This is a genomic window from Arthrobacter sp. AG1021, assembly GCF_003633665.1.
In the GTDB taxonomy this organism is placed as follows: domain Bacteria; phylum Actinomycetota; class Actinomycetes; order Actinomycetales; family Micrococcaceae; genus Glutamicibacter; species Glutamicibacter soli.
Genome location: NZ_RBLB01000008.1, coordinates 1 through 115,343 on the forward strand (window position 1 = coordinate 1; position 115,343 = coordinate 115,343).

The 115,343-nt window shown below is 66.2% G+C and carries 104 protein-coding genes, 2 tRNA genes and 1 other RNA gene (1 of these 107 running past the window's edge); 74 read left to right on the top strand and 33 right to left on the bottom strand.

What is annotated here, in order from left to right; translation table 11 throughout:
* Positions 1–538 precede the first annotated feature (538 nt).
* Positions 539–1,933: a hypothetical protein gene (locus DFO58_RS18445; protein ID WP_183043139.1), complete on the bottom strand. Its 1,395-nt coding sequence runs from the start codon at positions 1,931–1,933 to the stop codon at positions 539–541.
* Here DFO58_RS18445 and DFO58_RS18450 point away from each other — a divergent pair.
* From DFO58_RS18450 to DFO58_RS08560, 10 genes are all read left to right on the top strand, one after another.
* Positions 1,886–2,692 (top strand): hypothetical protein, encoded by an 807-nt coding sequence (locus DFO58_RS18450; RefSeq protein ID WP_047120628.1) that lies wholly within the window; start codon positions 1,886–1,888, stop codon positions 2,690–2,692. The two genes, DFO58_RS18445 and DFO58_RS18450, sit on opposite strands and share 48 nt — an antisense overlap.
* 46 nt (positions 2,693–2,738) lie before the next feature.
* Positions 2,739–3,755, top strand: a complete 1,017-nt coding sequence (locus DFO58_RS08520) for an HAD-IIA family hydrolase (RefSeq protein WP_120990227.1) — start codon at positions 2,739–2,741, stop codon at positions 3,753–3,755.
* Positions 3,752–3,955: a hypothetical protein gene (locus DFO58_RS08525; RefSeq protein WP_047118650.1), complete on the top strand. Its 204-nt coding sequence runs from the start codon at positions 3,752–3,754 to the stop codon at positions 3,953–3,955. The genes DFO58_RS08520 and DFO58_RS08525 overlap by 4 nt, the downstream gene beginning before the upstream one ends.
* Entirely contained in the window at positions 3,952–4,743 is a 792-nt protein-coding gene (locus DFO58_RS08530; RefSeq protein WP_120990229.1) for a TlyA family RNA methyltransferase, read from the top strand. The genes DFO58_RS08525 and DFO58_RS08530 overlap by 4 nt, the downstream gene beginning before the upstream one ends.
* 91 nt (positions 4,744–4,834) lie before the next feature.
* The gene (locus DFO58_RS08535; protein ID WP_047118652.1) at positions 4,835–5,863 is read left to right on the top strand and encodes an NAD kinase; all 1,029 of its coding nucleotides are present in this window, start codon (positions 4,835–4,837) and stop codon (positions 5,861–5,863) included.
* A gap of 125 nt (positions 5,864–5,988) precedes the next feature.
* Positions 5,989–7,743 (top strand): DNA repair protein RecN, encoded by a 1,755-nt coding sequence (gene recN / locus DFO58_RS08540; RefSeq protein WP_047118653.1) that lies wholly within the window; start codon positions 5,989–5,991, stop codon positions 7,741–7,743.
* Positions 7,744–7,850: 107 nt separating this feature from the next.
* Positions 7,851–9,533 (top strand): CTP synthase, encoded by a 1,683-nt coding sequence (locus DFO58_RS08545; RefSeq protein ID WP_047118654.1) that lies wholly within the window; start codon positions 7,851–7,853, stop codon positions 9,531–9,533.
* A 155-nt stretch (positions 9,534–9,688) separates the two neighbouring features.
* Complete coding sequence (locus tag DFO58_RS08550) at positions 9,689–10,351, top strand: NUDIX hydrolase (protein ID WP_053797744.1); 663 nt, start codon at positions 9,689–9,691, stop codon at positions 10,349–10,351.
* On the top strand, positions 10,305–11,291 hold the full coding sequence (gene xerD / locus DFO58_RS08555; RefSeq protein ID WP_053797745.1) for a site-specific tyrosine recombinase XerD: 987 nt from the start codon (positions 10,305–10,307) through the stop codon (positions 11,289–11,291). The genes DFO58_RS08550 and xerD overlap by 47 nt, the downstream gene beginning before the upstream one ends.
* Before the next feature lie 21 nt (positions 11,292–11,312).
* The gene (locus tag DFO58_RS08560; protein WP_053797746.1) at positions 11,313–11,810 is read left to right on the top strand and encodes an 8-oxo-dGTP diphosphatase; all 498 of its coding nucleotides are present in this window, start codon (positions 11,313–11,315) and stop codon (positions 11,808–11,810) included.
* On the opposite strand, the gene DFO58_RS08565 is transcribed toward DFO58_RS08560, so the two are convergent.
* From DFO58_RS08565 to DFO58_RS08590, 6 genes are all read right to left on the bottom strand, one after another.
* The gene (locus DFO58_RS08565; RefSeq protein ID WP_053797747.1) at positions 11,797–12,051 is read right to left on the bottom strand and encodes a helix-turn-helix transcriptional regulator; all 255 of its coding nucleotides are present in this window, start codon (positions 12,049–12,051) and stop codon (positions 11,797–11,799) included. The genes DFO58_RS08560 and DFO58_RS08565 overlap by 14 nt on opposite strands.
* Positions 12,051–12,548: a DUF2975 domain-containing protein gene (locus DFO58_RS08570; protein WP_147407232.1), complete on the bottom strand. Its 498-nt coding sequence runs from the start codon at positions 12,546–12,548 to the stop codon at positions 12,051–12,053. The genes DFO58_RS08565 and DFO58_RS08570 overlap by 1 nt, the downstream gene beginning before the upstream one ends.
* Before the next feature lie 167 nt (positions 12,549–12,715).
* Positions 12,716–13,858: a bifunctional 2-methylcitrate synthase/citrate synthase gene (locus DFO58_RS08575; protein ID WP_047118660.1), complete on the bottom strand. Its 1,143-nt coding sequence runs from the start codon at positions 13,856–13,858 to the stop codon at positions 12,716–12,718.
* A gap of 112 nt (positions 13,859–13,970) precedes the next feature.
* Positions 13,971–14,900, bottom strand: coding sequence for a methylisocitrate lyase (gene prpB, locus DFO58_RS08580; protein ID WP_053797750.1), 930 nt, complete (start codon positions 14,898–14,900; stop codon positions 13,971–13,973).
* A gap of 2 nt (positions 14,901–14,902) precedes the next feature.
* Entirely contained in the window at positions 14,903–16,420 is a 1,518-nt protein-coding gene (locus DFO58_RS08585) for an MmgE/PrpD family protein (RefSeq protein ID WP_047118662.1), read from the bottom strand.
* A 7-nt stretch (positions 16,421–16,427) separates the two neighbouring features.
* A complete protein-coding gene (locus DFO58_RS08590) occupies positions 16,428–17,072 on the bottom strand; it encodes a GntR family transcriptional regulator (RefSeq protein WP_047118663.1) in 645 nt (214 codons plus the stop codon).
* A 187-nt stretch (positions 17,073–17,259) separates the two neighbouring features.
* Between DFO58_RS08590 and DFO58_RS08595 the strand changes: the two genes are divergently transcribed.
* Complete coding sequence (locus DFO58_RS08595) at positions 17,260–19,176, top strand: AMP-binding protein (protein ID WP_120990233.1); 1,917 nt, start codon at positions 17,260–17,262, stop codon at positions 19,174–19,176.
* A gap of 81 nt (positions 19,177–19,257) precedes the next feature.
* On the opposite strand, the gene DFO58_RS08600 is transcribed toward DFO58_RS08595, so the two are convergent.
* The 3 genes from DFO58_RS08600 to DFO58_RS08610 form a co-directional block, all read right to left on the bottom strand.
* Entirely contained in the window at positions 19,258–19,998 is a 741-nt protein-coding gene (locus DFO58_RS08600; protein WP_053797753.1) for a VIT family protein, read from the bottom strand.
* 67 nt (positions 19,999–20,065) lie between these two features.
* A complete protein-coding gene (locus DFO58_RS08605; protein WP_047120629.1) occupies positions 20,066–20,815 on the bottom strand; it encodes a response regulator in 750 nt (249 codons plus the stop codon).
* Between the two features lie 45 nt (positions 20,816–20,860).
* Positions 20,861–22,672 carry a sensor histidine kinase gene (locus tag DFO58_RS08610; RefSeq protein ID WP_052772298.1) on the bottom strand — a complete coding sequence of 604 codons (1,812 nt, stop codon included), beginning with the start codon at positions 22,670–22,672 and terminating at the stop codon, positions 20,861–20,863.
* 69 nt (positions 22,673–22,741) lie between these two features.
* Here DFO58_RS08610 and DFO58_RS08615 point away from each other — a divergent pair, with 69 nt between their 5' ends.
* Positions 22,742–24,043: a cation:dicarboxylase symporter family transporter gene (locus tag DFO58_RS08615; protein WP_120990235.1), complete on the top strand. Its 1,302-nt coding sequence runs from the start codon at positions 22,742–22,744 to the stop codon at positions 24,041–24,043.
* Positions 24,044–24,186: 143 nt separating this feature from the next.
* Here the strand turns inward: DFO58_RS08615 and DFO58_RS08620 are convergent, their stop codons facing one another.
* Positions 24,187–24,570, bottom strand: a complete 384-nt coding sequence (locus tag DFO58_RS08620) for a VOC family protein (RefSeq protein WP_286163534.1) — start codon at positions 24,568–24,570, stop codon at positions 24,187–24,189.
* 307 nt (positions 24,571–24,877) lie between these two features.
* Here DFO58_RS08620 and DFO58_RS08625 point away from each other — a divergent pair, with 307 nt between their 5' ends.
* The 9 genes from DFO58_RS08625 to DFO58_RS08665 all read left to right on the top strand — a co-directional run bounded on the left by DFO58_RS08625 (position 24,878) and on the right by DFO58_RS08665 (position 32,946).
* A complete protein-coding gene (locus tag DFO58_RS08625; RefSeq protein ID WP_286163565.1) occupies positions 24,878–25,735 on the top strand; it encodes a ParA family protein in 858 nt (285 codons plus the stop codon).
* Positions 25,735–26,652: a segregation/condensation protein A gene (locus DFO58_RS08630; protein WP_120990239.1), complete on the top strand. Its 918-nt coding sequence runs from the start codon at positions 25,735–25,737 to the stop codon at positions 26,650–26,652. Before DFO58_RS08625 ends, DFO58_RS08630 begins: the two co-directional genes overlap by 1 nt.
* On the top strand, positions 26,645–27,235 hold the full coding sequence (gene scpB / locus DFO58_RS08635) for an SMC-Scp complex subunit ScpB (protein WP_047118668.1): 591 nt from the start codon (positions 26,645–26,647) through the stop codon (positions 27,233–27,235). The genes DFO58_RS08630 and scpB overlap by 8 nt, the downstream gene beginning before the upstream one ends.
* A gap of 98 nt (positions 27,236–27,333) precedes the next feature.
* Positions 27,334–28,467: a pseudouridine synthase gene (locus DFO58_RS08640; RefSeq protein ID WP_053797755.1), complete on the top strand. Its 1,134-nt coding sequence runs from the start codon at positions 27,334–27,336 to the stop codon at positions 28,465–28,467.
* A 3-nt stretch (positions 28,468–28,470) separates the two neighbouring features.
* Positions 28,471–29,571 (top strand): prephenate dehydrogenase, encoded by a 1,101-nt coding sequence (locus tag DFO58_RS08645; RefSeq protein WP_047118670.1) that lies wholly within the window; start codon positions 28,471–28,473, stop codon positions 29,569–29,571.
* A complete protein-coding gene (gene cmk, locus DFO58_RS08650) occupies positions 29,568–30,263 on the top strand; it encodes a (d)CMP kinase (RefSeq protein ID WP_231735975.1) in 696 nt (231 codons plus the stop codon). The genes DFO58_RS08645 and cmk overlap by 4 nt, the downstream gene beginning before the upstream one ends.
* A gap of 66 nt (positions 30,264–30,329) precedes the next feature.
* A complete protein-coding gene (der, locus tag DFO58_RS08655; RefSeq protein WP_120990241.1) occupies positions 30,330–31,862 on the top strand; it encodes a ribosome biogenesis GTPase Der in 1,533 nt (510 codons plus the stop codon).
* A gap of 102 nt (positions 31,863–31,964) precedes the next feature.
* Positions 31,965–32,041, top strand: a tRNA-Pro gene (locus tag DFO58_RS08660).
* Between the two features lie 74 nt (positions 32,042–32,115).
* Complete coding sequence (locus tag DFO58_RS08665) at positions 32,116–32,946, top strand: PhzF family phenazine biosynthesis protein (protein ID WP_120990243.1); 831 nt, start codon at positions 32,116–32,118, stop codon at positions 32,944–32,946.
* A gap of 26 nt (positions 32,947–32,972) precedes the next feature.
* On the opposite strand, the gene DFO58_RS08670 is transcribed toward DFO58_RS08665, so the two are convergent.
* Positions 32,973–33,428, bottom strand: coding sequence for a hypothetical protein (locus DFO58_RS08670; RefSeq protein ID WP_120990245.1), 456 nt, complete (start codon positions 33,426–33,428; stop codon positions 32,973–32,975).
* 230 nt (positions 33,429–33,658) lie between these two features.
* On the opposite strand from DFO58_RS08670, the gene DFO58_RS08675 reads away from it, so the two are divergent.
* The gene (locus DFO58_RS08675; protein ID WP_183043140.1) at positions 33,659–35,374 is read left to right on the top strand and encodes an ABC-F family ATP-binding cassette domain-containing protein; all 1,716 of its coding nucleotides are present in this window, start codon (positions 33,659–33,661) and stop codon (positions 35,372–35,374) included.
* A gap of 150 nt (positions 35,375–35,524) precedes the next feature.
* A complete protein-coding gene (locus DFO58_RS08680) occupies positions 35,525–37,414 on the top strand; it encodes an FAD-binding monooxygenase (protein WP_120990831.1) in 1,890 nt (629 codons plus the stop codon).
* Between the two features lie 193 nt (positions 37,415–37,607).
* On the opposite strand, the gene DFO58_RS08685 is transcribed toward DFO58_RS08680, so the two are convergent.
* Positions 37,608–37,967 carry a DUF488 family protein gene (locus DFO58_RS08685; RefSeq protein WP_047118676.1) on the bottom strand — a complete coding sequence of 120 codons (360 nt, stop codon included), beginning with the start codon at positions 37,965–37,967 and terminating at the stop codon, positions 37,608–37,610.
* Positions 37,968–38,205: 238 nt separating this feature from the next.
* On the opposite strand from DFO58_RS08685, the gene DFO58_RS08690 reads away from it, so the two are divergent.
* From DFO58_RS08690 to DFO58_RS08705, 4 genes are all read left to right on the top strand, one after another.
* Positions 38,206–38,658 carry an FHA domain-containing protein gene (locus DFO58_RS08690; protein ID WP_047118677.1) on the top strand — a complete coding sequence of 151 codons (453 nt, stop codon included), beginning with the start codon at positions 38,206–38,208 and terminating at the stop codon, positions 38,656–38,658.
* 74 nt (positions 38,659–38,732) lie between these two features.
* Entirely contained in the window at positions 38,733–39,488 is a 756-nt protein-coding gene (locus tag DFO58_RS08695; protein ID WP_231735974.1) for a MerR family transcriptional regulator, read from the top strand.
* A 41-nt stretch (positions 39,489–39,529) separates the two neighbouring features.
* Positions 39,530–40,012 (top strand): bifunctional nuclease family protein, encoded by a 483-nt coding sequence (locus tag DFO58_RS08700; protein ID WP_113607901.1) that lies wholly within the window; start codon positions 39,530–39,532, stop codon positions 40,010–40,012.
* A gap of 247 nt (positions 40,013–40,259) precedes the next feature.
* The gene (locus DFO58_RS08705; protein ID WP_047118679.1) at positions 40,260–40,850 is read left to right on the top strand and encodes a MerR family transcriptional regulator; all 591 of its coding nucleotides are present in this window, start codon (positions 40,260–40,262) and stop codon (positions 40,848–40,850) included.
* A 97-nt stretch (positions 40,851–40,947) separates the two neighbouring features.
* Here the strand turns inward: DFO58_RS08705 and DFO58_RS08710 are convergent, their stop codons facing one another.
* Positions 40,948–41,763 carry a ParA family protein gene (locus DFO58_RS08710; protein WP_047120635.1) on the bottom strand — a complete coding sequence of 272 codons (816 nt, stop codon included), beginning with the start codon at positions 41,761–41,763 and terminating at the stop codon, positions 40,948–40,950.
* Between the two features lie 352 nt (positions 41,764–42,115).
* Between DFO58_RS08710 and DFO58_RS08715 the strand changes: the two genes are divergently transcribed.
* Both DFO58_RS08715 and DFO58_RS08720 read left to right on the top strand, forming a co-directional pair.
* Positions 42,116–45,568 (top strand): pyruvate carboxylase, encoded by a 3,453-nt coding sequence (locus tag DFO58_RS08715; protein WP_120990249.1) that lies wholly within the window; start codon positions 42,116–42,118, stop codon positions 45,566–45,568.
* 134 nt (positions 45,569–45,702) lie between these two features.
* Positions 45,703–46,245: a hypothetical protein gene (locus DFO58_RS08720; RefSeq protein ID WP_053797761.1), complete on the top strand. Its 543-nt coding sequence runs from the start codon at positions 45,703–45,705 to the stop codon at positions 46,243–46,245.
* Here DFO58_RS08720 and DFO58_RS08725 read toward each other — a convergent pair.
* The 3 genes from DFO58_RS08725 to DFO58_RS08735 all read right to left on the bottom strand — a co-directional run bounded on the left by DFO58_RS08725 (position 46,218) and on the right by DFO58_RS08735 (position 49,343).
* Positions 46,218–48,029 (bottom strand): AMP-dependent synthetase/ligase, encoded by a 1,812-nt coding sequence (locus DFO58_RS08725; RefSeq protein WP_053797762.1) that lies wholly within the window; start codon positions 48,027–48,029, stop codon positions 46,218–46,220. The two genes, DFO58_RS08720 and DFO58_RS08725, sit on opposite strands and share 28 nt — an antisense overlap.
* Before the next feature lie 109 nt (positions 48,030–48,138).
* Positions 48,139–48,573, bottom strand: coding sequence for a hypothetical protein (locus tag DFO58_RS08730; protein WP_047118683.1), 435 nt, complete (start codon positions 48,571–48,573; stop codon positions 48,139–48,141).
* The gene (locus DFO58_RS08735; RefSeq protein ID WP_053797763.1) at positions 48,570–49,343 is read right to left on the bottom strand and encodes an alpha/beta fold hydrolase; all 774 of its coding nucleotides are present in this window, start codon (positions 49,341–49,343) and stop codon (positions 48,570–48,572) included. The genes DFO58_RS08730 and DFO58_RS08735 overlap by 4 nt, the downstream gene beginning before the upstream one ends.
* Positions 49,344–49,488: 145 nt before the next feature.
* On the opposite strand from DFO58_RS08735, the gene DFO58_RS08740 reads away from it, so the two are divergent.
* Complete coding sequence (locus tag DFO58_RS08740) at positions 49,489–50,163, top strand: lysophospholipid acyltransferase family protein (protein ID WP_120990252.1); 675 nt, start codon at positions 49,489–49,491, stop codon at positions 50,161–50,163.
* A gap of 104 nt (positions 50,164–50,267) precedes the next feature.
* On the top strand, positions 50,268–51,659 hold the full coding sequence (locus tag DFO58_RS08745) for a class II 3-deoxy-7-phosphoheptulonate synthase (protein ID WP_047118686.1): 1,392 nt from the start codon (positions 50,268–50,270) through the stop codon (positions 51,657–51,659).
* Positions 51,660–51,748: 89 nt separating this feature from the next.
* Here DFO58_RS08745 and DFO58_RS08750 read toward each other — a convergent pair whose 3' ends face one another.
* Together DFO58_RS08750 and DFO58_RS08755 are read right to left on the bottom strand one after the other, a co-directional pair.
* Positions 51,749–53,968 (bottom strand): Stk1 family PASTA domain-containing Ser/Thr kinase, encoded by a 2,220-nt coding sequence (locus DFO58_RS08750; protein ID WP_120990254.1) that lies wholly within the window; start codon positions 53,966–53,968, stop codon positions 51,749–51,751.
* Positions 53,969–54,170: 202 nt separating this feature from the next.
* Entirely contained in the window at positions 54,171–54,419 is a 249-nt protein-coding gene (locus tag DFO58_RS08755) for a WhiB family transcriptional regulator (protein ID WP_047118688.1), read from the bottom strand.
* Positions 54,420–54,768: 349 nt separating this feature from the next.
* Between DFO58_RS08755 and DFO58_RS08760 the strand changes: the two genes are divergently transcribed.
* A complete protein-coding gene (locus DFO58_RS08760) occupies positions 54,769–55,182 on the top strand; it encodes a hypothetical protein (protein ID WP_120990256.1) in 414 nt (137 codons plus the stop codon).
* Here the strand turns inward: DFO58_RS08760 and DFO58_RS08765 are convergent, their stop codons facing one another.
* Positions 55,183–58,905: an FHA domain-containing protein gene (locus tag DFO58_RS08765; protein WP_120990258.1), complete on the bottom strand. Its 3,723-nt coding sequence runs from the start codon at positions 58,903–58,905 to the stop codon at positions 55,183–55,185.
* Positions 58,906–59,190: 285 nt separating this feature from the next.
* On the opposite strand from DFO58_RS08765, the gene DFO58_RS08770 reads away from it, so the two are divergent.
* From DFO58_RS08770 to DFO58_RS08835, 13 genes are all read left to right on the top strand, one after another.
* Complete coding sequence (locus DFO58_RS08770; RefSeq protein WP_120990260.1) at positions 59,191–60,417, top strand: ATPase, T2SS/T4P/T4SS family; 1,227 nt, start codon at positions 59,191–59,193, stop codon at positions 60,415–60,417.
* Positions 60,414–61,265, top strand: coding sequence for a type II secretion system F family protein (locus tag DFO58_RS08775; protein ID WP_113607910.1), 852 nt, complete (start codon positions 60,414–60,416; stop codon positions 61,263–61,265). Before DFO58_RS08770 ends, DFO58_RS08775 begins: the two co-directional genes overlap by 4 nt.
* Positions 61,262–62,203 carry a type II secretion system F family protein gene (locus tag DFO58_RS08780; protein ID WP_053797769.1) on the top strand — a complete coding sequence of 314 codons (942 nt, stop codon included), beginning with the start codon at positions 61,262–61,264 and terminating at the stop codon, positions 62,201–62,203. Before DFO58_RS08775 ends, DFO58_RS08780 begins: the two co-directional genes overlap by 4 nt.
* Before the next feature lie 55 nt (positions 62,204–62,258).
* The gene (locus DFO58_RS08785; protein ID WP_231735973.1) at positions 62,259–62,492 is read left to right on the top strand and encodes a hypothetical protein; all 234 of its coding nucleotides are present in this window, start codon (positions 62,259–62,261) and stop codon (positions 62,490–62,492) included.
* Positions 62,493–62,499: 7 nt separating this feature from the next.
* Complete coding sequence (locus tag DFO58_RS08790) at positions 62,500–62,919, top strand: TadE/TadG family type IV pilus assembly protein (RefSeq protein ID WP_047118710.1); 420 nt, start codon at positions 62,500–62,502, stop codon at positions 62,917–62,919.
* Entirely contained in the window at positions 62,912–63,358 is a 447-nt protein-coding gene (locus DFO58_RS08795) for a hypothetical protein (RefSeq protein ID WP_053797771.1), read from the top strand. The genes DFO58_RS08790 and DFO58_RS08795 overlap by 8 nt, the downstream gene beginning before the upstream one ends.
* Positions 63,359–63,853: 495 nt before the next feature.
* The gene (prfB, locus tag DFO58_RS08805) at positions 63,854–64,969 is read left to right on the top strand and encodes a peptide chain release factor 2 (protein ID WP_047118712.1); all 1,116 of its coding nucleotides are present in this window, start codon (positions 63,854–63,856) and stop codon (positions 64,967–64,969) included.
* Between the two features lie 328 nt (positions 64,970–65,297).
* The gene (gene ftsE, locus DFO58_RS08810; protein WP_047118713.1) at positions 65,298–66,104 is read left to right on the top strand and encodes a cell division ATP-binding protein FtsE; all 807 of its coding nucleotides are present in this window, start codon (positions 65,298–65,300) and stop codon (positions 66,102–66,104) included.
* Positions 66,101–67,015 carry a permease-like cell division protein FtsX gene (ftsX, locus tag DFO58_RS08815; RefSeq protein WP_047118714.1) on the top strand — a complete coding sequence of 305 codons (915 nt, stop codon included), beginning with the start codon at positions 66,101–66,103 and terminating at the stop codon, positions 67,013–67,015. The genes ftsE and ftsX overlap by 4 nt, the downstream gene beginning before the upstream one ends.
* A 59-nt stretch (positions 67,016–67,074) precedes the next feature.
* The gene (locus tag DFO58_RS08820; RefSeq protein WP_053797773.1) at positions 67,075–68,508 is read left to right on the top strand and encodes a M23 family metallopeptidase; all 1,434 of its coding nucleotides are present in this window, start codon (positions 67,075–67,077) and stop codon (positions 68,506–68,508) included.
* A 54-nt stretch (positions 68,509–68,562) separates the two neighbouring features.
* Complete coding sequence (gene smpB / locus DFO58_RS08825; protein WP_047118716.1) at positions 68,563–69,042, top strand: SsrA-binding protein SmpB; 480 nt, start codon at positions 68,563–68,565, stop codon at positions 69,040–69,042.
* A 130-nt stretch (positions 69,043–69,172) separates the two neighbouring features.
* Positions 69,173–69,541, top strand: a transfer-messenger RNA (tmRNA) gene (gene ssrA, locus DFO58_RS08830).
* Positions 69,542–69,712: 171 nt separating this feature from the next.
* On the top strand, positions 69,713–70,219 hold the full coding sequence (locus tag DFO58_RS08835) for a DUF2568 domain-containing protein (protein WP_120990264.1): 507 nt from the start codon (positions 69,713–69,715) through the stop codon (positions 70,217–70,219).
* A gap of 88 nt (positions 70,220–70,307) precedes the next feature.
* On the opposite strand, the gene crcB is transcribed toward DFO58_RS08835, so the two are convergent.
* The 7 genes from crcB to aroA form a co-directional block, all read right to left on the bottom strand.
* On the bottom strand, positions 70,308–70,691 hold the full coding sequence (crcB, locus tag DFO58_RS08840; protein WP_053797775.1) for a fluoride efflux transporter CrcB: 384 nt from the start codon (positions 70,689–70,691) through the stop codon (positions 70,308–70,310).
* Positions 70,688–71,194: a CrcB family protein gene (locus DFO58_RS08845; protein WP_286163535.1), complete on the bottom strand. Its 507-nt coding sequence runs from the start codon at positions 71,192–71,194 to the stop codon at positions 70,688–70,690. The genes crcB and DFO58_RS08845 overlap by 4 nt, the downstream gene beginning before the upstream one ends.
* 62 nt (positions 71,195–71,256) lie before the next feature.
* Positions 71,257–71,733: a universal stress protein gene (locus tag DFO58_RS08850; protein WP_053797776.1), complete on the bottom strand. Its 477-nt coding sequence runs from the start codon at positions 71,731–71,733 to the stop codon at positions 71,257–71,259.
* Between the two features lie 57 nt (positions 71,734–71,790).
* Positions 71,791–72,417 carry a metal-dependent transcriptional regulator gene (locus DFO58_RS08855; protein WP_053797777.1) on the bottom strand — a complete coding sequence of 209 codons (627 nt, stop codon included), beginning with the start codon at positions 72,415–72,417 and terminating at the stop codon, positions 71,791–71,793.
* Between the two features lie 6 nt (positions 72,418–72,423).
* Positions 72,424–73,227 (bottom strand): inositol monophosphatase family protein, encoded by an 804-nt coding sequence (locus tag DFO58_RS08860; protein WP_053797778.1) that lies wholly within the window; start codon positions 73,225–73,227, stop codon positions 72,424–72,426.
* 12 nt (positions 73,228–73,239) lie between these two features.
* Positions 73,240–74,334, bottom strand: coding sequence for a ribosome small subunit-dependent GTPase A (locus DFO58_RS08865; RefSeq protein ID WP_181728172.1), 1,095 nt, complete (start codon positions 74,332–74,334; stop codon positions 73,240–73,242).
* Positions 74,334–75,779 carry a 3-phosphoshikimate 1-carboxyvinyltransferase gene (aroA, locus tag DFO58_RS08870; RefSeq protein WP_082344689.1) on the bottom strand — a complete coding sequence of 482 codons (1,446 nt, stop codon included), beginning with the start codon at positions 75,777–75,779 and terminating at the stop codon, positions 74,334–74,336. Before aroA ends, DFO58_RS08865 begins: the two co-directional genes overlap by 1 nt.
* Positions 75,780–75,973: 194 nt before the next feature.
* Between aroA and DFO58_RS08875 the strand changes: the two genes are divergently transcribed.
* Positions 75,974–76,621, top strand: a complete 648-nt coding sequence (locus DFO58_RS08875; RefSeq protein ID WP_047118721.1) for a sigma-70 family RNA polymerase sigma factor — start codon at positions 75,974–75,976, stop codon at positions 76,619–76,621.
* Position 76,622: 1 nt separating this feature from the next.
* Positions 76,623–76,883 (top strand): mycothiol system anti-sigma-R factor, encoded by a 261-nt coding sequence (gene rsrA / locus DFO58_RS08880; RefSeq protein ID WP_047118722.1) that lies wholly within the window; start codon positions 76,623–76,625, stop codon positions 76,881–76,883.
* 293 nt (positions 76,884–77,176) lie between these two features.
* On the opposite strand, the gene DFO58_RS08885 is transcribed toward rsrA, so the two are convergent.
* Both DFO58_RS08885 and DFO58_RS08890 read right to left on the bottom strand, forming a co-directional pair.
* Positions 77,177–77,782 carry a GDSL-type esterase/lipase family protein gene (locus DFO58_RS08885; RefSeq protein ID WP_181728173.1) on the bottom strand — a complete coding sequence of 202 codons (606 nt, stop codon included), beginning with the start codon at positions 77,780–77,782 and terminating at the stop codon, positions 77,177–77,179.
* Between the two features lie 169 nt (positions 77,783–77,951).
* Positions 77,952–81,686, bottom strand: coding sequence for a multifunctional oxoglutarate decarboxylase/oxoglutarate dehydrogenase thiamine pyrophosphate-binding subunit/dihydrolipoyllysine-residue succinyltransferase subunit (locus tag DFO58_RS08890; RefSeq protein WP_120990835.1), 3,735 nt, complete (start codon positions 81,684–81,686; stop codon positions 77,952–77,954).
* A gap of 430 nt (positions 81,687–82,116) precedes the next feature.
* On the opposite strand from DFO58_RS08890, the gene DFO58_RS08895 reads away from it, so the two are divergent.
* The 4 genes from DFO58_RS08895 to DFO58_RS08910 all read left to right on the top strand — a co-directional run bounded on the left by DFO58_RS08895 (position 82,117) and on the right by DFO58_RS08910 (position 86,430).
* Entirely contained in the window at positions 82,117–83,436 is a 1,320-nt protein-coding gene (locus DFO58_RS08895) for a hemolysin family protein (RefSeq protein ID WP_047118724.1), read from the top strand.
* Positions 83,433–84,503 carry a hemolysin family protein gene (locus DFO58_RS08900; RefSeq protein ID WP_047118725.1) on the top strand — a complete coding sequence of 357 codons (1,071 nt, stop codon included), beginning with the start codon at positions 83,433–83,435 and terminating at the stop codon, positions 84,501–84,503. Before DFO58_RS08895 ends, DFO58_RS08900 begins: the two co-directional genes overlap by 4 nt.
* 194 nt (positions 84,504–84,697) lie before the next feature.
* Positions 84,698–85,570, top strand: a complete 873-nt coding sequence (locus DFO58_RS08905) for a metal ABC transporter ATP-binding protein (RefSeq protein ID WP_231735972.1) — start codon at positions 84,698–84,700, stop codon at positions 85,568–85,570.
* 2 nt (positions 85,571–85,572) lie between these two features.
* Positions 85,573–86,430 carry a metal ABC transporter permease gene (locus DFO58_RS08910; protein WP_047118727.1) on the top strand — a complete coding sequence of 286 codons (858 nt, stop codon included), beginning with the start codon at positions 85,573–85,575 and terminating at the stop codon, positions 86,428–86,430.
* Between the two features lie 170 nt (positions 86,431–86,600).
* On the opposite strand, the gene DFO58_RS18775 is transcribed toward DFO58_RS08910, so the two are convergent.
* The gene (locus tag DFO58_RS18775) at positions 86,601–86,870 is read right to left on the bottom strand and encodes a hypothetical protein (protein WP_286163536.1); all 270 of its coding nucleotides are present in this window, start codon (positions 86,868–86,870) and stop codon (positions 86,601–86,603) included.
* A gap of 468 nt (positions 86,871–87,338) precedes the next feature.
* Between DFO58_RS18775 and DFO58_RS08920 the strand changes: the two genes are divergently transcribed.
* The gene (locus DFO58_RS08920; RefSeq protein ID WP_047118728.1) at positions 87,339–87,530 is read left to right on the top strand and encodes a hypothetical protein; all 192 of its coding nucleotides are present in this window, start codon (positions 87,339–87,341) and stop codon (positions 87,528–87,530) included.
* Positions 87,531–87,747: 217 nt separating this feature from the next.
* Here the strand turns inward: DFO58_RS08920 and DFO58_RS08925 are convergent, their stop codons facing one another.
* A complete protein-coding gene (locus tag DFO58_RS08925; protein WP_047118729.1) occupies positions 87,748–88,152 on the bottom strand; it encodes a Fur family transcriptional regulator in 405 nt (134 codons plus the stop codon).
* A gap of 169 nt (positions 88,153–88,321) precedes the next feature.
* Here DFO58_RS08925 and DFO58_RS08930 point away from each other — a divergent pair, with 169 nt between their 5' ends.
* The 3 genes from DFO58_RS08930 (at position 88,322) to DFO58_RS08940 (ending at position 90,406) form a co-directional block, all read left to right on the top strand.
* Positions 88,322–89,062, top strand: a complete 741-nt coding sequence (locus DFO58_RS08930) for an MBL fold metallo-hydrolase (RefSeq protein WP_053797780.1) — start codon at positions 88,322–88,324, stop codon at positions 89,060–89,062.
* Positions 89,059–89,901, top strand: a complete 843-nt coding sequence (locus tag DFO58_RS08935) for a sulfurtransferase (RefSeq protein WP_120990266.1) — start codon at positions 89,059–89,061, stop codon at positions 89,899–89,901. Before DFO58_RS08930 ends, DFO58_RS08935 begins: the two co-directional genes overlap by 4 nt.
* Before the next feature lie 76 nt (positions 89,902–89,977).
* A complete protein-coding gene (locus DFO58_RS08940; RefSeq protein ID WP_047118731.1) occupies positions 89,978–90,406 on the top strand; it encodes an HIT family protein in 429 nt (142 codons plus the stop codon).
* A gap of 135 nt (positions 90,407–90,541) precedes the next feature.
* On the opposite strand, the gene hrpA is transcribed toward DFO58_RS08940, so the two are convergent.
* Positions 90,542–94,534, bottom strand: coding sequence for an ATP-dependent RNA helicase HrpA (gene hrpA / locus DFO58_RS08945; RefSeq protein WP_120990268.1), 3,993 nt, complete (start codon positions 94,532–94,534; stop codon positions 90,542–90,544).
* Positions 94,535–94,933: 399 nt separating this feature from the next.
* On the opposite strand from hrpA, the gene DFO58_RS08950 reads away from it, so the two are divergent.
* From DFO58_RS08950 to DFO58_RS08960, 3 genes are all read left to right on the top strand, one after another.
* Positions 94,934–95,932, top strand: a complete 999-nt coding sequence (locus tag DFO58_RS08950; protein WP_053797783.1) for an ABC transporter substrate-binding protein — start codon at positions 94,934–94,936, stop codon at positions 95,930–95,932.
* Positions 95,933–96,034: 102 nt separating this feature from the next.
* Entirely contained in the window at positions 96,035–96,955 is a 921-nt protein-coding gene (locus tag DFO58_RS08955) for an ABC transporter permease (RefSeq protein ID WP_053797784.1), read from the top strand.
* A complete protein-coding gene (locus DFO58_RS08960) occupies positions 96,948–97,739 on the top strand; it encodes an ABC transporter ATP-binding protein (RefSeq protein ID WP_047118735.1) in 792 nt (263 codons plus the stop codon). Before DFO58_RS08955 ends, DFO58_RS08960 begins: the two co-directional genes overlap by 8 nt.
* A gap of 146 nt (positions 97,740–97,885) precedes the next feature.
* Here DFO58_RS08960 and DFO58_RS08965 read toward each other — a convergent pair.
* A tRNA-Arg gene (locus tag DFO58_RS08965) sits at positions 97,886–97,961 on the bottom strand.
* 152 nt (positions 97,962–98,113) lie between these two features.
* Here DFO58_RS08965 and argS point away from each other — a divergent pair.
* The 16 genes from argS to atpA form a co-directional block, all read left to right on the top strand.
* On the top strand, positions 98,114–99,757 hold the full coding sequence (gene argS / locus DFO58_RS08970; RefSeq protein WP_047118736.1) for an arginine--tRNA ligase: 1,644 nt from the start codon (positions 98,114–98,116) through the stop codon (positions 99,755–99,757).
* A gap of 6 nt (positions 99,758–99,763) precedes the next feature.
* A complete protein-coding gene (gene lysA, locus DFO58_RS08975; RefSeq protein ID WP_120990270.1) occupies positions 99,764–101,185 on the top strand; it encodes a diaminopimelate decarboxylase in 1,422 nt (473 codons plus the stop codon).
* A complete protein-coding gene (locus DFO58_RS08980; RefSeq protein ID WP_047118738.1) occupies positions 101,186–102,475 on the top strand; it encodes a homoserine dehydrogenase in 1,290 nt (429 codons plus the stop codon).
* Position 102,476: 1 nt separating this feature from the next.
* Positions 102,477–103,577, top strand: a complete 1,101-nt coding sequence (gene thrC / locus DFO58_RS08985; RefSeq protein WP_120990272.1) for a threonine synthase — start codon at positions 102,477–102,479, stop codon at positions 103,575–103,577.
* Between the two features lie 139 nt (positions 103,578–103,716).
* Positions 103,717–104,646 (top strand): homoserine kinase, encoded by a 930-nt coding sequence (gene thrB, locus DFO58_RS08990; protein ID WP_053797787.1) that lies wholly within the window; start codon positions 103,717–103,719, stop codon positions 104,644–104,646.
* Between the two features lie 337 nt (positions 104,647–104,983).
* Complete coding sequence (gene rho, locus DFO58_RS08995) at positions 104,984–107,182, top strand: transcription termination factor Rho (RefSeq protein ID WP_120990274.1); 2,199 nt, start codon at positions 104,984–104,986, stop codon at positions 107,180–107,182.
* 155 nt (positions 107,183–107,337) lie between these two features.
* A complete protein-coding gene (gene prfA / locus DFO58_RS09000; protein WP_047118742.1) occupies positions 107,338–108,411 on the top strand; it encodes a peptide chain release factor 1 in 1,074 nt (357 codons plus the stop codon).
* 17 nt (positions 108,412–108,428) lie between these two features.
* Positions 108,429–109,304, top strand: coding sequence for a peptide chain release factor N(5)-glutamine methyltransferase (gene prmC / locus DFO58_RS09005; RefSeq protein WP_120990276.1), 876 nt, complete (start codon positions 108,429–108,431; stop codon positions 109,302–109,304).
* 37 nt (positions 109,305–109,341) lie between these two features.
* Positions 109,342–110,028: an L-threonylcarbamoyladenylate synthase gene (locus tag DFO58_RS09010; RefSeq protein ID WP_047118744.1), complete on the top strand. Its 687-nt coding sequence runs from the start codon at positions 109,342–109,344 to the stop codon at positions 110,026–110,028.
* On the top strand, positions 110,025–111,143 hold the full coding sequence (locus DFO58_RS09015; RefSeq protein ID WP_047118745.1) for an MraY family glycosyltransferase: 1,119 nt from the start codon (positions 110,025–110,027) through the stop codon (positions 111,141–111,143). Before DFO58_RS09010 ends, DFO58_RS09015 begins: the two co-directional genes overlap by 4 nt.
* Before the next feature lie 166 nt (positions 111,144–111,309).
* Positions 111,310–111,744, top strand: a complete 435-nt coding sequence (locus DFO58_RS09020) for a hypothetical protein (protein ID WP_047120647.1) — start codon at positions 111,310–111,312, stop codon at positions 111,742–111,744.
* A gap of 263 nt (positions 111,745–112,007) precedes the next feature.
* Complete coding sequence (atpB, locus tag DFO58_RS09025; RefSeq protein ID WP_047118746.1) at positions 112,008–112,820, top strand: F0F1 ATP synthase subunit A; 813 nt, start codon at positions 112,008–112,010, stop codon at positions 112,818–112,820.
* Between the two features lie 105 nt (positions 112,821–112,925).
* A complete protein-coding gene (locus tag DFO58_RS09030) occupies positions 112,926–113,132 on the top strand; it encodes an ATP synthase subunit C (RefSeq protein ID WP_022876338.1) in 207 nt (68 codons plus the stop codon).
* Positions 113,133–113,212: 80 nt separating this feature from the next.
* Positions 113,213–113,767 carry a F0F1 ATP synthase subunit B gene (locus tag DFO58_RS09035; RefSeq protein WP_047118747.1) on the top strand — a complete coding sequence of 185 codons (555 nt, stop codon included), beginning with the start codon at positions 113,213–113,215 and terminating at the stop codon, positions 113,765–113,767.
* Positions 113,767–114,579 (top strand): F0F1 ATP synthase subunit delta, encoded by an 813-nt coding sequence (locus DFO58_RS09040; RefSeq protein WP_047118748.1) that lies wholly within the window; start codon positions 113,767–113,769, stop codon positions 114,577–114,579. Before DFO58_RS09035 ends, DFO58_RS09040 begins: the two co-directional genes overlap by 1 nt.
* A 124-nt stretch (positions 114,580–114,703) precedes the next feature.
* Positions 114,704–115,343, top strand: partial view of a F0F1 ATP synthase subunit alpha gene (gene atpA, locus DFO58_RS09045; RefSeq protein WP_120990280.1) — the start only. 998 nt of this gene lie beyond the right edge of the window; 640 of the gene's 1,638 nt are visible here — the first part of the coding sequence; it begins with the start codon at positions 114,704–114,706; its stop codon lies off the right edge, out of view.

A 115,343-nucleotide genomic window follows, 5' to 3' on the forward strand; every position in this document is an offset into this window, starting at 1 on the left:
CTGCACTCGTGAGGGTGTGGGAGAGTAGGTCACCGCCGGACTTAACTTGAGAAGTGGAAGGCTCCAACAGTGTTGGGGCCTTCTGCTGTTTAACCCGGCCGGTGCTTGGGCGCCTGGCCTGGCTGGGTGGCTGGTGCGGTTGGCTTGGCCGGTGGGGTGGCCGGTGGGGTGGGGGAGCAGAAGCTCCCCCTTTTTTGTTTAACAGGGAAAGAAGCAACATACCTGGGCATGCGGCGGAACTCCTTGCTGCCTATTCATGAGCCTCGCCCGAATCGTGGGTGCGGATTAGTAGCTGCTTCTGGTCACATGAGTGTCTGCACACATTAGAGGCGAATCCCTATGGTAGAAGTGCTTACTCCCGTAGACTTGAACTAGACGTACATGCCATTGATGCATGGTGATTTGTAAATAGTGAAGTGTTTCGCTGAGGCGAACACGAAGGTTGCGGTATTGAGATATCCGCTGAAGGGGACATTAAATGTCTAACGATTTCCGCCGTAGTTCCGACAATGGACAGGGCGACTTCCGGAACTCAGATTCAAACCGCAACAACTCCCGCGACGGTTTCAAGCGTCGCGATGACAACAACAGCGGTTTCAAGCGCAACGATGATCGTGGCGGATTCCGTGGTGAGCGCCGTGACGACAACCGTGGCGGCGATTTCAAGCGTCGTGACGATAACCGCGGTGGCGGATTCAAGCGAAATGACGACAACCGTGGCGGCGACTTCAAGCGCCGCGATGATAACCGCGGTGGATTCCGCGGCGACCGCAACGATGACCGCGGTGGCTTCCGTGGAGAGCGCCGCGATGACAACCGTGGCGGGTTCCGCGGGGATCGCAATGAGGATCGTGGTGGGTTCCGCCGTAACGACGACAACCGCGGTGGATTCCGTGGCGACCGCAACGATGGCCGTGGTGGTTTCCGTGGCGAGCGTCGCGATGACAACCGTGGTGGCGATTTCAAGCGCCGTGACGATAACCGTGGCGGATTCCGCGGGGATCGCAATGATGATCGTGGTGGCTTCCGCCGTAATGACGACAGCCGCGGTGGCTTCCATGGCGAACGTCGCGATGACAACCGTGGTGGCGATTTCAAGCGCCGTGACGATAACCGTGGTGGATTCCGCGGGGATCGCAATGATGATCGTGGTGGCTTCCGCCGTAACGACGACAACCGTGGGGGCGATTTCAAGCGCCGCGATGACCGCAATGACGAGCGCGGTGGCTTCCGCCGTAACGACGACAGCCGCGGTGGCTTCCGTGGCGAACGTCGCGATGACAACCGTGGGGGCGACTTCAAGCGCCGTGACGATAACCGTGGGGGCGACTTCAAGCGCCGTGACGATAACCGTGGCGGATTCCGCGGGGATCGCAATGATGACCGTGGTGGATTCCGCCGTAATGACGACAACCGTGGCGGCGATTTCAAGCGCCGCGATGACCGCAATGATGATCGCGGTTTCAAGCGCAGTAACGACCGAGGCGACTTCAAGCGCCGCGATGACCGCAATGATGATCGCGGTTTCAAGCGCAGCAACGACCGAGGCGACTTCAAGCGCCGCGATGACCGCAATGATGATCGCGGTTTCAAGCGCAGCAACGACCGAGGCGACTTCAAGCGCCGCGACGACAATCGTGGCGGCGATTTCAAGCGCAGCGATCGTGACTTCAAGCCTCGTGGCGAGAAGAAGTTCGAAGATCCCCGTGCCCAGGAGCCGAAGGCGCACAACCCTGGTGATCTGCGTATTTCGAACCGAGCAGACCGCTCGCAGTCCCCGGAGATCGATGAGGACGTCACCGGCAAGGAACTGGACCGCGTCGCCCGCGCCCAGCTGCGCTACCTGGAAGAACGGTCCGCCAGCTGGGTTGCCAAGCACCTGGTGATGGCCGGCCGTCTGCTGGAAGAGGATCCAGAGCTGGCCTACGAGCACACCCTGGCTGCTTCCCGCCGTGGCGGACGCGTGGCGGTGGTCCGCGAGGCCGTTGGCATCGCCGCCTACCACGCCGGCAAGTACGCCGATTCGCTGCGCGAGCTGCGCACCCACCGCCGTATCTCCGGCTCGGACTACAACCTGCCGCTGATCGCTGATTCGCTGCGCGGCCTGGGCCGTGTGGAAAAGGCCATCGAGCTGGCCCAATCCGAAGAGTCCGCCAATCTGGAACCATCGGTCAAGGTCGAGATGCAGATCGTCCTGGCCGGCTGCTTCGCAGACCTCGGCAAGCTTGATGAGGCCTTGGCCGCACTGGAGTCCCTGGAGCAGCTGAACTTCAACCGCGCCTTCTCCTTCAGCCCTCGCCTGTTCGCCGTCTACGCCGAGCTGCTCGCAGCCGCCGGCCGCACCGAGGAAGCCGCCCGTTGGGAGAAGCAGGTTGCAGTAGCCGAACGTGCCCTGGGCATCGAGGAAGAGACCGAGTCCTTCATCGTCGATCTTGCTCCCGAGATGGACGAGGAGGAAGAAGAAGCTCCTCGTGCCCGTGATCTGGTCGATTCCGAGGCAGCAGCTGACTCCGACGAAACCCCTGAAGAGGGCGCTTCGTCTGGGGAAACCGCCGAATCCGACGCAGAGGACGACACCGAATCGGCCGCCGAGCAAACCGGTATCGACGAGGAAGACGGCCTGGCCGAGGTTGACGCTGATCACATCTCCGACGAGGTCTCGGAGATCACCGACGAGGACGCCGCAAAGTAGACTCGCAGTAGTACCCGTCGTTTGATGAAGTAGGAACCACCTCCCCATGCTGATCTCCGGATTTGATTCTGTCCTCTCCGACCTGGATGGCGTCGTGTACGCCGGACCGAACGCGATTCCCGACGCAGTGGAATCGTTGAACGCGCTGGCCGAGGTGAACGTGGCACACGCGTTCATCACGAACAACGCCGGACGTTCGCCCATGTCGGTCGCGGCGCACCTGCGCCAGCTGGGCGTGAAGACTAGCGCGGAACAGGTCTTCGGCTCGGCAGATGCCGGGGCGGAGATGCTGGCCCGTGAATTGAATCCCGGCAGCAGGGTGCTGGTGGTGGGCTCCCCGTATCTGCGAGAATGCATCGCGGTACGGGGCCTTGAAGTGGTCGAGTCCCACAAGGACGAACCGGTAGCGGTTATCCAGGGATTCGATCCAGAGGTCTCCTGGAACGACCTGGCTGAGGCCTCCTACGCAATCCAGAACGGCGCCAAATGGGTTGCCACGAATACGGACCTGACCATTCCGCGCGCCGAGGGCATTGCCCCGGGTAACGGATCGCTGGTCCACGCGGTGAAGCTGGCCACCGGGGCAACCCCCCGTGTGGCCGGCAAACCCGAATCCTATCTCTTCTCCCGCGCCGCGGACCGCCTGGATTCCAAGCGCCCGCTGGTGCTCGGCGACCGCCTTGACACCGATATCCTCGGCGGATTCCATGCCGGATTCTCCACCGCCATGGTGCTCACGGGTGTCGATACCCCTGCCACCGCACTCGGTGCACCGGTGGAGCAACGCCCGAACTACCTAATTGCCACGCTGGCCGACATCTACCGTCCCTACCCGACCATCAAGGTGCTGGGCTACGGCGTGCAGGTCGGTGATGCGGTGGCCCGCATCGACAACGGCAAGATCGCCGTCGACGGCAACGAGTCGGATCTCAACGCCTGGCGTGCGGCCTGCCACGCCTGGTGGCTCGCGCACCCGCGCCAGAGCACCCATGAATCCCCTGAAATCGAATTCACCTCGCGCGGCTTGCAGATGCTGCGCCGCAAGAACGGTGAAAAGCAGTGAGCGATCTTCCTTCCGCGCCGACGCCGCGTCCCGGGGTCCCCGGCGCCATGCACGGCGGTGCGCCCCAGTTCGACGAGCAGGCGCTGGAAGCCGCGCTCTCCTCCCTGGCAGACCATGACGTTACCGAGCATGCGGGCATCTACGAGCAGCTGCTCGGCGGCCTGCAGCAGGAACTGAATCGATCGGAGTCAGGCTCGTGAACCGTCTGGACCAGGAGCTGGTGGTACGCGGCTTGGCGCGCTCGCGCACCGAAGCCGCCAAGCTCATCGAGGCAGGCAGGGTGCTCGTGGATGGGCTGGAAACCTCCAAGGTGTCCAAGAAGGTATCCGACTCAACGTCAGTAGTGCTCACCCAGGTCGAAGGGGAGCACTACGTTTCCCGGGCGGGGCACAAACTTGCCGGCGCCCTGGATGTATTTACCACCATTTCTCCTGAAGGTTTGCGTTGCCTTGACGCAGGGGCTTCCACCGGAGGATTCACTGACGTCTTGCTGCGGCGGGGAGCCGGCCACGTGGTCGCCGCCGATGTCGGCCATGGCCAACTCGTCGACGAAATCCGGTTTGACCCCCGCGTATCGGTCCATGAGGGGCTGAACGTCAGATACCTGACGCCGGAGGATATCGGTGGAGATGTCGACTTGGTTGTAGCGGACTTGTCCTTTATCTCGCTGCGCCTTGTGCTCGAGGCGCTGGCCGGGGCGACGCGTCCCGGCGGCTCGCTGGTGCTGATGGTCAAGCCCCAGTTCGAGGTCGGGCGCGAACACCTGAACCGCACCGGCGTTGTCACGAGCCCCCAGCTGCGCCAAGGCGCGGTGGAATCAGTGGTCGCCAAGGCCGCTGAATGCGGTCTCGCGTTGCGAGGTCTGGCGCGCAGCCCGCTGGCCGGCCAGGACGGCAACATGGAGTTTTTCCTCTGGCTCAGCGCTGCAGCGAAATCGCAGGATGATGCCGAGAAATCCGCAATGATCCATGCCGTTGACTATTCTTAGTTAAGAGATGCGGCGTTTTCCGAGAACTTAGGGAAACCGACTGCATATCGCAGAGCCAATCACTCATCACTGTTGAGAGGGGCACGCCGCCTTGCGCAAGATCCTAGTCTTCGCCCACACCGGCCGAAAAGAAGCGATCGCTGCAGCGCTGGAAACCTGCGAACTGCTTGCCGAAGCCGGAACCGTACCGGTCATGCGGGCCAAGGACCAGGAAGCGGTGATTCGCGCTGTCGGAGAGCCTGTTCCCGGTGTTGAAATCCTGCATGACGACTGCGCGGTGGAAGACATCGAGTTGGGTGTGGTCCTCGGCGGCGATGGATCGGTGCTGCGCGCCGCGGAATTGGTCCGCGCCGCCCCTTTGCCGCTGGTCGGCGTGAACCTGGGCCACGTGGGATTCTTGGCCGAAGCTGAGCGCACCGAATTGGCAGCCACCGTCAAGGCGCTGGTCGAGAAGACCTACACCGTCGAGGAGCGCATGACCATTGAGGTCAAGGTCTGGCAAGACAATATCTGCCTGGCCGAAACCTGGGCGCTGAACGAAGCAGCGGTGGAAAAGGCCAACCGTGAACGCATGGTCGAGGTGGTCATCGAGGTCGATGGCCGACCGATTTCCACCTTCGGGTGCGACGGCGTCGTCATGGCCACTCCGACTGGCTCGACGGCCTACTCCTTCTCTGCCGGCGGCCCAGTGGTCTGGCCAGACGTGGCTGCACTGATCATGGTTCCGATCTCCGCCCACGCGCTCTTCGCCAAACCCTTGGTCGTGTCGCCCGACTCGGTGATGGCCGTGGAAATGCTCACGCGCACGGATGCAGGAGCAGTGCTGTGGTGCGACGGCCGCCGCACCATCGACCTGCCGCCGGGAGCGCGTATCGAGGTCACGCGCAGCGACACGCCGGTGCGCCTTGCGCGGTTGAATACCACCCCGTTCTCCGAGCGCCTGGTGAACAAGTTCGAACTGCCGATTACCGGCTGGCGCGGGCCGGCCAAGGACGACATGCGGCGGGCCGCCACCACCGCGCTTCCGGTGATCGGTCCGGGTCTGCAGAGCGTCGAACCGCACCATAAGGACGAGCCCGGAATCCCCATGGTCGGCAGCGGGGACGAGCCTCGCCCATAGACCTTCCCTGCAGCGGAAAACGCCATAAGTTTTCCACTTCTTCGAATCTAGCTACGAAAGTGCGCTTAGAACACATATACTAATCGTGCACGTTTGAACTTGAACTCGACTTTCGGGAGCAGGCCATGATTCAGGAAATCTCGATCTCCAACCTGGGCGTCATCACCAATGCCACCCTGCCGCTCGGCCCCGGGCTGACGGTTGTCACCGGTGAAACCGGTGCAGGCAAGACGATGGTGATCACCGCGCTCTCGTTGCTGCTGGGGCGCCGCGCAGATGCCGGCGCCGTGCGCACCGGGGCTGACCATGCCCTGGCGGAGGCCGTCATCCACTTGGACCCTGACCACCACGTGCTCGACGCGGCCGCCCAGGCCGGCGCCTTCATCGAACCGGCTGGCCAGTGCAGTGAACTGCTGCTCTCGCGGTCGCTGTCGGCGCAGGGGCGCTCACGGGCCACCGTAGGCGGGCGCAGCGCGCCTGTCGGCTTGCTGGCTGAACTGGGCCAGGAGCTTGTGGCCGTGCACGGCCAGTCCGACCAGATCCGCCTTAAGGAGCCCGGGGCCCAGCGTGACGCGCTCGACCGATTTGCCGGCAGCGGCGTAGCCCGTATCCTCGGCAGCTACCAGCGCAGCTACCGCCAATGGCGCGCAGCCACCAAGGAGCTGGCCTCGTTGACGCAGGATTCGCGCAACCGGGTGCGGGAGGCCGAGAACCTCCGCCTGGCACTGGATGAAATCGACTCGCTGGATCCGCAGCCCGGAGAAGACGACATGTTGCGCGAGCAGTCCATGAAGCTGGGCAATATCGAGTCCCTGCGCAACGCCAGCCTGCAGGCCCAGGCTGTCATCGACTCCGAGGACTTCGAGAGCCCTGGAATCACCACCCTTGTTGAAACAGCCAGGGGAGTGTTGGTCCAGGCGAGCGGGGACGACCCGGTGCTCTCCGGATTTGCTGAACGGGCCGCTGAACTCGGCATTCTGGCGTCGGAGCTTTCCAGCGATCTTGCCGGTTACGTGGCGGATCTGGACGAGGAAGGCCCCGAGCTGCTGGCGCAGGTCGAGGCGCGCCGCGCAGACCTGGGCAAGCTGTTGCGCAAATACGCACCCAGCATCGACGAAGTCATCGAGTGGGCGCAGACCGCTCGTAAACGCCTGGAATCTCTGGGAGGGGATGACTCGCGCATCGAAGTGCTCCAAGATGAGGTCGTCGCGCTGGAACAGAAGGTCGCGGCGCTAGCCTCCGACCTTTCCGACGCCCGCCGCAAGGCCGCCAAGAAGCTGTCGACCCGAGTTTCGGCGGAGTTGACCGCACTGGCCATGCCTGATGCCAAGCTCGTCATTGAGGTCAACGAACTCGAAGAACCGGGAGCCTTCGGCCAGGATTCGATTTCCATGCTGCTCGCGCCGCATGCCGGGGCTTCTGCGCGCCCGCTGGGCAAGGGCGCCAGCGGCGGCGAGCTCTCCCGCGTCATGCTGGCCATCGAAGTGGTGCTGGCGGCCGTGGATCCCGTGCCGACGTTTGTCTTCGACGAGGTCGACCAAGGCGTCGGCGGCAAGGCGGCGGTCAGCATCGGCGAACGTTTGGCCATGCTGGCCCGTCATGTCCAGGTTATCGTCGTGACCCACCTGCCGCAGGTCGCCGCCTACGCCGACCGGCACATCCGTGTCATCAAGAATTCGGATGCTAAATCCAACGCTGGGGCCGGGTTCACCGCCAGCGACGTCGTCGCTCTCGATGAGCCAGCCCGCATCCGCGAGCTGGCGCGCATGCTTGCCGGGCAGGAAGAATCCGATACGGCGCAGGCGCATGCTGAAGAATTGCTGGCGGATGCGCAAAAATTAGTGTGTTCGCTCACCGCCAGCGAATCGAAGAAGCCTTGATTTTCAACGTCGGCGCGCAAATCTCGAAGCAAACTAGGGCTTCGCGAACCCGTGCACTACAGTGAGTGTGGATGCTTGGTAAAAGAATGGTGATAGGATGAAATCCCGTGGTGCAGCGTAATAATACTCGTGATTCTCGGTCGTCTGAAACGACAAAGCATATCTTCGTCACCGGCGGTGTGGCCTCCTCCCTGGGTAAGGGTTTGACGGCATCCAGCCTTGGACATCTTCTTCGAGCTCGTGGTCTTTCTGTGACCATGCAGAAGCTCGATCCGTACCTGAACGTCGATCCAGGTACCATGAACCCCTTCCAGCACGGTGAAGTCTTCGTTACCGATGACGGCGCCGAAACCGATCTGGATATCGGACACTACGAGCGTTTCCTGGATGAGAACCTACCGGGCAGCGCCAACGTGACCACCGGACAGGTTTACTCCACCGTCCTCGAACGCGAACGCCGCGGCGAGTACCTTGGCGACACCGTCCAGGTCATCCCTCACATCACCGACGAGATCAAGCGCCGTATGCGCTTGGCCGCCACCGAACCGGGTGAAGGCAAGTCGGCTCCCGACGTCATCATCACCGAAATCGGCGGCACCGTTGGCGATATCGAGTCCCAGCCATTCCTGGAGGCAGCACGCCAGGTACGCCAGGACATCGGCCGAAAGAACGCGTTCTTCGTCCATGTTTCCCTGGTTCCGTACATCGGCCCAAGCCAGGAACTGAAGACCAAGCCTACTCAGCACTCGGTCGCAGCCCTGCGCTCGATCGGCATTCAGCCTGACTCGCTGGTCATCCGATCGGATCGCGAGATCCCGGACGAGATGCGCGCCAAGCTCGGCCGCACCTGCGACGTGGATACCGAAGCGGTTATCAACTGCGCCGATGCCCCGAGCATCTACGACATTCCGAAGGTCATCCACGCCCAGGGCCTGGACGCCTACATTGTGCAGACCCTTGACCTGAAGTTCCGTGATGTGGACTGGGAAGACTGGGACCGCCTGCTGGACGTGGTGCACAATCCGAAGACCGAACTGACCATCGCGCTGGTCGGCAAGTACATCGACCTGCCGGACGCCTACCTGTCCGTCACCGAAGCACTGAAGGCTGGCGGCTTCGCCAATCAGGCCAAGGTCAACATCCGTTGGGTCCCATCCGACGAATGCGCCACCGAAGCCGGTGCCAAGAAGGCGTTGGCCGGCGCGGAGGCGATCTGCGTCCCGGGCGGCTTCGGCATCCGCGGCCTTGAAGGCAAGCTCGGCGCACTGAAGTTCGCCCGCGAGAACAAGCTGCCTACTCTGGGCCTATGCCTTGGCCTGCAGTCCATGGTGATCGAGTACGCTCGCAACATGGCTGGTTTGCCGGAGGCTTCCTCGACCGAATTCGATCCAGCATCCTCGACCCCGGTCATCGCGACCATGGAAGAGCAGCTGGACATCGTCGAGGGCAAGGGCGACCTGGGCGGCACCATGCGTCTTGGCTTATACGACGCGAAGCTGCTGGAAGGCTCCGTCGTCGCCGAGACCTACGGCAAGACCGAGGTCGCAGAGCGCCACCGCCACCGCTACGAGGTCAACAATGCCTACCGCGCGCAGCTGGAGGAAGCAGGCCTGGTCTTCTCCGGAACTTCGCCGGACAACAGCCTGGTCGAGTACGTGGAACTGCCGAAGGACGTTCATCCTTACTACGTTTCCACACAGGCCCACCCTGAGCTCTCCAGCCGCCCAACCCGCCCGCACCCGCTGTTCGCTGGTCTGGTGGAAGCGGCAATCGCTCAGCGCGACGTCTAAACAGCCACACTTCAGCCGCTGACGGCGCCTCGCAGGCAGCGTCAGAGCTGAAGCCATACGCGCCGGTCATCGTGACCGGCGCGTATGCATTTAAGCTGGACATGGAGCCAGCCGAATTTTCGGACCCGCCGTCTAGTACAGGAGAACCAAGTTTCATGAGCAAGGACCACAACGTGCAGAGCCAGCAGATCTCGGACGAACTTTCCCCGCGCACACTGGTCGCCCGCGAAACCGTGTACGAAGGCCGGATCTGGAATGTGCTGCATGATTCCGTGGAGCTGTCCGACGAAGGCGCCGTCATCGAACGCGACTACATCGAGCACCCCGGAGCGGTCACCGTGCTGGTGATCGACGAGAGCGAACGTGTGCTCATGGTCAACCAGTACCGGCACCCGGTGGGGATGCGTTTATGGGAGCTGCCAGCCGGTCTGCTGGACATCGCGGGGGAGCCGCCACTGGACGCCGCCAAGCGCGAGCTGTGGGAAGAAGCCGACCGCACCGCGCAGCAGTGGTCGATCCTCACCGACGTGTTCCTGAGCCCGGGCTCATCCTCCGAAGCCGTGCGCATCTATCTGGCCCGCGGAGTCGAGCTGGTCCCCGAAGACCATCGCCACACCCGTACCGACGAGGAAGCAGAAATGATCACCGAATGGGTGCCGCTGGACGAAGCCATCGCCCAGGTGCTAGCCGGAAAGATCCACAACCCGACGGCGGTCATCGGCCTGCTGGCGGCCAACGCGGCCCGCGCCACTGGCTATGCCACGCTGCGCGATGCCGAGGAGCCCTTCGACGTGCACCCGGGGCTTCGCAATCAGTAAGCCAGCCGAAACCGCTTTGGGCCCCTCGCTGGCCCCCGGTTTGCGCCGTTATCTGCAGCACCTGGCGATTGAACGCGGCTTGGCCGAGAACACGCTGTCCTCGTACCGGCGGGATTTGACCCGCTATCTTGAAACGCTGGAAGAGGCCGGCGTGGGAACTCCCGACGCCATCACCGAGGCGCACGTCAACGGGTACCTGCAGCAGCTGGCTCGTGGCGACGAGGTGCACCCACCGCTCGGCGCCCGCTCGGTGGCCCGCCATACCGTGGCGGTGCGGCAGCTGCACAAGTACTGGGAACTGGAAGGCATTTGCGCCCCTAATCCGGCGCGCGAGGTGCAGCCTCCCGCGGTGGGACAATCGCTGCCCAAGGCCATTTCCATCGCCGAGGTCACGAGCATCCTCGAGTCAATCGCGGTGGACACCCCGGCCGGGCTACGCGACCGCGCAATCCTTGAATTCCTGTACTCCACCGGGGCGCGCATTTCCGAAGTGGTCGCGCTGGACGTAGACGATCTGCATTTTTCCGATGACTCGGTCGTCAGGCTGTTCGGCAAGGGCTCCAAGGAACGAGTAGTCCCCGTGGGGGCCTATGCCCAGCGCGCGGTCAGCGACTACCTGGTCCGCGCCCGTCCCGGCTTGGCGGCCAAGGGCAAAGGCACTCCCGCTTTGTTCCTGAACCAGCGCGGCGGGCGGCTCTCCAGGCAGTCCGTCTGGATGATCCTGTCCAAGGCCGCGCAGCGGGCCGGTATCAGCACCGAAGTCTCGCCGCACACCTTGCGCCATTCATTCGCCACCCACCTGCTGGAGGGCGGTGCGGACGTGCGCGTGGTGCAGGAGCTGTTGGGACACGCATCGGTGACCACCACCCAGATCTACACCAAGGTCAGCGTCGATTCACTGCGCGAGGCCTATCAGCTGGCGCACCCGCGCGTGAACTAGAGTCCCAGCAGGAGAGCAATCATGAGCGCAAACAAGACCCATCCCCAGCCGGTGGTGCTGATGCTGGTCCTGCGCGGCCAGGGCGAGCGGCAGGAGGTGCTGCTGGGCCGCAAGCTCACCGGCTTCGGAGCCGGCAACATGGTGGCCCCCGGCGGAAAAATCGAGCCGGGGGAGCAGGCCGCGGCCGCCGCGATCCGGGAGCTGGAAGAGGAGACGGGGCTGCAAGTCACAGAAAGCGCCCCGGTCCACCGAGCCACGATCCTGTTCCGTTTTCCCGTACGGCCTGCCTCGGACATGGACTGCCAAGTCTTCCTGGCCACCAGCTACCAGGGTGAGCCGGTGGCCAGCGAGGAGCTGGAACCGCGCTGGTACCCGGTGGCCAACCTGCCGGTCGATCACATGTGGCAGGACGCGGAGCACTGGCTTCCGCTCATCATCGGCGGGGAGATGTTCACCGCGACAGTAATCATGGCGCAGGACAACCTCGGCGTCGAGTCGGTGCAGATCACCCCCTGGTAGCGGGCGTGGTGTCCTGCCCGGCTTCGGCTTGGGCGGTGTCGGGTTCGTAGACGAGCAGGTCCCCGGGCTGGCAGCCCAGGACCTCGCACAACGACTGCAAGGTCGTGAAGCGGACCGCCTTGGCCCGCCCGTTCTTCAATACCGCCAGATTGGCCGGAGTGATGCCGATCCGTTCAGCCAGCTCTCCGACCGCCATCTTCCGCTTGGCGAGCATGACGTCGATATCGACACGGATGCCCATCAGATGACACCGCCGAGCTCGGTGCGCAGGGCGGCGGCCTGCGCTTCGGTCTGCGTGGCCTGGAGGAGCAGCTGGCGCAAGACGAACACGATCACCGAGATTCCGGCCAGCAGGATTCCGAAGCCGCCGATGAGCAGGACCATTCCCGGGGCGATATCCTCGCCGGGCGCCAGCAGGGCTGCAAGGGCGAAGGTGGCCAGCGATCCGGCGGCGATCGACCAGATGATCGGTCCGACGTATTTGGACGATGCAGGGTCGAACACCGTGCTGCGGGCCACGCGGGTGGCCAGCTTCCAGACGCAGACCGAGCAGATCTCGATGACGATCCCGGCCAGAACCAAGTACGCGAGCAGCGCGACCGCGGGCACATCCGGAGCTCCGGGGCGCGACACCTCGTTCACCGCGATCATCGGCACCATGACCAATTGGACAAAAAGCGTCCCGGCCAGGACCACAGCCAAAATCCCCCTGAGTGCCACAATGCTGAATCGGCTCACGGTTCACCTCACTTATCGTTTTACAGATGGTATCTATCGTTAAACGATAACTCCTGATCGGTACTCAGGCAATCCCGAGCGGAGGTGCTCGTCCGTGGGGACGTGCGGCGGACACAAAAAACGCCGGCCCGGACGCGAGGTCCGGGCCGGCGGCAAGGCGCTACTATTTACAGTGCGCGCTGCTCCGGGCCGTTGTAGGCAGAGAGCGGGCGGATCAGGGCGTTCGAGGCGCGCTGCTCCATGATGTGTGCGGTCCAGCCGGTGATGCGCGCCGCGATGAAGATCGGGGTGAACATCTCGGTGTCGAAGCCCATCAGGTGGTAGGTCGGGCCTGCCGGGTAGTCCAGATTCGGCTTGATGGCCTTGGCCTCGTCCATGGCTGCTTCCAGGCCGTCGTAGAGGCCCAGCATTTCGTGGCGGCCGTAGTGCTCGATCATGCGATCCAGTGCGGCCTTCATGGTCGGAACGCGGGAGTCGCCGTGCTTGTAGACGCGGTGGCCGAAGCCCATGACCTTCTTCTTGGCTGCCAGGGCCTCTTCCATCCAGGCCTTGGCGCGCTTGGCGGCGTCCTCGCGGGACTCGTCCTTGTCGATGCCGATCTCGGTGAAGGTGTGCATGACGGCCTCGTTGGCGCCGCCGTGCAGCGGGCCCTTCAGGGCGCCGATGGCGCCGGTGACTGCCGAGTGCAGGTCCGACAGGGTCGAGGTGATCACGCGAGCGGTGAAGGTCGACGCGTTGAACGAGTGCTCCGCGTACAGCACCATGGAGACGCGGAAAGCGTCGACAACCTCAGGCGCTGCTTCTTCGCCGAAGGTCATCCACAGGAAGTTGGCTGCGTAATCCAGATCGTCGCGCGGCGGGACGACGTCCAGGCCGCGGCGGCGGCGCTGGTCGTAGGCCACGACAGCAGGGAAGGCCGCGAACAGCTCCTTGGACTTCAGTAGCTCGGCTTCGACGGAGGAGTTCTCCGACTGCGAGTGGTTGGCGCCGATCACGGAGACCGCGGTGCGGCCCACGTCCATCGGGTGGCAGTCGGCCGGCAACAGGTCGATGGCGGCCTTGACGGCCGGATCCAGCGTGCGGTTGGCGCGCTCGAAGGCTGTGAATTCGGTCAGTTCGCTCTGGGACGGCAGTTCGCCGTTCCACAGCAGCAGGGCAACCTCTTCGAAGGACTTGGATGCTGCAAGGTCCTGTACCGGGTAGCCGCGGTAGAGCAGGGAGTTGGTCTCTGGGTTGACCTTGGATACGGCGGTGTAGTCGACGACGACTCCAGCCAGACCCTTCTTGATGTCTTCGGTGCTCGTGCTCATGGTCGTACTCCTCCTGAATTGTCTTTCAAGACTTTTAGGCCGGTAGCGCGGGCCGTCGAAGAATTCAGACGGCCCGCGCAACCGGACGCTGCCACAGTGCGGTGGCTCCTGTTTAGAGATTCGCGCTGTTGGAATCGATGTCCAGGGTTGGGACCTGGAAGTTGAAGATTCCGGTGTCGAACCGGTTGTAGGCTTCGTAGTCCACCAGCTCGTACAGACGTGACCTGGTTAACATGTTATCCACTTCGCGCTGCTGGGTGCCGTCTTCGCTGATCGCGTCCAGCACCCGCTCCGCCGCGCCCATGGCGCTGCGCAGGAGGGTGACCGGGTAGATGATCAGCGCGACGCCGGCATCTGCCAGTTCCTGGCGGTTGAACAGCTCGGACTTGCCGAACTCGGTCATGTTGGCCAGCACCGGCACGTCCACTGCATTGCAGATCGCCTCGAACTCGGCGACGTTCTTCATGGCCTCCGGGAAGATCGCGTCCGCGCCGGCATCCACCATGGCCTTGGCGCGGTCCACGGCCGAAGCCAGGCCCTCGACCGCACGGATGTCCGTGCGGGCCATGATCAGGAAGTTCTCGTCGATGCGTGCGTCGGCGGCGGCAGCGATGCGCTTGAGCATGGTTTCGGTATCCACCACGTTCTTGCCATCCAGGTGCCCGCAGCGCTTCGGGTTGAACTGGTCCTCGATGTGGCAACCGGCCAGGCCGGCGTATTCCAGCTCCTGGATGGTGCGGGCCACGTTCATCGGCTCGCCGAAGCCGGTGTCGGCGTCAACGATCGACGGGAGGTCGGTCATGCGGGCGATCTGCCCGGCGCGGGTGGCGACCTCGGTCAGCGAGGTCAGGCCGATGTCCGGCAGGCCCAGGTCATTGGCCAGCACCGCACCGGAGATGTAGACGCCGTCGAAGTTCTTCTCGCTGATCAGCTTGGCCGAGAGCGGGTTGAAGGCTCCGGGGAACTGGCGGGCAGCTCCCGGGGTCAGCATTTCGCGCAGCGCTACGCGCTTCGCGGCTGGGGTCTTGGTTGAGTACAACATGATTAGAACAGTCCCTTAGGTGCGGTTTCCAGGTTGATGACACCGTCGGCGGCCTGGATGTTCAGCTGGTCCAGCTCGCCGGCTGCAAGGTTCTCCAGGTTCTCGGCGGCGGCGATGAAGCGGTTGATCTCCGCCTCGTCGACCAGGCCCTCGGCCAGGGTGCGGAACTTGTTGATGTACTGCTCGCGGGCGAACGGACGTGCGCCCAGCGGGTGCGCGTCGGCGACGGCGATCTCATCGGTGATCACGGTACCGTCGTTCAGGGTGATTTCCACCGAACCGCCGAAGGCCTTCTCTGCGATGTCCAGCGAGTGGTAGCGGCGGGTCCACTCGGCGTCTTCCTCGGTGGTCACCTTGTTCCACAGCTCAACGGTGTCGGCGCGGCCGGCACGCTCAGGGGAGTAGGAATCCACGTGGTGCCATGCGCCGTCCTGCAGTGCAACGGTGAAGATGTACGGGATCGAGTGGTCCAGGGTCTCGCGCGAAGCGGTCGGATCGTACTTCTGCGGGTCGTTGGCGCCGGAGCCGATGACGTAGTGGGTATGGTGGCTGGTCTTGATCAGCACCGACTTCACGTTCTTCGGGTCCGCGGCTTCCGGGTGCTCGCCGTGCAGCTTGCGGGCCAGGTCGATCCAGGCCTGCGCCTGGTACTCGGCCGAGTGCTCCTTGGTGTAGGTGTCGAGGATGGCGCGCTTGGCTTCGCCGGCCTCAGGCAGCGGAACCTCGTAGGCTGCGTCCGGCCCGTCCAGCATCCAGGCGATGACGCCGTCTTCGCCTTCGTAGATCGGCACTGGGGAGGTCTGGCCGCGCATGGCGCGGTCGGCTGCCTCAACTGCCATCTTGCCGGCGAAGGCCGGGGCGTGGGCCTTCCAGGTGGAGATTTCGCCCTTGCGCGACTGGCGGGTGGCGGTGGTCGTGTGCAGGCCCTGGCCAACGGCCTGGAAGATTGTCTCGACGTCCAGGCCCAGCAGGGTGCCGATGCCGGCTGCGGCCGATGGGCCCAGGTGCGCCACGTGGTCGATCTTGTGCTTGTGCAGGCAGATGGCCTTGACCAGGTCGACCTGGATCTCGTAGCCGGTGGCGATGCCGCGGATCAGGTCCTTGCCCGAAGCGCCGGTGTGCTGCGCCACGGCCAGGATCGGCGGGATGTTGTCGCCCGGGTGGGAGTACTCGGCGGCCAGGAAGGTGTCATGGTAGTCGAGCTCGCGCACAGCCACGCCGTTGGCCCAGGCAGCCCACTCGGGGGAGACCTTCTCGGAGATGCCGAACACCGAGGCGCCCTGGCCGCCGGTGGAGGGCGCGTGGGTCAGCGCCTGGGCGCGGGCCGCGACGATCGGGCCGCGGTTCAGCGACGCGATGGCCACCGAGGCGTTGTCGATGATGCGGTTGATGATCATCTCGGTGACTTCGCTGGTGACCTCGACCGGGTCGGCGGCGACGGTGGCGATCTTGTGGGCCAGCTGGTCTTCGCGGGCCAGGTTTTCCTCGGAGCGGTATACGCGTACTGGGTGGTTGATCATGGAGATGCTACCTTTCGGATCCAACTGTGTATGTCTTGATGTGTGTAAAAGATTTGTGGAGGTGAACGGTGGTGGCGGCCGCCGCCACCTCTGCGTTCCCCTCGGCAATCGCCCAGGCGATGGCCGCGTGTTCGCGGGCCGAGTCGCGCAGCCTGTCGGGATTGTCCTTGGCCAGCCGGCGCACCCGTTGCAGATGCACGCGCAGGGTGCGCAGCGCGGTGGCCAGGTACGGGTTGTTGGCCGCGTCGTCGACCATCTCGTCGAGCCGGGCGACCAGCTGGTAGTAGTCGTCGCGGGCCCCGGAGAGATCCGCCAGATGCACCGACCGGTCGAAATCCTCGGCCAGGGATGCGAACTGAGCACGGTTTTCCGACAAGGCGGCCTGCCTGGCGCTGGTGATTTCCAGTGCGCGGCGCAGCACGAAGAGATCTTCCAGATGGTCTTCGCTGACCTCTGAAACCACCACTCCGCGGCCCCGCTGAGGAACCGCCAATCCGTCGGCCACCAATCGGGCCAGGGCTTCGCGTACCGGGGTGCGGGAAACACCTAGTCGTTCCGATTGTTCAACCTCGGCAAGCACGGTTCCCGGGTGCAAGCGCCACTCGACGATGTCGGTGCGCAGGCTCTCGTAGACCTTGTCACTTGCTCTCATGCTTCGAGTGTATACACAAACCGAGTCAAATGGGGCAAAGCTCGGAAAATATTTTAGAAAAGTACGAAATATGTATACATGGATGTTGTGATTGTGTGACTGTAGTCATAGGCTTATGTATACGAGGACGAGTCGAGATATTTAACAGGACGCCGGGCAGCGACGCCCGACGCCGGAGGAGAACACCATGGCGCAGACCTACCGCCAGGCCTTTGATCAAGCGAGCACTGATCCGGAGACATTCTGGCTTGAGGCCGCCAAGGATATCCAATGGGATACGGTGCCGACATCAGCCGTCGATGCTTCGCGCAAGCCGCTGTACAACTGGTTCCCCGACGGCATGCTGAACCTGTCGGTCAATGCGCTGGATCGCCACGTGGCCGCCGGACGCGGCGACCAGGCCGCATTGATCTACGATTCGGCCATGCTCGGGACAGTCCAGACCTATACCTATGCGCAGCTGCTGCGCGAGGTCGAGATCTTCGCCGGCGTGCTGCTCGCACGCGGAGTCAAGACCGGGGACCGCGTGCTGATCTACATGCCGATGGTTCCGCAGGCCCTGGTCTCCATGCTTGCCTGCGCCCGCATCGGCGCGGTGCACTCGGTGGTCTTCGGCGGCTTCGCCCCCAAGGAACTGGCAGCGCGCATCACCGACTGCGCGCCGGTGGCCATCGTGGCAGCGACCGGCGGCATCGAGCCTTCGCGCCGCATCGAGTACCTGCCGGCCGTCGCCGAGGCGCTGAGCCTCGCCGAGCCTGCGGTCAAGGACGTCATCGTCGCGCACCGCGAGGGCTTCGCCCACTCGATCGAGGAATACCACGGCAAGCCGATCAACGGGCAGGACATCAACTGGCTTGACTGGGACCAGCTGGCTGAAACCGCGCAGCCTGCCGCGCCGGTCTCGGTGCCGTCCACCCACCCGCTGTACGTGCTGTACACCTCCGGAACCACCGGCGCCCCCAAGGGCGTGGTGCGCGACACGGGCGGCTACGCCACCGCGCTGCAGTTCTCCATGAACGCCATCTACGACGTGCACCCGGGGGACACCATGTTCACCGCCTCGGACGTGGGCTGGGTCGTGGGACACTCCTACATCGTCTACGCGCCGCTGATCGCCGGCGCCACCACGGTGCTCTACGAGGGCAAGCCGGTGGGCACCCCGGATGCCGGCGTGTTCGGCCGCATCATCGCAGACCACAAGGTCACCACCATGTTCACCGCCCCGACCGCGCTGCGCGCGGTGCGCAAGGCGGATCCGACCGGCGGGTTGATGACCTCCCACGACCTGTCCAGCCTGCGGGCGCTGTTCGTGGCCGGCGAACGCCTTGACCCGGACACCTACCACTTCACCTCCGAGCTGCTGAACATCCCGGTGGTGGACAACTGGTGGCAGACCGAAACCGGCTGGCCGATCGCCTCCAACCCGCTGGGCTTGGAACAGCTTCCCGCCAAGGCCGGCAGCCCCACCACCCCGGTGCCGGGCTTCGACGTGCAGATCCGCGACGCCCTGGGCGAGGAGGTGCCCACCGGCGAGGAAGGCAACATTGTGGTTCGCCTGCCGCTGCCTCCGGGCGCTCTGGTCACCCTGTGGGGCGACGACCAGCGTTTCATCGACACCTACCTGAGCCAGCTGGAAGGCTACTACCTCACCGGCGACTCGGGTTTCCTGGACGAGGACGGCTACCTGTTCGTAATGGGCCGCACCGACGACGTGATCAACGTGTCGGGCCACCGGCTGTCCACCGGCGCCATGGAGCAGGTGCTCTCCAGCCACCCGGCCGTGGCCGAATGCGCGGTCATCGGCCTGGCCGACGCGCTCAAGGGCCAGCGGGCCAGCGGCTACGTGGTGCTCAAGTCCGGCGTCGAAGCCGACGAGGAAGCGCTGAAGAAGGAAATCGTGGCCCTGGTGCGCCAGCACATCGGCCCGGTGGCCGACTTCCGCGAGGTCACCGTGGTCGCCGCGCTGCCCAAGACCCGCTCGGGCAAGATCCTGCGCAAGACCATGCGCCAGATTGCCGACGGCAAGGAATACACCGTGCCTTCGACCATCGAGGACACCGCGGTGCTCGATGACCTGATGCCGCTGCTGCGTCCGGAAGCCTAGAGCCCGGCGACCCCGAAGCACCCGTGCCCTGCCTGCGAATCGTCGCAGGCAGGGCACGGGTGTTTAATCGGGGCGGAAGCCTCAGCTGACCGCGACGCCGAAGAGCAGGCCGATCAGGTAGGTGGCGGCCATGGTGGCCGAACCCATCAGGACATTGCGCACGATGGCCGGAACCAGCGGGGCGCCGCCCAGCCGCGCGCTGATCCAGCCGGTGAGGAACAGTCCCAGCACCACAGCCAACGCGGTGTTGATGATTTCGCTGCCGAAGGGCAGCAGGATCATGGCCAGCGGGATCAGCGCGCCGACGGTGAAGGCGATGAAGGAGGACAGCGCGGCATGCCACGGGCTGGTCAGCTCCTGCGGGTCGATGCCCAGCTCCACCTCCGCGTGCGCCGCCAACGCGTTGTGGCTGGTCAGCTCCCGGGCGACCTGCAGGGCCAGCTCTTCGGACAGCCCGCGCTGGCGGTACAGCCCGGCGAGCTCCTGAAGTTCCTCCTCCGGCTGCTCGCGCAGCTCGCGTTGTTCCTTGGCCAGCAGAGCGCGCTCGGTGTCCCGCTGGGTGCTGACCGAGACGTATTCGCCTCCGGCCATGGAGAAGGCGCCGGCGACCAGGGCCGCGATGCCAGCGGTGGCGATGGCTGCCAGATTGTTCGGGGTGGCCGCGGCGACACCCACCACCACGCCGGCCACTGACACGATGCCGTCGTTGGCGCCGAGCACTCCGGCGCGCAGCCAGTTCAGCCGCTGGCCCACGTTCTGCTCGCCGTGGGCTTCGCCGGGGTGCTGGATCGCGGAGATGATCTCCTGGTTTTCATTGCTCATACTGCCATCATGCGCCGTGGATCGGGCGCTGACAAGGATGGTTTGGCTTGGGTAAGTTTGGTATGGGTTACCTGCCGGAGAACGCGGACGCGGCCCTGTACTCGTATTCCGGGCGTCCGCGGGTGCCGTGCCGGGGCTGCTTGACCGCGGCCTTCGACTCGGCCAGGTGTTCCAGGTAGCGGCGGGCGGTGACCCGGGACATGCCCAGCTGGTCGGCCAGCTCGGTGGCGGAGAAGGCTGTGCCGGCGCTCGCATTCAGATGCTCGCTGATCTGCGCCAGGGTTTCGGGGATCAGCCCCTTGGGCAGCGTGGTGGAGGCGCTCGAAGTGCGCAGCGCGGAGAAGGCGGTGTCCAGGGCCGCCTGGCTGGCGTCCGGCCCGGTGGAGCGCATGGAGGCGATGAAGCGGCGGTGGTTTTCCAGCTTTTCGGCGAACACCGCGAAGGTGAAGGGCTTGATCAGGTACTGGGTGATGCCGGTGGCCACCGCCGAGCGCACCACCGCCAGGTCGCGCACCGCGGTGATGGCGATGATGTCGGTTGTCAGCCCGCGCCCGCGCATGCGCTTGGCCACGTCGATGCCGTGCAGGTCGGGCAGCGTCATGTCCAGCAGCACCAGGTCGAAGGGCTCGCCGGCCTGCACCGCGTCGGCCAGCAGGCTCAGCGCCTGCTGCCCGTTGCCCGCCACCGCTGCCGCGGTGAAGCCCTCGATGCGGTTGACGAAGGCCGCGTGGGCGGCGGCGGTGTCGGGTTCGTCGTCGACGACCAGCACCCGCAGCGGGTGCAGGGTTCCCGGCCCGGGGGTGTTCGCGGTCTGCATGGTGCCCATCGGCTCCTCCCGAAATCGTTGTGCCCTCGGCGCGGGCTAGCTGCGCGGGGTGAAGGGCAAGGTCACCGTGAAGATCGCCCCGGCGTCGTTGTCCACATTCATTGTGCCATCCAGGCGCAGCACCGCCTGCTGGACCAGGGCCAGCCCGAGCCCGCGCGGCTGCGCCCCGGACTTGGTGCTGACCCCGAAGCGCAGCAGGTTCTCCAGGAACTCGGGCTCGATGCCAGGTCCGGAGTCGGCCACCGAAATGATCAGCTCGTCGTCCAGTGCGGTGACCTCCACCCAGACCGTGGCATCCTCGGTGCCTACCGAGACGTCCAGCGCGTTGTCCAGCAGGTTGCCGACTATGGTGACGATGTCGGTGGCGGCGAACGCGTCGGTGGGCATCACGCCCTGCGCGCTGATGTCCAGCTGGATGCCGCGTTCATGGGCCTGGGCGGCCTTGGCCACGAGCAGGCTGGAGAGGTAGACGTCGTCGATGCTGTGCACGATCGCGTCGGTCAGCTGCTGCGAGTGCTGCCGGTCGTCCACCGCGAAGGCCAGCGCCTGGTCGACCTTGCCGTTCTCGATCAGCGTGGCGATGGTGTGCAGCCGGTTGGCGTGCTCGTGGGTCTGGGCGCGCAACGCGGTGGAGAAGGTCTTCAGCGACTGCAGTTCGCCGGCCAGTTCCTGCACCTCGGTCAGGTCGCGCAGCGTGAGCACCTGCCCGGTCAGCGGCTGGATGCCGAACCAGCCGCGCCAGGAACCGCCCACGCGCGGCAGGTTCGTATTGGTCAGCTTCGCCGGGCCTTGGGAAACTGACAGCACGGTGTGGGCGCCCAGATGGATTTCGTCCTTGCAGCTGCGCCCGGTGACCATCAGCTCGCGCAGGGTCTCGGGCATCTGCACTTCCTGCGGATCCATGCCCTCGCCGGGGACTTCTTCGGGCAAGCCCAGCAGCCGGGCCGCTTCCTGGTTGTACAGCACGATGCGGTGCCGACGGTCCAGCAGCACCAGCCCCTCGCGCACCGAGTGCAGGGCGGAGAAGTAGAACGCGTACAGCCGGCGCAGCCCGTGCGGGCCGAAACCCAGGGTGGCCTGGTTGACGTAACGGGAGAAGAACCAGGCGCTGAAGCCTGCCAGCAGCAGGGTCAGCGCGGAGACCAGCAGGATCTGCGGGATTTCGCTGCGGTAGATCAGCTGCAGGTTGTGCAGCGTGATGCCGGTGGACACCATGCCCACGAGCCTGCCCTGGTGGTAGACCGGGGCGATGGTGCGTACCGAGTTGCCCAGCGTGCCCACGGCCTGCTCGTTGTAGACCTCACCGTGCAGCGCCTGGCTGGTGGAGCCGGAATAGGGTCTGCCGATCTGCTCCGGGTCGGGGTGGGTGACGCGGATCCGGTCGGGGGTCATGATCGTGATGAAGTCCACCACCGGGGCGCGGTTCAGGATCTCGTTCGCATAGGGCTGCAGCTGTTCGGTGGGGTTCTTGCCCGCCAGGGCCTGGCTGACGAACGGGTCGTTGGCCAGGGTGATGGAGATGGCCGCCACCGTTGACTGCTTGTCCTCCAAGATTACCCGGTTCTGCTGCTGGTAGGTGGCGATCGCCAGCCCGGCGACCACCAGCAGCACCACGAGCATCTGCGCCGAGAAGATCAGCACCGCGAAGGACCAGCCGTCGCGGGTCAGCGGGGCCGGGTCGTTGCGGGAATCCAGCGGGCGGGGCAAGGGGTGATCGGCGAAATGATCGGTCAAGGCTTCCCCCTTCGCGTGGCCGCCGCGCGGCCGGCCGGCCGTGGCTGCACTGGTGTGCGTGACCAATATGAACTCAACGGAGATGAAAATCACGAAGGCGCGCACGATGGACATAACGATTCTACGGAATGCCGTCCGGCAACGACGCCGTCGCGGTTCCCACTCACAAGACAGGTCACTTTCATGGCTATCACCGAGCACGATTCGGCGGCATCCGATGCGCCGCAGCAGGCAAATAAGAAGGACCGGACGCACTGGCTCTACATCTCGGTGATCGCCGCGGTGGTGCTCGGCGCCATCATCGGCCTGGTCGCCCCTGATCTGGGCAAGGCCCTGAAGCCGCTGGGCGACGGGTTCGTCGCCCTGATCAAGATGATCATCGCCCCGGTGATCTTCTGCACCATCGTGCTCGGCATCGGTTCCATCGCCAAGGCTGCGACCGTGGGCAAGGTCGGCGGCTTGGCGCTGCTGTACTTCATCGGCATGTCCACCTTCGCGCTGGCCCTGGGCCTGGTCGTGGGCAACATCATCCACCCGGGCGAGGGCCTTGATTTGCAGCCCTACGATCCGAACAAGCCGAAGACCGAAAACGGCACCGTCGACTTCTTCATGTCGCTGATCCCGGGATCCCTGCCGGTGCTGCCGACCCTGGTGGTCGCACTGTTCGTAGGTTTCGCGCTGCAGGGCATGGGCAAGAGCGGCGAACCGGTGCTGCACGGCATCCAGGCCATCCAGAAGGTCGTCTTCCGCATCATGATGATGATCATGTGGGTTGCGCCGATCGGTGCCTTCGGCGCCATCGCCGCCGTCGTGGGCGCCACCGGCTGGGCCGCCATCGGTTCTATGGCCATCCTCATGGGCGCGTTCTACCTGACCTGCATCATCTTCATCGTCTTCGTGCTGGGCACCATGCTGCGCCTGGTCACCGGTCTGAACATCTTCCTGCTGCTGAAGTACCTGGCCCGCGAGTACCTGCTGATCTTCTCGACCTCCTCCTCCGAGTCGGCCCTGCCGCGCCTGATCGCCAAGATGGAGCACGTGGGTGTCTCGAAGCCGGTGGTCGGCATCACCGTCCCGACCGGCTACTCGTTCAACCTCGACGGCACTGCCATCTACCTGACCATGTCGGCGCTGTTCGTCTCGACGGCCATGGGCATGCCGATGAACCTCGGTGAGCAGATCGGCCTGCTGGTCTTCATGATCATCGCCTCGAAGGGCGCAGCCGGCGTGACCGGCGCCGGCCTGGCCACCTTGGCCGCTGGCCTGCAGGCGCACCGTCCGGAGCTGCTCGGCGGCATGGGCGTGATCGTGGGCATCGACAAGTTCATGTCCGAGGCCCGCGCGCTGACCAACTTCACCGGTAACGCGGTGGCCACCTTGCTGATCGGCAAGTGGACCCACGAGGTCGACCTGGACCAGGCCAAGGCAGTGCTCTCCGGACAGCGCCCGTTCGACGAGGCGCTCATGGAAGAAAGCATGCACTAGCCTCCAGCCGGCCACCAGCCTCGCAAGCATCCGCCCTCCCGCACCCAGCGGGAGGGCGGATGTTTCTCATTAACCGCCACTGGAACGCCACTCTGCACAGGCCACGGGTTATGCACGGTGTGGAACTGAGATTGGCCGTGCGTTCACTCGCCGGGGTCCGGAATGACGCCGGGGCCGGCGATGACTATCCGATTGCCATCGGGATCTGCCAGCTGCAGGATCCGTGCCCCACCGCCCTGTTCCGGTCCGCCATGGACGAATCCCGCCTTGGATAGCCGAAGTGCCTCCGAATCGAGATTGGAAACTTCCAACACGACCGTAGAGCGGCCTGCGCGTTCAGGCTCATGCCAGACTTGAAGCCCGAACCCGTGACCGAGGTGCCATTCCAGCAGCCCATCCATCGGGCGGCGGTCCGGCTCGCGGGAAAGCAGTCTCATGTACCACTGCTCGGCGCGTTTTAGATCCGAAACCGTGCAATTGGCAAGCAAGCTTTTGAACATCCCAATCTCCTTTTGCGATGCGGCCATAGTGCAGTCTCCAATGATTCGAGCACTCGGGTACGTTGTCCGCAACGGTCCGTGCCCTCGCGAGGACCCCGAGTCCGGGGTTCGCTGCCTTTCGGAGCGTCGGAGAAAATACCCAGCGTCCATACAACATTTGAGTTAAGGTTCAAGGTAAAGGCTCGCCGTGAAAAAGTTGAAAATACGCCGAATGTCCCTCCCGCCCGATAACCTTTAAATGAGCCGAAAGCTCGAAATTTTTGTCAGGAATAACGGGAAGTGTGGTTGACCCATCGTGAGCGAGGAACAGGCAAGCAAGGTCCGCGGCGCCGGGATGCTCAAGGAGCCCCGCCCGGTGGGCCCCACCGGCAAACCACTCTCGGAATTCCCCGTACCCGCCGCCCTGCCGTCCCACGGCCCGGCACGCGTCATCGCCATGGTGAACCAGAAGGGCGGGGTGGGCAAAACCACCTCGACCATCAACCTGGCCGCGGCGCTCGCCGAGTACGGCCGCAAGGTGCTGCTGGTGGACTTCGACCCGCAGGGCGCGTTGTCCGCGGGCTTCGGCACCAACCCGCATGAAATGGACGTCACCGTCTACAACGTGCTGATGGACCGCAATGTGACGATCACCGACGCGATCCGCCAGACCGATGTGGAGAACATCGACCTGCTCCCGGCGAACATCGACCTGTCCGCCGCCGAGGTGCAGCTGGTCAACGAGGTCGCCCGCGAGCAGGTGCTCGAACGCGCGCTGCGCCACGTGATCGACGACTACGACGTGGTGCTCATCGACTGCCAGCCATCCCTCGGCCTGCTGACCATCAACGCGCTGACCGCCGCCCACGGCGTGATCATCCCGCTGACCGCCGAATTCTTCGCACTGCGCGCCGTGGCCCTGCTGATGGAAACCATCGACAAGGTCAAGGACCGCCTGAACCAGGTGCTGGAACTCGACGGCGTGCTGGCCACCATGTACGACGCCCGCACCCTGCACAGCCGCGAGGTCATCACCCGCCTGGATGAGGCTTTCGGCGACAAGCTCTTCGAAACCGTCATCAAGCGCACCATCAAGTTCGCCGACGCGAACGTGGCCGCAGAGCCGATCACCTCCTACGCCGCCAACCACCCCGGCGCGGAGGCCTACCGCAACCTGGCCCGCGAGCTGATCTGGCGTGGTGGTGCCCCGTAATGAGCACCATGCTCAGCGAGGACCAACGCGAACAAACCGCCACCGGCACCCCCGACGAAAGCCCCGACACGGGCCAGGGGGAATCGGCTGGCGGTTTTCGCCTTGCCCTGGCAAATTTCAACGGGCCCTTTGACGTCCTGCTGCACCTGATCACCAAACGCGAACTGGACATCACCGAGGTGGCGCTCGCCGAAGTGACGGACGAATTCATCGCCTACCTGCGCGAGCTGCAGGACAGCAGCCGCGAAGCCGGCAGCGACGGGATGAAGATCCTGGATGAAACTACCGAATTCCTGGTCGTCGCCTCCACGCTGCTCGATCTGAAGGCCGCCCGGCTGCTGCCGCGTGGGGAAATGGCCGACGAGGAGGACTTCGAGCTGCTCGAAGCCAGGGACCTGCTGTTTGCGCGGCTGCTGCAGTACAAGGCGTTCAAGCACGCCGCCGCCTTCCTGGGGGAGCGCTACGAGTCCGAAGGCTCGCGCCGTCCGCGCGAGGTGGCGCTGGAGCCGGAATTCGCCGCGCTGCTGCCCGAGCTGATCTTCTCGATCGGCCCCGAACGCTTCGCCCAGATCGCCGCCGGCGCGCTTGCGCCGAAGCCCGAGCCGATCACCGAAGTGGGGCTCGGCCACCTGCATGGAGCGAACGTCACCATCGCCGCCGAGGCGGAGTCCATCGCGGAACTGCTGGCCGCGCACGGGGCCATGGACTTCACCGCGCTGGTCGCCGACGCCGCCAAGCATCTGGTGGTCGTGGTGCGTTTTCTGGCATTGTTGGAGATGTTCAGGCAAAAGGTCATCAGCTTCGAGCAGCTGGACCCGCTCGGCCCGCTGCAGATCAGCCTGGCCGGGGAGTCTGACTTCGACGCCGACGCGGTGCAGGACGACTACGAGGGGAGTGGTGAGGCGGATCATGAGTGAGATTGCACCCATTGACCAGCTTCCCGGAGGCCTGGAATCGGGGCTCGAAGCGGTGCTGATGGTCGCAGATACCCCCGTATCCTCGGCGCGTTTGGCCGAAATCTTCGAGGTGCCGGTACCCCGGATCGCTGCCGCCTTGGAGAACCTGGCGAACGAGTATGATAGTAAGGATCGCCCGCGCGGATTTGAACTGCGACGCGTCGCCTCCGGGTGGCGCTTCTATTCGCGGGCCGATTATGCCGATTTCGTCTCCAGTTATGTGCTCGACGGGCAAACAGCACGCCTGTCACAGGCCGCCCTAGAAACCCTGGCTGTCATCGCTTACCGACAGCCGGTCTCGCGTGGACGTATTTCGGCGATTCGAGGTGTCAACGTCGATTCGGTGGTGCGCACACTGCTCACCCGCGGATTGATCACGGAGTATCCGGAGATGGGCGATGGTGGAGCGACGCTCTACCAAACGACCGAATACTTCCTGGAACGACTGGGACTGGGCTCGCTCCAGGAGCTGCCCGCGCTGTCCCCGTATCTGCCCGGGGTGGCCGATCTCGAATCGCTGGATTCGGCAACCTACGACGACTAGGCAATGCAGCTGTGCAGCATTGCCCGACAGGACCAACGACGCCTGGGCCCACCGGCCGCAGGCGCGCGAATACGTAACAGCAAGGGACAAGTCTTAGCATGAGCAGGGGATCCTCCTCCGGCCGCAACCCACGCGGCAACAATTCAAACTTCGGCAAGCCAGCCGGTTCCCGTTCGGGACAGGGCGGCAAGCCCGGCGCCGGCGGCAAGTCCTTCGGCAAGACCGGTGGACGCCCGGGCTCCGGCCCGGCCAAGCCCTACGGCAAGCCGGCCGACTCCAAGCCCTACGGCAAGTCCGCGGGCGCCAAGTCCGGCGGATCCAAGCAGGCCGGCGGCTCGGCCAAGCGCAACACCTCGGCGGCGCGCAAGAACTCCGAGCGCGCCTTCTCCAAGGAGCGCTTCGGCAACTCGGTGCCGACCAACTACGCCCGCCCGACCCAGCGCGCCCGCGCCCAGGCCCGCGCCGAGAGCCAGGCCGCCCGCGCCCAGTACGGCGAGTTGATGGACGGCGTGCGCCTGCAGAAGGCCATGGCCAACGCCGGGGTCGCTTCGCGCCGCGTCTGCGAGGAGATGATCCTCGAAGGCCGCGTGGAGGTCAACGGCAACCTGGTCGTCGAGCTGGGCACCCGCATTGACCCGGCGAAGGACTCCATCCACGTGGACGGCATGCGCATCCAGCTGAACAAGGCCGCCCGCTACTACGTCTTCAACAAGCCCAAGCACGTCATGTGCACCATGGACGACCCCGAGGGCCGCCGCACCATTGCGGACTACTTCAAGAACGAGCACCTCTCCCAGCGCCTGTTCCACGTCGGCCGCCTGGACTACAAGACCGAGGGCCTGCTCATCCTGACCAACGACGGGGAGCTGGCCAACCGCCTGCAGCACCCGAAGTACGAGGTCCCCAAGACCTACCTGGTGCAGGTCCCCGGCCCGCTGCCGCGCTCCGTGGGCAAGCAGCTGCGCGACGGCGTCAAGCTGGAGGACGGCTGGATCAAGGTCGACGACTTCAAGCTGATCGACCAGTCCCCGAAGCACGTGATGGTGGAAGTGACCCTGCACTCGGGCCGCAACCGCATCGTGCGCCGCATGTTCGACGCCGTGGGCCATCCGGTCGAGCGCCTGGTGCGCGTGGCCATCGGCCCGATCCAGCTCGGCGACCAGAAGCAGGGCGTCATCCGCTCCCTGGGCAACCAGGAAGTCGGCCACCTGATGAAAATGGTGGGGATGTAGCCCATGGCCACCTCACACCTCGCCGGGCCGGTGCTGGTCATCGGCACCGGACTGCTGGGCACCTCCGTGGGACTGGGGCTGCGCGCCAAGGGCGTGAGCGTCTACCTGCAGGACATTTCGCCGACCGCCCAGGGCGTGGCCCAGGACATCGGCGCCGGCGTGGTGCTGCACGGGGAGAAGATCGCCCCGGAGCTCGTGGTCATCGGCGCCCCGCCGGACGTCACCGCCCGTCTGGTCGGCGACGCCCTGCTGGCCTACCCGAACGCCACCGTGGTGGACATCGCCAGCGTCAAGGGCTCGATCCTGGACGCGGTGCTTGCCGACGAGCGGCTGGGCGAGGCGGAAACCTCGCGCTACGTGGGTACCCACCCGATGGCCGGACGCGAGAAGTCGGGCCCGGCCGCCGCCCGCGGCGAGCTGTTCACCGCCATGCCGTGGGTCATCTGCGCACACCAGAACGCGCAGCCGGACCGCGTCATTGCCGCCGAATCGCTGGCCATCGACCTGGGCGCGACCATGCACCGCATGTCGGTGACCGAGCACGACGAGTCGGTGGCGCTGATCAGCCACTTCCCGCAGGCCGCCAGTTCGATGATCGCCTCCCGGCTGCTGAACGCCGAGGGCCACCAGCTGGCCCTGGCCGGCAATGGGCTGCGCGACACCACGCGCATCGCCGCCAGCGACGAGAAGCTGTGGATCCAGATCTTCGCGCACAACTCCAAGGCGCTGATCCCGATCCTGACCGGCATGAAGGAAGACCTGGACCGGCTGATCAACACCCTGCAGCACCCGGAGGAACCCGGCGCGCTGCTTGACCTCTCGCAGCTGATGACCGAGGGCAACGCCGGCCGCGCCCGCATCCCGGGCAAGCACGGCGCCCCGCCGCAGGCCTTCGCCCTGGTCACCGTGGTCGTGGATGACAAGCCCGGGCAGATCGCCGCGCTGCTGGCGCAGATCGGCGAGGCCGGGATCAACATCGAGGACCTGCGCATGGAGCACTCCGCGGGCCATCAGGTCGGACTGGTGGACGTCTCGGTGCTGCCGGGGCGCCGAGACGAACTGATAAACGCATTGATTTTCAACGGATGGAAGGTTGCCCAGTGAGCATCGAGAACAACCAGGACCTCGCGGACGCCAAGCTCGTCGTCGCCATCGACGGACCCAGCGGTTCGGGCAAGTCCTCGGTGTCCAAGGCAGTGGCCCGCAAGCTGGGCGCTGCCTACCTTGACACCGGAGCGATGTACCGGGCGATCACCTACTCGGTGCTCGCCGACGGCACCGACCTGGCCGACGCCGCCGCCGTGGCCCAGGCAGTGCGCGACGCCAAGCTGAGCATCTCGGTGGACCCGGACGCCGAACTGGTGGTCATCGGGGACACCGACGTGACCGCCGCCATCCGCGAACCGCGCATCTCCGAGCAGGTCTCCACGGTTGCCACCAACTTGGAGGCCCGCGCCGAACTGGTGCGCCGCCAGCAGGAGATTATCGCTGCGAACACCCGCATCGTGGCCGAGGGCCGCGACATCACCACCGTGGTCGCCCCCCACGCCCACGCCCGCATCCTGCTCACCGCGTCCGAGGAGGCGCGCCTGCGCCGCCGCGGACTGCAGCTGGGCGGCACCCAGAACGACGCGCAGCTGGCTACCCAGGTGCTGGCGCGCGACGCCAAGGACTCGACCGTGGTGAACTTCACCCAGGCCGCGGACGGCGTGATGACCGTGGATTCCTCGGACCTGGATTTCGAACAGACCATTGCCGCCGTGCTCGACGCCGTCGAGACCGCCACCACCAACTAGCCACGAGCTGGTGCCCATCCTCGGCGAGAGCCGATGAAGATTACCGATCGCTGTGAAGGGAAAATCATGAGCGAGAACAACTCCACCCACGACGAGGAATACATCCCCGTTGGAGACGACGATATCGCCGAGCGCCTTGCCGAACTGAGCGAAGAAGACGCCGCGATTCGCACCCAGGCCCTGCTTTCGGGCCTGGACGACTACGACCTGGACGACGAGGACGCCGCGTTGCTCGCGGGCCTGGACGAGGACGACGAGGATGAGAAGGACGTTGTCATCCCGCCGGTGCTCGCCGTCATCGGGCGCCCCAACGTGGGCAAGTCCACCCTGGTCAATCGCATTATCGGCCGCCGCGAAGCGGTCGTCGAAGACACCCCGGGCGTGACCCGCGACCGCGTGTCCTACTCCGCCGAGTGGATGGGACGCCCGTTCACCATTGTGGACACCGGTGGCTGGGAGCACGATGCCAAGGGCATCCACGCCTCCGTGGCCGAGCAGGCCGAGATCGCCGCCGACGTGGCCGACGCCATCATGTTTGTGGTCGACTCACATGTGGGGGCCACCGCCACCGACGAGGCAGTGGTGAAGATGCTGCGCCGCAAGGGCAAGCCGGTCTTCCTCGTGGCCAACAAGGTCGACGACTTCAACCAGGAAGCCGAGGCCGCAGTGCTCTGGGGCCTGGGCTTCGGCCAGCCGTGGCCGGTTTCCGCGCTGCACGGCCGCGGCACCGCAGACCTGCTGGACGCGGTCATGGAGAAGCTGCCCACCCACTCGGCCTACGGGGGAGTCATCCCCTCCGGCGGCCCGCGCCGCATCGCGCTGATCGGCCGCCCGAACGTGGGCAAGAGCTCGCTGCTGAACAAGCTCGCAGGCTCCGAGCGCGTGGTGGTCGACGACTACGCGGGCACCACCCGCGACCCGGTGGACGAACTGGTCGAACTGGGCGGGGAAGTCTGGCGCTTCGTGGACACCGCGGGCATCCGCCGCCGTCAGCACATGGCCGTCGGCTCGGACTACTACGCCTCGCTGCGCACCCAGTCGGCCCTGGAGAAGGCCGAGGTCGCCGTGGTGCTGCTGGCCGCGAACGAAACCGTGTCCGAGCAGGACGTGCGCATCATCCAGCTGGCCATCGAGGCCGGCCGCGCGCTGGTGGTGGTCTTCAACAAGTGGGACGAGGTGGATGAGGACCGCCGCTACTACCTGGAGCAGGAAATCGACCGCGACCTGGCCCACATCCACTGGGCGCCGCGGGTGAACATGTCGGCCAAGACCGGCTGGCACAAGGACAAGATGATCCCGGCGCTGCACACCGCGCTGGAATCCTGGGACAAGCGCATCCCGACCGGCAAGCTCAACGCCTTCCTGGGCGAGCTCGTCGCGGCCCACCCGCACCCGGTGCGCGGCGGCAAGCAGCCACGCATCCTGTTCGGCACCCAGGCCTCGGCCCGCCCGCCGAAGTTCGTGCTGTTCACCACCGGATTCCTGGATCCGGGCTACCGCCGCTTCATCACCCGCCGCCTGCGTGAGACCTTCGGTTTCGACGGCAGCCCGATCGAAGTATCGATGCGAATCCGCGAACGCCGCGGCCGCAACAGGTAACGGTTCGAAAAGTCCACCCGACTTGGTGTAGGCTTATCTAGGAGCTTTTCGCAGACGGCACCCTTGGTTCTCACGACTTGGGGATAACGGCTGCGAAGGCATCGGGCTATGGCGCAGCTTGGTAGCGCGCCTGACTGGGGGTCAGGAGGTCGCAAGTTCAAATCTTGTTAGCCCGACCAGCGGATCAACCCCGGCGAGATTCTCGCCGGGGTTTTTCATGCCCGAAAACCGCCCGCCGAGCAAGGGAAAAACGATGCGCCGCAGATTCATCCAGGTCGACGTGTTCAGCCGAGACCCGTACAAGGGCAACCCGCTGGGGGTCGTGCTGGACGGCGAAGGGCTGGACACCGCGCAGATGCAGGACTACTCCAGCTGGTCCAACCTCTCCGAGGTCACCTTCGTGCTGCCGCCCAGCGACGGGCGCGCGGATTTCCGTTTCAGGATCTTCGCCGGCGAGCAGGAGTTCCCCTTCGCCGGCCACCCCACCCTGGGCACGGTGAAAGCCTGGCTGGCCGCCGGCGGGAGACCGCAAAACGCTGCCGAGGTGATCGCCGAATGCCAGGCGGGCCCGGTTCCCGTGCGGGTGCAGGACGAGCTGCTGTTCTTCCAGAGCCCTGCGTTGCTGCGCTCCGAGGCGCTGGAGGAGGCAGAAGTCCGGAAGATCAGCGAGATCCTGGGCATTGACGCCGGGGCGATCACCGCCGCCTTCTGGGCAGACAACGGTCCGGGGTGGCGCGCGGTGCTGTTGGAGGACGCCGACGCGGTGCTGGCGCTGGCGCCGGATGCGTCGCGCCGTCCCGGCATGTGGAAGATCGGGGTGCTGGGACCGCTGGAGTCCGGTGGCTTCGAGGTCCGCGCGCTGAAATTCGCCGACGGCGTCTTGCGCGAAGACCCGGTCACCGGCAGCCTGAACGCCGCCGCGGCCGAGTGGCTCGTCGCGCACCAGCTGGCCGAAGCCCCGTTCTGCAACCGCCAGGGCACCGTGCTGGGCCGTCGCGGACTGGTTCGATTCCAGCAGGAGGACGGAGCCTTGTGGACCGGAGGCGCAACCCACGTGCTGATCGACGGCCATATAGAGCTCTGAGCACCGCGGCGGCAGTCCTGCCGGATTCAGGCCTGGCTGGTGTCAAGCTCCTCGGTTCTGGCCACCACGCTCACTTCGGTACCCAGCACGGACACCGTCACGGACTTCAGCGACGGATCGCCAAACTCTTCCAGCAGCCGCAGCGCGAAGTATTTCAGATCCCGATCCGTGGTGGGTTCCGAGCCGTTCACACTCAGTTCCAGCTCGCCGGGCTTCGAGGCTCCCCAGCTGACGATCTGGCGTTCGGCGGTCCCCGGCATCCACAGCTGCACCGAGGAATCATCGCGCAGCCAATAGGCTTCCATCAGCTGGTCCGCCCAGCGTTGGCTCTCAACGGCTTCGCCGCGTTTCCGCTCCAGCTCGGTCTGCTCTTTGGGGGATACCGCCGGGGCCGTGGGCGAACTCGGCTCGAACTCCAGCGGCGCGCAACCAACCAGGGCGCAGACGAGCAGCAGGACGCTGGGAACTGCGAGCCTGCGCATTGAACCTCCTGGATTGCCGCACTCTGAATTCTAGTTGCCGCACGGTCTCATTGCCCGCACCAGCGGCTGAGAGTAGGCTGAATCCATGGGTACGTTGCATCATTAAGACTGCCGCCGCGTTGAGCCGTGCTCCGCGATGGACAGTTCCGATCCGCCGCAGGTCACCTGCGGCGCCCTTGAACGTACCGGTTCCGCCTGATTCGCGGGCCGCCAGCAGATGACGGATGGCCATGACCCGACAACACGACCCCTCGAATATCCCTGCGGCTGAGCAGGCCGCGGTGCCCTCAGCGGAATTCACCTGCCAACTTCTGGACCTGAGCGTGAGCTTCGGCGACCGCGACGTCCTGGAAAACATCGACTTGGCGATCGGACCGGCCGATCGGATCGCGGTGCTCGGCGACAACGGCTCGGGAAAATCAACGCTCCTGCGTGTATTGGCAGGCACGCTTGCGCCTGACCGCGGCGAGCGGCGCGCCACCGTGCCCGGCGCCATCGCCTACGCCGCGCAGAATCCGCAATTCCCCGGCACCGCCAGCATCGCCGAGGTCACCGACTCTTACCATCACCGGCTGCGGCAGCTGGAAGAACTGATCGGCGCCATCGGGGCCCGGCTCGCGCAAGCCGAAGACGCCGAGGCTGACCGGCTGCTGGCCCAGCTCCAGCTGGTGACCGACCTGTACGAGGCGGCCGACGGATACTCCGTCGGTCCGCGGCTGGACAGTTCGTTGCAGCAGCTCGGGCTCGGAGGCATTCCCCGCGGGACGCCGGTTGGCACGTTGTCCGGGGGCCAGCGCTCGCGGTTGGCGCTGGCCTGCGTGCTCAGCTCCGGTGCGCAACTGCTGCTGCTCGACGAACCCACCAACGACCTCGATGACACCGCGCTGCACTGGCTGGAAACCACGCTCCGGCGGCACCGCGGCGCACTGGTGCTCGTCAGCCACGACCGAGTCTTCCTGGAGCGTTTCGCCCGGCGCATCATCCTGGTCGAAAACCGCGGCCTGACAGCCTACGGCGACGGCTACCGGGGATTCCTGCGGGCCAAGGCCGCCGAACAGGCCGCCGCCATCGCCGCCTTCGACAGCTGGCGCGACGAGCTTGAACGCTCCGAAACCCTGGTCGCGAAGAACGCCGCACGCGTGGCGGCCATCCCGCGAAAACAGGACAAAGCTGGTTTTGGGCACGGCTCCTTCAGGCTGCGCAGCAGGGACCACGGATCAACCAGCAGGATTCGGCAGGCAAAATCCCGGATTGAAGAACTTGCGTCAAACCCCGCGCCCAGGCCGGCGGAACAGCTCGAATTCAGGATGCCGCACGGCGGCGACACCCCCGAAAAACCACGGCAGCCGTTGCTGCACTCCACCGGTGCGGCGCGGCTGGGAGTCCCGCGGCTCGTTCTTGGCGACATGACGCTGGCCGCGGGGGATCGCTGGCTTGTGGGCGGACCCAACGGCGCCGGCAAAACCACGCTGCTGAAGGTGCTGGCCGGAGAGCTTCCCGTAGAGCGAGGCCTGGTCAGCCGTCGGGAAGGGCTGCGCATCGGATGGCTGCGGCAGGAACTCGGCAAGCTGCCCGGGGAAACCGTGATCGAGGCGTTCGCGGCCGCGCTGGGGATCTACCAGGACGAGGCGGTGTCGCGGATTTTCACGCTCGGGCTCTTTGCCCCGCGCGATCTCTTTGTGCACCCCAGGGCGCTGCCAGCCGGACAACGCCGCCGGCTCGAACTGGCCATCGCGGTCAGCCGGGAAGCGGACCTGCTGCTGTTGGACGAGCCGACCAACCACCTTTCTCCGGACCTGGTCGAGCAGTTGGAAGATGCGGTGGCGGATTATCCCGGAGCCGTTGTCACAGTGACCCACGACCGACGCTGGAGGGAAAAGCAAGGTGTGCATCGCGGGGTCCGGCTCCTTGAAGTCAAACAGGGACGGGTGCGCTTCGACCGATGAACCGCTGGCGCCTGCATGGCGCCCGCCTTTTGTGAAGTGTCTTGTTGTGCCTTGGTTCACGCCTCGGCTACAGTTGTAGTGCGATATGAGAACGTGGCGTTCGATTATTGAACATAAGATTTGCTCGACTCAGCTGAATGGGGAGAAACAGTGCAGTTTCATCACAATGGATACGTCTCGGAAGATCCGCGCATCAAGCCTGCGGAGGGGACCGGGGTCGATCGTCCCATCGACCTGCCCGACCCCATGGACGTGCTCATTGTGGGTGCAGGCCCGGCCGGCATCATCACCGCAGCCCAGCTCTCCCAGTTCCCGGACGTGCACACCCGCATCATCGACCGCCGTCCGCACCGCCTGCAGATCGGCCAGGCCGACGGCATCCAGTCGCGCACAGTAGAGACGTTCCAGGCCTTCGGCTTCGCTGAGAGCATCACCGCCGAAGCCTACCGCATCACCGAAACCACCTTCTGGAACCCGGACCCGCAGAACCCAAAGCACATCATCCGCACCGACCGCACCCCGGACGACGCGAGCGGTGTCAGCGAATTCCCCCACCTGGTGGTGAACCAGGCTCGCGTCATCGACTACTTCGCCGACTTCGCCCGGAACTCATCCGCGCGCATCGAACCGGACTACGGCTGGGACTTCGAGACCCTGGTGATTGAAGACGAGGGGGAGTACCCGGTCAAGGTCACCGTCACCGGAACCGGAGAGAACAACCTCGGGCAAAGCCGCGAGGTCCGCGCCAAGTACGTGGTCGGTGCGGATGGCGCCCGCAGCGGGGTGCGCCGTTCCATCGGCGCGACCTTGTCGGGCGACAAGGCGAATCACGCGTGGGGCGTCATGGACACCTTGGCCCTGACCGATTTCCCGGACGTGCGCACCAAGTCGGCCATTCATTCGAGCAACGGGTCGATCCTGCTGATCCCGCGCGAGGGCGGCCAGCTGTTCCGCCTCTACGTCGACCTGGGCGAGGTAGCGGAAGACGACAACGGAAAGGTGCGGCAGACCTCGCTGGATGAGATCATCCAGCGTGCGCAGGCGATTCTGCAGCCCTACACGCTGGACGTGAAGAACGTTGCCTGGCACAGCGTTTACGAGGTCGGCCACCGGCTCACCGACCGCTTCGACGATGTGCCGCTGGAGGAGATCGGAATGCGGGATCCCCGGGTCTTCATTGCCGGCGACGCCTGCCACACGCACTCGGCCAAGGCGGGCCAAGGCATGAACGTGTCCATGCAGGACGGCTTCAACCTGGCCTGGAAACTGGGCTACGTGCTCAGCGGACGGTCCCCGCAAAGCTTGCTGGCCACGTATTCCGCCGAGCGCAAGGTCATCGCCAAGGACCTGATCGATTTCGACAAGAAGTGGTCCTCGCTGATGGCCGCGAAGCCCGAGGAGCTCGAAGGCGAGGAAGGCGTCGCCGAATTCTACGTCCGCACCGCTGAATTCCCGGCCGGCTTCATGACCGAATACCAGCCGTCGGAGCTGACTGCCGTGAACGAGTTCCAGCACCTGGCCACGGGATTCCCGGTGGGCAAGCGCTTCAAGTCGGCCGAGGTCATGCGGCTTGGTGACAACAACCCGGTGCACCTGGGCCACCACCACCGCGCCGACGGCCGCTACCGCATCTACGTCTTCGCCGACCAGGCGGCGGCCGGTGCCGTATCAGCCGTGGCGAAACTGTCGGACTGGCTGCTGGACTCGGAGGATTCGCCCTTGCGACGCTTCACTCCGGCCGGCGCCGACATAGATTCGATTTTCGACGTCAAGGTCATCTACCGCCAGGACTACACCACCATCAACCTCAATGACGCGCCAGCGGTCTTCCGCCCGCACTGCGGCCAGTTCGGCCTGATGGACTACCAGAAGGTGTACACGGCGCTGGAAGGCAACAGCATCTTCGCCCAGCGCGGCATCGCCGACGAGGGAGCCATCGTGATCGTGCGACCCGACATGTACGTGGCCAACATCCTGCCGCTGCAGGCAACCGACCAGCTGCGCGACTTCTTCACCCCTGTGCTGCGCGAACAGCGCTAGGTCAGAAGCGGGCCAGCGGGTGCCTCAGGGCTCCCGAGGGCCCGCTTCGGAATTTTTACTCCCGGCCGGGAGTTGATTCTTGACGAAGGCTATCCATCAAGGGGAAACATGAGCCAGGAATTTTCGTTCAACCTGCAGAACGTCGTCGAATCGGACATGGCCTGCGTCGACGGCGTGTGCTTTGTACCCGCTGCTACGACTGGAGCTGCGGAAGAAGATAGTCCCGCAGCACCACCGCGTGATTGACCTCTTCGTTTTTCGCTCCGTAAACAAACGTCACCGTCGGGTGCTGCGCTAGCAGCTCCAGGAATTCGTCCACCGCAGGATTCTGGTTCAGCTCCTGCCGGTAGTGTTCGGCGAACTCGGAGAACCGCTCAGGGTCGTGGTGCCAAGCCTTGCGCAGCTCCGAGCTCGGAGTCACCGCCTTGGCCCATTTCTCGATTTCCAGTTGCTGCTTGGTCAAACCACGAGGCCAGAGGCGATCCACCAGAATCCGGTAGCCATCTGAATCCGAAGGATCCGCATAGGCACGCTTCAGGAGAATCCTGGTCATGACGCTCACCCTTTCACTACGCACCACGGGGCTCGCGGATGTTTTGGACCCCGAACCATCTCCAATACTTGCATGATCCCACGAATGAGCATGGGCGGAGCTGGAAATATCGGCTTTTCTGTTATCGCCGACCTCTTGAGTAGGCTAATCTGGAAATAGTTTGGTAGAGCGTATCGAACTAATGTTGATTCAAGGTCGTCTTGCACGAACTTAACGCAGAACTTCTGGAGGACCACAAATGTCGGAAAATGGGCCGGTAACCCCGCACAACGAGTCTGCGTCCGAGACGACCAATATTTCGCTTCCCTCGTTCCAGAGCTCCTCCGAGCCTGCCGTCATCTACACGCTGAGCGAGGATGAAAAGCGCGCCGTCGCCGCGCTCCCGTCCGGCTCCGCACTGCTGGTAGCCCACACCGGACCGAACAAGGGCGCCCGCTTCCTGCTGGACACCGACGAAAGCATCGCCGGCCGCCACCCGAACGCTGACATCTTCCTTGACGACGTCACGGTCTCGCGCCGCCACGCCAAGTTCACCCGCACCGAGAAGGGCTTCACGCTGACCGATATCGGTTCGCTGAACGGCACCTACATCAACGGCGACCGCATCGACTCCATTACCCTGACCAACGGTGTCCAGGTTCAGATCGGGAAGTTCCGACTCAATTTCTACCAAAGCGTGCCCAACCTTTAAACTGGTTCAGTTAGAGGTCTTGTTGCCTGCATCGATCGCGCCGGCAACCACGTAATCACCGAGGTGTTAGTTCTTTGCCGATGTTCAATGCAGCCAGTAGCCCACGACTCGAGGCGATCCGTCACGAGGGCGTGCGGCAGGCTGCGCTCAACATCGGCGAGGTGCTGGCCGAGCTCAAGGATGAATTTCCGCGGGTCACCGCCTCGAAGATCCGCTTCCTCGAAGACAAGGGCCTGATCATCCCGCAGCGCACCTCGGCGGGCTACCGCAAGTACAGCGCTAGCGATGTCAGCAGGCTGCGCTTCATCCTGTCCGTACAGCGCGACCAGTACCTGCCATTAAAGGTCATCAAGGACCATCTGGACGCCGTGGACCGCGGCGAAGCCCCGGCAGCACTGCCAGGCGGCGCTCCGGTGGCGCCGGTCGCCGTCGGCAAGGACATGGCCGAAGCCGTGGAAAACCATTCCCGCTCGGTATCCATGGCGGAATTGCAAGGAATCACCGGTGCCAGCGAGACACTCATCCACGACCTGATGAAGTTCGGGCTGATCGAGACGCAGGGCGGGCTGTTCGATTCCAACGGCATCCGCATCACCAAGTCTGCAGTCCAGCTTTCCAACCACGGCATCGAGCCGCGCCACCTGCGCCAGTTCCGCACCGCTGCTGAACGCGAATTCTCGCTGATCGAATCGATCGTGGGCAACGAGCTACGCAAGCCCGAAGTATCCGCCAGGGCGCGGGCTGCCGAAGAAGCCCAGGAAATTTCACGCCAGTGCCTGGAGCTGCATGAAGCTCTGGTGCAGCGTGCTATTTCCCAGATCGATCGCTAAGCTGAAGTCAGCAACGAGTTTTCAACCCTCAGGGGGCTATCATGCTGGATCTGGAGTTTGCGGGAATCCGCATTCAACTGCCGGCGAATCAACCGCTGCTGCTGCTTAAGCAACACGAAAAAGAACTTTATCTGCCGCTGTGGATCGGTGCACCCGAAGCATCGGCCATCGCGATGTCGGAGCAGGGGCTGACCCCTCCGCGCCCCATGACCCACGATTTGATGATCAACGTCTTCGAAGCGCTGGGCATCACCCTGGACCGAGTTGAAATCATTTCGGTCCAGAACGCCGTCTTCGCCGCCGAACTCGTGCTCTCCAACGGCAAGCGCGTGGACTCCCGATCTTCCGACGCGGTAGCCCTGGCAGTGCGCGTGCAGTGCCCCATCAAGTGCACCGAAGAGGTCATGCAGGAAGCCGGAGTCATCATCGAAGGGGCCGCAGAAGACGAAGAAGCCCCGGAAGAGCAGATGCGCGAGTTCCGTGAATTCCTCGACAACATCGACCCGGAAGACTTCTCCTCCTAGCCCGCCAGACCGACTTTGCCGCTTGGCATCCGGACTGCTGTGCTGCGGGAGGTCGCCGGTAAATTCCGACACGCCTTAAAGTTAAACTTGAAGGTCTTTGACCCGGGTTGAATATGGCCGTACCGTCATTGCATAGGGATATTTTTCGCTCACCCGGTTTCGTGGTCGTTCATCACTCGCACCCTGCCGGACGGCGAATATTTTGACACTCGCAAACGGTACATGCTTACACGCAAGGAGCAATTGGATGGAGACAAGCCAGACAGGCCCACATCACGGGGCTCGCGGCGGCGTTCAGCGATCCAATGCCCAAGGCCTGCTCTTCACGGATGACCTGCCGCAACTGGACGAGCACGCGGGCTACCGCGGGCCAATCGTCTGCAAGGCCGCAGGAATCACCTACCGGCAGCTCGACTACTGGGCCCGCACCGGGCTCGTCGAGCCAGCCGTGAGGGGCGCCAAGGGATCGGGCAGCCATCGGCTGTATTCGTTCCGCGACATCCTAGTCCTCAAGGTCGTCAAGCGCCTGCTGGACACCGGGGTATCACTGCAGCAGATCCGCACTGCGGTCCTTCACTTGCGTGAACGCGGTGTTGAAGATCTTGCACAGATCACCCTGATGAGCGATGGTGCCTCGGTCTACGAGTGCACCAGCGCCGACGAGGTCATCGACCTCGTCCAGAAGGGGCAGGGCGTCTTCGGTATTGCGGTAGGCCGAGTTTGGCGCGAGGTTGAAGGTTCGCTGGCGCAGCTTCCCTCGGAGAACTCCGAGCAGCAAGCGCCGGAAGATGAGCTGGCAGCACGCCGCGCAGCCAAGGCGGCTCGCCAGGTCGGCTAGCAGGTGCGCCAGGCTAATAGACATTAAAGGCATGGTCCGGACTTCCCTCGGGAAGTCCGGACCATGCCTTTTTGTTTGACGTCTGGCTTCGAGCCCATTAGGAGTTCGGGAGGGCAGCCTTCTCCATGACGTCCTTGAGCAGGGCGTCGAACTGCGTGAGCATCGGTGCGGTGGTCTTGGAAGGCCATTGATGCACCGAGTACGCTGCACCCTGGATCTGCTGCCATTCCGGGTGTTCGGGGATTTCAGGCTTGACCATGGAATCGCCGAACATCTGGCGCATTTCAGACAGGCGGAAGGTGTGCTCGGCGGAGTCCTTGCGCACACGGTTGGCGACAACGCTCACGGGGCCCAGCGACGGGGCGAACTCGCGGCGGAACAGTTCCAGGGCACGCTGGGTGCGTTCGGTTCCGGCAACGGAGAACAGGCTCGGTTCGGCTACGAGGACCAGCTGATCCGAAGCGCTCCATGCCATGCGGGTCAAGCCGTTCAGCGATGGCGGGCAGTCAATGAGGACCAGCTGGTAGCCGCTAGTGCGGCTGAGCAGCTGGGTGAGGCGTCGAAGATCCCTGGTTCGCAGGTCCGGTCGGTCGTAGATCCCAGTGAACGCGTCACCCACCGCAACGTCCAGAACTGGAATGCGGGTACGGGACTTCTTTTCAGCGGCCTTCGACTGCCAGGCGGACGCAACCACGTTGTCCTGCAGCCGCACGCGCCGGGCGTTCTTCAGCATCTGCCCGATAGGCTGCTTACCGTTGGCGCGCACACCAAGACCGGTGCTTGCGTCTGCATGCGGGTCGAGATCGATTACGAGGGTCGGAATCCCTGCGGCCAGTGCTGCCGAAGCCAAACCGAGTGTTACGGAGGTCTTTCCTACACCACCCTTGAGGCTGCTGATGCTCACTACGTGCACGGACCAGACCACGCCTTTCGCTGTTCGATTCTTGAACGTCCCGCCGAATATTTTAGTCTCTCCTCATCATAGTGTGCCCGGCGTGGATTCCCCGACTTTGCAACGGTCGATTTCGAGGTTTGACATAACTTAGTGATTAAAACTTCAGCACCGGTCAATATTTCCTATGGTCAGACCACAGGGAGAAATGTTTGGGTGATCTAGGCCTCGTCCGTGTAGGGTGATTGAAGAACGTGCTCGAACGAGCATTTTTGAGAGACCCGACACACCGGTCTCGGGCCATCGAAGTTCCGGGAGTTGCCTTCCGAAACGCGGCCCGGACCCATGTGTGCTGATTCGATGTAGGGACACTATGTTTGAAAAAATCTTGGTCGCCAACCGCGGGGAAATCGCAATCCGCGCTTTCCGTGCCGGCTACGAACTAGGCGCAAAAACCGTTGCAGTCTACCCGCACGAAGACCGCAACTCCGTTCACCGCCAGAAGGCCGACGAGGCCTACCAGATCGGCGAAGAAGGCCATCCGGTCCGCGCCTACCTGAATATTGACGAGATCATCCGCGTCGCCAAGGAAGCCGGCGCAGATGCAATTTACCCAGGCTACGGCTTCATGTCGGAAAACCCCGACCTGGCCCGCGCCGCTGCCGAGAACGGCATTAAGTTCGTTGGCCCGAAGGCCGAAATTCTTGAACTTGCAGGCAACAAGGTTGCAGCACTGAAGGCCGCCAAGGCTGCCGGCATTCCGGTGCTTGCCTCCTCCGAGCCCAGCGACGATGCTGAGCTGCTCATTGCCGAAGCTGACAAGATCGGGTTCCCGATCTTCGTCAAGGCCGTTGCAGGCGGCGGCGGACGCGGCATGCGCCGCGTCGACAAGCGCGAAGACCTGCCCGAGGCGCTGGGCGCCGCCATGCGCGAAGCCGGCACCGCCTTCGGCGACTCGACCGTCTTCCTGGAGCAGGCAGTGCTGCGCCCGCGCCACATCGAGGTGCAGATCCTGGCCGACGAGCAGGGCAACATCGTGCACCTGCACGAGCGCGACTGCTCGCTGCAGCGCCGCCACCAGAAGGTCGTGGAGATCGCGCCGGCGCCGAACCTGGATGAGAGCATCCGCCAGGCGCTGTTCCGCGACGCCGTGAAGTTCGCCGAGGCCCTGGGCTACCAGAACGCCGGCACCGTCGAGTTCCTGGTCGACACCGTGGGCGAGCGAGCCGGGCAGCACGTGTTCATCGAGATGAACCCTCGCATCCAGGTGGAGCACACCGTTACCGAGGAAGTCACCGACATCGACCTGGTGCAGGCGCAGATGCGCATCGCCTCGGGTGAATCGCTGGCCGATCTGGGCATCTCCCAGGACTCCATCCAGGTCCGCGGCTGGGCCCTGCAGTCCCGCATCACTACGGAGGATCCGGCCAACGGCTTCCGCCCGGACGTCGGAACCATCACCGTGTACCGCTCCGCCGGCGGTTCGGGCGTGCGCCTGGACGGCGGCACCATCTACACCGGCGCCGAGGTCTCCCCGCACTTCGACTCGATGCTGGTGAAGCTGACCTGCCGCGGCCGCGACTACGCCACCGCCGTGGCCCGCGCCCGCCGCGCACTGGCCGAATTCCGCGTCCGCGGCGTGGCCACCAACATCCCGTTCATCCAGAACGTGCTCAACGACCCGCAGTTCATCGCCGGCGACGTCGCCACCGACTTCATCGACTCGCGCCCGGACCTGCTGACCGGCAACGAGTCCCAGGACCGCGGCACCAAGGCGCTGAACTACCTGGCGCACGTGACCGTGAACCAGCCCAACGGGGCGCGCATCGAAGGCATCGACCCGCGCAAGAAGCTGCCGACCTTCCCGGGCGACAAGTCCGACGAGCCGGAGCGCTCGCCGTTCGACGGCCCGTCGAAGACCGCGCACCCGGCCGACGGCTGGCGCCAGAAGCTGCTGGAGCTGGGTCCGGAAGGGTTCGCCAAGGCGCTTCGCGAGTCCACCGCCGTGGGCATCACCGACACCACGTTCCGCGACGCGCACCAGTCGCTGCTGGCCACCCGCGTGCGTACCCGGGACCTGCTGGCCGCCGCGCCCGCCTACGCGCACACCGTGCCGCAGCTGTTCTCCATGGAGGTCTGGGGCGGTGCGACCTACGACGTGTCGCTGCGCTTCCTGGGCGAGGATCCGTGGAAGCGCCTTGAGCTGCTGCGCGCCGAGCTGCCGAACATCCCGCTGCAGATGCTGCTGCGCGGCCGCAACACCGTGGGCTACACCCCGTACCCGACCGAGGTGACCGACGCCTTCGTGAAGGAGGCCGCCGCCGCGGGCATCGACATCTTCCGCATCTTCGACGCGCTGAACGACGTGTCCCAGATGGCCCCGGCCATCAAGGCAGTGCGCGAGACCGGCACCGCGGTCGCGGAGGTGGCCCTGTGCTACACCGGCAACCTGCTGGATGCCAACGAGAAGCTCTACACCCTGGACTACTACCTGGACCTGGCGCAGCAGATCGTCGACGCCGGAGCCCACATCATCGCGATCAAGGACATGGCAGGCCTGCTGCGCCCGGCCGCGGCGGCCAAGCTGGTCACCGCGCTGCGCGAGCGCTTCGATCTGCCGGTGCACCTGCACACCCACGACACCTCCGGCGGTCAGATGGCCACCTTGATGGCAGCCATCAACGCCGGCGTGGACGCAGTGGACGTGGCCAGCGCCGCCATGGCCGGCACCACCTCCCAGCCTTCGGCCTCCGCGCTGATTGCCGCGCTGGAGAACACCGAACGCGACCCGGGCCTGTCCCTGGACGCCGTCGCCTCGCTGGAACCGTACTGGGAAGCCGTGCGCGCCATGTACAAGCCGTTCGAGTCGGGCCTGCCGGCGCCGACCGGCCGCGTGTACCAGCACGAAATCCCCGGCGGCCAGCTCTCGAACCTGCGCCAGCAGGCCATCGCACTGGGCCTGGGCGAGCGCTTCGAGGCCATTGAATCGATGTACGCCGCAGTCAACGAAATGCTGGGCAACGTGGTCAAGGTGACCCCGTCCTCCAAGGTGGTCGGCGACCTGGCGCTGCAGCTGGTCGGCTCCGGCGTTCCGGCCGCGGACTTCGAGGCCAACCCGCAGAACTACGACATCCCGGATTCGGTCATCCAGTTCCTCTCGGGCGAGCTGGGCAACCCTCCAGGCGGCTGGCCTGAGCCGTTCCGCACCAAGGCGCTGCAGGGCCGCAACGTGAAGTCCCACGTCGAGGACCTGAGCGCAGAGGATGCCGCGGCGTTGACCAGCGACTCGGACACCATCCGCGGAACCCTGAACCGCCTGCTGTTCGCCGGCCCGACCCGCGACTTCGCGGCCTCGGTGGAGAACTACGGCGACCTGTCGGTGCTGCACACCCGCGACTACCTCTTCGGCCTGGTCCGCGGCCACGAGCACGTCATCTCGCTGGGCACCGGCGTGCGCCTGCTGGTCAAGCTGGTCTCCGTCTCGGAAGCCGACGAAAAGGGCATGCGCACCGTTGTGGTCACGCTCAACGGCCAGTCCCGCCAGATCAAGGTCCGCGACGAGTCGGTGGAATCCACCGTCAAGTCCGCACCGAAGGCCGACCCGAACAACGCCGGCCACGTGGCCGCGCCGTTCGCCGGCGCCGTGACCGTCAGCGTCCAGGTCGGCGACCTGATCGAAGCCGGCCAGTCGGTGGCGACCATCGAGGCGATGAAGATGGAAGCAGGCATCACCGCCAACGCTTCCGGCGTCGTCACCCAGATCACCCTGAACGGCACCAGCCAGGTCCAAGGCGGGGATCTGCTGGTGGTCATCGAACCGAAGTAGCATCTTAGGCAACGCGAACCTGCCGTAAACAAGCCGTGGCCCACGACGAAAGTCGTGGGCCACGGCTTGTTTATGGCACGATCATGGAGGCGGCACCCCACCCGGCGCCGGCCACGAACTACCCAGGAGGGAATATGAAAGCTGGCAGGAACACTTCCGACGGCGTCCCTGCCGCACGGCAGCAGCAGGCCAAGGAGGTCGCCGCCCTGCGCGTCGAACTGGGCGTGCTGCTGTTCACCCTGGACCCGGCCCTGCCGCTGGCGGAGCTCGCCGAGCAGCTGGCCGAGCAATTTGCCGAACTGCAGCTGCCCTCCCGAGTCGCCACCGCAGGACCGCAGCGGGTTGCCGCGGTCATGGACGGCAAGTTCACCGGAATCGACGTGCTGGTGGTGCTGGGGGACGCGAGCGCCGAGACCGAGGACCGGCTCATGGATCTGGTTGAATGGCTGCTGGCCAACGGGCGCCGCGCGCTGGCCGAGAACCTCGTCTTCGCCCAGCTGGGCCACCAGCCCAAGAACCGCCCGGCGCCGGCCTTCGCCCGTGTGGTGCTTGAGCGGCATTTCGCCGCCGAGGCACGGAAAAGCGGCCTCAGGTTTCCCTGGGCCGCTTCCTCCCGCGCATCGTGGGAGCTTGCCGGAGCCGTGCTGGACTATGCCACGGGCCTGGGTGCCGAGTAGATGTCCTCGATCAGCGCATCGTAGTCGCTGAGGACCACGGCGCGCTTGATCTTCATCGACGGGGTCAGGTGTCCGGAGGACTCGGTGAAGTCCTCGGAGACGACGCGGAACGCGCGGATGGATTCAGCCCGGCTGACCGAGGTGTTCGCCTTGTCGATGATCTTCTGGATGGCCTGCAGCACTTCGGGGTGCGTGGACAGCTCGTCCATGGACAGGTTCTTGTCCAGGTGGTGGCGTTCCAGCCAGCCCGGCACCGCCTCGGGATCCAGCGTGACCAGGGCCGAGATGAACGGGCGCCCCTCGCCGACGACGACGCACTGGGAAACCAGCGCATCGGCGCGGATCTGGTCCTCGAGCATTGCGGGGATGACGTTCTTGCCGCTGGCGGTGACGATGATTTCCTTCTTACGGCCGGTGATCTTCAAGAACCCGTCCGAATCGAGCTCGCCAATGTCTCCGGTATGCAGCCAGCCGTCGGTGAAGGTCTCGGCTTCCAGGTCGGGGCGGTTGCGGTAGCCGCGCATGACGCACACGCCCTTGGCCAGGATCTCCCCGTCCTCGGCGATGCGCACCGCGTTGCCCGGCAACGGCTTGCCCACGGTGCCGATCTTGATGCGGTCCAGGGTGTTCACGGTGACCGGGGCGGTGGTCTCGGTCAGGCCGTAGCCTTCGAGCACCGTGACGCCGATGCCATTGAAGAAGTGGCCCAGGCGCTCTCCCAGCGGCCCGCCGCCGGAAACCGCGTGGCGGATGTTGCCGCCCATGGCCCCGCGCAGCTTCTTGTAGAGCAGTGCGTCGAAGAGCTTGTGCTTCAAGTTGAGGCCCAGCGGGATCTTGCCGGCCTGTTCGGCTCGCGAGTACTTCACCGCGACATCCACGCCCGCGTGGAAGATCTTGGACTTGCCGCCATCCTCGGCCTTGAGCATAGCCGAGTTGTAGACCTTCTCGAACACGCGCGGCACGGCCAGGATGAAGTTCGGCTTGAAGGACTGCAGGTCTTCGAGCAGGTGCTTGACGTCAGGGGTGTGGCCGGTGCGGCAGCCTGCGGCCACGTTGACCACCGAAATGAAGCGCGCGAAGACGTGGGCTAGCGGCAGGAACATGATGGTGGAAGCGCCGGGATACACGGCCGACGGCAGTTCAGCCACCGCGTTCTCCGCGAGCTCGACGAAATTGGAGTGGGTCAGTTCACAGCCCTTGGGCCGTCCGGTGGTGCCCGAGGTGTAGATGATGGTCGCGATGTCCTGCAGGTTCGCCGAGGAACGTCGCTGCTCCAGCTCTTCGTCGCTGACGTCCTTGCCGTCCTCGGCCAACTGGGCCAGGCCCTCGTCGAACTGCCAGACGTGGTCCAGGCATTCGAGCTGCTCCTGGTGGGCGGCTTCGCGGACCACCGCTTCGTGGGCGGGGCTTTCCACGACCACTGCCACGGTTTCGGAATCCGCGGCGATCCAGGCGACCTGGCTAGGGGAGGAGGTCTCGTAGATCGGGACGGTGACGCAGCCCGCGTACCAGATCGCGAAGTCGACGAGCGTCCATTCGTAGCGGGTACGCGCCATCAGGGCGATGCGGTCGCCGGCCTTGATGCCGTTGGCGATGAAGCCCTTGGCGATGGCTGCGGCCTCCGCGGCGAATTGCGAGGCGGTGACGTCCTGCCAGGTGCCGCCGGGAGCCGGTTTGGAGAAGAGCGCCGGATTAGCAGCTGAATTCGCGTGGCGCAGCAGCAGGTCGGTGATGTTCGACTCTGCCGGCGAGTGGATGCGTAGCGGAGTGCTGTATTCGCGCATCTGTGTCTCATCTCCTGAACTCGGTGTGACCCGGTGGGCAATGCGGGGTAATCCGCATCACATTGTTATTACTCTACAGTAACCTAGCGTTCCTCGGGTTCAAAGTCGATCAGACCCTTGCTCCATCATCTCCCGGATCGCGTTCGGTAGGTAGCCTTCTGAGTAGGTAGATCACGCCGATGATCGACAGCGCGACCAGGCCGATGTAGACGAAGGCCGGGGCCGAGCGGAAAAAGATCACGCACAGCAGCAAGCCGATGGGCCCGCCGGCGGCCATCGTCCAGGCGAGGTTGACCATCGGGTTGCCGGAGCCCAGCGCCGCCGGCTCGTCGGGGATGAACTCCTCCTCGGTGTCCTCGACCTCGTAGTCGCGGGGGCCGGTGACCGCGCCGGGGCCGGTGGAGAACAGTTGGCGCAGCTCGGCCTGGCGCTCTGCGGCGCTCGGTTCGCGCGGGGTGCCCTGGTCCAGGGTGCGGAAATTCTCAACGAGTTCGTCCCAGCGCGGATCGTCGGCGCCGGACGGCTTATTTTCTGCAGGGTTCATGGCCTGCCCTTCGGGGAGTGCGTGGCCTGCCCGGCCAGGTGGTGGAAGAACCGGGCGGATTCCTCGAAAATCTGCGCGGCGTCGTAGTCAAGGGTCGCGACATGCTTCGAATGCAGCAGCTGGTGGTGTTCGGCCAGGGTGCCGGGGTTCAGCCCTTCGGTCAGCGCGTGCACCGAGGCGTCGGAGACCACGTTGTCCACCGTCGAACGGAACAGCTGGACCGGCGCGGTGACCAGGCCAAGCCTGCTGCGGGTCTGCGCGAACAGCTGGTAGAGCTGGTGCACCGCGGCCACCGGGGTGCGCCCGTAGGCCTTTTCGTCGGCCCCGCGTTTGGCGATGTCGTTGCTGATCGGGGCGACCGAACGCACCATACGCCGCAGGTACTTGGTATAGGGGGCCAGCGGACTGTCCACGACCAGCCCCGGATTCACCAGCGAAACCCCGGCGACGTTGCGCCGGGTAGCCAGGTGCAACGCCAGCGCGCCGCCCATCGACAGCCCCGCGACGAACACCTGCTCGTGCGTTGCTGCAAGTTCGTCGAACGACTGCTCGGTGGCCAGGATCCATTCGGAGAAATTCCGGCCGATCATGTCCTGCCAGGAGGTCTCATGGCCGGGCAGGACCGGGCACAGGGTGTCGAATCCGGCGGACTCGAGCGCCTGCGCCCACGGCAGCATGGCGGTCCTGGATCCGGTGAACCCGTGGATCAGCAGTACGGCAGGCTTCCTTGCCGGCTGGCCAGCCGCGCCCTGATGTACGTCGTGGCTCATCACGTCCCCCTTGAGGTGCTGCGTTGTACTGCATTCTTATTCGAGCGTAGTGCACAATTGAAGGGTAAGGACCCACGCCAGTCAACACCTCGACGGGCGTGTCCGCCCACGACGCCTGATGACGAGAAGAAGGAACCGCCCCATCGTGCTGTACGACTTTCTGAAACGCTTCGCGGTCAAGCCGCTGCTGCGAATCTTCTTCAAGATTGACATCCAGGGCATCAATAATATTCCCGTCGCGGGCGGCGCGATCCTTGCCTCCAACCACCTCTCGGTCAGTGATTCGGTGTTCCTGCCGGCGATGATCGAGCGGCCGGTCGTGTTCCTGGCCAAGGACGACTACTTCAACGGCAAGGGCCCCAAGGGACGGCTTGTCGCCTGGTTCTTCCGCAACATCAACCAGCTGCCGATGGACCGTTCGGGCGGCCGTGGCTCGGCCGCCTCCCTGGCCAGCGCCAATACCGCCCTGGCCGAGGGCAAGCTGCTGGGCATCTACCCCGAAGGCACCCGTTCACCCGACGGCCGGCTCTACCGGGCGAAGCTCGGCGTCGCCAAGCTGGCCCTGGAATCCCGCGTGCCGGTGATCCCGATCGCCATGATCAACACCCACAAGGTGCAGCCCATCGGCCAGCGCCTGCCGCACCCGGGCCGCATCGGCATCAAGATCGGCAAGCCGCTGGACTTCTCCCACCTCGCCGAGCAGTCAGGTGACCCGGCGGTGCTGCGCCAGGTGGCAGACGACATCCGTAAGGCCATCAACGTGCTGTCCGGGCAGAGCTACGTCGACGTCTACGCGCCGACCAAGGCCAAAAAGAAGTAGCCGGCGCCCGGGGCAGGGGAACCAGCGGGGAGCGTGCCCTGTGTTACGTCCGGTTGTTACATTGCACGCGGTGCTTTGCGCGCAAGGCACGTAGACTTGTCAAGGTGAGCGAAGAAAACCGAACCCCATTGCCCGGCTCATCCGTAGCCGGCCCCGCCACCGACCCGCAACTTGATCTGTGGCGTGATCTGCCTATTGCCCAACAGCCCACCTGGAGTGAGCACCCGGACTATAGTGCTTCCATTGCTGAACTGGGTTCGCGTCCGCCACTGGTTTTTGCCGGCGAGGTCGACGTTCTGCGTGAACGCCTGGCTCAGGCGGCCCAGGGCAAGGCCTTCCTGCTTCAGGGCGGCGACTGCGCCGAGACCTTCGCCGACGCTACCGCGGACAAGATTTCCGCCCGCGTGCGCACCATTTTGCAGATGGCCGTCGTGCTGACCTACGGCGCCTCGATGCCGGTGATCAAGATGGGCCGCATGGCCGGACAGTTCGCCAAGCCGCGTTCCTCGAACGACGAGACCCGCGACGGCGTCACCCTGCCGGCGTTCCGTGGTGACATCGTCAACGGCTACGACTTCACCCCGGAGTCCCGTGCCCACGACCCGAAGCGCCTGGTCCAGGCCTACAACACCTCCTCGGCTACGCTGAACCTGATCCGCGCGTTCACCCAGGGCGGCTTCGCCGACCTGCGCAGCGTGCATTCCTGGAACCGCGGCTTCATGGCCAATCCGGCGCACTCGGCCTATGAGCAGCTGGCTGGCGAAATCGACTCCGCCATCCGCTTCATGGACGCCTGCGGCGCCGGCTTCGAGGGCCTGACCCGTACCGAGTTCTTCGCCTCCCACGAGGCGCTGCTGCTGGACTACGAGCGTGCGCTGACCCGTACCGATTCGCGTACCGGCCTGCCGTACGACACCAGCGGGCACTTCCTGTGGATCGGTGAGCGCACCCGCCAGCTGGACCACGCCCACGTGGACTTCCTGTCCCGCGTGCGCAACCCGATCGGCGTGAAGCTCGGCCCGAACACCTCGGTCGAGGACACCCTGGCCCTGATCGAGAAGCTGGATCCGAACCGCGAGCCCGGCCGCCTGACGTTCATCACCCGCATGGGCGCCAAGAACATCCGCGAGAAGCTGCCGAACCTGGTGGAGAAGGTCACCGCCACCGGTGCGCAGGTCCTGTGGGTCACCGACCCGATGCACGGAAACACCGTCACCAGCAAGAACGGCTACAAGACCCGCAACTTCGACGACGTCATGGACGAGGTCCGCGGTTTCTTCGAGGTGCACGACTCGCTGGGTACCAACCCGGGCGGCCTGCACGTGGAGATGACCGGCGACGACGTCGCCGAGTGCCTCGGCGGCGCCGATCCGATCCGCGAAGAGGACTTCGACGAGCTCTACGAGTCGGTCTGCGATCCTCGCCTGAACCACCGCCAGTCCCTGGAAATGGCCTTCCTGGTCTCCTCGGCGCTGCAGAGCCGCGCTCGCCGCTAGGCCCGCACCGGAGAACTGAAAAGGTCTGGCCCGTCACCCCTCGCGGGGATGATGGGCCAGACCTTTTTGCGTGCACCGGCTGTTGCCTGCTAGAACGCGTAGATGCTGATTTCGCTGCCCAGCTCGATGCTCTGGTTCAGCGGCGACTGCATGCGCACCGTCTGCGAGAAGTCGCCGAGCACATGGTGCGCCTTGACGGTGAACCCTGCCTCTTCCAGCACGCGGGTCGCCTCCTCGACACCCAGCCCGATCACCGAGGGGACCTGGGCGAACTCCGGGCCCTGCGACAGGTTCACGGTCACGGAGCTTCCCACCTCGGCGGTGCCGTTCTGAGGCGACTGCGCGGCGACCAGGCCCGAAGGGACCTCGCGGGAATACACCGGATCGCCCACCTGCAGGCGCAGTCCCGCTGACTCTAGGGCCGCGGCGGCGTCGTCTTCGCTCAAGCCCTGCAGCGCCGGAACCTGCACCGGGGCCGGTCCCTTGGACACCTTCAGGGTGATGGCGTCCTTGCGCGCGGCGGTCTTGCCCGCGGCCGGCGAGGAGGAGATGACCTTGCCCTTCTCCACCTCTGAGGAGTATTCGCGGACCTCCTTGACCTTGGTCAGCTCGTGCTGCGCCAGCAGCTCGGTGGCCGACTGGAGGCTCTTGCCCGCTACCTGCGGGATCTCGAAGCGTTCGGGGCCCTGCGAGACGATCAGCTCGACCCCCTGGAACTTCATGATGTTCTCGCCGGTGGCCGGATGCGAGTCGACGACGCGCCCGATGGCGATCTCGTCGTCGAAGGCGGAGCCGAGCCTGACCGGGACGCCCTGCTCGGACATCTGCGAAACCGCCTGTTCCTGCAGCAGGCCGTTCAGCGACGGGATGCGGATCACCGTTCCGGGTCCGCGCCCGAAGAACCAGCCTGCGGCGGCCACCAGCGCCACGATCAGCACCCATGCCGCGATGAACCCGGTCTTCTGCGCTGCGGTCCTGGGCTTGCGTAGCCGGTGCGTGGGCACCTGGGCTTCCTTGCGCCACTGCTTCTGCGCCGCCTTGGTAGCCCGCTTCTCGCCGCGCGGGGAGCGCGCGGCCGGCTGTGGATCCTGCTCGTTGGGCTCATCGGCGCCGACGGTTTCGATGTCTGTCCGCGAGTAGGCGGCGGTGGCATCTGCTCCAGGGGAGCCTGCGCCGGCCGTTGGGGCGTGGACCACGGTGGCCTGCGCATCGCGCAGATCCAGCACCTCGGTGGCATCCGACGCGGCGATGATGGTGGTCTCTTCCTGATCGGGCTGCGCGTCCAGCGAATAGCTGTCCGCCGTGGCGCCGGTTCCCTGCAGCTGCCAACGGCGTTCGCGGGCTTCCTCGCGCTCGCGCTGCCAGTCGTCCAGGCGCTGCTGCACGGTGGTGGGCATGTGCGCCATGGAGCCAGGGGTCAGGTCCTCGATGCCACCCAGCGTGTCCGCGTCGAAGTCCAGCTGCTCTTCGCTGAGCGTCGAACGGATCTGGATGACCTCGTCCAGCAGCAGCTCGGCGTTCTGCGGCCGCTTCTCGGGGTCCTTCTCGGTGCACCACTGCACCAGCTCGTCCAGATCGGTGGCCAGCCCGGGCACGACATCCGAGGGCAGCGGCATGGGGGAGTCCAGATGGTGCTTCATCAGCGCGGCCGCATTGGTTTCCGAATACGGCAGGCGCCCGGTGAGCATTTGGTAGATCATGATGCCGACCGCATAGATGTCGCTGCGCGAATCGGCCGGTGCGCCGGAGACCAGCTCCGGGGAGACATGGGAAAGGGTGGCCACCAGCGTTGCGGACTGGGTGTGGGCGCTGGCCGCGCGGGCCAGCCCGAAGTCGGTCACCTTGACCTCGCCGGTATCCGCCAGCAGCACGTTCGCCGGCTTCATGTCGCGGTGGATGATGCCTTCTGAGTGGGCGGCGCCCAGCCCGTGGCAGACCTGCTCCAGCACGCTGAGCATCTGGCGCGGCGTGAACCGACCGCGTTCGGAGATCACCTGGTCGAGGTTGCGTCCGCGGACGTACTCCATAACCAGGTAGACGATGTTGTCCGTGACGTTGTGGTCGCGGATCGACACCACGTTCGGGTGGGTGATGTTCGCTGCGATCACGGCTTCTGATTCGAAGCGCTCGCGGACGGTGGACTCGCTGGCGAAGTTGTCGTTCAGGATCTTCACGACCACCGCGCGGTGCAGGCGCTTGTCCATGGCGCGGTAGATCCTGGACATCCCGCCCAGCGCGAGCAGGTGGTCGATGCGGTAACGGTCATCGAGGGTCGTACCCAGATTGGGGTCGGCAAGAGCAGGGCTCATGGTGCACGCACTCCTGACTTGGGATGGCGCGCCGCATAGGCGTGATTCACCCACAGCTCCTTTCGAACATGATTACTACCTTTTAATGTACCCAGCCGACCTGAGAATTTCCGGTTTAAAGCCGAAATCCGCCAGTGGTGTCTACCTCTGGCGGATTTCGTGCAGCTTCCCGGGTTGCGAGATCTACCTCGGGAGCGGTCTCTTAGGATGCGCGGCGGGCACGTGCAGCGCGGCGCTTCAGAGCGCGACGTTCGTCTTCGCTCATTCCACCCCACACACCAGCGTCCTGACCGGACTCGATGGCCCACTGTAAGCAGGTTTCGGTCACTTCGCACCGACGGCAGACGCTTTTGGCCTCTTCGATCTGTAAGAGGGCCGGACCGGTGTTACCCACCGGGAAGAAAAGTTCCGGGTCCTTATCCAGACACGCCGCGCGGCTACGCCAATCCATGCTTATTGATGCTCCTTGAAATCTTTGAGGGGGGACGAAATGCTCATGATCTGAACACACGAACGCCCCGCCTTGGAAAGGTCAGCGGGGGACGGTGTTAATGCCGTAGTGCTTTTCGCATCGTCGGACGTGAACGACGGGGTCATCGTTTTGCCAACCACATAAGGTTTTCATGTTACGAGAAAGTAAACAAGGGTCAGTGATGCGAAATATGTCGTATTGCCTGAGTGCTTTCTCACATGGAAATCGGCCTAGGCTTAGGCTAGTTGACGCGGATGTGGCAGGGGCTACAAGCCCGTTGCGGCGCTGTCGTTTGAGTTCCGCAAGCGCCTCAACGAAAATGGTTGGGGTGAGCAACGAAGAAACTAAAATCCCGCGTCCGAGCAGTGTCATTGCCGTCGCAGCACTGGTGATGTTCGAGGCGCTGGCGGTGCTTGCCTACGCCGTCGACTACGCCATCCATCTCACCTCGGATGGCGTGGTGAACATCGGCGGACGTCTTTTCATGCTTGCGCTGTGCCTCTTCTTGGCCATCTGGCAGGGCTCGGTGGCCATCAACTTCTTCCGCGGCAGGGCGTACACCCGAGCCCCGATCATCGTCTGGCAATTGTTCCAGTTGATCCTCTCGGTCTCCTTCTTCCAGTCCGATATGCCGATCGTCATTTCCGCGGCGGTTTTGTCGATCACTGTGGCCGGAACGACCGTAGTGCTGCTGTTCGCGCCGAAGACCACTCAATTCCTCGGAGACCGTCCCTCGCAGTAGTCATGGCCCGATGATGATGGCGCGTGGTTGCCCGGCAAAGCCGGCGATCGCGCGCCATTGCCTTTTCCCGCACGAGCCGCGGCCTGCCGCAGGAGGCAGCGGGCGCCAGGCCAGCGGCAACAGGTCCTGCGGATGGCATGCCTCCACGGCAATCGCCTGCCGGTCATCGAGCATCATGCCCGGCAACCCCAGATCGTAGGCGAGTCTGGCCGAGGGAGGGAGAAACAGCACCGCCAGGGTGCCCAGCGCGGCGGTTCGCTGGCGCAGCTCGGCAAGCCTGGGGTCGGAGGTGTCGTGCAGCACGACGCAGATCGTTGGCGCTGCAGGTCCCGCGCCTTCAGTTTCGAACTCCTGGACCCAGCGCAGCCAGGGCGCGGCGCCATCCACCATGGCCGCCTGCCAGCGTTCGGCCAGGAAGGCAGCGAGCTCCTGCCTGTCGCGTTCGCGAGGGCAGATGGCCAGTGCCGTTTGGGGTTGGTCGAAGCCGAAAGCCTGCCCGGTGAATGCGGTCCGCCCCACCGCAAGATCGCGCGGATTCCCATCGCCCACGAACGGCTGCCGCGCGGGCCACAAAGTCCCGGGCAGGCAATCCGGTTCCTGCTTGGCGGTTACGGCCGTCAACTGGATGGTCATCGGCCCGTTGGCGGGACTTAACCTGACCCCTCGGCCTGGCAACTGGCTGGCAGGCGGAAGCTTGGGCCAGGACATGCGCAGGGAATCGGTGGCATTAAGCGGGAAGTACCATTGCTCGGCGCACAGCCCGGCGGCCTTGAGCAGATTCAGGTCGCGGTCGGCCAGCAGGACCAGCTGCGCCGGGGCCGAAGCTCCATGCCGCAGCAGTTCGATGAGCGCCTGGTCGAATCGCTGGAAGACCACCGGATCCAGTTGGGACTGCAGCCGGGCGATGCCGTGCACCAGCACCAGCGTCAGGCGGTCAGGGGGCAGCGACTCAAGATAGTCGAGCGCTTCCAGGAATTGATACTGGTCTTCTCCACCCACGGTGCGCACCCCGGGCATTAAGGCGGGATCCGGGAACAGGGCCTCGCCGAAGCACAGGATCCGGCGCTCCAGGCGGGCGAACCCCTCGAGCAGGCGGCGGCCGCCGGCCTCCGGGACGCCGCACACCAGCAATCCCTGGCCGCGGGCTGGATCTACGCTCAAGTCCTCCAGCCGGCCCGCGGCGAGGTTGTCGACGACTCCGCAGTAGATGGTGCCGCCCTCGGCGCCCTCCCACTGCTCCGGCAGCGGCGCCGCACTCTGGGGCGGCGGCAGCTGCGGGGCAAAGGGGCACGGCGGAAGGTGCGAATGCTCCCAGCGTTCGGCCAGCAGGCGCACCTGCCGGCGCAGGGCCTGTCCCTCCGCCTCGGGATCAGGCCGGCCGAAGCTTCCCACGGGATGCAGCACCAGGTTCCCGGGGCCGCGTTCGGCAACGCTCCCGTGCGGGGCGGGGCTGACCGCCAGGGCGAACTGGACCTGGCGGTTGGCATGACCGGAACCCGCGATGATCGCGCTGCCCGGGCCGGACAGCCGGGCGGCGGCCAGGGAACCGACCAGTTCCATGGACTCGGCCTCGTCGTGGACCCGCAACGCAATGACGGTGTTCAGGTTCGCGCGGGTCTGCCCGGACAGCGAGCCGGCGGCCCGCTGGGTGCTCAGCAGCAGATGGATGCCCAAGGACCTGCCGACCGCCGCCAGCCGGTCGATGCGCGCGGCGGCTTCGGGCAGGGATTCGGTGAACACCCTGAATTCGTCGACCACCACCAGCAGCCGGGGCAGCGCGGGCACATCGGCCAGCCGGACGTACTCCGAGCGGTCGCTGCAACAATGCGCTGCCAGCAGGCGTTCACGGCGGGACACCTCCCGCTCCAGCTGCGCCAAGGTCCGCTGGGCTCCGGCGGCATCCAGGTCGCTGGCCGACAGCTGCACGTGGGGCAGCGGCTCGAAAACCGCCAAGCCCGCGCCGCCCTTGAAGTCGACCAGGGCGAACGCCAGCTGCTCGGGGCTGCACCGGCCGGCCAGATCCGCGATGATCCGCCGCAAGGCCTCGGACTTGCCCGACCCGGTGGTGCCGCACACCAGCACATGCGGCCCGTCCGCGTCGAAGTCCAGCAGCTGCTGCCCATGGGAATCATCCTCTCCGATCACCGCGGCCAATCTTGCCTGCTCCGGCGGCGGCCCGGCTGGCGCGGGTTCATCCGGGCGGAGCGCCAGGCAGGCCTGGACGATCCGGGCCAGCCTCCCCGCATCCAAGCGGTCCGGCGATTCCAGATGCAGGCTCCCGTCGGGCAGCTGGGCGCGGCAACCCACCGGATCAACCCAGTAGTCGCACTGCGCCGCGGGCACCGGATGAAGGCTGATCACCAAGGTGCGCGGCAGCCGGACCGGGCTGAGCATGGTCAGGAAAATCCGTTCGATCATCGGTTCCGGCGCTGCCGTGTTCCCGAGACCGCCCGATGCCCCGGCGGCACCGGGAGCCGGCTCAGTGTGCCGAGCCAGCTGCCCGGCGGTGCCCTGGCGTGCATGCGGCAACAGCATCAGCTCTGCCGGAAGCCGGGTGACCGACGGATCGACGACCAGCTCGATGCGGCCGGCGGCCACGTGCGGCAGGAACCTGGCCAGCAGCGCAGCCAGCAGGCGGTCCACCGCCGGGTCGTCGCCGCCGCGCAACTGCCACACCTGCGCGGCGGCCGGCGCGAAGACCGGGACGCCGGCGATCCTGCGAGCAGAGCGCCTACCGCCGGGCACCCTGCGCATCCTCCGGGCGCCGCCCTCCCGGGGAGGCTTCCCTCCCGGAAGCTGCCAGCTGCCGCGGCCGAACACCAGGGGTGGCAGCCCCGCGGGAAGCACCCCCAGCTGCGCCCGGTCGATGCCAGCGAGCACTGCGACCCCCAGCGGGCAGGCGAAACGGCCGCGCGCCTGCACCACACTGCGCTGCTGGTCACGCACCGTGCGCTTCCACCGGCGGCGCTCGCCGAGCAGCTGCGCCGCAGGGACCACACCCAGCAGCGCGGAGAGCCCGGTGACCGCAAGGAACAGCATGGACCCGGTCAGCGCCGCCAGCAGCACCCCGGAGAGCACCGGGACCAGCGCGGCCACGCACAGCGTCACCAACCGGCCCAGCTCGGGACGCGGCGGGAGGCTGAACTGGAGCTGGCAGTCCTCCACCGCCAAACCCGCCTCGGTGCGCGCGGGATCGCCGACCTCCAACACCGTGCCGCCAAGCTGGATCCGGCTGCCCGCATGCAGCTCCACCTCCCCGCGAACCGGCACCGCACCCCGGTCGGAGAGCACCAGCAGCCGCTGTCCGCCAGCCGCCCGCACACGCAGGGAACGCTCGTCGACCAGCAGGTGGGCGTGCACCCGTGAAACCTGCGGATCGCCCAGGCGCAGCGGCGCGCCACGGCCGATGTCGTAGGCGCCTCGCTCCAACTCCATCCAGGCCCCGGCATCCGGCCCCTCGGGGACGAACAACTTCAACCGCGTGCTGCCGGCCGACGCCGCGAAACCGGGGCCCGGGACATCGGCCAGCAGCAGCGGCCTGCCCGGAACCAGCGTTCCCAGATCCGCCAGCGGCGTCGATCCCACGTACCAGCGGGTGCCCGGCACCTGCTCGTCGAGCACCGACGCCAGCTGCGGGCCGTCCAGGGCCGCGGAGACCCGCAGCAGCAGCTGCCGGGGATTGAGCAGCGTGCGCGCGGACAGCAGCAGTTCATAATGCAGCATCTTCCCTCCCAGCCCGGCCGCGTCCAGCAGTTTGACCAGCCCATCACGACCACCGCTTTTACCGGGCCGGCGAAAGCCGGACTGGGGATAACCGCCAGTAGCCTTATCCACAAATTCGCGAAACGTCTTGAAAGGACTTGGCGTCGGGGCTAGGCTCCACAGACATATCCAGAAATAGGGCTCGGGCCGGTCCCGAGGCCCACCGCTGCACCGGTCGCGCGCTCGCCGATGGACCCCGAGAATTCCGGGAACGCCGAACTCCCACAAGGCCCGAAGGATCTTGACGTGGATGCCCTGTCCATCGTGGAAGATGAAGTGCGAGAGCTGGTCCGACGCCGCGGCCTGGACCCTGCCAAGCAGCCCGCATTGATGAAGTCGCTGATCGAGGACGTCGTGCGGGACTACGACGAACGCGCGCTGCTCGGCGCGGTCCCTGCCCTGGGATCTCTGGAGCAGGCCCGGCGCACGGTCTACGACAACGTCGCCGGATTCGGCGCCCTGCAGCAGCTGCTCGACGATCCGAGCGTGGAGGAAATCTGGATCAACTCCCCGCACCAGGTGTTCTGCGCCCGCGGCGGGAAAAGCGAGCTGACCCACATCAGGCTGGACGCCGCGGAGGTCGCCGGACTGGTCGAACGCATGCTCAAGTCCTCCGGGCGGCGGCTGGATTTGTCCCAGCCGTTCGTGGACTGCCAGCTGCCCGACGGCTCCCGGCTGCACGTGGTCATCCCGGACATCACCCACGAGCACTGGGCGGTGAACATCCGCAAGTTCATCGCCCGGGCCGCCCGGCTCGAAGACCTGGTGGATCTCAAGTCGCTCAGCCCCGCGGCGGCCACCTACCTGGGCTGGGCGATCTCCGCCGGGTTGAACGTCATCGTCACCGGGCCGACCCAGGCCGGCAAAACCACCATGCTCAACGCGCTGTCCTCCTCCATCGGGTCGCGCGAACGGGTCATCACCATCGAGGAGATCTTCGAACTGAACCTGGCGCTGCGCGATGTCGTGGCGATGCAGACGCGGCTGGCGAATCTGGAGGGCACCGGCGAAATCACGATGCGCCGGCTGGTCAAGGAGGCGCTGCGCATGCGCCCTGACCGCATCATCGTCGGCGAGGTGCGCGAGGCCGAATCCCTGGACCTGCTGGTTGCGCTGAACTCTGGTGTGGCCGGCCTGTGCACGCTGCACGCGAACTCGGCCCGCGACGCGATCATCAAGATCTGCACGCTGCCGCTGCTGGCCGGGCCGAACATCACCAGCGACTTCACGATCAAGACCGTCGCCGCCTGCCTGGACCTGGTGGTGCACTGCGTGCGCGATGCCTCCGGCAACCGCTATGTCAATGAGATCCTCGCGGTGCGCAACCGGGTGGAGGGCGGGGCGATCGAAACCTCCACGCTGTTCGAACGCCGGGCCGGGGAGCTGGTGCCGGCCTCCGGCGCTGACTGGTCGCATGAGAAGTTCAGCCTGGCCGGGCTGAACGTCGCCGAGCGGCTGGGGCAGGAATCATGAGCATTTTCCTGGGGCTGCTGGGCGGGCTGGGACTGGCATTGCTGGCCGACTGGCTGCTGTTCGCGCCCTGGGAACGCACCCGCAGCCGGCACTCGAAGATCGGGCAGGCGCTGCTGCGCGCCGGGGTCACCGCGGTAAGCCCGGCCAAGTTCATGCTGATCTGCCTGGCCAGCGGGGTGGTGTTCGCGCTGCTGACCTTGGGTCTGACCGCCTCCTGGCTGTTCGCCTGCGTCTTCGCGATCTTCGGGGTGCTGGCCCCGTGGGTGTACCTGCGCCACCAGGCGGCCAAGCGCCAGAGCGCGTTGCACGAGCAGTGGCCCGAGGTCGTCGACCACCTGCGCAGCGCCATCCGCGCCGGCCTGTCGCTGCCCGAATCGCTCAGCCAGCTGGCGCAGGTCGGACCCGAGACGCTGCGCCCGGTGTTCCGCGACTTCGCCCTGGACTACCGGGCCACCGCGAACTTCAGCACGGCGCTGGACCAGCTGGGCGAACGTCTTGCGGACCCCGTGGCGGACAAGATCCTGACCACGCTGCGCATCACCCGCGAGGTCGGCGGCACCGACCTGGGCCAGACGCTGGCCACGCTAGCCGCGTTCCTGCGCGACGACGTGCGCACCCGAGGCGAGCTGGCCGCCCGCCAGTCCTGGATCGTCTCCGCCGCCCGGCTGGCCGTCGCGGCCCCGTGGATCCTGCTGCTGGTGCTCGGCACCCAGCCGGCGGCGAAGGACGCCTATCTCACCCCGGCCGGGGTCTTCGTGCTGCTGGCAGGGCTGGTCGTCTCCTTCCTCTGCTACCGGGTGATGCTGCGGCTGGGCGCGCTGCCGATCGAGGAACGGGTGCTGTCATGAACAACTACACCGCGTGGGCGGCGCTGTGCGGGCTGGGATTCGGGGCCGGGCTGTGGCTGATGCTCCTGCGGCTTCCGGCCTGGCGTCCCATGGCCTTCGCCGACCGGGTCGCCCCGCACATCCGCGTCGGCGTGCGCTCCTCGCGCATGCTGCAGGATTCCTGGCAGCAGGATGCGGCCACCCCGGCGCTGTGGCAGCTGGCCCGCCCGCTGCTGCAGCAGGCCAGGAAACTGGCCAACGTGCACAGCCCCTCCTCGGCCACCGTGCGCAAGCGGCTGCAAGCCGCAGGGCTGCGCCTGAGCCTGGTCGACTACCGCTCCCAAGAGCTGCTGTGCGCGCTGACCGGGCTGGTCATCGGTTCGGCGCTGATGGCGCTGCTGGCCTTCCGCCAGCCGGTGTCGCTGCCGCTGGCGGTGACGGTGGTGCTGGGCTGCGCGGTCATGGGCTACTTCCTGCGCGGCTGGTGGCTCGGCGAGCAGGTCAAGCGCCGCGCCCGCCGGATCCTGACGCAGTTCCCCACCGTCGCCGAGGTGCTCGCGCTGACCGTGGGCGCCGGGGAATCGACCACCGGCGCGGTCGAGCGCATCTCGCGCATCTGCCACGGCGACATCGGCGCCGAGTTCACCCACACGCTCAACGACATCCACTCCGGCACCAGCATGGTGCAGGCCATGTCCAACATGTCCGACCGGGTGCAGATCGGCGCGATGACCCGCTTCGTGGACGCCATCGTCGTGGCCACCGAACGGGGCACACCCCTGGGGCAGGTGCTGCGCGATCAGGCGCAGGACGTGCGCGATGCCTCCAAGCGCGAGCTGATGGAGATCGCCGGCAAACGCGAAATCTCCATGCTGGTGCCCATCATCTTCGGCGTGCTGCCGCTGACCATCGTCTTCGCGATCTTCCCGGGACTAGCGCTTTTGGAGATGAGCTATTGACGGGTCCGACATTGAAACCATCACACCGCACCACCTACACGAAGGAGGGGCCACCATGTCACGGCTCCACATGATGATGTTCACCCTCAGCCTGCACGTCGCCGACGCGGGCCGGGACCTCTGGGACCGGGCGGCCGCCCGGGCCCGCGACCAGCGCGGCGACGTGCCCGGATGGGTCATGATCACGTTGATGAGCGCCCTGCTGGTGGCCGCCCTGCTGGCGATCGCCGGACCCCGGCTGCAGGACTTGTTCAACCAGGCCATCGACAGGGTGTCCGGGTTGGGCTAGGACCGGCATGCGCAACCGTACGGGCCGGCGTACCGGCAGCGCCGGCAGGCTCGGGCAGGACGGGGAACGCGGCTCGGCCGTGGCCGAATTCGTCATGATCACCACGTTGCTGATCGTGCTGGCCTTCTCGATCATGCAGCTGGCCTTGGCGCTGCACGTGCGCAATACGCTCACCGACGCCGCCGCCAACGGCGCCCATTACGGCGCGCTGGCAAACCGTTCGCCCGCCGACGCGGCAGGCCGCACCCGCACGCTCATCACCGAATCGCTGCACGCCGGCTTTGCCAGGGACGTGTCCGTGTCAACCACGGCCATCGGCGGCACCCAGCTGGTGACAGTCACCGTCAACACCAGGGTGCCGCTGATCGGTTTCCTGCCCAACGGGTGGGAGCTGAGCGTCAGCTCGGATGCGGTGCGTTATGGCTAGGGCCAGCCGCCAGCTGCTGCGCCGGTGTCGCACGGCGGCCGCCGCGGAGCGGGGCAGTGCGATCGTGGAGTTCATCTTCGCCGCCACGATCCTGCTGATCCCGATGATCTACCTGGTGCTGGCCGCCGCGGCGCTGGAAGGCGGCAGCTACGCGGTGGTCTCCGCCGCTGACCAGGCCGCCAAAGTGTTCGCCGTGTCCGAGAACCCGGCACAGGCCAGGTCCAACGCGCAGGCGGCGGCCGACCGGGCCATGGCGAACTTCGGATTCAGCGGGTCGAACACCGCCATCGCCTGCAGCGGCGAATGCCTCAGCCCGGGCTCGGTAGTGACCGTCACCGTCAGCTTGGACGTCCCGCTGCCCTTCGTCTCCGACTACATCTCCGCCTCGGCCTTCACCGTGGACGCCACCGCGGCCCAAAGGGTTGACCGTTTTGGCTAGCCGCAGCCTGCGCCGGCTGCGCCTGGCCGCGCGGCGCGAAGAGGGCCAGTCGCTGGTGCTGGCCATCGGCTTGTGCGCAATCACGCTGCTGACCATCTCCGTGGTCCTCGCCGCCAGCGCGGTGAACCTCAAAGCGCGGCAGCTGCTCTCCCTGGCCGACGGGGCCGTCGTGGCGGCGGTGGACGAATTCGAATTCGTCGCCGACGGCGGCGCCCCACGCATCCAGCTCAGCGCAGACCAGGTCCAGCAAGGAGCCCGGCGCTACCTGGCGGACTTCGGGGCGCGTCGACAACCTGGGCATCGCCTCGGTCCACGTGCTGCCCGGGGGACAGGGCGCCGAAATCGTGCTTACCGGCACCGTCAGCCCGCCCATCATCGGCTGGATCGTGCCCTCCGGGATCCCCATTACCGTGCATTCCACCGCGCGAACCGTACTCAGCCGCTAGCGACGCAAAATCCTGAACCGAACCGCACATGGCGTAGGCTTAGAACACCATGGCAAATACTGACTTCCCCGCTGAAATCCGCTCACTCCGCGCGACCTTCGCCGCCATCGAGGAGGTGAGCGACGTCGATCAAATCAAGGCTGACATCGCCGTACTTTCCGAGGAAGCCGGTGCCCCAGACCTGTGGGACGATCCTGCCAGCGCGCAGATCGTCACCAGCAAGCTCTCCTACCGCCAGTCGGAACTGGAGCGCTTGACCAAGCTGCACACCCGCATCGACGACCTGGAAGTCCTGGTCGAACTCGCGGAGCTGGAAGACGACGCGGACACCCTGGCGGAAGCCGACAAGGAACTGCTCGCCATCCGCAAGTCGCTGGACGACCTGGAAATCGTCACCCTGCTCAATGGCGAGTTCGACGCCCGCGGCGCCGTGGTCACTATCCGTTCAGGGGCCGGCGGCGTCGACGCCGCGGACTTCGCTGAAATGCTGCTGCGCATGTACCTGCGCTGGGCGGAGAAGCGCGGCTACAGCGCGACCGTCATGGACACCTCCTACGCCGAAGAAGCCGGGCTGAAGTCCGCCACCTTCGAAATCGACGCGCCCTACGCGTTCGGCATCCTCTCGGTCGAAGCCGGCACCCACCGCCTGGTGCGCATCTCGCCGTTCGACAACCAGGGCCGCCGCCAGACCTCCTTCGCCGCGGTGGAAGTCATCCCGTTGATCGAGCAGACCGACTCCATCGAGATCCCGGAAAGCGAAATCAAGGTCGACGTCTTCCGCTCCTCGGGTCCCGGCGGGCAGAGCGTGAACACCACCGACTCCGCGGTGCGCATGACCCACATCCCGACCGGCATCGTGGTGTCCATGCAGAACGAGAAGTCGCAGATCCAGAACCGCGCCGCCGCGCTGCGTGTGCTGCAATCCCGAATCCTGCTGCAGAAGAAGGCCGAGCAGGACGCGCAGAAGAAGGAACTGGCCGGCGACGTCAAGGCGTCCTGGGGCGACCAGATGCGCTCCTACGTGCTCAACCCGTACCAGATGGTCAAGGACCTGCGCACCGAGCATGAAGTCGGAAACACCGCTGCAGTGCTCGACGGGGAAATCGACGACTTCATCGACGCCGGCATCCGCTGGCGCGCCACGCAGCGCCGCCCGGGCAAGTAGCCCGCACGATCCCTCGCGACCCGCGCCGGCGCGGGTCGCTTCCGCAGGTCCGGAGGACCGGATGCTTGAGAAAACTCACGTCCCCGAGGCCGCCTGCTGATCCTGCGACAGCGACCGGTAAAAACTGGTTGCCAGCGCAGGATTCGGCGGCCGGAACAAAATTTGGGTCAGCTGTTAGTAGCTGATGAATCTGGCAACACACCCGCGAATGCTTTCATGATGGCCGCCGCGCCCCGATAAGGTTTGGTTGATTGGCGCATCAGAAGACGTTTGCTCTCGAGATTGGTTTTCGTGGGTCGCGCCCCGACGAAAACTGGCGATTGAAGACATGATTAAATTCGAAAACGTCTCGATGGTTTACGAGCCCAAGCAGAAAAACGCTGCCTTGGACGACGTGAGCATCGAGATCAACCGCGGCGAGTTCGCGTTCCTTGTCGGCGAATCCGGCTCCGGTAAATCCACCTTCCTCAGCCTTGTCCTGCGTGAGAAGCGCGCCACCGACGGTGCGGTCTACGTGGCCGGCCAGAACCTGAATCGCATCCCGAGCCGCCGCGTGCCGAAACTGCGCCGCAACATCGGCTTCGTCTTCCAGGACTTCCGCCTGCTGCGCGAACGCACAGTTTTCGACAATGTCGCCTTCGCGATGGAAGTCATCGGCGCCTCCCGCGCGCAGATCCGCGACCGGGTCCCCGACGCATTGAAGCTCGTAGGCCTCGAGGACAAAGCCCGGCGCAAGCCAACCGAACTTTCCGGCGGCGAGCAGCAGCGCGTAGGCATCGCCCGCGCGATTGTTAACAAGCCCGCCATCCTGCTGGCCGATGAGCCCACCGGCAACCTCGACCGCAAGAACAGCATTGAAGTCATGAACGTGCTGGACCGCATCAACCAGAACGGCACCACCGTGCTGATGGCGACGCACGCCCATGAGCTGGTCAGCGAGTACCGCCACCGCGTCATCGAGCTGAGCTCCGGACGCGTTGTGCGAGATGAAGCGCAGGGCCAGTACACGCCGATGACGACCGTGGTGAACCAGGACGGATCCCGCGCGCTGCTCTTCGGCGATGCCTCTGCCGAGCCGAACGAAGAGCGCGAACCGCTTGAAGCCATGGATGAAAAGAAGGACGAAGACCAGTGAGACTAGGATTTATCCTGCGCGAAGCCGTCAAGGGCCTGCGCCAGAACGTCGTCATGGTCGTTTCGGTGGTGCTGGTGACCTTCGTGTCGCTGACCTTCGTCGGCGCTTCGGCGCTCCTGCAGCTGCAGATCAACCAGATGAAGGGCTACTGGTACGACCGCATGGAGGTCGCCGTGTACCTCTGCGACGACACCAGCGCTTCGCCGAATTGCGCAGGCAAGCCGGTCACCGACGATCAGCGCAACTCCATCAAGGCCATGCTTGAATCCGAGCAGCTCGCGCCGTACGTCAAGGAAATCGCCTACGAGTCCAAGGAAGACGCCTACAAGAACTTCCTTGACCAGTACAAGAACTCCTCGCTCGTCGACCAGGTCAAGGCCGACCAGCTGCCCGAGTCCTTCCGCGTCGCCCTGGTCGATCCTGAGAAATACCAGGTCATCAACGAGGCATTCTCAACCGTTGCAGGCGTGGATTCGGTGGTCGACCAGCGCGAACTGCTGGAAAAGGTCTTCCAGCTCGTTCGCGTCGCCTCCGCCGCAGCCGCCATCGTGGCGATTGTCATGATCGCCTGCGCCGTGCTCCTCACTGGCACGACGATCCAGCTGTCGGCCATGCATCGACGGCTGGAAACCACGATCATGCGTCTGGTGGGCGCTTCCAAGGCAACAATCCAGCTTCCGTTCATCATCGAAGGCGTTATCGCTTCCATCATTGGTGGCGTGCTGGCTTCCGGGACGCTCTGGCTGCTGATGAAGTTCCTCGTAGAGGACAAACTCGCAAGTGAGAACGTCGGAGTGGCTTTCATTTCCACCGGTGAGGTCTGGCTCATAGCTCCGGTGCTCTTGATAATTGGTATCGTTTTGGCAACAATTTCATCAGTGGTAACGTTGAAGCGTTACCTGAAGGTTTAGCTTCACTTCGACCTTTGTGTCGTGTTCAACCTGCTTTTCGCACTTCTCTAAGGAGACCTATGCTGTCCAACGCAGTTCGGCGCAAGTTCCTGCGCGCCACCCTCGGTGGAGCAATGGCTCTCGCCCTGACACTGCCAGCTGGTCTCGTTGTCGCCGATGAACTCGATGACAAGAAGGTCGAGGTTCAGGAGAACATCGACAACCTGGAACAGGACATGGAGTTCCTGGATGCAGACATCCAGGAAACCGACCAGAAGCTGCGTGATCAGCAGTCCCAGGTCCCGGTCCTGCAGGCGGCATTGGCCGATGCGCAGAACCGCGTCGCCAACGCCCAGGCAACCGTGGCGGACCTGAACGACCGGTTGATCAGCGCCCAGGGAACCCGTGACAAGGTCGCAGCGGAGATCGAAGCGAACAACGCGGAAATGGCCAAGGCGGAAGACGCCATGGCCAAGATCGCTTCCGAAGCGTACAAGCGTGGCGGCGTATCCGGCGGCTTGGACATGATCCTGAACATGGAATCGGCGACGGCCATGGCCGACGGCCTCGACATGGCCAACCGCGCCATGGAATCGCAGAACTCCGCCTACAACGATCTGGCGCAGGAGAAGGCGAACAACGAGAACAACAAGGTCCGACTGGCTGCGGTGGAGAAGGAAATTTCCTCGCTGAAGTCACAGGCTGAAGAAGCGCTGGCCCAGGAGGAATCCGCCCGCAATGCGGCGCAGTCCGCCAAGGACGAGCTGGATGCGCTTGTTGTCAGCACCGAGTCCCTCAGCGCGCAGCTGGAAGCGAAGAAGCCACAGATCCAGGCCAAGCTGAAGGCCCAACAGGCCGAGTACGCGCAGGTGCAGGCCGATATCAAGGAGCGCCAGGAGCGCCTGCTGCGCGAAGAGCAGGAACGCAAGCGCAAGGCGGCCGAAGCCGAAGCCAAGCGCAAAGCGGCCTACGAGGCCCAGCAGGCCAAGCTGGCCGCGGAAGCCAAGGCCAAGAAGCAGACCTATACCAAAAAGAAGTACGTTCCCAAGGAAACCTCCGCTCCGGCCGCGCCGCAGTCGTCAGGCTCCAGCGCCTGGGGACTGGTCAAGCCGACTACCGGCAACCGGATCACGTCCAGCTTCGGCTGGCGCCCGACGCCTGCCGGCACCATCGACTACGGCGGACGTGGCGGCTACGTGCACGCCGGTCTCGATTGGGGCTTCGGAGGCCAGTGCGGTTCGCCGATCACTGCAGCCGCCGACGGCGAAGTCTGGATGGCAGGCTGGGGAGGCTCCTCGGGCAACAAGGTGACAATTTCGCACGGCGTCGTCAACGGCAAGGCGCTGGCAACGAACTACCACCACATGTCCAAGATCGCCGTCAGCGTCGGGCAGAAGGTCTCCCAGGGCCAGGTCATCGGATACGTCGGCACAACCGGCAACTCCACCGGATGCCACCTGCACTTCGAAACGATTGTCAACGGCCAAGCCGTGAACCCATTGGGACTTCTCTAACGCTAGACTTGATATTTGTGCGCGGGAAACCGCCCGCGACATGCAAGGAGTGTCATGGCCAAGAAGAACCAGGAAGATCGTGTCATCGCGAGCAACCGCAAAGCTCGCCACGATTATGAAATTCTCGACACATTCGAAGCCGGTATGGTGCTGACCGGCACCGAAGTGAAGTCCTTGCGCGAAGGCAAGGCATCGCTGGTGGACGGCTTCGGCCAGTTCTATCGCGGCGAACTGTATATCGAGAACTGCTACATCCCGGAGTACCTCAACGGCTCCTGGACCAACCACGCGGCTCGTCGCCGTCGCAAGCTCCTGCTGCACCGCCAGGAGCTCACCAAGATCGAGCGCAAGATCTCCGAAGCTGGCCTAACCATCGTGCCGCTGAGCCTGTACTTCAAGTCGGGGCGCGCGAAGATCGAGATCGGCATCGCGCGAGGCAAGCGCGAATTCGACAAGCGTCAGACGCTGCGCGAGAAGCAGGACAACCGTGAAGCACTGCGTGCCATGCGCGAGCGCAACCGCGGTCATGCCTGATCGGGCTGTGGCTACGCGCTGAATCGGTGGCGCATCTCTCGTTGGGGTTCCAGCGGGAGGTGCGCTATGATTGAATAACGCACTTCGGTGCGGTTGCATCCGGGGAAACCCGGAACTGACAACAAAATACGGGGATGATCGGTTTCGACGGTGTAAGTCGCGACAGATGAAGCGGGCCGAGGACGCAAAGTTATCTCGTAAACGCTCTTTGCAAAACAATAAGTGCCGAATCTAAGCGCACTGACTTCGCTCTCGCTGCCTAAGCAGCCAGACAGTCCGTTAGCCAGGGGATGCTATCGCCCCTGTTCCTAACGTCATTTAGATAGCCACTGTATCCGGCAGTTGTTGCCGCTGTTGGGTACATATCTCGGCAACTGTGCCCGGACCAGCCACTTGTTTGCGTGATGGCTGGGGCAGAGAAATTCCGCAGCAAACTGCGCCCGGAGAAGACCTGGCAACACTACATCGGACGGGAGTTCAATTCTCCCCATCTCCACCAACGGCCCCGGAACCTCGGTTCCGGGGCCTTTTGCTGCCCGGAATCGGGTTAGAGGTGCTGTACCTCTCGCGCGAGCCTGCTCGCGGGCGTTCTGTTTACCACATAGAATTGAGTAGATACCGAGAGCATCCTTGGGCGAAAACATGCGGAATTAGAGTGAGGCAGTCAGCGATGGGCAAGAGCAATACCCAGAAAGTTTCACCCATCCTCTCTTCGCTCTACGCGGCCGTCGCCTTCCTGCTGGAGGTCGGTTTGCTGTTCGCCGCGGCACTTGCCGCCATCGCCTATGTGCCCTGGCCGACGATCCCCGCGATCCTCGTGGTGGTGGTGCCGTTGCTGGCGCTCTGGTCGGTGTTCTTCTCGCCGAAGGCCGTCGTCAAGCTTCGCCTGCGCACCAGGCTCACGCTCGTCCACCTGATCTACCTGGTCGGCTCCTATGTGCTCTGGTTGAGCATCGACCGGTCGTTCACCGAGCAGTCGCAAATCTGGGCCATCGCCATGCTCGTGCTCACCGGCGTGAGCGCGATCCTGATCCTCGCCACCGGCGGCTACGTAGTACCGCACGACCGGACCAAGCCCCAGCCCAGCCCCCGGCCACAACCGCAGCCGGTGGGCGCCCGAACTGCCCAGTCCGGGCAGTCGCCAGCACCAGCCCGCGGCCGCCGCGCCGCACGCTGAGCCGCACCACCCAAGTTTTCAATCAGTAGAGCCAGGCCGACAGGCCTGGCTCATGCTTTTTCATCGTGCTTACTAATCGTTCGTCCGGTCACGAGCACAGCCATGCGGCGGCCCACAGTCCGAGCCCGGCCGCAGAGAGGGCGCCGAGCAGGGTGCCGAAGGCATTAGCCGCGCTGGCTACCGGCTTGCGAGCCTGCAGTAATCGCACAGTCTCGACGCTGGCGGTGGAGAAGGTCGTATAGCCGCCCAGGAACCCCGTTCCGACTGCGAGCTGCCACGCCGCGGGAAGCAGGTTGCCGGCGGCCAACCCCGCGAGCAGGCCCAGCAGGAACGATCCGCTGAGATTGATGAGGATCGTGCCCCACGGCATGGACCCTGCAAGGCGGGAGGCGACCAATCCGTCCAGCGCGTAGCGGGCGCAGGCCCCGAGGCCGCCGCACAGGCTCAAGACGATGAATAACGTGGCGGTCATCGGGCATCCTCCCCGCGGGCTCCGCGGCGGCGGCGCGTGGCCCCGAACAGGATGCCGCACCAGCTGGCCGTCGCGCCGAGCACGACGCAGCCCAGCACGTACAGCACGCCGAGGCCGACGGAGCCTGCGGCCAGCAGCAACGCACCGTCCACCGCGAAGGTGCTGTAGGTGGTGAAGCCTCCCATGAACCCGGTGCCCAGCAGCAGCCGCATCCGCCGGGCGCTCTTGGGGCTGGAGCCGGCGCGGTCCAGCGATTCAAGCAGCAGTCCGAGCAGCAGCGCACCGAGGATGTTCACGGCGAAGGTGGCGCTCGGAAAGCCGTGCAGCGCAGGGAGTAGCAGATTCACGGCCTCGCGGCCCGCGGTTCCCGCCGCGCCGCCGAGGAACACCAGCAGCAGCTGGCCCGGTCGCAGGTGCGCCCGGCGCATCCGGCGCCGCTGCGCGCGCAGGGCGTCGGCCGGCTCGGGGCCCGGGGGCAGCGGCTGGGGGAGGTCTTCGGTCATTGCTCAGCATTCGTCGGTAGCGGATGGGGGCACGAGGCGGTGGGCACGGTCACGACCCGGGCTCAGGAGCGCTGCGCGGCGGGAACCACGAGCACCGGGCGCAGCTGGTTCCGGGCGAGCTGCGCCGCCACGGAGCCGTTGAGCAGTTCGTGCAGGGAGGCGCGCAGCGAGGGCCGTCTCGCGCCGATCACGATCATCCGGGCATCGATCCGTTCGGCCAGGGCTGACAGCTCTGAGCTGGGGCTCCCGGCCAGCGCATGGGTCCGCCAGCGCACCGCCAGCGGGTCCAGTAGCGCTGCCAGCTGCGCGTTCAGCTGCGGCGGGAACGGCTGGACGGCTACATCCTGCACTTCGGGGTCGATGGGCGCCGAGCGCACGGTGCCGTCGGCAAGCCGCTGCACGGTGTAGCGGGCGGGATCGACCCAGGCGCAGTGCAGTTCGGCGCCCAGCTGCGCGGCAAGGGCGGCGGCCTGGGCCGGGGCGGACGGATCCTGCTCCCGGCAGACGCCGAGCAGCAGCACGCCGGAGCTGTCGGTCATCGGGTGCTCCTGTCTGCCGGCGGGGTCCTGCCACCATTTTTGCACACGCCCGGGCGCTCAGGCCGGGCGCACCCAGACCAGCGAGGCGTCCACGTAGTCCAAGCCGTGCGGCAGGGCGATCGCCGCGCCGGGCACCAGCCCGCGGTCCCTGGCCCGGCGCAGGAAGTCGGGGTCCTCGTCGCTGATCCGGTCCACGATCGCGGCGCCGCCGGTGAACCGGTCGAGGCGCACCGCCCGGCTGGCAGGCAGCGTGCCGTCGGCGGCGGGGATCGCGTCCCCGTGCGGGTCGCGCTGCGGCCGGCCCAGGCGCTGGTCCAGCGCGTCGATGAAGCGGTCGGTCACGGTGTGCTCCAGCGCTTCGGCCTCGTCGTGCACCTCGTCCCAGCCGTAGCCCAGCTCGTCGCGCAGGAAGGTCTCCAGCAGCCGGTGGCGGCGCACCATGCGCAGCGCCTCGCGCCGCCCGGTTTCGCTGAGCGTGATGGCCCCGCGCGGCACGTGGTGCACCAGCGACTTCGCTGCCAGCTTCTGGACCATCGGGGTGGCCGAGGCGGGGGACAGGCCCAGCTGGTCGGCCAGTGCGCCGGTGCTCACCTCGGTGTCCTCCCACTCGGTGAGCAGGTACAGGGCCTTGAGGTAGTCCTCTTCGCTGGTGGTCAGCGCGCGCGGGTCGCGGTTGCGGGGCATGGGCGGCTAGCGGTTCAGGTAGGGCAGGATGATCTCGTGCAGCGCGCCGTTGGTGGCCAGCGCGTTGCCGCCATGGCAGCCTTCCTCGCCGGCGACGGAGGTGAAGCGTCCGCCTGCCTCGCGCACCACCGGCACCAGGGCCGCCATGTCGTAGAGCTCCAGTTCGGGTTCGAACGCGGCGTCCACCGCGCCCTCGGCCAGCAGCGCATAGGAGTAGAAGTCGCCGTAGCCGCGGGTGCGCCAGGCGGTCTCCAGCAGCTCAAGCAGCCCGTCGAGCTTGCCGGCATCCTTCCAGCCGTTCAGCGAGGCGTAGGACAGCGACGCGTCGGACAGCTCGCTCACCCCGGAGACGCTGATTTGGCGGGTGGCGGTGGAGCCGACCTCGGCGCCCGGCTCGGTGACGAACGCGCCCAGCCCGGTGGCCGCGTGCCAGCGGCGGGCCAGCGCCGGGGAGGAGATGACCCCGAGCACCGGCTCGTCGTCGATAAGCAGCGCGATCAGCGTGGCCCACACCGGCACGCGGCGCACGAAGTTCTTGGTCCCGTCGATCGGGTCGATGACCCAGCGGCGCGAGGAGTCCCCGTGCACGCCGAACTCCTCGCCGAGCACGGAGTCCTCCGGGCGGTGCTCGGCCAGCTGCGCGAGGATCAGCTGCTCGGCGCCGCGGTCGGCGTCGGAGACCGGGGTCATGTCAGGCTTGGTCTCGACTTTGAGGTCGTTGGCGCCGTAGCGGGCCAGGGTGAACGCGTCGACCTTGTCGGCCAGCGCGAGGGCGAAGTCGAGATCCTGCTGCAGGGTGTATTCAGCCATGGTGGTGCGGCGCTAGTGCGCGCCGAGCTCCTTTTCGTGCGTAGTTTCCTCGGTGGTGACCAGCCGGCGGTAGGACGCCAGCCGGGCGGCGGCCTGGGCGCCGGTGGATTCGTCGTCGGCCCAGGCCTGCAGGGCGCAGCCTGCCTCGCCGGCGGCGTGGGTGCAGCCGCGCGGGCAGCCGGTGGCGATGTCGGCCAGGTCCTCGAAGGCGGCCAGGATGTTCTCCGGGTCCACCAGGCCCAGCCCGAAGGAGCGGATGCCAGGGGTGTCGATCAGCCAGGAGCCGGGGGTATCGCCCAGGCGCAGCGCCAGCGCGTTGGAGGAGGTATGGCGTCCGCGCCCGGTGACGGCATTGACGTGCCCGGTGGCGCGCTCGGCGCCGGTCAGCGCGTTGACCAGGGTGGACTTGCCCACGCCCGAATGGCCCAGCACCACCGAGACGCAGCCGGCGAGCATGCCCTGCAGTTGTTCCAGCGCCGCGGAGTCCAGCCGGGCGCTGGCTCCGTCGGCGCTGCGCGCGTCGATGCCGGAGGCCTCCGCGGCGGTGGTGCGGGAAATGACCACCGGCAGCTCCAAGCCCTCGTAGTGCGCCAGGAACTCGGCAGGGTCGGCCACGTCGGCCTTGGTCACGCAGAGCACCGGCTGGATGCCGGCGTCGTAGGCGGCGACCAGCGCGCGGTCCACGAAGCCGGTGCGCGGTTCCGGGTTGGCGGCGGCGACCACGATGACCAGCTTGTCCACGTTCGCCACGACCACCCGCTCGGTGGCGTCGGTGTCGTCGGCGCTGCGGCGCAGCAGCGTGCTGCGCTCCTCGATGCGCACCAGCCGCGCCAGCGTGTCGGGCTTGCCGGAGGTGTCCCCGACCAGTGCGACCATGTCCCCGGGCACGATGGCCTGGCGGCGCAGCTCGCGGGCGCGCGCGGCGATCACGATGCGCTCGGCGGCGGTGTCCTCGTCGAGGATCGCCGTGTAGCGGCCGCGGTCCACGGTGATGATGCGCCCGATCACCGCCTTCTCATGGGCCGGGCGGTCCTTGGTGCGCGGGCGCGAGCCCTTCTTGTTCGGGCGGACGCGGACCGAGGATTCGTCGTAGTCGGAGTAGCGCATCAGCGGGAGCCTTCCGCGGCCGGGTTCGCGGCGGTGGCCGCCATCGCCGCCCACTGCTGCGGGAAGTCCGGCATGGTCTTGGAGGTGGTGGCGATGTTTTCCACCCGCACCCCGTCGATGGCCAGGCCCAGCAGGGCGCCGGCGGTGGCCATGCGGTGGTCCTCATAGCTGTCGAGGTCGCCGGGCCTCAGCGGGCCCGGGGTGATCTCCAGCCCGTCGTCGGTGACGGTTACCTGCACCCCCACCTTGCCCAGTTCGGCCTGCAGTGCGGCCAGCCGGTCGGTTTCGTGCCCGCGCAGGTGCCCGATGCCGGTCAGCTTGCTGGGGGAGTCGGCCAGCGCGCACAGCGCGGCCAGGGTCGGGGCCAGCTCGGAGGCATCCGCGTACTCGATGCCGCGGATCGCCCCGGTGCCGCGCACGGTGAGCACCGAATCCGCGCCCAGGGACACCTGCGCGCCCATGGCCTGGAGGATCTGCACCCACTTGCCGCCCACCTGGGTGGTCGTGGCCGGCCAGAACGGCACGCGCACCACGCCGCGGGTGGCCAGCGCGGCGGCCAGGAACGGCCCGGCGTTGGACAGGTCGGGCTCCACGGTGACGGTGAAGCCCGCAATCCGCTGCGGCTGCACGCTCCAGCCGCGCCCGTCCTCATCGAGGTCCACCACGGCACCGAGTTCGCGCAGCGTGGCCACGGTCATCGCGATGTGGTCCGGCGAGGCCAGCGGGCCTTCGGCGGCGCGCAGGCGCAGCCCGCCGGGCAGCGCCGGGGCGGCCAACAACATCGCGGAGATGAACTGGGAGCTGGCTGAACCGTCGATCTGCACGTCGGCGCCGGCCTCAAGCCGCCGCGCGTCCATGGTGAAGGGCAGCATGCCGGGGGCTCCGTGGAAGCTGAACTGCACCCCGAGCCCTGCCAGGGCGTCGAGCACCGGGGCCATCGGGCGCACGCGGGCCGCCGCGTCGCCGTCGAAGTCGGCCTGCGCGCCGGCCACGGCGGCCAGCGCCGGGACGAAACGCATCACGGTGCCGGCCAGCCCGCACTGCACCGTCAGCGGCCCGGCCGCCAGCCGCTCCGGAGGCACCACGCGCACGGTGGTGGAGCCGTCGGCTTGCGCGGTGCGCTCCAGCTGCACGCCGAAGGCTTCCAAGGCGTCGAGCATCAGCTCGGTGTCGCGGCTGATCAGCGTGTTGTGGATCGTGGAGGGGGAGGAGGCCAGCGCGGCGAGGATCAGATACCGGTTGGTCAGCGACTTGGAAGCCGGCACGAGCACCGTCGCGTCCAGCGGCGCGGCGGCGAAGGGGGCGGGCCACCACTGCGGCTCGACATGGTGCGAAGGGGTGGTTCCAGTGCTGGGTGCGGTGTTGATGGGGCTGATCCTAACTGTGGGGCCTGGCTGCTGCGGCGTCGGAGCATGGGATGTTCTGGCGCCTGCCGGGGCGTTCATCGCCCCGTCCCGCCTGCTTAAATCCTAGCCGAGATCGGCGCGGGAATAAGGGTCGGACGCCGTTCGTTGAACTGAGTGTGACGACGATTGAAGACATCAGCACCCTGGCAGGCGCCGGAGGCCCCGCGCAGGAGACCCGGCGTCCGGGGCGTTCCCTGTCCGGAAACCCCGGACAGCGCGTAGACTCGAGGGCGATGACTAACGAGAGTGTGGACGCGAACCTTCCCGATGCGGGCGCCGAGTCCGAGGCGCAGCGCCGCGAGCGCTTTGAGCGGGACGCGCTGGTCTACGTGGACCAGTTGTATTCTGCCGCGCTGCGCATGGCGCGCAACCCGTCGGATGCCGAGGACCTGGTCCAGGAGGCCTACACGAAGGCGTATTCAGCCTTCCACCAGTACAAGCCGGGCACGAACCTGAAGGCCTGGCTGTACCGGATCCTGACCAATACCTACATTAACCTGTACCGCAAGCGCCAGCGCGAACCGCTGCGCACCAGCACGGACACGGTGGAGGACTGGCAGATGGCCCAGGCGATGGAGCATTCGCCCACGGGCCTGCGCTCGGCCGAGGTCGAGGCGCTGGACCACCTCCCGGATTCGGATGTGAAGGCGGCCCTGCAGTCCATTGGCGAGGATTTCCGCCTGGCGGTGTACTTCGTCGACGTCGAGGGCTTCAGCTACAAGGAAGCCTCGGAGATCCTCGGGGTGCCGATCGGCACGGTCATGTCGCGGCTGCACCGCGGTCGCAAGCAACTGAGGGAACTGCTGGCGGACTACGCCGCAGAACGCGGAATCCAGGCGGCGGCCAACCCCGCAGCCCAGGTCGATGGAGGGACGAAGTAAGATGGACTGCAATTCTTTGGGGGACTGCTCCGACGCGCGCATCGTGCGCATCTACGAGTACCTCGACGGCGCCCTCACGCTGGCCGACCTGAAAGAGGTCAAGGCCCACCTGGACCACTGCCCGGAGTGCGCCGAGCAGTACGATCTGGAGTGCATCATCCGCTCGGTGGTGCGCCGCAGCTGCCAAGAGCACGCCCCGGAACAGCTCAAGGCCAACATCATCACCCGGATCTCGCAGATCAGGATCGAATCCGGCCACTAGCATCCGGCGCGGCGCGCCCCGGAACATGGAAAGAACCCCGTATCGCTCGAAAGGTTTCGAGTGGTACGGGGTTCTTCGTCTGTTCGCATCGCTTAGCTGTTTGGGCGCTTGCCGTGGTTGGCACCGCCACGCTTGCGATCGCGACGCTTACGAGCGCGCTTCGACATGGTGACTCCTTAGAGGGATCATTTCAAACTGCTCGATGGGTATCGAGCCGACTAATAGTCTTTCACATTCCGGTGGCAAAAGCCTAACGGGGCCCGCGTGGGCCGGGTCTCGCCGAGGCGCCGCCGCTAGCCTGCGCTGGGCTCGGGCAGCTGCAGCCAGGAGTACCAGCCGCGGTGCAGCACCAGCCACGCCATCAGCCCGTAGCCGGCCTGCCCCGGCACGCCGCCGGAGGCGTTCAGGTCCGCGCGCCACTGGGCGTGGGTGCGCAGCGGGGCGAAGGTGTCCACGTAGTGGTGGTTGCGGCGCATGGCCACGTCGGCGTACACGCGGTTCAGCTCGGCCACGCGGTCGTTGCGCGCGTCGTCCAAGCCGGGGGCGGGGCCGACCAGCAGTGCCTTGATGTTCATCTGGGAGGCCGAATCGAGGATGTTGGCCAGGTTCAGGCGGCTGCGCGCGGTGCTGACGCCCAGATCGACGTCGCGGTCCGACAGCGCGATCACCAAGCGGTTCTCGAACTGGTCGCTGAACCGGCGCGAGGCTTCGCCCAGCCAGCGTTCGGCCAGGGCTTCGGAGCCCTCGGCGGGGGCGGCGAGCACGAAGGACTGCAGGCGCAGGGCTGGGTCCTGGGTGCGGGCCATGACGCGGCCGAACCAGCCCAGGCCCCGCGGGTCGCCGTGGCCTGCCAGAAGTTCATCACCGATTGCGGTAATGCGGATAGTGCGTAACTCCAACTTGGCGGCCTTTCGTTGGGTAATAAGGTGAATCGCTGTCAACATTATCAGTGTTGCAGCGTGTGCTCGGGGATGTCGCACCCCATTAAACACCTAGACCGGCGAACCATGCCCCCTGGAAAGGGAGCCGGTTCGCCGGTCGGGGTATGCGATGCAGACGCGGGGCGGACTAGCGGGCGAAGGCCTGCTGGATCAGCACCGCGTTCTCAGCCTCGTGGCGCTTGGCGGTGCCGGCCGAGGTGGCGGCCGATGCCGGACGCGAGACCAGGTTGATCTTCTGGTCCAGGTTCGGTGCCACGTACAGGCCGAAGAACGGCCATGGGCCCTGGTTCGCAGGCTCGTCCTGGACCCAGCTCGCGGTCGCGTTCGGGTACTTGGCCAGCTCGGCGGCGATCTGCTCGACCGGTGCCGGGTAGAGCTGCTCGACGCGGACGATCGCGGTCTTCGAGTCCCCGGCCTTGGTGCGTGCGGCCAGCAGGTCGTAGTACACGCGGCCCGAGCACAGCAGCACCTTGTCCACGGCGTTCGCATCGGTGATCGAGGCGTCGCCGATCACTTCGCGGAAGCCGCCGCTGGTGAAGTCCTCCACCGCGCTGGCGGCCGCCTTCAGGCGCAGCAGCTGCTTCGGGGTGAACACGATCAGCGGCTTGCGCGGACGGGCGTAGGCCTGGCGGCGCAGCAGGTGGAAGTGGTTGGCGCCGGTGGATGGCTGGGCCACCACCATGTTGTTCTCCGCGCATAGCTGCAGGAAGCGCTCGATGCGGGCCGAGGAGTGGTCTGGGCCCTGTCCCTCGTATCCGTGCGGCAGCAGCATGACCAGCGAGCTGGACTGCGACCACTTCTGCTCGGCCGAGGAGATGAACTCGTCGATCACGGTCTGGGCGCCGTTGACGAAGTCGCCGAACTGCGCTTCCCACATGACCAGCGCGTCAGGGCGCTCCACGGAGTAGCCGTACTCGAAGCCCAGTGCGGCGTACTCGGAGAGCAGCGAGTCGTAGATCCACATCGATGCCTGGTCCTCGGACAGGTTCTTCAGCGGGTACCACTCGGTGTCGTTCTCGCGGTCGTGGAAGACCGCGTGGCGCTGCACGAAGGTGCCGCGGCGCGAGTCCTGGCCTGCCAGGCGGACCGGCACGCCTTCCATGGACAGCGAGCCCAGGGCTGCCAGCTCGGCGAAGCCCCAGTCGATGCCGCCTTCGCGGGACATCTTGGTGCGGCGCTCAAGCAGCGACTTCAGCTTGGTGTGCATCACGAAGCCCTCCGGGATCGCCGAGTGGGCGTCGCCGATGTGGGCCAGGGTCTGCGCGGAGATCGCCGATGGACGGGCGCCGTCCATGGTGTTCTCGTCTGCGGCCTGGGCGAACGGCTTCTCCAGGTCGTTGATGGTCGAGCCCGGGGTGATGATCGGGATCGGCGAGGTCTGCGCCGCGTGGGTCTCGGCGAAGATGCGCTCCAGGTTGGCCTTGTACTCCGCCAGTGCGTTGTCGGCCTCTTCCTGCGTGATGTCGCCGCGGCCGACGAGGGCCTCGGTGTACAGCTTGCGGGTCGAGCGCTTGGCCTCGATCAGGTTGTACATGATCGGCTGGGTCATCGACGGATCGTCGCCCTCGTTGTGCCCGCGGCGGCGGTAGCACATGAGGTCGATGACGACGTCCTTGCCGAACTTCTGGCGGTACTCGAAGGCCAGCTGGCCCACGTGCACCACTGCCTCCGGGTCGTCCCCGTTGACGTGGAAGATCGGGGCCTGCACCGTGCGGGCCACGTCGGAGGCGTAGACCGAGGAGCGCGAGGAGGACGGCGCGGTGGTGAAGCCGATCTGGTTGTTCACGATCACGTGCACGGTGCCGCCGGTCTTGTAGCCCGGCAGCTGGCTCATGGCCAAAACCTCGGAGACCACACCCTGTCCGGCGAATGCGGCATCGCCGTGCACCAGGATCGGCAGCACTGCGTTGCCCGAGCCCAGGCGGTCCAGCTTCGCGCGGGTGATGCCCTCGAGCACCGGATCCACGGCTTCCAGGTGCGACGGGTTGGCCGCCAGGTACACCTTGGTCTCGTTGCCGGCGTCTGAGGTGTAGGAACCCTCGGTGCCCAGGTGGTACTTCACGTCGCCGGAGCCCTGGACGGAGCCCGGGGTGGCGGTGCCTTCGAATTCGCGGAAGACCTGTGCGTAGGTCTTGCCGGCGATGTTGGTCAGCACGTTCAGGCGGCCGCGGTGGGCCATGCCGATGGCCACCTCGTCCAGCTGCTCGTCGGCGGCGTCGGAGATGATGGCGTCAAGCAGCGGAATCAGCGATTCGCCGCCTTCCAGCGAGAAGCGCTTCTGGCCGACGAACTTGGTCTGCAGGAAGGTCTCGAAAGCCTCGGCGGAGTTCAGCTTGGACAGGATGCGCAGCTGCTCTTCGCGGGTCGGCTTGGCGTAGCCGCGCTCCAGCTTGGACTGGAACCACTCGCGCTCGACCGGGTTCTGCAGGTGCATGTACTCGGTGCCGATGGTGCGGCAGTAGGCGTCGCGCAGGATGCCCAGGATGTCGCGCAGCTGGGCGCGGTCCTTGCCGCCCAGGCCGCCGGAGATCCACTCGCGGTCCAGGTCCCACAGGGTCAGGCCGTAGGACTTGATGTCCAGGTCCGGGTGCTTGCGCTGGACGTATTCCAGCGGGTTGGTGTCGGCCATCAGGTGGCCGCGCACGCGGTAGGAGTTGATCAGGTGCTGGATGCGGGCGACCTTGTTGACCTGCAGGTCGATGTCGACCTGGTTGTCCACGGCCCAGCGCACCGGCTCGTACGGGATGCGCAGCTGCTCGAAGATCTCGTCGTAGAAGCCCTGCTCGCCGAGCAGTAGGCTTTCGACCAGCTTCAGGAACTCGCCCGAACCCGCCCCTTGGATGACGCGGTGGTCGTAGGTGGAGGTCAGGGTGATGTGCTTGCCGATGCCCATGCGGGCCACGGTGGTCTCGGCCGAACCGCGGAACTCTGCCGGGTATTCCAGGGCGCCGACGCCGATGATGGCGGCCTGGCCCTTGGACAGGCGGGGCACCGAGTGCACGGTGCCGATGCCGCCCGGGTTGGTCAGCGACACGGTGGTGCCGGCGTAGTCGTCGGCGGTCAGCTTGTTGCCGCGGGCGCGCTTGATCAGGTCCTCGTAGGTGGCCCAGAACTCGTTGAAGCTCAGGGTCTCGGCGGCCTTGATGTTCGGCACCGCCAGCATGCGGGTGCCGTCGGGCTTGGGCATGTCGATGGCGATGCCGAAGTTGACGTGGGCCGGCTGGATGGCGGTCGGCTTCTTGTCGATCACGTCGTAGGTGACGTTCATCGAAGGGATCTGCTTCAGCGCACGGATCACGGCGAAGCCGATCAGGTGGGTGAAGGAGATCTTGCCGCCGCGGGCGCGCTTGAGGTGGTTGTTGATGACGATGCGGTTGTCGATCATCACCTTGGCCGGCACGGCGCGCACGGTCGTGGCGGTCGGCACGGTGAGGCTGGCGTCCATGTTGGTCGCGATGGCCTTCATCGGGCCGCGCAGCGCGGTGCGCTTTTCCTCGCCGAACAGCCCGGTCGACGGGGTCGGCTTCGGGGCCTGAGCTGGAATTGGAGCGGTCTTCGGCGACGGCTCGGCCTTCTTGACTGGTGCTGCGGCTGCCGGGGCCGGCTCCGAGGCGCGGGCTTCTGCGGCCGCGCGCGGAGCGCCCTTGACGACAGGAGCTGCTGGTGCGGCTGGAGCGGCGGCTGCCGGCTTCGATGCCGGTGCGGCCGGGGCCGACTTCTCCGCAGCGAGGGACTCGAAAATCTCCCACCACTTCTTGTCTACCGAGTTCTTGTCAACGAGATACTGTTCGAACAGCTCATCTACTAGCCATTCGTTTCCACCGAACTCTTCAGTCAGCCGGTGGTGTGCTTGCTCTGGCACGTGCAACGCCTCTTCCCTGATTTCTACGTTGTTCTAGCTTGAGCCGGTGGTCTGACGAGGACGTGATAATGACCGCCGAACTCACTTTGATTTCTAGACCTGCCGACCAGTCTAGTAACTTTTCTACGCGCTTGGCCACGGCACGTATCAAAACTCACGAAAGTGGCGCGAATGACATCCCGTTCATCGGGTGGCAGATACCGCTGGTCGCCAGCCGCGCGGGGTAATGCGGATTTCGGCTCCATTAGTTAGACTGAGTCGCACTATGGAATCACACTCTCCTAGCCGGCCCGACGCCCGTAGGCGCAGCGCCGGCCACGTCAGTCCATCTCCGTTAAGTTCCGGCGCCGCATTGGAGCCTTCTAGTTGCCCCCAACTGGGCATCGGAGAAATATCACCTCAACCTTTGCGCGGGTGGAGCTAACCACCCATGGAATGGCTTTACATACTTTTCGGCCTGCTGCTGATTCTCGGCACCGGCTTTTTCGTGGCAGTGGAATTCGCGCTGGTCGCACTCGATAAGAGCACCGTGCAGCAGGCGGTGGACGCCGGAGAACGCGGTGCCAAGCCGCTGATGCAGTGCCTGACCTCGCTGTCCACGCAGCTGTCCAGCTGCCAGCTGGGCATCACGCTGACCACGCTGCTCACCGGCTACGTGCTCGAGCCCTCGCTGAGCAAGCTGCTGGCCCCGCTGCTGGAAGCCGTCGGCATCGCCGGGACCAGCGCCACCGCGATCTCCGTGGTCGTCTCCATGCTGATCGCCACGCTGCTGTCGATGCTCATCGGCGAGCTGGTCCCCAAGAACATGGCCATCGCCCAGGCCATGGCCGTGGGCAAGGCGCTGGCCCGCCCGCACCTGGTGTTCACCGCGGTCTTCAAGCCGGCCATCGTCGTGCTGAACGGATTCTCCAACGCGGTGCTGCACCGCTTCTTCGGGCTCGAGGCCAAGGAGGAGATCTCTGCGGCCCGTTCGTCGCAGGAACTGGCCTCGCTGGTGCGCCGTTCGGCGCAGCTGGGCACCTTGGACCTGCAGACCGCCCGCTTCGTGCAGTCAACCATCGAATTCTCCGAGCGCACCGCCGCCGACGTGATGACCCCGCGCACCTCGATGTCCACCATCGACTCCGAGGCGCCGCTGTCGGAACTGATCGCGGTCAGCGCCGAAACCGGCTTCTCGCGTTTTCCGGTCACCGAGGGATCCAGCGACGAGATCCAGGGCGTCTGCCATATCAAGGCGGTCGTCTCGGTGCCGCGCGAACGCCGCGCCGCGCTGCAGGTGGGGGAGTTCGCCCACGACGCGCTCTACGTCCCGGAGACCATCCACCTCGACGTGCTGCTGGAGCAGCTGCGCGAGGCCGAGTACCAGCTGGCCATCGTGATGGACGAGTACGGCGGAACCGCCGGGCTGGTGACCCTGGAGGACCTGGTCGAGGAGATCGTCGGGCAGGTGTCCGACGAGCACGACGAGGACGAGGAAGAAGCAGTCACCCAGCCCGACGGCAAGTGGCTCTTCCCGGGCATGTACCGCCCGGACGAGGTCAACGAGCACGTGGGCGGCGAGGTCATCCCGGATGACGCCTCCTACGAAACCATCGGCGGCTACATGCTCGCCGAGCTGGGCCGCCTGGCGGAGCTGAACGACCAGGTCTGCACCGCGGCCGGCATCTTCACCGTCACCGAGCTGGACGGACGGCGCATCGCGCAGATCCGCTTCGAACCGGCGCCGCAGCCGCAGGAGGAGGACGAATGAGCGACTTCATGGGACTGATCTGGCTGGTCATCCTGCTGGCGTTCAACGCCTTCTTCGTGGCCGGCGAATTCGCTGTCATGTCCGCGCGCCGCTCGCAGATCGAGCCGCTGGCCGAGGCCGGCAACAAGCGCGCGAAGATCGCGCTGTACGCCATGGAGCACGTGTCGATCATGCTGGCAGTGTGCCAGCTGGGCATCACCGTCTGCTCGCTGCTGATCCTGAACATCTCCGAGCCTGCGATCCACCACCTGCTGGCCGAGCCGCTGATGGCCCTGGGCCTGGCGGAGGCCGCGGCGGACACCGTCGCGTTCCTGATCGCGCTGGTCCTGGTGACCTTCCTGCACGTGACCTTCGGCGAGATGGTGCCGAAGAACATCTCGGTCTCCGTGGCAGACAAGGCGGTGCTGCTGCTGGCCATGCCGCTGGTGGGCCTGTCCAAGGTGCTCAAGCCGTTCACCGCGCTGCTCAACGGGGCGGCGAACCTGGTGCTGCACGCCTTCGGCATCGAACCCAAGGATGAGGTGGCCAGCTCCTACACGGCCGCCGAGGTGCGCACCATCATCCACACCTCCTCCGAGGAGGGGGCGCTGGAGAAGGAGGACGCGCTGCGCCTGACCAAGGCGCTGGAGTTCTCCAGCGTCACCGCGAAGACCTGCATGGTGCCGCTGGACGACCTGTTCACCCTCGAATGGGGAGCCGCCACCGCGCGCGAGTTCGAGAAGAAGGTCGGCAAGACCGGCTTTTCCCGCCTGCTGATCACCCGCGACGAGGTCCCGGTGGGCTACTGGCACGTTAAGGACGTGATGCTCATCGACGATGCGCATTCAACCGCCCCGCTGCTCGACCTGGACCTGCATCCGCTGGGCAAGCTGAAGCAGGACACCGAGATCGAGGACGCGCTGGAGACCATGCGCCAGGAGGGCAACCATCTCTCCGCGGTGGTCGACGACGCCGGCGCCACCCTGGGCGTGGTGTTCCTGGAGGACATCATCGAGGTGCTGGTCGGCGAGATCAGCGACTCCACCCGGAAGCGCGTGGCCCCGCCGCGCAGCCACCCGGAGGGCTGATCCAACCGGGCCGGAGGGGGTTTCAATTCAGCCTCCGGCCCATCGCGTATTGCGAATGACTCGCAACTGGTAGGATTAACTGCGGTACCGCTTCGGCGGTGCCGCAGTTTTTCATTCCCGCCCGAATCCGCACCCGCTGGGCGCACCCCGGACGGGAGACACCGCATGCAGCACCTGCTTAGAAAGCCGCCCCCATGAGCCCTACCCCGATGATCCCGAACCCGATCGTCACCTTCGACAACGCGCGACTGGCCTATGGATCCAGGGTCCTCTGGGAGGGCCTGGACCTGCAGGTGCAGCCGGGGGAGTTCCTGGCGGTGCTCGGGCCCAACGGCTCGGGCAAAACCAGCTTCATCAACACCATGCTGGGCACCACCTCGCTGGACGCCGGCACCGTGTCCATCGACGGGGCCCCGGTGCGCCGCGGCTCGGATTCGGTGGGCCTGATTCCGCAGCAGCGCCCCTTCGGGGACAACGTGCCGCTGCGCGCCCGCGACCTGGTCGCGCTGGGCATCGACGGCACCAAGCCGGGCATCCGGCTGGCCCGCCGCGCGGTGCGCGCCAAGGTCGACGAGCTGCTCGAGCTGGTCGGCGCCAGCGGCTACGCCAACCGCGCGGTCAGTGACCTCTCCGGCGGCGAGCAGCAGCGGCTGCGCGCGGCCCAGGCGCTGGCCGGGAACCCCAAGGTGCTGCTGTGCGACGAACCGCTGCTCTCCCTTGACCTGCACCACCAGCAGGCCATCAGCGAGGTCATCCACCACCAGGCGGTGCAGCGCGGCAGCGCCGTCATCTTCGTCACCCACGAGATCAACCCGATCCTGCCCTACGTGGACCGGGTGCTCTACCTGGCCGAGGGCCGCTTCCACCTGGGCAGCGTGGACGAGGTCATGCGCACCGAGGTGCTCAGCGAGCTCTACGGCGCCCCGGTGCAGGTGCTGCGCGTGAACGGGCGCATCGTGGTGGTCAGCGGCGACGGCAACCGCGCCCTGCCGCCGGACGGGCACGACCACGCCGAGGACGCCGGCCCGGCCGCCGGAACGCCGAACACCACCGGAAAGCGGGCCTGAGCATGGATTTCGCAGACCTCATCGAGAAGGCCTTCAACTTCCAGGACTACGCGCTGCTGCTGCCATTGGTCAGCAACTCGCTGATCGCCGGCGCTGCGCTGGGCGTCGTCGGCGGGCTGATCGGCATCTTCATCATGATGCGCGACATGGCCTTCGCCGTGCACGGCATCGCGGAGCTGTCCTTCGCCGGCGCCGCCTTCGCGCTGCTGATCGGCGCGGACGTGGTCACCGGCTCGGTCTTCGGCTCGCTCATCGCGGCGCTGATCCTCGGGATGCTGGGCACCCGGGCGCGCGACCGCAATTCGATCACCGGCGTGCTGATGCCCTTCGGCCTGGGCTTGGGCATCTTGTTCCTCTCGCTCTACGAGGGGCGCAGCGCCAACAAGTTCGGGCTGCTCACCGGCCAGATCGTCGCGGTCGACGACGTGCAGCTGGGCGGCATGCTGGTGCTCAGCGCCGTGGTGGTGCTCGCGCTGGCGTTGATCTGGCGGCCGCTGACCTTCGCCAGCGCCGACCCGGTGGTGGCCAACGCGCGCGGCGTGCGCACCTCGGGGCTGTCGATCATCTTCATGATGGTGCTGGCGCTGGCCGTGGCGGTGACCATCCAGGTGGTCGGCGCGCTGCTGGTGCTCGCGCTGCTGATCACCCCGGCCGCCGCGGCGATGCGCGTGAGCTCCACCCCGGTGCTCACCGTGATCCTCTCGGTGGTGTTCGCCGAGCTGGCAGTGGTCGGCGGCATCCTGCTGGCGCTGGCCGGCTCGCTGCCGATCAGCCCCTACGTCACCACCATCTCCTTCGTGATCTACCTGGTTTGCCGGGCGATCGAGGCGGTGCGCTCCCCGCGCCGCCACCAGGTCTAGCGCTTCGCCCGCCCTGCGTCCGAACTATGGGCTGGCGCACGGCGCGGACTCAGCGTTCTCATAGCCGGGGGTCGTATCGTGGAAAGTACCTCAAAAGGTGCGAGTGATGATTCAACCGCGGCCCCGTCAGTCTTGTGACGGGGCCGCGGTTGGTTAAAGCGCGCTGCAGGCTAGCGGTCCCGCGTGGCCTGGCGCTGCGCGCCCCGCGTGGCCTGGCGCTGCGCGCCCTGCGAGGCGCTGGAGGCATCGCGCTTGATCCCTCCGGTAGTTTTGGAGTGCTCGCGGGCGATGCCCGCACCCACCCCGGCGCCCGCGACCGCGTCGCCCGCGCCGTCCGGTCCGGTGTTGCGGTTGGTCTGCGCCATCGCCGGGCGCTCGGCCTTCAGCCGCTCGGCTTCCTGGCGAGCGACGGCGGCCAGCCTGGCCGACACGATGGACAATGCCTCTTCGAAGGCTTCGGCGCGATGGCGCGACTTGCCGCGCTTGGGGTGCGCCGCCCCGCGCCCGGCTTCCTCGGCCACGGAGGCTGCTGTCTTGCGGCGGTAGTTCTTGGGTGCTTGTTCCTGGCCCGGCGCACCCGGCGGTGCAGTGCCAGCAGTTCCTCTTCGTCCAGCGCTTCAAGCCGAGCCGGCACGAGTTCCCGGATCAATTCCTGCTCCGATTCCTTCACGACCCGCAGATAGTTCTCCATGCCGCCTTCTCCTTAGCAGGGCTGATCCCCGGTGCAGGGGGTTCCGAGGGCGTGGATCCGAGCTATTGCCCAAGGCGGTGCCTGGCAAGCACCGCGGGTACGCCCGCGACGGGCACGCATCCGGAGTATGGGTATTTGCTGGGAACCAGCTGACGATGTTGGAGCGGCCGCGGCACTCATTGCTACGGTGTCAGCAACCGATGAAAGGAGCACCGACATGGAGAACAACGCGGATTTCCCGAACCACGGCGATGCCGTGCAGCCCGAGTCAGCTGAGGACCAAGCGGCCGCTGCCCAGCGGGACCACCTGTCCGATCCGGCCCGCAACGACGAGGTCGGACACGACTGGACCGACGAAGGCGGCGCCACGCCCGACGGCCCCGCAACCGAGGGGAACGAGGAGCGCTAGTTCCGCCCTCTGGCCCCAGCCCCCGCGCGGTTCCGCGCAGCGTCGCACTGCGCCGCGACGGACCGCCCGGGGGCTTTGCCGCATCCAGGGCCCGACCCGGTGGTGGCGCACCTTCGCGGCACCGCGCGGGGCGCCGGACAGGCTTCACGCAGCGCCTGCCGTGCGCCGGCCGGGACCCGGATCGGCTGGTCCCCAGCCGGCACCGGGCCCCTGAGCCCTAGTCGCCGGCTTCGCGGCAGGCGGCGCAGATGCCGTAGATTTCCACGGTGTGCTCCGGGTCGGTGAAGTCGTTCTCCGCCGCGACCCGGGCGGCCCAGCGCTCGACGGAGGGGGCGAGCACCTCCACGGTCTTGGAGCACACGCGGCAGATCAGGTGGTGGTGGTGCGCCTCGGTGATGCAGCGGCGGAAGCGGGCCTCGCCGTCGGCGCTGCGCAGCACATCGACCAGTCCGTCGTCGGACATGGATTGCAGCAGGCGGTACACCGTGGCCAGCGAGACCTTCTTCTCGGCCTCCTGCAGCCAGCGGTGCAGCTCCTGGGCGGTCGCGAAGTCGTCGACCTGTTCCAGCGCCTCCTCCACCGCGACCCGCTGCTTGGTGATCCGGGTTTCGGGCTGTGCCATGGCCGTGCACCATTCCTCTCCTGCTAGGGGATGTTCGTGGTTGCCGCGCCGGCCTGCGGGTGTCGAATCGACCCCAGCCACCGGCGGTTTAACCCAATTTTAGCCAACTTTGGGCCGCAGGGCGTGTCTGGTGGTGGCACGGTACGCCGCCGGAGCCTACGCTAAGGACATGCGTATCACATCCAGAGGGCATTCGTGCCTGGAACTGAGCACCGTCGACGGGTCGCTGCTGCTGGACCCGGGATCCTTCAGCGATCTGGACGGGGCGTTCGAGAACAAGGCCGCGGTGCTGGTCACCCACCAGCACCCTGACCACGCCGACCATCCGGCGCTGGCCGCCGCGCTGGAGGCCGACCCGGTGCTCCAGGTGTACGCGCCGGCCGGGCTGGCCGACGCGCTGCGCACCGAGCTGCCCGCCGCGCGCCGCGCCCAGGTGCACACCGTGCACGAAGGCATGGACTTCATCGTCGGCGGGATCCGGGTGCGCACCTTTGGCGGCACCCACGCCACCATCCACCACTCGATCGACCCGATCGCGAACGTGGGCTATCTGGTGGGCGACGGCGCCGTGGGCCGGGTGCAGGTTTTCCACCCGGGGGACAGCTACCAGGTGCCGATCGGCGTGCGCCCGGACGTGCTGCTGCTGCCGGTCATGGGCCCCTGGGGCAAGATGGCCGAGGCCGCCGACTTCGCGGCGGCAGTCGGCGCCCCGGTCTGGGTGCCGATCCACGACGGGCTGCTCAATGGCCGCGGCACCGGGCTGTTCGACCGCCAGCTCGGCGCGATCGCCGCGCACCAGGGGGCGAACTACCAGCGCCTGGAGCCCCTGACGGAGTACCGCGCCGCTGAGCTGCTGGCCGCCGCCGAGTCCTCGCAGACCGACGCGGGCAGCGTGGAGGGGCACGCATGAACCCGCTGATTTCCGCCGCCGCGCTGGCCGCGCTGCTCGACGCTCCGGGCCCCTCGCCGGTGCTGCTGGATGTGCGCTGGTCGCTGGGCCGCAGCGACGGGCGCGAGCTCTACGCCGCCGGGCACATCCCCGGCGCGGTGTTCGTCGACCTGGAACGCGAGCTGTCCTCCGCCCCCGGGCACCAGACCGGCCGCCACCCGCTGCCGCTGCCGGCCGATTTCGAGGCCGCCGCCCGGCGCTGGGGGATCAGCCAGGACTCGCAGGTGGTGGTGTACGACGACTCCGGCGCGCTGGCCGCCGCCCGCGCCTGGTGGCTGCTGCGCCACGCAGGCTTCGAGAACGCGGCCGTGCTGGACGGAGGACTGGATGCCTACAGGGCGCTGCCCGGCACGCAGCTGGCCACCGGGGAGCAGTCGAACACCCCGGGCGACGTCACCCTGTCCTGGGGGCGCATGCCGGTCATCGAGTTCGAGCAGCTGGCCGGATTTTCCGGCACGCTGATCGACTCGCGCGCCACCGCCCGCTACCTCGGCATCGAGGAGCCGATCGACCCGGTCGCCGGCCACATCCCGGGCGCCCGCAACCGCCCCACCACCGACAACCTCGACTCGCAGGCGCGTTTCCTGCCCGCCGCGGTGCTGCGCGCCGACTTCGCCAAGCTCGGCGTTGACACCGGGGACGCCGCGGCCTACTGCGGCTCCGGCATCACCGCGGCCCACCAGGTGCTCGCCGCGCACACCGCCGGGATCGAGCTGGCGCTGTACCCGGGCAGCTGGTCCGAGTACTGCTCGCACCCCGAGGCCCCGGTCGCCACCAGCGACGAGCAGCACCGCCACTAGATGTCCGCGCGGCGCGCTCCACCAGGGGCCGCCGCGCGCCCGCAACCGCCCGCCGACGCGGGCAGAAAGGCAGCCCATGAGTACGCTGTTCACCAAAATCATCAACGGCGAGATCCCCGGCCGCTTCGTCTGGTCCGATGCGCAGTGCGTCGGCTTCCTGTCCATCGGCCCGCTGTCAGACGGGCACACCCTGGTGGTGCCGCGCGCGGAGATCAACGAGTTCACCGACGCGCCCGACGAGCTGGTCTCCCACCTGACCCTGGTCGCCACGAAGATCGGCCGCACCCAGAAGCGCGTGTTCAACTCCGCCCGCGCCGGGCTGATGATCGCCGGCTTCGAGGTCCCGCACCTGCATGTGCACGTCTGGCCGACCAACTCGCTGGCCGACTTCGATCTGGCCAATGCCGCGGTCAACCCGGACCCGGCGCAGATGGACGCGAACGCGCAGACGCTGCGCGACGGGCTGCGCGCCGACGGCCACTCGGAATTCGTCCCGGCCGACTAGCGCCGCCGGCCCCGGCTCAAGAACGCCGAATGCCCGCCGGAACCGGCCATGCAGGTCGGCTCCGGCGGGCATTTTCCGGCCCCGGCGCGGGCCGGGGCGCCGGCGGCTGGAGCGTCGTCGGCTCCAGGCCGTCGGCTACAGCGCCGACAGGCCGTCCTTGATGGCCTTGCGGATGCGCTTCTCGCTGACCGAATACGCGGTGCCCAGCTCCTGGGCGAACAGCGAAATGCGCATCTCCTCCAGCATCCACTTCACCTCGCGCAGCCCCGCCGGCAGGCGCGCGCCCTCCGGGACCTTGTCCAGGGCGGCGTCGTACTCGTCCTCCAGCTTCTGGATCACGACCAGCGCCTGCGAGTCGCGGGTGACCGCGCCGCCGGCGAGCTTCTCCAGCCGCTTCTCGATGCCCGCCAGATAGCGCGGCAGGCGCAGCAGGTGCGCCGCACCGGTGGCGGCGATGAACCCGGGGTAGATCAGCTGCTCCAGCTGCGAGCGGATGTCGGTGATCGCGGCGTACATGGCCAGCGAGCGGGTGGCCTTAAGCTCCTTGGAGATCCGCGTGGCCGCGGCGAAGACCTTGGCCACCACCGCGGTGATGGAGAAGACCGTGTCGATCTGCTCCGCGCGCACCACCTCGAACAGCGCCTCGAACGCCGCGCGGTCCATCGGCAGCCGCTCGGGCACCAGCTTGTCCACCGCCGCCATGGTGCAGTCGCTGATCAGGTGCTCGATCGAGCCGTGCGGGTTCTGCGTGAACGCCAGCTTCTCGGAGTTGTCCAGGTGCGAGATCACGAACTTCGCCGCCGGCGGCAGGCGCAGCATCAGCAGCCGGATCACGCCGGTGCGGTGCGCCGCGTCGCGCTCCACGGCCGAGCGGAACACCGTCAGGTCCACGCGCTCGCCCTGGGCGATCAGGCCCGGGTACGCGGTGATCTGCTGGCCCATCACCGTGGTGGTGACCTTGTCCGGCAGCCTGTCGCCCAGCGTGTCCCCGGCGGCGTCAAGCTGCGGCCAGGCATCGAGCTTTTGCTGGTCCCAAGCCCCCGCGGCGTTCTTCGCGCCCCGGGTGCCCTTGCCGGCCTTGTTGCCCTGCCGGCCCGTGGCCGTTTTGTCCTGCCCGCCCTTGGCGGCTGCGGCAGGGATCCCCGGCTTGCCTGGTTTGCCCGGAAGAGCTGCGCCGGGGGAGTTGACCCCGCTGGCCAGCGCGGCGCGGTTGGCCGCGGCCAGCTTGTACTGCAGCTTGCCCAGGTCGTCGCCCTGGCCCAGCACCTTGCCGGAGGCATCGGTGACGGTGAAGCCGAAACGCAGGTGCGCGGGCAGCGTGGAGAAGTCGAAAACGGCCGGGTCCACGACGATGCCGCGCAGCCGCCGCAGCACCAGCGCCAGCGACTGGGCCAGGTCGTCGGTGGCGGGATCGAAATCGGCCTCCAGCATCGCCAGCGCCTTGCCCGCCACGTCCGGGGCGGGCACGAAGTTCTTGCGGATCGCCTTGGGCATGGAACGGATCAGCGCGGTGAGCAGCTCGTGGCGCAGGCCCGGGATCAGCCAGGCGAACCGCGCCGGATCCAGCTGGTTCAGGAACACCACCGGCACGGTCAGGCTCACGCCGTCGCCCTCGCCGCTGGCGGCGGCCGGGTTGTACTCGTAGCTCAGCGGCAGGTGGATGCTGCCCAGCGCCCAGGTTTTCGGGAAGGCGGTCTCGTCCAGCGCCTGCGCGTCGGCGGCCAGCAGCGCCTCGGGATCGAAGTCAAGCAGCGCCGGATCCGCGGCGCGCGCCTTCCTCCACCAGCGGTCGAAGTGCCGCTCGGAGAGGATGTCTTGCGGCAGCCGGGCATCGTAGAACGCGAACAGGTCCTCATCGCTGATGCGCAAATCGTGCCGGCGCATCCGGGTTTCCAGCTCCTCGACTTCCTCCAGCAGCGCGCGGTTCTTCGCGAAGAACTTGTGGTGTGTGCGCCAGTCGCCCTCCACCAGCGCGTGGCGGATAAACAGCTCGCGGGCCAGCGCCTTGTCCACGCGCCAGTAGTGGAACTGGCGGCGCGGCACGATCGGCAGCCCGAAGAGCGTGAGCTTCTCGTAGCCCATCACCGAACCGTTGCGCTTGGACCAGTGCGGCTCCGAATAGGTGCGCTTGAGCAGGTGCGGGGCCAGCTCCTCCACCCACGCCGGATCGATCACCGCATTGGTGCGCGCCCACAGCCGGGAGGTCTCCACCAGCTCGGCGGCCATCACCCAGGTCGGCGACTTCTTGAACAGCCCGGAACCGGGGAAGATCGCGAAGCGGGTGCCGCGCGCTCCGACGTAGTCGCGCTTGCGCTCGTCGTAGAGCCCGATGTGCCCCAGCAGCCCGGAGAGCAGCGACTTGTGCACGGCGTCCTCGTTGGCGGCCGGCTCGATCGGCGCGGCGGCCACGGTGATGCCCAGGGGCTTGGCCAGCTGGCGCAGCTGCGTGAACAAGTCCTGCCATTCGCGAACCCGCAGGTAGTTGATGTGCTCGGCCTTGCACAGCCGGCGAAACGCGGAGGAGGACAGCTCGTTCTGCTGCTCGCGCACGTACGCCCACAGGTTCAGCAGCGCGGTGAAGTCCGACTTGTCGTCGGCGAAGCGCTTGTGCAGCTCGGCGGCGCGCTCGCGCTGGCCGGTGTCCTCGGAGGGGCGTTCGCGCGGATCCTGGATGCTCAGCGCCGCGGCCAGCACCATCAGCTCCTTGGCCACGCCGCGCCCGGCGGCCTCCACGATCATGCGGCCCAGCCGCACATCCAGCGGCAGCTGCGCCAGCTGCCGGCCCACCGGGGTGATGCCCGCGCGCTTCTGGCCATCCAGCGCCCCCAGCTCGCGCAGCAGGTTCACGCCGTCGGAGATCGCCCGCGATTCCGGCGGCTGCACGAACGGGAATTCGGAGACCTCCGCGGCCGAGGCCACCACGCCCATGGAGATCATCTGCAGGATCACGCTGGCCAGGTTGGTGCGCAGGATCTCCGGGTCGGTGAACTCCGGTCGGCTCTGGTAGTCGTCCTCGGAGTAGAGGCGGATCGCGATGCCCTCGGACACGCGGCCGCAGCGGCCAGAGCGCTGGTTCGCGCTGGCCTGGGAGACGCGCTCGATCGGCAGGCGCTGCACCTTGGTGCGGTGCGAGTAGCGCGAGATGCGCGCGGTGCCGGTGTCGATCACGTACTTGATGCCCGGCACGGTCAGGGAGGTTTCGGCCACGTTGGTGGCCAGGATGATGCGCGGGGCGGCGCCCGGGTGGAAGACCCGGTGCTGCTCGGCCAGCGAGAGCCTGGCGAACAGCGGCAGCACCTCGTAGCGCGGCAGGCGCTTGTTGGAGGCGACCAGCGCGCGCAGCGCATCGGCGGCGTCGCGGATCTCGCGCTCGCCGGAGAAGAAGATGAGGATGTCGCCCGGGGCCTCGCCGGCCAGCTCGCGGACCGCGTCGGTCACCGCATCCAGCGGGTCGCGGTCGTCCTCCAGCGACTCGGCGTCCGCGTCCTCGTCCAGGTCGACCTCGGCGGTCAGCGGGCGGTAGCGCAGCTCCACGGGGAAGGTGCGCCCGGAGACCTCGAGGATCGGCGCCGGGACCAGCTCGCCCTCCGCGTCCAGCGTGCCGAAGTGCGCGGCGAAGCGTTCGGGGTCGATGGTCGCGGAGGTGATGATGATCTTCAAGTCCGGGCGCCTGGGCATGATCTGCTTGAGGTAGCCCAGCAGGAAATCGATGTTCAGGCTGCGCTCGTGTGCCTCGTCGATGATGATCGCCGAGTACTTCTTCAGGAGCTTGTCGCGCTGGATCTCCGCCAGCAGGATGCCGTCGGTCATCACCTTCAGCTTGGTGCGCTTGGAAACCTCGCCGGTGAAGCGCACGTGGAAGCCGACTTCCTCGCCGATGCTCGTGCCCATTTCCTCGGCGATGCGCTCGGCCACGGTGCGCGCCGCAAGGCGCCGCGGCTGGGTGTGGCCGATCATGCCCTTCTCGGCCAGCCCGAGCTCGATGAGCATCTTGGGCAGCTGGGTGGTCTTGCCGGAACCGGTTTCGCCGGCGATCACGACCACCTGGTTCTTGGATACCGCGTCGAGGATGTCCTCGCGGCGACCGGAGACGGGCAGGGCTTCGGGATAGGAAATGGTTAGCGCCATGATGCCCCCATTCTATGCGCGTTCGCGCCGCGTCGCCCGCCGCGCCCCGGAGCGGCTTTTCGCTTCGCGAACCGACGTGACCCGGATCGCGTTCGACGCAAGTCAAGTTCGCATTTCGTCCAAACAATCGTCGCCAGCTTGAGGCTGTGGAATACAAAAGATGTCCATTGCGAGGTTTTGCGCTCGATTTTGTGCGGCGTTTGCGCCCGATCAACACGCAAATGTCTTCAATACGGCGTTGATTGTAGTCAAGGTGAGGTCGTTCACATGTAAGATCGGGGGTAATCACCGTCACCTGGTCCGGATCGTTCCCGAGCCGACAGCGAGCCTGGCGGCTCTCCGGAACCAGTGAAGTCTCGGTGGTTATCACTCGCATAGGGAACTTTGAAAGGAACCTTCATGAAGCGCTTTACGGCTTTGAAATTCGCGGCCATCGCCGCCACCGGCGCCCTGGCCCTGACCGCCTGCGGCAGCAACGATTCCGGCAGCAACGACGCAGCCAAGACCGACGAGCCGGTCAAGATCGGCATCGCCCAGTACGTGTCCCACCCGTCGCTGGACGCCGTGGCCAGTGGCTTCAAGAAGGGCATGGAGAACGCCGGCTACACCGGCGACAAGATCTCCTACGACGAAAACAACGCGCAGGGCGACCAGGCCACCAACACCTCCATGGTCGGCAAGCTCGCCTCGGACAGCGACATCGACCTGGTCCTGGCCATCGCCACCCCGACCGCCCAGGCCGCCGCCCAGGCGATCACCAGCGTCCCGGTGGTCTTCTCCGCCGTCACCGATCCGGTGGACGCCAAGCTGGTCGCCTCCAACGAGGCGCCGGGCGCCAACGTCACCGGCACCTCGGACAAGAACCCGGTCAAGGAGCAGCTGGAGCTGCTCAAGGAACTGGCGCCTGAAGCCAAGAACGTCGGCATCGTCTACTCCTCGGGCGAAGCGAACTCTGCAGTCCAGGTCCAGTGGGCCAAGGACGCCGCCGCTGAGCTGGGCCTGACCATCAAGGAATCCGCGATCTCCGCTCCGAGCGAGGTCCAGCAGGCGGCCAGCTCGCTGGACGTCGACGCGTTCTACGTGCCGACCGACAATGCAGTGGTTTCCGCCCTGGAAGGCCTGCTGCAGACCGCCCAGTCCAAGAAGGTTCCGGTCATCTCCGCCGACGGCGAGTCCGTCAAGCGCGGCGCGACCGCCACCTACGGCATCAACTACGAGAAGCTGGGCGAGCAGACCGCCGCCATGGCCGTGAAGATCCTCAAGGGCGAGGCCAAGCCGGCCGAGATGCCGGTTGAGACCATCTCCCAGGTCGAGCTGTACCTGAACGAGGAAGCTGCCAAGAAGGTCGGCATCGAGTTCTCCGACGACATGAAGTCGAAGGCCGTGCAGACCTACTAAGGCTCGCCGGACCAAACCTGCGGCACGAAGGCGGGGCGCGCACCATGCCGCCCCGCCTTCGTCGCGACTACCCACAAATTTTGACAACTCAAGGATCCGAACATGATCACCGCAGTTGAACTCGGGCTGATTTACGCCATCATGGCGCTCGGGGTGTACCTGACCTTCCGCATTCTGGACTTTCCCGACCTCACCGTCGACGGCAGCTTCACCACCGGCGCCGCCGTGGCGGCTGTCAGCATCGTCAACGGGGTCAATCCCTGGCTGGCCACCCTGCTGGCATTCCTCGCCGGCATGGCCGCAGGCGCCGTCACCGGCCTGCTGCATACCAAGGGCAAGATCGACGGCCTGCTGGCCGGTATTCTCACGATGATCGCGCTGTACTCGATCAACCTGCGCATCATGGGCAAGGCGAATACGCCGCTGCTGGGCGAGGAAACGCTCATCAGCCCGATGCGCGCCGCCGGCATCCTCGGCTCCTGGACCTCCATCGGCATCTTCTTCCTGGTCAGCCTCGTGCTGGTCGCGGCCGTGGTCTGGTTCCTGCACACGGAGATGGGCATGGCCATGCGCGCCACCGGCGACAACCAGGAAATGATCCGCTCCTTCGGCGTGAGCACCGACAACCAGAAGATCCTGGGCCTGGCGCTGTCCAACGGCCTGGTCGGCGCCTCCGGCGCGGTGGTGGCCCAGTACCAGGGCTTCGCCGACGTCGGCATGGGCATCGGCGTGATCCTGATCGGCCTGGCCTCGGTCATCGTCGGCCAGGCGATCCTCACCCAGCGCTACATCTGGCTGGCGGCCCTGGCCGTCGTCATCGGCGCGGTGCTCTACCGCCTGGTCATCCAGCTGGCCCTGGTCGCCGGCCTGGAGGTCAACGACATGAAGCTGATTTCCGCCGTGCTGGTCGTCATCGCCCTGCTGCTGCCGAAGTGGAAGGGCTTCCAGAAGATCGTGAAGTCCTTCAAGCGCACCCCGGCGCCCGTCACCGACTCCAAGGAAGAGGTTCGCACCAATGCTTGAGATCAAGAACCTGTCCCGCACGTTCTTCCCCGGCACGGTGAATGAACGCAAGGCGCTGCGCAACATCAACCTGACCCTGGGCAACGGCGAATTCGTCACCGTGATCGGCTCCAACGGCGCCGGCAAGTCCACGGTGCTGAACATGGTGGCCGGCAAGCTGCAGCCGGACGCCGGAACGGTGACGATCGACGGGAAGAACGTCACCAAGTTGGCCGACTTCCGCCGCGCCAAATACATCGGCCGCGTGTTCCAGGATCCGATGGCCGGCACCGCGCCGACCATGTCGATCGAGGAGAACATGGCCCTGGCCTACGCCCGCGGACGCTTCCGCGGACTGGGCGCCGGGGTCGGGGCCAAGCGCCGCGAGCTGTTCGTCGAAGAGCTGAAGTCCCTGGAGCTCGGGCTGGAGAACCGCCTGAAGACCAAGGTCGGCCTGCTCTCCGGCGGCCAGCGCCAGGCGCTGAGCCTGCTCATGGCCACGTTCTCCGAGCCCAAGATCCTGCTGCTCGACGAGCACACCGCCGCGCTGGACCCGCAGCGCGCCGCGCTGGTGTCGCGCCTGACCAACCAGATCGTCGAACGCCACCAGCTGACCACGTTGATGGTCACGCACAACATGGAGCAGGCGCTGCAACTGGGCACGCGACTGATCATGATGCACGACGGGCAGATCATCCTGGACCTGGATTCCGAGCAGAAGCAGCAGATGACCGTCAAGGACCTGCTGGGCGAGTTCGAGAAGATCAAGGGCGCCCAGCTCGATGACCGCACCATGCTGCAGTAGCAGCCCGCGTCGCTGAACTGGCAACGGCCCCGCCGGATGGGAATACTCCTCGCCGGCGGGGCCGTCGCCGTCCCCGCCACCGGGCGGCGTCCGGGTGGACGCAAAAAAACCGCAGGTCCCGGCGTAAACCAGGACCTGCGGTGAGGTGGTGCCCCTGAAAGGAATCGAACCTTCGGCCTTCTGCTCCGGAGGCAGACGCTCTATCCACTGAGCTACAGAGGCGTGTTGCCGGGCAACGAAAAAATACTATCAGGTCGCAAGGCCAAACGTGGAATCCGCGCCAACGGCGGTTTGCGCGCCGAATGCCTACATGATCACAGCCTGCGGCGTCATGAATGCCCGTGGGGAGCGCGAAAAACCGGTAGTCTTGATGGGTGACTCCTGAAGAACTCTCCGCAGCAATATCCGCATGCCTCACCCAGGCCGTAGCAGCCGGCGAAATCTCCGTCGACATCCCCGACGTCGTGCGCGTGGAGCGACCCAAGAGCCGTGAACACGGCGACTGGGCGACCAACATCGCGCTCCAGCTGGGCAAGAAGGCCGGCATGGCCCCGCGCGACTTCGCGCAGCTGCTGGCCAACCGCCTGGCCGAGGTACCGGGAGTCGGCGCCGTGGACATCGCAGGCCCCGGCTTCCTGAACATCACCCTGGACGCCGCCGCCGCCGGCGAGCTGGCCCGCACCATCGTCGAGGCCGGCAAGGCCTACGGCACCAACGACTCCCTGGCCGGCCATGTGGTCAACATGGAGTTCGTCTCCGCGAACCCGACCGGCCCGCTGCACATCGGCCACACCCGCTGGGCCGCGCTGGGCGATGCGATCGCCCGCGTGCTGCGCGCCTCCGGCGCGGATGTCACCAGCGAGTACTACATCAACGACGCCGGCAACCAGATGAACGTGTTCGCCCGTTCGGTCTACAACCGCATGCACGGCCTGCCGGTGCCCGAGGGCGGCTACCCGGGCGAGTACATCAAGGAACTGGCAGACATCGTCGAGGCCGAAGCCCCCGAGCTGAAGGGCCTGGACGAGGAAACCGCGCTGCCGCAGATCCGCGAGCTGGCCTACAAGGCGCAGATGGCAGACATCAAGAAGACCCTGGCGGACTTCGGCGTCAGCTTCGACGTGTTCTTCTCCGAGACCTCCTTGCACGAGGGCGGGGCCGTGGCCGACGCCGTGGCGCGCCTGCGCGAACAGGGCCACATCTTCGATCAGGAGGGCGCCGTCTGGCTGCGCACCACCGACTTCGGCGACGACAAGAACCGCGTGCTGATCCGCGCGAACGGCGAGCCGACCTACTTCGCGGCCGACGCCGCCTACTACCTGTCCAAGAAGGACCGCGGCTTCACCGAGAAGATCTACCTGCTCGGCGCCGACCACCACGGCTACGTCAACCGCCTGAAGGCCATCGCCGCCTGCGCAGGCGACGACAAGGAAAAGAACATCGAGGTGCTGATCGGGCAGCTGATCAGCGTCAACGGCGCGAAGCTGTCCAAGCGCGCGGGCAACATCATCGAGCTGCGCGATTTGATCGACTGGCTGGGCGCCGACGCGCTGCGCTACTCGCTGGGCCGTTTCCCTGCCGATTCGCCGATCGCGCTGGACCCTGAGCAGCTGAAGAAGAACACCAACGACAACCCGGTGTTCTACGTGCAGTACGCCCACGCGCGCTCCGCCGCCGCGGCCCGCAACGCCGCGGAGAAGAACGTGACCCGCGAGTCCTTCGACGCCAGCGAGCTGACCGACCCCACCGAGAACGAGCTGCTGGCAGTGCTCGGCCAGTTCCCGTCGGTGGTTGCCGGCGCCGCCGAGTTCCGCGAACCGCACCGCATCGCCCGCTACCTGGAGCAGGTCGCCGGCGCCTACCACTCGTGGTACGCCGCCACCCGCATCACCCCGATCGGCGAGGACACCAACGTGCTGCCGGTGCATTCCGCGCGCCTGTGGCTGAACGACGCAACCACCACCGTCCTGGCCAACGGCCTGGAACTGCTGGGCGTTTCCGCCCCGGAGAGGATGTAATACCCTATGGCCGCATCGCCGCTGGCTCCAGCTTGGCTGAACTTCCCGAACGACGTAAACACGCTGCGCGAGATCGAATGGGCCACCGGCGTGGCCCGCGGCGCCGATGGCCAGCTGGCCGTGCAGGGCATCCCCGTCGCGCAGCTGGCGCAGGAATTCGGCACCCCGCTGTTCGTGCTCGACGAGAACGATTTCCGCGCCCGCGCCGCCGGCTTCAAGTCCGCGTTCGACGCGGCCTTCAAGGACCTGTGCGGCGGGGTGGACGTCTACTACGCCGGCAAGGCGTTCTTGTGCACCGAGGTCGCCCGCTGGGTCACCGCCGAGGGGCTGCGTCTTGACACCTGCTCCGGCGGCGAGCTGGCAGTGGCCGCCGCGGCCGGCGTACCGGCGGAGAACCTCTCGCTGCACGGCAACAACAAGTCGGCCGCGGAAATCACCCGCGCCATCGAAACCGGCGTGGGCCGCATCGTGGTGGACTCGCTGGACGAGTTGGAACGCGTCATCCGCATCGCCGATGCGCTGGGCCAGCGCGCGAACGTGATGCTGCGCATCACCCCCGGCGTGCACGCCTCCACCCACGAGGCCATTGCCACCGCCCACGAGGACCAGAAGTTCGGCCTGTCCATCCTGGCCAACGACTCGGGCACCTCCCCGGCGCTGGACGCCGTGGCCCGCGCCCTGGATGCGGACAACGTGAACCTGCTGGGACTGCACGCGCACATCGGCTCGCAGATCTTCGAGGCCGAGGGCTTCGCCATGGCCGCACGCACCATGCTCGGCATCCTGGCGCAGATCCGCCAGCTCCACGGCGTCGAACTGGGCGAACTGGACCTCGGCGGCGGCTACGGCATCGCCTACACTTTGCAGGACCATCCCTCCACCCCGGTGAAGCTGGCCGCGCAGATGGCGCAGGTCGTCTCCGCGACGTGCGCCGAGCTGGACCTGGCCTGCCCGCGCATCTCCATCGAGCCGGGCCGCGCCATCGCCGGCCCGTCGACCTTCACCCTCTACGAGGCGGGCGTGCGCAAGGACGTCCAGGTCGAGGACGCCTCCGGCACGCTGCATCCGCGCCGCTACCTGTCGGTGGACGGCGGCATGAGCGACAACCCGCGCCCGGTGCTCTACGACGCCCAGTACACCGCGGTGCTGGCCAGCCGTGTGACGCGCAGCGACGTAATTATTTCTCGCGTAGTTGGGAAACACTGCGAGTCAGGTGACATAGTCGTGAAGGACGTTTACCTGCCCGAGGACGTTGCCGCCGGCGATCTGCTGGCCGTGCCGGCCACCGGAGCCTACTGCTGGGCCCTGTCGAGCAACTACAACTACCTCACCCGCCCCGCGGTGGTAGCCGTACGCGACGGCCAAGCCCGTCTGATCGTGCGCAGGGAAACGGAAGCTGATTTGTTGGCCCGCGACATGGGAGTTTAATTGACCGCTGAAAAGAGCCTGAAGGTCGCCCTGCTGGGCTGCGGCACGGTCGGCGCGCAGGTCGCGCGGATCCTGCTTGAGGACGCGGCGGCGCTGGCCGACCGCAGCGGCGCGGCGCTGGAGCTGACCGGCATCGCCGTGCGCAACACCGCCTCCGAGCGCGACGTGCAGCTGCCCGCGGAGCTGTTCACCACCGACGCGAATTCGCTGATCGACCAGGCCGACGTGGTCATCGAGCTGCTCGGCGGGCTGCACCCGGCCGGTGACTACATCGCCCGGGCGCTGAAGCGCGGGGCGAGCGTCATCACCGGCAACAAGGCGCTGATCGCCGCCCAGGGCGCGCAGCTGAACCAGCTGGCCGCCGAGCACGGCGCCCAGCTGCGCTACGAGGCGGCCGTGGCCGGGGCCATCCCGATCCTGCGCCCGATCGCCGATTCGCTGGCAGGCGATCACATCACCAAGGTGATGGGCATCGTCAACGGCACCACGAACTTCATCCTGGACGCCATGGACTCCACCGGCGCCGCCTTCGACGACGTGCTCGCCCAGGCCCAGGCGCTGGGCTACGCGGAAGCCGATCCGACCGCCGACGTGGGCGGGCACGACGCCGCCGCGAAGGCCGCGATCCTCGCCTCGCTGGCGTTCCACACCACCGTCTCCTCGGACCAGGTGCACACCGAAGGCATCACCGAGGTGAGCGCGCAGGACGTGGCCGCCGCCGCCGAGGCCGGCTACGTCATCAAGCTGCTGGCGATCGCGGAGCACGCCGAAGCCGGAGTCTCGGTGCGCGTCTACCCGTCGCTGATCAAGCGCAGCCACCCGCTGGCCAGTGTCCGCGGCGCGTTCAACGCCGTATTCGTCGAGGCGGAAAACGCCGGGGACCTGATGTTCTACGGCGCCGGCGCGGGCGGCAACCCGACCGCCTCGGCAGTCATGGGCGACGTCGTCGCCGTGGCCCGCCAGCTGGCTGCCGGGGCCGGGCTGCCTAACGGCTCGGCCGACCAGCCGGTGAACCTGCTGGACTTCGAGCAGATCACCACCAGCTACTGGATCGGGCTGTCGGTCAAGGACCAGCCGGGCGTGCTCGCGAGCATCGCCGCGGTCTTCGGCGAGCACGGCGTCTCGATCGAGTCCATGAGCCAGCACAGCGATGCCGACGGCGAGGGCTCCGCGCTGCGCATCCTGACCCACCGGGGCGCCGAAGCGGCCCTGCGCACCACCGTCGACGCCGTCGCGGCGCTGGACGCGGTGCACTCTGTTACATCCGTTATGCGAGTTGAAGGAAACTAACGTGGCCCACCAGTGGCGCGGAGTCATCCGCGAATATGCCGACCGTCTGCCAGTAGACGAGAACACCAAGGTCATCACGCTCGGCGAAGGCGGCACCCCGCTCGTCTTCGCCCCCGCCCTGTCCCAGCTGACCGGCAGCGAGGTGTACCTGAAGGTCGAGGGCATGAACCCGACCGGCTCCTTCAAGGACCGCGGCATGACTATGGCGATGACCGCCGCGGTCGCCGCCGGCGCCAAGGCAGTGGTGTGCGCCTCCACCGGCAACACCTCCGCCTCCGCCGCAGCCTACGCCACCCAGGCCGGGCTGAAGTGCGCGGTGCTGGTGCCGGACGGAAAGATCTCCATGGGCAAGCTCTCCCAGGCGATCGCGCACGGCGCCGACATCATCCAGATCGACGGCAACTTCGACAACTGCCTTGAGGTCGCCCGCAAGCTGAGCGAGAACTATCCGGTGTTCCTGGTCAACTCCGTGAACCCGGCCCGCATCCAGGGCCAGAAGACCGGCGCCTTCGAGGTCGTCGACTTCCTGGGCGACGCCCCCGACTACCACGTGCTGCCGGTGGGCAACGCGGGCAACATTACCGCCTACTGGAAGGGCTACAAGGAGTACGCCTCCGAGTTCACCAACCAGGCCGGCGCCGTGCTCGCCCCGGTATCCACCAAGACCCCGATCATGTGGGGCTTCCAGGCCGCCGGCGCCGCACCGATCGTGCTGGGCCACCCGGTGACCGAGCCGGACACCATCGCCACCGCCATCCGCATCGGCAACCCCGCCTCCTGGGCCCAGGCCGAGGAAGCGCGCGACGAGTCCGGCGGCCTCATCGACTCGGTGACCGACGACGAGATCCTCGCCGCGCACCGCTGGCTCTCCTCCCGCGAGGGCGTTTTCGTGGAGCCGGGCTCCGCGGCAGGCGTCGCGGGCCTGATCAAGCACCACGCCGCAGGCAACGTGCCGTCGGGCAAGAAGATCGTGATCACCGTGACCGGCCACGGCCTGAAGGACCCGGACTGGGCCCTGAAGCAGGCCGACGGCTCGGCCGTCGCCCCCACCAAGGTCGGCTTCGACGTGGTGGAAGTCGCCACCGCACTGGGCCTGTCCTAGACGCCGCCCGCTGCCTGCCGGCCCGTCGCCGCCGCACCGGCACCCGGTGCGGCCGTGGCGGGCCGCTGCGCGTTCCGGCGCCCCTCCGCACTCATCACCCCTAGCTCACCACCTGAAGCTCACCACCTCGAAGGAACCCATGCAGCAGATCGCCCTGGGCCAGCACCTGGTCGTCGCCCCGCCCGCCACCACCGCCAACCTGGGCCCCGGGTTCGACTCGCTGGGCCTCGCGCTGGAATTCCGCGACCGGCTGGAGATCCGCACCGCGCCGCAGAGCACCGTGCAGATTAGCGGCGACGGGGCCGACAGCCTGCCGCGTGACGAATCCCACCTGATCATCCGCGAGATGCACCGCTACTGGGAGCAGCGCGGCTTCGCGCCGGTCGGCATCGAGCTGAAGGCGGCCAACAACATCCCGCACGCCCGCGGCATGGGCTCCTCCGCCGCCGCGATCGTCGCCGCCTACGCCGCGGCCGATGCGCTGCTGCCGGCCGCCGAGCGCGGGGGACTGGACGCAGTCTTCCAGGCCGCCGCGGCCTGGGAAGGCCACCCGGACAACGTCGCCCCGGCGGTCTACGGCGGGCTGAGCATTTCCGCGACCAATGCCGACGGGACCTTCAGCTGCGCCCTGGTCCCGGTGCACACGCAGGTCCGCGCGGTGCTGGCGATCCCGTCCAACGGCCTGTCCACCGAGGTGGCCCGCGGGGTGCTTCCCGCGCAGATCGCCCACGCAGATGCGGCGGCGAACACTGCCTCCGGCGCGCTACTGATCCACGCGCTGAGCAACGACCCGTCCCACCTGCTCGGCGGCACCGTCGACTACCTGCACCAGTCCTACCGGGCCGCTTCGATGCCCGAAAGCAGCGCGCTGATCGCGCTTTTGCGCGAGCACCAGCTGGCCGCGGTGGTCTCCGGGGCGGGCCCGACAGTGCTTGCGCTGGTGGCCGGCGACGCCCAGGAACGCCTGGCAGGGGAGCTCATCGAGCAGTTCTCAGCACAATCTTCGGTTTCCTGGCGTGCTGAATTTCCGCGCCTGGCCGCCAACGGTGTTACAGTAGAAGTGCTGTAGCACTCAAGGCAGACCGGATCATGCGGGCGCCAGCCCGATGATGAACCTTATGGCGAGTGTTGAAGCGGACGCGATCGGCGCACCGTGCCTGTCGCAGCCGTCCAGCCGTTCCGGATTTTTCCTGCAGCTCGCAGCACCCTTGATATCCCACATCCATGCACAGTCGTGCCGTCGAGATATCAGTTTTCAAACCCAGTTTCCCGCCATCACCGGTGATACCTGAGGGCGGGTCGGGTTTTCGGTGGAACAGCCTCTCATTCTGGGCTGCAACACCTCATATTTACGGCACAGTGGGACTGCCGCAGGCAGCCCATCCTACGAGTCAGAAGGAATTTTCGTGACCGAAACCACGAGCCTCAACGAAGGCGTGGACACCAAGACTTCCGAGACCAAGAGCTCCGGCCTGGCCTCCTTGAAGATGACCCAGCTGCAGCAGCTGGCGTCGCAGCTCGGCATCACCGGCGGATCGCGCATGCGCAAGGCCGACCTGGTCGCCGCCATCAGCTCCCACCAGCGCGGCGGCTCGATCGCCGCCAAGGACGCGGAAGCTGCCAAGGCCGCCGAGCCGAAGGCCGACGCAGCCCAGTCGCCAGCCGCCAAGGAAGCGCCGGCCAAGACCACCCGTACCCGTCGCGCACCGAAGGCCGCCGCAGAGGCCCCGAAGGCCGACGCAGCCCCCGCCCAGGAAGCAGCTGAGGCCCCGCAGGCCGCCGAGCCGAAGGCTGAAAAGCCGGCCCGCGCCCGCCGCACCTCGCGCCGCGTGACCGACTCCGGCAAGATCACCGCCAAGGACGACGCCGCCAAGGCAGCGACCACCGAGGCACCGGCCCAGGCCGAAGCCGCAGTGGACGCGCCGGCCGAGGAAGCCGCCGCACCGGCCAAGGAACGCGCACCGCGCCAGCGCCGCAACACCCGCGCCGCCAAGGCAGAGCAGGCATCCGAGGCTCCGGCACAGGATGCCGACGCCCCGGCCGCCGAGGCCAAGACCGCTCCGGCCGAAGCCGACTCCGCGGAGAACGCCGAGGCGGAGAAGTCCGGCGAGCAGCGCGAAGAGCGCCGCGAGCGCGGCAACCGCCGTGAGCGTGGCAACCGCCGTGAGCGCAACAACGACCGCAACGACCGTGGCAACGACCGAAATGACCGCGGCGGCGACCGCAACGAGTCTTCCGAGCAGGACGCGTCCGAGCAGTCGGAGGAGCGCCGCGATCGCAACCAGGAGCGCAACGAGCGCAATGAGCGCAACGCCAACCGCCGTGAGCGCAACACCGACCGCAGCGAGCGCGGCAACCGCCGCGATCGCAACGATCGCAATGACCGCAACCAGGATCGCAACGACCGGAACAACCGCAACCGCCGCGGCCGCCGCGAGGACGACGAGCCGCAGCTGAGCGAGGACGACGTGCTGCTGCCGATCGCCGGCATCCTGGACGTGCTGGAGAACTACGCATTCGTCCGCACCGCCGGCTACCTGCCCGGCCCGAACGACGTCTACGTCACCCTGGGCCAGGTCAAGAAGTACAACCTGCGCAAGGGCGATGCCATCGTCGGCGCCATTCGCGCACCGCGCGAGGGCGAGACCCCGAACCCGCGCCAGAAGTTCAACGCCCTGGTGCAGCTGACTTCGGTGAACGGCAAGAAGCCGGAGGACAACCGCGAGCGCGTCGAATTCAACAAGCTGGTGCCGCTGTACCCGACCGAGCGCTTGCGTCTGGAGACCGATCCGAAGCTGGTCGGCCCGCGCGTCATCGACCTGGTCGCACCGATCGGCAAGGGCCAGCGCGGCCTGATCGTCTCGCCTCCGAAGGCCGGCAAGACCCTGATCCTGCAGTCCATCGCGAACGCGATCACCACCAACAACCCAGAGGTGCACCTGATGATGGTGCTGGTGGACGAGCGTCCCGAAGAAGTCACCGACATGCAGCGCACCGTCAAGGGCGAGGTCATCGCCTCGACCTTCGACCGCCCGGCCGACGACCACACCACCGTGGCCGAGCTGGCCATCGAGCGCGCCAAGCGCCTGGTGGAAATGGGCATGGACGTCGTCGTGCTGCTTGACTCGATGACCCGCCTGGGCCGCGCCTACAACCTGGCCGCCCCGGCTTCGGGCCGCATCCTGTCCGGCGGCGTGGACTCCGCGGCGCTGTACCCGCCCAAGCGCTTCTTCGGCGCCGCCCGCAACATCGAGAACGGCGGCTCGTTGACCATCCTGGCCACCGCCCTGGTGGAGACCGGATCCAAGATGGACGAGGTCATCTTCGAGGAGTTCAAGGGCACCGGCAACATGGAGCTGCGCCTGTCGCGCCAGCTGGCCGAGAAGCGCATCTTCCCGGCGGTCGACGTCAACGCGTCCTCCACCCGCCGCGAAGAGCAGCTGATGAGCGCCGAAGAGGTGCGCATCATGTGGCGCCTGCGCCGCATGCTCTCGGGCATCGATCCGCAGCAGGCGCTGGAGGTTCTCACCGGCAAGATCCGCGAGACCCAGTCCAACGCAGAGTTCCTGATGCTGGTGAACAAGACCACACCGGACAAGCACTAGCGTTCAAAAACCCATGGCGTCCAGCCGGCCGGCACCTGTCCGGCCGGCTGGACGCCATCGGCGCGTCACCTACCATGGCGCTTAAGACATAGAATTTAACCCGGCCCTTCGTGGCCGCTGGCCAGAGCCGCGCAGAACAAAGGAAGAGCAGCCCCATGTTTGAATCCGTCAAGTCGCTACTTGAGGAGCACGCCGAGATTCAGGCGAAGCTCTCCGATCCGTCCGTCTACGCCGACCAGTCAGTGGCCCGCAAGCTCGGCCGCCGCTCCGCGCAGCTGAACGGCATCGTCGAGGCCTACAACAAGTGGAACAGCGCCACCGAGGACCTGGAAGCCGCCAAGGAAATGGCCGACGAAGATCCGGACTTCGCCGAAGAGGTCGAAACCCTCACCGCGCAGCTGCCCGAACTGGAGGAGAAGCTGCGCCGCCTGCTGATCCCGCGCGACGAGAACGACGCGCGCGATGTGATCCTCGAGGTCAAGGGCGGCGAGGGCGGCGACGAGGCCGCCCTGTTCGCCGCGGACCTGCTGCGCATGTACACCCGCTACGCGGAGCACAAGGGCTGGAAGGTCGAGATGATCTCCTACAACGAGTCCGACCTCGGCGGCTACAAGGATGCCCAGGTCGCGATCAAGGGCAAGTCCAGCGACCCGGCAGAGGGCGTCTACGCCCACCTGAAGTTCGAGGGCGGCGTGCACCGCGTCCAGCGCGTGCCGGTCACCGAATCCCAGGGCCGCATCCACACCTCGGCCGCCGGCGTGCTGGTGCTGCCAGAGGTCGACGAGCCCGAAGAAGTGGACATCCACGCCAACGACCTGAAGATCGACGTCTACCGCTCCTCGGGCCCCGGCGGCCAGTCGGTGAATACCACCGATTCCGCCGTGCGCATCACCCACCTGCCTACCGGCATCGTGGTCGCCATGCAGAACGAGAAGTCGCAGATCCAGAACCGCGAAGCCGCCATGCGCGTGCTGCGCTCGCGCCTGCTGGCCCACCAGCAGGAGATCATCGACGCAGAGAACTCCGCAGTGCGCGCCAGCCAGATCCGCACCATGGACCGCTCCGAGCGCATCCGCACCTACAACTACCCGGAAAACCGCATCGCGGACCACCGCACCGGGTACAAGGCCTACAACCTGGACGCGGTGATGGACGGCGACCTGGAGCCGGTCATCGAATCCTGCATCCAGATGGACGAGGAAGAGCGCCTGGCGGCGCTGGGCGAGTAGCAGGCGCCCGCGCACCCGTGGAGAATCCGCTACCCGTCCGCGAGCTGTCCGCCGTGCGCCGCGCCGCGCTGGGACAGCTCGCCGCAGCCGGCGTGCCCAGCCCCGCGGTCGACGCCGACCTGCTGGCCTGCCACGTGCTGGGCATCGAGCGCTCCGAGCTGAAGCTGCGCGAACTGCGCGGGGATTCCTTCTCCGAGCTGCAGTTCACGCAGTACGCCGCGCTGCTCGAACGCCGCGCCGCGCGCATCCCGCTGCAGCACCTGACCGGCGAAGGCCACTTCCGCTACCTGACCCTGAAGGTCGGGCCCGGAGTGTTCTCGCCGCGCCCGGAAACCGAGACCGTGGTCCAGCTGGGCCTGGACTTCCTGGCCGAGCAAGGGCTTGCGGCCCCCCGCTGCGCTGACCTGTGCTCCGGTTCCGGGGCCATCGCCGCCGCGCTGGCCAGCGAGGTCCCGCAGGCCTCCGTGTGGGCCGTGGAGCTCTCCGAGGACGCCATCGGCTACACTCGGGCCAACTGCGAGCCGCTGGGCGTCACGGTGCTGCACCGCGACGCCTCCGCGCTGCCGGCGCCATTGCACGGCAGCATGGACCTGGTGATCTCCAACCCGCCCTACATCCCGCCCAATGCGGTGCCGCGCGAACCAGAGGTGCGCGACCACGACCCGCAGATGGCCCTCTACGGGCTGGGCGAGGACGGGCTGCAGATCCCGCGCGCCATCGCCGCCGAGGCGCTGCGCCTGCTGCGCCCCGGGAGACTGTTCGTCATGGAGCACGCCGAGGTGCAGCAGGATTCCGCCGCCCAGCTGCTGCGCGACGCTGGTTTCACGGCCGTCGCCGGGCACCCGGACCTGTCCGGGCGCCCGCGCTCGACCAGCGGCCGCGCGCCGCGCTGAACTACCCACCCACCACCCCACATGAAAGAATGATCCCGTGAGCACACGATTTTTGGTCAGCAACGAGCAGGAACACGCTGCAGGCATCGAGGCGGCGCGCACCGCGCTGTCGGCCCAGCGCTGCATCGTCCTGCCTACCGATACGGTCTACGGGATCGGCGCCGACGCGTTCAGCGCGCAGGGCGTGGCGATGCTGCTGGCGGCCAAGGGCCGCAGCCGCACCATGCCGCCGCCGGTGCTGATCGCCCAGGCCGCCACCATGGACGGGCTGGCCCGCGACATCCCTGACGAGGCCCGCAAGCTCGCCGAGGCCTTCTGGCCCGGGGGACTGACCCTGATCCTGCAGGCGCAGCCCTCGCTGACCTGGGACCTGGGGGAGACCCGCGGCACCGTGGCGCTGCGCGTCCCGAACGATGAAACCGCCCTGGAGCTGCTGGCCGCTACCGGTCCGCTGGCCGTCTCCTCCGCCAACCGCACCGGCAACCCGGCCGCCACCACCGCCGACGAGGCCGTGGCCCAGCTGGGCGATTCGGTGGACGTGTACCTGGACGGCGGCTCGCGTGCCGCACAGGACGACGCCGAGACCCTGCCCTCGACCATCGTGGACTGCACCGGCGCGCGGCTGCAGGTCGTGCGCTCCGGCGCCATCTCCATCGAGGAGCTGCGCGTGGTCGTCCCCGCCATTCTCGACTTGGGACAGGACGACTCCGGCCAGGGCGCATGAGAAGCTACGTCCTGCTGATCGCGTTCAGTTTCGCGGTCTCCTTCCTGCTTACCCCCATCGTCCGCTCGGTGGGCGAGAGGTTCACCGGCAACCAGAAGGTCCGTGCCCGCGACCAGCACGAGAAGCCGATCGTGAAGTTCGGCGGCGTGGCGATCATCGCCGCGTTCGCGCTCGGGCTCGGGCTGGCCAGTCAGCTCAGCTTCTTCCGCGGGGTCTTCGGGAACACCGAACCCATCACCGGCATCGTGCTGGCGCTGCTGGTGATCCTTATCCTTGGGCTCGCCGACGACATGTTCGATCTGCGCTGGTGGATCAAGGCCAGCGGCCAAGTCCTGGTGGGCGGGATCATCGCCGGGCACGGAATCGTGATCCAGTCGCTGCCCGTGGGTTCCTGGCAAATCGAGCACACCTGGATCCAGATCGCCATCACCATCTTCCTGATCGTGCTCACGATGAACGCGATCAACTTCTCCGACGGGCTCGACGGGCTGGCCGCCGGGCTCGCGGCCATCGGCGCGGCCACGTTCTTCGTCTACTCCTATGTGCTGGCCACGCACGTCAGCGCCGACGACTACGCCAACATGGGTGCGCTTTTGTGCTCCCTGCTGCTGGGCGCGTGCCTGGGGTTCCTGCCGCACAACTTCAACCCCGCGAACATCTTCATGGGGGAGAGCGGCGTGCTGGCCATCGGCATGATCCTCTCGGTGGCCACGATCGCGGTGACCGGTGACGTGCAGGGCTTGGAAGCCCAGCGCTTCCGCAACATCCCGGCCTACATGCCGATGTTGCTGCCGATGGTGATCGTCTTCCTACCAGTACTGGACCTTGTGCTCTCGGTACTGCGCCGGCTGGCCAACAAACGCTCACCCTTTTCGCCGGACGCCAAGCACATCCACCACAAGATGCTCGCGCAGGGTCACTCGGTGCGCCGTGCGGTGATCCTGCTGTACCTGTGGGCCGGCTTCATCGCCGTATCGGTGGTCTCGATCGCGTTCATCCCCGTCGTTCTGATGGTTCCGATCGTCATCTTGCTGTTTATAGGTGTGGGACTTGCCACATGGAAACCACTGGTGGTCGACCGGTTGGGTGCGCTACGCAAGAAGTTGTCCAAGTAGCCAATTCGGGTATCATGCCGCCACCTCCCACAAACTGTTTCTATCTCGTGTAGAATTCAATATGGATCTTCTCCCGGAACAGTTTTGTTCGCAGGGGGTTTTGAGTTTCATCAGCATCGATAGGTGCACCATGGATCATCGATTTAGACGAAGGAAGGATGCGGACTTGGCTTCTGGTTCTGCCCGCGTCAGTGCTTCGTCTGGATCGAAGTCCATCTGGTTGCCGATTCTGGGCCTGTCAATGGTGTACTCGATCATCGCGACCGCAGCCTTTTTCCTGATTTCTTGGCTGCTTGCCGATCTTGAGTACGCGTTATCCGGCGCTTTTGCCGCCGGTGTGGTTATTGGCTTTTTCGCTATTGGCATTCTGATCGCTGAAGCTGCAGGACGAATCCGCCGCTCGTGGGCCATGCCCGCGTTCTTGGCGACATTCGTCATCAAGGTGTTCGGCGTCGCCTTCGTTCTGTTGAGCCTGGGATTGCCCGCTTGGGTTGATCGTCAGGCTTTCGTACTCGCTGCAGCCGTATCCCTTGTTGCCTGGCAGGTCGGCGAGGTCCGAGCCTTCATGAAGGCTCGCCTTGCCATCTATAACGAGGAATAGGGCTAAGAGCTCTGACGCTTATGTCAGAGAGATGCTGTGAGTTTGATAAGCTTACTAACGGGTCATTTTCGGCCGTGCGCTTAATTGCCTGCGGACGAATCGGAAACATCCTCGGGGAAACCCGGGGTCGCACTTATCAGAGTTGATGCTACCGGCGACAGCTGTGAGAAGTACCCGTTTGATCTTTTCTTCACACGGTGAAAGGCAGTTACCGCCAGTCACCGCCTTTTGCCCGTGACCGTTACTGCAGAGAGGACAGCGCGTTGTTCGCGTTTGCGCTCCCAATGGCCTCAGAAGAAGGCGGATTTGTCCCGCCAACCGTATCCGATACCCACCTCCCGGAGATTTTCCCGTGGATGGCTGAGTACGGTACGGGTTTCGGCAAGCAGATGCTCATGATCGTCCTGTCGATCGTGCTTATCTCTTGGTTCTTCACCGCAGCTATCAAGAACCCTAAATTGGTTCCAGGCAAGATGCAGTACCTCGCTGAGTCCGGCTACGCCTTCGTGCGTAACGGCATCGGCCGCGACATCATCGGCGAAAAGAACTTCCGTCCTTGGATTCCGCTGCTGTTCGCGACGTTCTTCTTCGTCTTGCTGAATAACCTCTTCGGTGCCATCCCGTTCCTGCAGCTTCCATCGTTCTCACACGCTGGCTCTGCATACGCAATGGCAATCATCATCTACGGCACCTGGATTGCCGTAGGTCTGAAGAATCACGGTATTCGTTACTTCAAGCTGGCAGTTACTCCAGCGGGCGTGAGCCCGGTGATGCTGATCCTGCTGGTGCCTTTGGAAATCATTTCGAACTTCATCGTCCGCCCACTGACGCACTCGCTGCGTCTCATGGCAACGATGCTGGCAGGCCACATCATCGTGATGCTGGCAGCCTCAGGTGCACGCCACTTGATCGTCGTTCAGGAATCGCTGGCACTGAATGGTGTTGGTGTTCTGGTCATCGCCGGTTCGGTAGCTATGTACTTCCTCGAATTGTTGATCATGGTTCTGCAGGCGTTCGTGTTTACGCTGCTGACCGCGATCTACATCCAAGGCGCGCTTGAAGCCGACGCCCACTAAGGCCATTTCTTCTTTACTCAAACCCAATAGTTCTTCCTTGATTGATTCAAGGAAAACCTCACAACCTACCGGCAAGAAGCACGGTATCTTGAAAGGAATAATCGCATGAGCGGCTCCCTGAATATGATCGGTTACGGTCTGGCAGCAATTGGTTCGGCTATCGGCGTTGGTCTGATCTTCGCTGCTTACATCAACGGCGTTGCACGTCAGCCAGAGGCACAGCGCATCCTGCAGCCAATCGCTATGCTCGGCTTCGCACTTGCTGAAGCACTGGCCATCCTGGGCCTGGTTTTCGCCTTCGTTATCAAGTAAGTCTTTCCCGGCTGTAGTGGCCTCGCCACTATCGCGAGGCGTACACACAAGTGGAAACTAATAGATAAGGAATGGTGAGTATGAATAGCACTGACTTCATCCTCGCTGCGGGCGAATCGGTCAATCCGCTGATGCCAAATCCGTGGGAAATTCTCGTCACGGGTGTTGGTTTCGCGGTCCTTCTGTTCATCGTCATCAAGGTGATTGCTCCGAAGTTCGAGCAGTCCTACGAAGATCGCGTCACCGCGATCGAAGGTGGCCTGGAGAAGGCCGAGGCAGCACAGAAGGAAGCAGAGGAGACCTTGGCACAGTACAAGGCCCAGCTTCTGGAAGCTCGCACCGAGGCTAACCGCATCCGCGAGGAAGCTCGCAGCGAAGGTGCTCAGATCCTCGAGGATCTGAAGACCAAGGCAACCGACGAGGCTACTCGCATCAGCGAGCAGGCTCAGCGTCAGATCTCGGCCGAGCGCACCGCCGCTCTGTCGTCGCTTCGCACCGACGTGGGCGCTTTGGCCACCGAACTTGCAAGCAAGATTGTTGACGAAGCTCTGAAGGACGATGCCCGTGCCCAGCGCGTGGTTGATCAGTTCCTGAACGATTTGGAAGCTCAGCAGAACGCAGGTGCATCGAACTAATGGCAAGTGTATCGAGCGAGTCATTGGCAAAGGCTTTGGAGTTCCTGGAACCCAAGTTGGCACTGGCATCTTTGGAGCTGCCGAAGGAACTGTTCGCGGTCCTGGAAGTACTGGATGCAAATGCCGGTCTTCGCCGAGCATTGACTGATCCGGCCCGTGAAGCTGCCGAGAAGGCAAGCCTGTTGGCACAGCTGCTGCGCGGAAAGGTTTCGGCTGACGCCGAGTCCACCGTCGCCCAGCTGGCTTCCACTCGCTGGAGCTCGGAACGCGACATTAGCGATGCGCTCGAAACGCTGGCTGTCACTGCGGTGACCGCAGTGGCCGAGCAGCAGGACGGCGCTTCGGGGCTGGCCAAGCTGGAGCAGGATCTGTTCTCCTTCATCGAGGTAGTTCGTTCTAACCACGAACTGCAGCGTGCGTTGGATGATGCGCAGGCCCCAGCCGAGGCAAAGAGCGCTCTGGCGCTCAAACTCGTGCCCAACGCGTCGCGGACCGCGCAGGTGTTGATCTCCCAGGCAATTTCGGCCCCTCGCGGGCTGAAGCCCATTGCTCTGATTGAGCGTTTCGTTGAGCTTGTGGCCAAGCGCCAGCAGCGTTGGATCGCCTCGGTGACCAGCACTGTGAAGCTTTCCGAGGCTCAGCTTGAGCGCCTGGAGACCAGCTTGAACAAGGTTTATGGTCGCCAGCTGAAGCTCAACGTCACTACCGATCCGTCGCTGATCGGCGGCCTGGTAGTCAAGGTGGGCGACGAAGTTGTCGACGCTTCCGTGGCATCTCGTGTGGCCGAGTTGCGCCGCGCCCTGGCCGGCTAGAACTTTTGCCAGGGGCTGTGCCCCTGGCAAAAGTTCCGGCTCGCCGGGACCAACACAGACTTCATTCACATCGATCCACCAATGATTTTGGGTGGATCACAATTTAGGAGAGCAGGGACTGCAGATGGCCGATTTGACCATCAATGCCGACGACGTCCGTAATGCCCTAAACGAGTTCGCATCTTCCTACGAACCGGGTAAGGCAGAGCGCACCGAGGTGGGACGCGTTGTCGCAGCAAGCGACGGCATCGCCAAGGTGGAAGGTCTTCCTTCCGTCATGGCCAACGAGCTGCTGAAGTTCGAAGACGGCACCCTGGGCCTGGCCCAGAACCTCGACACCCGTGAAATCGGCGTCGTGGTGCTCGGTGACTTCACCGGCATCGAAGAGGGCCAGAAGGTCGAGCGCACTGGCGAGATTCTCTCGGTTCCAGTAGGCGACGGCTTCATGGGCCGCGTGGTTGACCCGCTGGGTGAGCCACTGGACAACCTGGGCCCGATCGAGTCCGAGGGCCGCCGTGCACTGGAACTTCAGGCACCAGGCGTGACCGAGCGTAAGTCGGTTCACGAACCGCTGCAGACCGGCATCAAGGCCATCGACGCCATGATCCCGATCGGCCGTGGCCAGCGTCAGCTGATCATTGGCGACCGCCAGACCGGCAAGACCGCTATCGCCGTCGACGCCATTCTGAACCAGCGCGCCAACTGGGCCACCGGCGACCAGACCAAGCAGGTTCGCTGCATCTACGTTGCAGTGGGCCAGAAGG

Bases quoted from the DNA above. Each gene is read 5' to 3' on its own strand.
- DFO58_RS08905 (WP_231735972.1), top strand. From the start codon at position 84,698: ATGAGCCCTACCCCGATGATCCCGAACCCGATCGTCACCTTCGACAAC.
- smpB (WP_047118716.1), top strand. From the start codon at position 68,563: ATGGCCAAGAAGAACCAGGAAGATCGTGTCATCGCGAGCAACCGCAAA.
- DFO58_RS08785 (WP_231735973.1), top strand. From the start codon at position 62,259: ATGTCACGGCTCCACATGATGATGTTCACCCTCAGCCTGCACGTCGCC.
- DFO58_RS09015 (WP_047118745.1), top strand. From the start codon at position 110,025: ATGAGAAGCTACGTCCTGCTGATCGCGTTCAGTTTCGCGGTCTCCTTC.
- DFO58_RS08675 (WP_183043140.1), top strand. From the start codon at position 33,659: ATGACCCGACAACACGACCCCTCGAATATCCCTGCGGCTGAGCAGGCC.
- DFO58_RS08925 (WP_047118729.1), bottom strand. From the start codon at position 88,152: ATGGCACAGCCCGAAACCCGGATCACCAAGCAGCGGGTCGCGGTGGAG.
- hrpA (WP_120990268.1), bottom strand. From the start codon at position 94,534: ATGGCGCTAACCATTTCCTATCCCGAAGCCCTGCCCGTCTCCGGTCGC.
- DFO58_RS08670 (WP_120990245.1), bottom strand. From the start codon at position 33,428: ATGCGCAGGCTCGCAGTTCCCAGCGTCCTGCTGCTCGTCTGCGCCCTG.
- DFO58_RS08920 (WP_047118728.1), top strand. From the start codon at position 87,339: ATGGAGAACAACGCGGATTTCCCGAACCACGGCGATGCCGTGCAGCCC.
- DFO58_RS08690 (WP_047118677.1), top strand. From the start codon at position 38,206: ATGTCGGAAAATGGGCCGGTAACCCCGCACAACGAGTCTGCGTCCGAG.
- DFO58_RS08845 (WP_286163535.1), bottom strand. From the start codon at position 71,194: ATGACCGAAGACCTCCCCCAGCCGCTGCCCCCGGGCCCCGAGCCGGCC.
- DFO58_RS08590 (WP_047118663.1), bottom strand. From the start codon at position 17,072: ATGAGAGCAAGTGACAAGGTCTACGAGAGCCTGCGCACCGACATCGTC.
- recN (WP_047118653.1), top strand. From the start codon at position 5,989: ATGATTCAGGAAATCTCGATCTCCAACCTGGGCGTCATCACCAATGCC.
- DFO58_RS08725 (WP_053797762.1), bottom strand. From the start codon at position 48,029: ATGCGCGAATACAGCACTCCGCTACGCATCCACTCGCCGGCAGAGTCG.
- DFO58_RS08950 (WP_053797783.1), top strand. From the start codon at position 94,934: ATGAAGCGCTTTACGGCTTTGAAATTCGCGGCCATCGCCGCCACCGGC.
- DFO58_RS08860 (WP_053797778.1), bottom strand. From the start codon at position 73,227: ATGGCTGAATACACCCTGCAGCAGGATCTCGACTTCGCCCTCGCGCTG.
- rsrA (WP_047118722.1), top strand. From the start codon at position 76,623: ATGGACTGCAATTCTTTGGGGGACTGCTCCGACGCGCGCATCGTGCGC.
- scpB (WP_047118668.1), top strand. From the start codon at position 26,645: ATGAGTGAGATTGCACCCATTGACCAGCTTCCCGGAGGCCTGGAATCG.
- DFO58_RS08585 (WP_047118662.1), bottom strand. From the start codon at position 16,420: ATGATCAACCACCCAGTACGCGTATACCGCTCCGAGGAAAACCTGGCC.
- DFO58_RS08600 (WP_053797753.1), bottom strand. From the start codon at position 19,998: ATGAGCAATGAAAACCAGGAGATCATCTCCGCGATCCAGCACCCCGGC.
- DFO58_RS08750 (WP_120990254.1), bottom strand. From the start codon at position 53,968: ATGAGCCCTGCTCTTGCCGACCCCAATCTGGGTACGACCCTCGATGAC.
- DFO58_RS08705 (WP_047118679.1), top strand. From the start codon at position 40,260: ATGGAGACAAGCCAGACAGGCCCACATCACGGGGCTCGCGGCGGCGTT.
- DFO58_RS08895 (WP_047118724.1), top strand. From the start codon at position 82,117: ATGGAATGGCTTTACATACTTTTCGGCCTGCTGCTGATTCTCGGCACC.
- DFO58_RS08855 (WP_053797777.1), bottom strand. From the start codon at position 72,417: ATGCCCCGCAACCGCGACCCGCGCGCGCTGACCACCAGCGAAGAGGAC.
- DFO58_RS08610 (WP_052772298.1), bottom strand. From the start codon at position 22,672: ATGTCCATCGTGCGCGCCTTCGTGATTTTCATCTCCGTTGAGTTCATA.
- prfB (WP_047118712.1), top strand. From the start codon at position 63,854: ATGGCAAATACTGACTTCCCCGCTGAAATCCGCTCACTCCGCGCGACC.
- DFO58_RS08630 (WP_120990239.1), top strand. From the start codon at position 25,735: ATGAGCACCATGCTCAGCGAGGACCAACGCGAACAAACCGCCACCGGC.
- DFO58_RS08930 (WP_053797780.1), top strand. From the start codon at position 88,322: ATGCGTATCACATCCAGAGGGCATTCGTGCCTGGAACTGAGCACCGTC.
- DFO58_RS08700 (WP_113607901.1), top strand. From the start codon at position 39,530: ATGCTGGATCTGGAGTTTGCGGGAATCCGCATTCAACTGCCGGCGAAT.
- xerD (WP_053797745.1), top strand. From the start codon at position 10,305: ATGCCGAGGAGCCCTTCGACGTGCACCCGGGGCTTCGCAATCAGTAAG.
- lysA (WP_120990270.1), top strand. From the start codon at position 99,764: ATGGCCGCATCGCCGCTGGCTCCAGCTTGGCTGAACTTCCCGAACGAC.
- DFO58_RS08765 (WP_120990258.1), bottom strand. From the start codon at position 58,905: ATGCTGCATTATGAACTGCTGCTGTCCGCGCGCACGCTGCTCAATCCC.
- DFO58_RS08560 (WP_053797746.1), top strand. From the start codon at position 11,313: ATGAGCGCAAACAAGACCCATCCCCAGCCGGTGGTGCTGATGCTGGTC.
- DFO58_RS08685 (WP_047118676.1), bottom strand. From the start codon at position 37,967: ATGACCAGGATTCTCCTGAAGCGTGCCTATGCGGATCCTTCGGATTCA.
- ftsE (WP_047118713.1), top strand. From the start codon at position 65,298: ATGATTAAATTCGAAAACGTCTCGATGGTTTACGAGCCCAAGCAGAAA.
- DFO58_RS08850 (WP_053797776.1), bottom strand. From the start codon at position 71,733: ATGACCGACAGCTCCGGCGTGCTGCTGCTCGGCGTCTGCCGGGAGCAG.
- DFO58_RS08735 (WP_053797763.1), bottom strand. From the start codon at position 49,343: ATGAGCCACGACGTACATCAGGGCGCGGCTGGCCAGCCGGCAAGGAAG.
- DFO58_RS08755 (WP_047118688.1), bottom strand. From the start codon at position 54,419: ATGGATTGGCGTAGCCGCGCGGCGTGTCTGGATAAGGACCCGGAACTT.
- DFO58_RS08595 (WP_120990233.1), top strand. From the start codon at position 17,260: ATGGCGCAGACCTACCGCCAGGCCTTTGATCAAGCGAGCACTGATCCG.
- crcB (WP_053797775.1), bottom strand. From the start codon at position 70,691: ATGACCGCCACGTTATTCATCGTCTTGAGCCTGTGCGGCGGCCTCGGG.
- DFO58_RS08900 (WP_047118725.1), top strand. From the start codon at position 83,433: ATGAGCGACTTCATGGGACTGATCTGGCTGGTCATCCTGCTGGCGTTC.
- DFO58_RS08910 (WP_047118727.1), top strand. From the start codon at position 85,573: ATGGATTTCGCAGACCTCATCGAGAAGGCCTTCAACTTCCAGGACTAC.
- DFO58_RS08730 (WP_047118683.1), bottom strand. From the start codon at position 48,573: ATGAACCCTGCAGAAAATAAGCCGTCCGGCGCCGACGATCCGCGCTGG.
- DFO58_RS08715 (WP_120990249.1), top strand. From the start codon at position 42,116: ATGTTTGAAAAAATCTTGGTCGCCAACCGCGGGGAAATCGCAATCCGC.
- DFO58_RS08605 (WP_047120629.1), bottom strand. From the start codon at position 20,815: ATGCAGACCGCGAACACCCCCGGGCCGGGAACCCTGCACCCGCTGCGG.
- DFO58_RS08550 (WP_053797744.1), top strand. From the start codon at position 9,689: ATGAGCAAGGACCACAACGTGCAGAGCCAGCAGATCTCGGACGAACTT.
- aroA (WP_082344689.1), bottom strand. From the start codon at position 75,779: ATGAACGCCCCGGCAGGCGCCAGAACATCCCATGCTCCGACGCCGCAG.
- DFO58_RS08625 (WP_286163565.1), top strand. From the start codon at position 24,878: ATGCTCAAGGAGCCCCGCCCGGTGGGCCCCACCGGCAAACCACTCTCG.
- DFO58_RS18450 (WP_047120628.1), top strand. From the start codon at position 1,886: ATGGCCGGCCGTCTGCTGGAAGAGGATCCAGAGCTGGCCTACGAGCAC.
- DFO58_RS08640 (WP_053797755.1), top strand. From the start codon at position 27,334: ATGAGCAGGGGATCCTCCTCCGGCCGCAACCCACGCGGCAACAATTCA.
- DFO58_RS08940 (WP_047118731.1), top strand. From the start codon at position 89,978: ATGAGTACGCTGTTCACCAAAATCATCAACGGCGAGATCCCCGGCCGC.
- DFO58_RS08790 (WP_047118710.1), top strand. From the start codon at position 62,500: ATGCGCAACCGTACGGGCCGGCGTACCGGCAGCGCCGGCAGGCTCGGG.
- DFO58_RS09040 (WP_047118748.1), top strand. From the start codon at position 113,767: ATGGCAAGTGTATCGAGCGAGTCATTGGCAAAGGCTTTGGAGTTCCTG.
- thrB (WP_053797787.1), top strand. From the start codon at position 103,717: ATGCAGCAGATCGCCCTGGGCCAGCACCTGGTCGTCGCCCCGCCCGCC.
- DFO58_RS08960 (WP_047118735.1), top strand. From the start codon at position 96,948: ATGCTTGAGATCAAGAACCTGTCCCGCACGTTCTTCCCCGGCACGGTG.
- DFO58_RS08520 (WP_120990227.1), top strand. From the start codon at position 2,739: ATGCTGATCTCCGGATTTGATTCTGTCCTCTCCGACCTGGATGGCGTC.
- DFO58_RS09035 (WP_047118747.1), top strand. From the start codon at position 113,213: ATGAATAGCACTGACTTCATCCTCGCTGCGGGCGAATCGGTCAATCCG.
- DFO58_RS08865 (WP_181728172.1), bottom strand. From the start codon at position 74,334: ATGCGCTACTCCGACTACGACGAATCCTCGGTCCGCGTCCGCCCGAAC.
- DFO58_RS08565 (WP_053797747.1), bottom strand. From the start codon at position 12,051: ATGGGCATCCGTGTCGATATCGACGTCATGCTCGCCAAGCGGAAGATG.
- DFO58_RS09030 (WP_022876338.1), top strand. From the start codon at position 112,926: ATGAGCGGCTCCCTGAATATGATCGGTTACGGTCTGGCAGCAATTGGT.
- DFO58_RS08795 (WP_053797771.1), top strand. From the start codon at position 62,912: ATGGCTAGGGCCAGCCGCCAGCTGCTGCGCCGGTGTCGCACGGCGGCC.
- DFO58_RS08620 (WP_286163534.1), bottom strand. From the start codon at position 24,570: ATGGCCGCATCGCAAAAGGAGATTGGGATGTTCAAAAGCTTGCTTGCC.
- DFO58_RS08720 (WP_053797761.1), top strand. From the start codon at position 45,703: ATGAAAGCTGGCAGGAACACTTCCGACGGCGTCCCTGCCGCACGGCAG.
- DFO58_RS08615 (WP_120990235.1), top strand. From the start codon at position 22,742: ATGGCTATCACCGAGCACGATTCGGCGGCATCCGATGCGCCGCAGCAG.
- DFO58_RS08665 (WP_120990243.1), top strand. From the start codon at position 32,116: ATGCGCCGCAGATTCATCCAGGTCGACGTGTTCAGCCGAGACCCGTAC.
- DFO58_RS08935 (WP_120990266.1), top strand. From the start codon at position 89,059: ATGAACCCGCTGATTTCCGCCGCCGCGCTGGCCGCGCTGCTCGACGCT.
- prfA (WP_047118742.1), top strand. From the start codon at position 107,338: ATGTTTGAATCCGTCAAGTCGCTACTTGAGGAGCACGCCGAGATTCAG.
- DFO58_RS08875 (WP_047118721.1), top strand. From the start codon at position 75,974: ATGACTAACGAGAGTGTGGACGCGAACCTTCCCGATGCGGGCGCCGAG.
- DFO58_RS08835 (WP_120990264.1), top strand. From the start codon at position 69,713: ATGGGCAAGAGCAATACCCAGAAAGTTTCACCCATCCTCTCTTCGCTC.
- DFO58_RS08780 (WP_053797769.1), top strand. From the start codon at position 61,262: ATGAACAACTACACCGCGTGGGCGGCGCTGTGCGGGCTGGGATTCGGG.
- DFO58_RS08775 (WP_113607910.1), top strand. From the start codon at position 60,414: ATGAGCATTTTCCTGGGGCTGCTGGGCGGGCTGGGACTGGCATTGCTG.
- DFO58_RS08820 (WP_053797773.1), top strand. From the start codon at position 67,075: ATGCTGTCCAACGCAGTTCGGCGCAAGTTCCTGCGCGCCACCCTCGGT.
- DFO58_RS08955 (WP_053797784.1), top strand. From the start codon at position 96,035: ATGATCACCGCAGTTGAACTCGGGCTGATTTACGCCATCATGGCGCTC.
- der (WP_120990241.1), top strand. From the start codon at position 30,330: ATGAGCGAGAACAACTCCACCCACGACGAGGAATACATCCCCGTTGGA.
- prpB (WP_053797750.1), bottom strand. From the start codon at position 14,900: ATGTTGTACTCAACCAAGACCCCAGCCGCGAAGCGCGTAGCGCTGCGC.
- DFO58_RS08575 (WP_047118660.1), bottom strand. From the start codon at position 13,858: ATGAGCACGAGCACCGAAGACATCAAGAAGGGTCTGGCTGGAGTCGTC.
- DFO58_RS08645 (WP_047118670.1), top strand. From the start codon at position 28,471: ATGGCCACCTCACACCTCGCCGGGCCGGTGCTGGTCATCGGCACCGGA.